The 112,000-nt window shown below is 70.3% G+C and carries 105 protein-coding genes (1 of these 105 cut by a window edge); 61 read left to right on the top strand and 44 right to left on the bottom strand.

Translation table 11 applies throughout. The annotated features are described in order from the left end of the window. Positions 1–35 precede the first annotated feature (35 nt). Positions 36–860 (bottom strand): CPBP family intramembrane glutamic endopeptidase, encoded by an 825-nt coding sequence (locus ACWEOE_RS02905; protein ID WP_452002992.1) that lies wholly within the window; start codon positions 858–860, stop codon positions 36–38. A gap of 22 nt (positions 861–882) precedes the next feature. Here ACWEOE_RS02905 and ACWEOE_RS02910 point away from each other — a divergent pair, with 22 nt between their 5' ends. Next, positions 883–1,350 carry a PPOX class F420-dependent oxidoreductase gene (locus tag ACWEOE_RS02910; protein ID WP_452002994.1) on the top strand — a complete coding sequence of 156 codons (468 nt, stop codon included), beginning with the start codon at positions 883–885 and terminating at the stop codon, positions 1,348–1,350. A gap of 109 nt (positions 1,351–1,459) precedes the next feature. On the opposite strand, the gene ACWEOE_RS02915 is transcribed toward ACWEOE_RS02910, so the two are convergent. Next, positions 1,460–2,260: a DUF2470 domain-containing protein gene (locus tag ACWEOE_RS02915; RefSeq protein WP_452002996.1), complete on the bottom strand. Its 801-nt coding sequence runs from the start codon at positions 2,258–2,260 to the stop codon at positions 1,460–1,462. A 277-nt stretch (positions 2,261–2,537) separates the two neighbouring features. Here ACWEOE_RS02915 and ACWEOE_RS02920 point away from each other — a divergent pair, with 277 nt between their 5' ends. Beyond that, complete coding sequence (locus ACWEOE_RS02920) at positions 2,538–3,494, top strand: hypothetical protein (protein ID WP_452002998.1); 957 nt, start codon at positions 2,538–2,540, stop codon at positions 3,492–3,494. 266 nt (positions 3,495–3,760) lie between these two features. On the opposite strand, the gene ACWEOE_RS02925 is transcribed toward ACWEOE_RS02920, so the two are convergent. Next, the gene (locus ACWEOE_RS02925; RefSeq protein WP_452003000.1) at positions 3,761–4,933 is read right to left on the bottom strand and encodes a homogentisate 1,2-dioxygenase; all 1,173 of its coding nucleotides are present in this window, start codon (positions 4,931–4,933) and stop codon (positions 3,761–3,763) included. Between the two features lie 84 nt (positions 4,934–5,017). On the opposite strand from ACWEOE_RS02925, the gene ACWEOE_RS02930 reads away from it, so the two are divergent. Continuing rightward, positions 5,018–5,872, top strand: a complete 855-nt coding sequence (locus tag ACWEOE_RS02930; protein WP_452003356.1) for a hypothetical protein — start codon at positions 5,018–5,020, stop codon at positions 5,870–5,872. Further along, on the top strand, positions 5,869–6,507 hold the full coding sequence (locus ACWEOE_RS02935) for an IclR family transcriptional regulator (protein ID WP_452003003.1): 639 nt from the start codon (positions 5,869–5,871) through the stop codon (positions 6,505–6,507). Before ACWEOE_RS02930 ends, ACWEOE_RS02935 begins: the two co-directional genes overlap by 4 nt. Positions 6,508–6,678: 171 nt before the next feature. On the opposite strand, the gene ACWEOE_RS02940 is transcribed toward ACWEOE_RS02935, so the two are convergent. Together ACWEOE_RS02940 and ACWEOE_RS02945 are read right to left on the bottom strand one after the other, a co-directional pair. Further along, the gene (locus tag ACWEOE_RS02940) at positions 6,679–7,338 is read right to left on the bottom strand and encodes a DUF998 domain-containing protein (protein WP_452003005.1); all 660 of its coding nucleotides are present in this window, start codon (positions 7,336–7,338) and stop codon (positions 6,679–6,681) included. Positions 7,339–7,465: 127 nt separating this feature from the next. Continuing rightward, the gene (locus ACWEOE_RS02945) at positions 7,466–8,065 is read right to left on the bottom strand and encodes a TMEM165/GDT1 family protein (RefSeq protein WP_452003008.1); all 600 of its coding nucleotides are present in this window, start codon (positions 8,063–8,065) and stop codon (positions 7,466–7,468) included. Positions 8,066–8,238: 173 nt separating this feature from the next. On the opposite strand from ACWEOE_RS02945, the gene cutA reads away from it, so the two are divergent. The 6 genes from cutA (at position 8,239) to ACWEOE_RS02975 (ending at position 18,987) form a co-directional block, all read left to right on the top strand. Beyond that, positions 8,239–8,559, top strand: a complete 321-nt coding sequence (cutA, locus tag ACWEOE_RS02950) for a divalent-cation tolerance protein CutA (protein WP_452003010.1) — start codon at positions 8,239–8,241, stop codon at positions 8,557–8,559. A gap of 166 nt (positions 8,560–8,725) precedes the next feature. Beyond that, entirely contained in the window at positions 8,726–10,225 is a 1,500-nt protein-coding gene (locus ACWEOE_RS02955; RefSeq protein WP_452003013.1) for a cytochrome ubiquinol oxidase subunit I, read from the top strand. Positions 10,226–10,414: 189 nt separating this feature from the next. After that, positions 10,415–11,425: a cytochrome d ubiquinol oxidase subunit II gene (cydB, locus tag ACWEOE_RS02960; RefSeq protein WP_452003015.1), complete on the top strand. Its 1,011-nt coding sequence runs from the start codon at positions 10,415–10,417 to the stop codon at positions 11,423–11,425. A 44-nt stretch (positions 11,426–11,469) separates the two neighbouring features. After that, entirely contained in the window at positions 11,470–15,192 is a 3,723-nt protein-coding gene (gene cydC, locus ACWEOE_RS02965) for a thiol reductant ABC exporter subunit CydC (protein WP_452003358.1), read from the top strand. A 53-nt stretch (positions 15,193–15,245) separates the two neighbouring features. Next, positions 15,246–16,388 carry a GAF domain-containing protein gene (locus tag ACWEOE_RS02970; RefSeq protein ID WP_452003361.1) on the top strand — a complete coding sequence of 381 codons (1,143 nt, stop codon included), beginning with the start codon at positions 15,246–15,248 and terminating at the stop codon, positions 16,386–16,388. Between the two features lie 409 nt (positions 16,389–16,797). Beyond that, positions 16,798–18,987 (top strand): hypothetical protein, encoded by a 2,190-nt coding sequence (locus tag ACWEOE_RS02975; RefSeq protein WP_452003018.1) that lies wholly within the window; start codon positions 16,798–16,800, stop codon positions 18,985–18,987. A 251-nt stretch (positions 18,988–19,238) separates the two neighbouring features. On the opposite strand, the gene ACWEOE_RS02980 is transcribed toward ACWEOE_RS02975, so the two are convergent. Then, positions 19,239–20,732, bottom strand: coding sequence for a hypothetical protein (locus ACWEOE_RS02980; protein WP_452003021.1), 1,494 nt, complete (start codon positions 20,730–20,732; stop codon positions 19,239–19,241). 107 nt (positions 20,733–20,839) lie between these two features. Beyond that, a complete protein-coding gene (locus ACWEOE_RS02985; protein WP_452003024.1) occupies positions 20,840–21,466 on the bottom strand; it encodes a response regulator in 627 nt (208 codons plus the stop codon). 200 nt (positions 21,467–21,666) lie between these two features. Between ACWEOE_RS02985 and ACWEOE_RS02990 the strand changes: the two genes are divergently transcribed. From ACWEOE_RS02990 to ACWEOE_RS03000, 3 genes are all read left to right on the top strand, one after another. Next, on the top strand, positions 21,667–21,795 hold the full coding sequence (locus ACWEOE_RS02990) for a hypothetical protein (RefSeq protein WP_452003027.1): 129 nt from the start codon (positions 21,667–21,669) through the stop codon (positions 21,793–21,795). A gap of 259 nt (positions 21,796–22,054) precedes the next feature. Next, positions 22,055–26,089 carry an AAA domain-containing protein gene (locus ACWEOE_RS02995; RefSeq protein ID WP_452003030.1) on the top strand — a complete coding sequence of 1,345 codons (4,035 nt, stop codon included), beginning with the start codon at positions 22,055–22,057 and terminating at the stop codon, positions 26,087–26,089. Beyond that, positions 26,089–26,943, top strand: a complete 855-nt coding sequence (locus ACWEOE_RS03000) for a hypothetical protein (RefSeq protein ID WP_452003033.1) — start codon at positions 26,089–26,091, stop codon at positions 26,941–26,943. The genes ACWEOE_RS02995 and ACWEOE_RS03000 overlap by 1 nt, the downstream gene beginning before the upstream one ends. 52 nt (positions 26,944–26,995) lie before the next feature. Here ACWEOE_RS03000 and ACWEOE_RS03005 read toward each other — a convergent pair whose 3' ends face one another. Next, entirely contained in the window at positions 26,996–27,787 is a 792-nt protein-coding gene (locus ACWEOE_RS03005) for a thermonuclease family protein (protein WP_452003035.1), read from the bottom strand. A 219-nt stretch (positions 27,788–28,006) separates the two neighbouring features. On the opposite strand from ACWEOE_RS03005, the gene ACWEOE_RS03010 reads away from it, so the two are divergent. After that, positions 28,007–29,647, top strand: coding sequence for a 3'-5' exonuclease (locus ACWEOE_RS03010; protein ID WP_452003038.1), 1,641 nt, complete (start codon positions 28,007–28,009; stop codon positions 29,645–29,647). On the opposite strand, the gene ACWEOE_RS03015 is transcribed toward ACWEOE_RS03010, so the two are convergent. Then, complete coding sequence (locus ACWEOE_RS03015) at positions 29,648–29,983, bottom strand: nucleotide pyrophosphohydrolase (RefSeq protein WP_452003040.1); 336 nt, start codon at positions 29,981–29,983, stop codon at positions 29,648–29,650. A 145-nt stretch (positions 29,984–30,128) separates the two neighbouring features. Between ACWEOE_RS03015 and ACWEOE_RS03020 the strand changes: the two genes are divergently transcribed. Beyond that, positions 30,129–31,430, top strand: a complete 1,302-nt coding sequence (locus ACWEOE_RS03020; RefSeq protein ID WP_452003043.1) for a hypothetical protein — start codon at positions 30,129–30,131, stop codon at positions 31,428–31,430. 148 nt (positions 31,431–31,578) lie between these two features. After that, entirely contained in the window at positions 31,579–33,138 is a 1,560-nt protein-coding gene (locus tag ACWEOE_RS03025) for a hypothetical protein (RefSeq protein ID WP_452003046.1), read from the top strand. Between the two features lie 42 nt (positions 33,139–33,180). On the opposite strand, the gene ACWEOE_RS03030 is transcribed toward ACWEOE_RS03025, so the two are convergent. The 3 genes from ACWEOE_RS03030 to ACWEOE_RS03040 form a co-directional block, all read right to left on the bottom strand. Continuing rightward, positions 33,181–33,351 (bottom strand): hypothetical protein, encoded by a 171-nt coding sequence (locus ACWEOE_RS03030; protein WP_452003049.1) that lies wholly within the window; start codon positions 33,349–33,351, stop codon positions 33,181–33,183. 181 nt (positions 33,352–33,532) lie between these two features. Then, entirely contained in the window at positions 33,533–34,465 is a 933-nt protein-coding gene (gene coaA / locus ACWEOE_RS03035) for a type I pantothenate kinase (RefSeq protein ID WP_452003052.1), read from the bottom strand. Positions 34,466–34,603: 138 nt separating this feature from the next. After that, a complete protein-coding gene (locus tag ACWEOE_RS03040) occupies positions 34,604–35,236 on the bottom strand; it encodes a macro domain-containing protein (RefSeq protein ID WP_452003054.1) in 633 nt (210 codons plus the stop codon). A 199-nt stretch (positions 35,237–35,435) separates the two neighbouring features. Between ACWEOE_RS03040 and pheA the strand changes: the two genes are divergently transcribed. Both pheA and ACWEOE_RS03050 read left to right on the top strand, forming a co-directional pair. Continuing rightward, positions 35,436–36,341: a prephenate dehydratase gene (pheA, locus tag ACWEOE_RS03045; RefSeq protein WP_452003056.1), complete on the top strand. Its 906-nt coding sequence runs from the start codon at positions 35,436–35,438 to the stop codon at positions 36,339–36,341. Beyond that, positions 36,338–36,955, top strand: a complete 618-nt coding sequence (locus ACWEOE_RS03050) for a histidine phosphatase family protein (protein ID WP_452003058.1) — start codon at positions 36,338–36,340, stop codon at positions 36,953–36,955. Before pheA ends, ACWEOE_RS03050 begins: the two co-directional genes overlap by 4 nt. Before the next feature lie 22 nt (positions 36,956–36,977). Here ACWEOE_RS03050 and tenA read toward each other — a convergent pair whose 3' ends face one another. Then, a complete protein-coding gene (tenA, locus tag ACWEOE_RS03055; protein WP_452003061.1) occupies positions 36,978–38,003 on the bottom strand; it encodes a thiaminase II in 1,026 nt (341 codons plus the stop codon). Here tenA and ACWEOE_RS03060 point away from each other — a divergent pair. Then, positions 37,984–38,415 carry a DUF4232 domain-containing protein gene (locus ACWEOE_RS03060; RefSeq protein WP_452003064.1) on the top strand — a complete coding sequence of 144 codons (432 nt, stop codon included), beginning with the start codon at positions 37,984–37,986 and terminating at the stop codon, positions 38,413–38,415. The genes tenA and ACWEOE_RS03060 overlap by 20 nt on opposite strands. 4 nt (positions 38,416–38,419) lie before the next feature. Here the strand turns inward: ACWEOE_RS03060 and ACWEOE_RS03065 are convergent, their stop codons facing one another. The 3 genes from ACWEOE_RS03065 to ACWEOE_RS03075 form a co-directional block, all read right to left on the bottom strand. Beyond that, a complete protein-coding gene (locus ACWEOE_RS03065; RefSeq protein ID WP_452003066.1) occupies positions 38,420–38,896 on the bottom strand; it encodes a hypothetical protein in 477 nt (158 codons plus the stop codon). Positions 38,897–39,017: 121 nt separating this feature from the next. Next, positions 39,018–39,368, bottom strand: a complete 351-nt coding sequence (locus tag ACWEOE_RS03070; protein WP_452003068.1) for a metallopeptidase family protein — start codon at positions 39,366–39,368, stop codon at positions 39,018–39,020. 1 nt (position 39,369) lies between these two features. Beyond that, positions 39,370–40,371, bottom strand: a complete 1,002-nt coding sequence (locus tag ACWEOE_RS03075; protein WP_452003071.1) for a septum formation family protein — start codon at positions 40,369–40,371, stop codon at positions 39,370–39,372. Between the two features lie 167 nt (positions 40,372–40,538). On the opposite strand from ACWEOE_RS03075, the gene ACWEOE_RS03080 reads away from it, so the two are divergent. The 4 genes from ACWEOE_RS03080 to ACWEOE_RS03095 are packed head-to-tail and all read left to right on the top strand — an operon-like array spanning position 40,539 to position 43,715. Further along, a complete protein-coding gene (locus ACWEOE_RS03080; protein WP_452003364.1) occupies positions 40,539–41,096 on the top strand; it encodes a hypothetical protein in 558 nt (185 codons plus the stop codon). After that, a complete protein-coding gene (locus tag ACWEOE_RS03085; RefSeq protein ID WP_452003074.1) occupies positions 41,097–42,263 on the top strand; it encodes a glutathionylspermidine synthase family protein in 1,167 nt (388 codons plus the stop codon). Between the two features lie 55 nt (positions 42,264–42,318). Next, positions 42,319–42,771, top strand: a complete 453-nt coding sequence (locus tag ACWEOE_RS03090; RefSeq protein WP_326567589.1) for a DUF350 domain-containing protein — start codon at positions 42,319–42,321, stop codon at positions 42,769–42,771. A gap of 38 nt (positions 42,772–42,809) precedes the next feature. After that, the gene (locus ACWEOE_RS03095) at positions 42,810–43,715 is read left to right on the top strand and encodes a haloalkane dehalogenase (protein WP_452003077.1); all 906 of its coding nucleotides are present in this window, start codon (positions 42,810–42,812) and stop codon (positions 43,713–43,715) included. A 192-nt stretch (positions 43,716–43,907) separates the two neighbouring features. On the opposite strand, the gene ACWEOE_RS03100 is transcribed toward ACWEOE_RS03095, so the two are convergent. Continuing rightward, entirely contained in the window at positions 43,908–45,200 is a 1,293-nt protein-coding gene (locus tag ACWEOE_RS03100; RefSeq protein WP_452003080.1) for an aspartate aminotransferase family protein, read from the bottom strand. 166 nt (positions 45,201–45,366) lie between these two features. Between ACWEOE_RS03100 and serS the strand changes: the two genes are divergently transcribed. Together serS and ACWEOE_RS03110 are read left to right on the top strand one after the other, a co-directional pair. Next, entirely contained in the window at positions 45,367–46,635 is a 1,269-nt protein-coding gene (serS, locus tag ACWEOE_RS03105; RefSeq protein WP_452003083.1) for a serine--tRNA ligase, read from the top strand. Between the two features lie 117 nt (positions 46,636–46,752). After that, the gene (locus tag ACWEOE_RS03110) at positions 46,753–47,760 is read left to right on the top strand and encodes a DUF3558 family protein (RefSeq protein ID WP_452003085.1); all 1,008 of its coding nucleotides are present in this window, start codon (positions 46,753–46,755) and stop codon (positions 47,758–47,760) included. Positions 47,761–47,791: 31 nt separating this feature from the next. Here ACWEOE_RS03110 and ACWEOE_RS03115 read toward each other — a convergent pair whose 3' ends face one another. The 3 genes from ACWEOE_RS03115 to ACWEOE_RS03125 form a co-directional block, all read right to left on the bottom strand. Next, complete coding sequence (locus ACWEOE_RS03115; RefSeq protein ID WP_452003088.1) at positions 47,792–49,480, bottom strand: hypothetical protein; 1,689 nt, start codon at positions 49,478–49,480, stop codon at positions 47,792–47,794. A gap of 110 nt (positions 49,481–49,590) precedes the next feature. Further along, a complete protein-coding gene (gene lhgO / locus ACWEOE_RS03120) occupies positions 49,591–50,775 on the bottom strand; it encodes an L-2-hydroxyglutarate oxidase (protein ID WP_452003090.1) in 1,185 nt (394 codons plus the stop codon). A 292-nt stretch (positions 50,776–51,067) separates the two neighbouring features. Continuing rightward, on the bottom strand, positions 51,068–54,190 hold the full coding sequence (locus tag ACWEOE_RS03125; RefSeq protein WP_452003093.1) for a BTAD domain-containing putative transcriptional regulator: 3,123 nt from the start codon (positions 54,188–54,190) through the stop codon (positions 51,068–51,070). 131 nt (positions 54,191–54,321) lie between these two features. On the opposite strand from ACWEOE_RS03125, the gene ACWEOE_RS03130 reads away from it, so the two are divergent. The 7 genes from ACWEOE_RS03130 to ACWEOE_RS03160 are packed head-to-tail and all read left to right on the top strand — an operon-like array spanning position 54,322 to position 60,258. Next, positions 54,322–55,476, top strand: a complete 1,155-nt coding sequence (locus ACWEOE_RS03130) for a DegT/DnrJ/EryC1/StrS family aminotransferase (protein ID WP_452003096.1) — start codon at positions 54,322–54,324, stop codon at positions 55,474–55,476. 35 nt (positions 55,477–55,511) lie between these two features. Beyond that, positions 55,512–56,441 carry an NAD-dependent epimerase/dehydratase family protein gene (locus tag ACWEOE_RS03135; protein WP_452003098.1) on the top strand — a complete coding sequence of 310 codons (930 nt, stop codon included), beginning with the start codon at positions 55,512–55,514 and terminating at the stop codon, positions 56,439–56,441. 32 nt (positions 56,442–56,473) lie between these two features. After that, on the top strand, positions 56,474–57,661 hold the full coding sequence (locus tag ACWEOE_RS03140) for a glycosyltransferase family 4 protein (RefSeq protein ID WP_452003101.1): 1,188 nt from the start codon (positions 56,474–56,476) through the stop codon (positions 57,659–57,661). Then, positions 57,651–58,265, top strand: coding sequence for an acyltransferase (locus ACWEOE_RS03145; protein WP_452003103.1), 615 nt, complete (start codon positions 57,651–57,653; stop codon positions 58,263–58,265). Before ACWEOE_RS03140 ends, ACWEOE_RS03145 begins: the two co-directional genes overlap by 11 nt. A 33-nt stretch (positions 58,266–58,298) precedes the next feature. After that, entirely contained in the window at positions 58,299–58,913 is a 615-nt protein-coding gene (locus tag ACWEOE_RS03150; protein WP_452003105.1) for a Uma2 family endonuclease, read from the top strand. 59 nt (positions 58,914–58,972) lie between these two features. Beyond that, complete coding sequence (locus ACWEOE_RS03155; protein WP_452003107.1) at positions 58,973–59,482, top strand: SigE family RNA polymerase sigma factor; 510 nt, start codon at positions 58,973–58,975, stop codon at positions 59,480–59,482. Beyond that, entirely contained in the window at positions 59,479–60,258 is a 780-nt protein-coding gene (locus ACWEOE_RS03160; RefSeq protein ID WP_452003110.1) for a hypothetical protein, read from the top strand. The genes ACWEOE_RS03155 and ACWEOE_RS03160 overlap by 4 nt, the downstream gene beginning before the upstream one ends. A 12-nt stretch (positions 60,259–60,270) precedes the next feature. Here the strand turns inward: ACWEOE_RS03160 and ACWEOE_RS03165 are convergent, their stop codons facing one another. Both ACWEOE_RS03165 and ACWEOE_RS03170 read right to left on the bottom strand, forming a co-directional pair. Next, positions 60,271–61,227, bottom strand: coding sequence for a Gfo/Idh/MocA family protein (locus tag ACWEOE_RS03165; protein WP_452003113.1), 957 nt, complete (start codon positions 61,225–61,227; stop codon positions 60,271–60,273). Beyond that, positions 61,224–62,330 carry a DegT/DnrJ/EryC1/StrS family aminotransferase gene (locus ACWEOE_RS03170; RefSeq protein WP_452003115.1) on the bottom strand — a complete coding sequence of 369 codons (1,107 nt, stop codon included), beginning with the start codon at positions 62,328–62,330 and terminating at the stop codon, positions 61,224–61,226. The genes ACWEOE_RS03165 and ACWEOE_RS03170 overlap by 4 nt, the downstream gene beginning before the upstream one ends. A 200-nt stretch (positions 62,331–62,530) precedes the next feature. Between ACWEOE_RS03170 and ACWEOE_RS03175 the strand changes: the two genes are divergently transcribed. Genes ACWEOE_RS03175 through ACWEOE_RS03205 form a run of 7 tightly spaced genes read left to right on the top strand, consistent with a single transcriptional unit; the run spans position 62,531 to position 68,981 of the window. After that, positions 62,531–63,277: a UDP-N-acetylglucosamine acyltransferase gene (locus tag ACWEOE_RS03175; protein WP_452003118.1), complete on the top strand. Its 747-nt coding sequence runs from the start codon at positions 62,531–62,533 to the stop codon at positions 63,275–63,277. 10 nt (positions 63,278–63,287) lie between these two features. Further along, positions 63,288–63,530, top strand: coding sequence for an acyl carrier protein (locus ACWEOE_RS03180; protein WP_452003121.1), 243 nt, complete (start codon positions 63,288–63,290; stop codon positions 63,528–63,530). Continuing rightward, entirely contained in the window at positions 63,523–64,254 is a 732-nt protein-coding gene (locus tag ACWEOE_RS03185) for an SDR family NAD(P)-dependent oxidoreductase (protein WP_452003124.1), read from the top strand. The genes ACWEOE_RS03180 and ACWEOE_RS03185 overlap by 8 nt, the downstream gene beginning before the upstream one ends. Then, on the top strand, positions 64,251–65,660 hold the full coding sequence (locus tag ACWEOE_RS03190; RefSeq protein ID WP_452003126.1) for an AMP-binding protein: 1,410 nt from the start codon (positions 64,251–64,253) through the stop codon (positions 65,658–65,660). Before ACWEOE_RS03185 ends, ACWEOE_RS03190 begins: the two co-directional genes overlap by 4 nt. Continuing rightward, positions 65,657–66,709, top strand: coding sequence for a LuxE/PaaK family acyltransferase (locus tag ACWEOE_RS03195; protein WP_452003128.1), 1,053 nt, complete (start codon positions 65,657–65,659; stop codon positions 66,707–66,709). The genes ACWEOE_RS03190 and ACWEOE_RS03195 overlap by 4 nt, the downstream gene beginning before the upstream one ends. Then, entirely contained in the window at positions 66,706–67,950 is a 1,245-nt protein-coding gene (locus ACWEOE_RS03200) for an acyl-CoA reductase (RefSeq protein ID WP_452003131.1), read from the top strand. The genes ACWEOE_RS03195 and ACWEOE_RS03200 overlap by 4 nt, the downstream gene beginning before the upstream one ends. A 44-nt stretch (positions 67,951–67,994) precedes the next feature. Then, the gene (locus ACWEOE_RS03205) at positions 67,995–68,981 is read left to right on the top strand and encodes a lysylphosphatidylglycerol synthase transmembrane domain-containing protein (RefSeq protein WP_452003133.1); all 987 of its coding nucleotides are present in this window, start codon (positions 67,995–67,997) and stop codon (positions 68,979–68,981) included. Positions 68,982–69,050: 69 nt separating this feature from the next. On the opposite strand, the gene ACWEOE_RS03210 is transcribed toward ACWEOE_RS03205, so the two are convergent. Further along, positions 69,051–70,979, bottom strand: a complete 1,929-nt coding sequence (locus ACWEOE_RS03210) for a DUF6541 family protein (protein ID WP_452003136.1) — start codon at positions 70,977–70,979, stop codon at positions 69,051–69,053. A gap of 414 nt (positions 70,980–71,393) precedes the next feature. Between ACWEOE_RS03210 and ACWEOE_RS03215 the strand changes: the two genes are divergently transcribed. Together ACWEOE_RS03215 and wsfD are read left to right on the top strand one after the other, a co-directional pair. Then, positions 71,394–72,932 carry a hypothetical protein gene (locus tag ACWEOE_RS03215; RefSeq protein ID WP_452003139.1) on the top strand — a complete coding sequence of 513 codons (1,539 nt, stop codon included), beginning with the start codon at positions 71,394–71,396 and terminating at the stop codon, positions 72,930–72,932. A gap of 5 nt (positions 72,933–72,937) precedes the next feature. Continuing rightward, entirely contained in the window at positions 72,938–74,329 is a 1,392-nt protein-coding gene (wsfD, locus tag ACWEOE_RS03220) for a glycan biosynthesis hexose transferase WsfD (RefSeq protein WP_452003142.1), read from the top strand. 187 nt (positions 74,330–74,516) lie between these two features. Here wsfD and ACWEOE_RS03225 read toward each other — a convergent pair whose 3' ends face one another. Next, the gene (locus ACWEOE_RS03225) at positions 74,517–75,326 is read right to left on the bottom strand and encodes an HAD family hydrolase (protein WP_452003367.1); all 810 of its coding nucleotides are present in this window, start codon (positions 75,324–75,326) and stop codon (positions 74,517–74,519) included. A 70-nt stretch (positions 75,327–75,396) separates the two neighbouring features. On the opposite strand from ACWEOE_RS03225, the gene ACWEOE_RS03230 reads away from it, so the two are divergent. Next, positions 75,397–76,284: an LLM class flavin-dependent oxidoreductase gene (locus tag ACWEOE_RS03230; RefSeq protein WP_452003144.1), complete on the top strand. Its 888-nt coding sequence runs from the start codon at positions 75,397–75,399 to the stop codon at positions 76,282–76,284. Positions 76,285–76,489: 205 nt separating this feature from the next. On the opposite strand, the gene ACWEOE_RS03235 is transcribed toward ACWEOE_RS03230, so the two are convergent. After that, positions 76,490–78,502, bottom strand: coding sequence for a DUF6541 family protein (locus ACWEOE_RS03235; RefSeq protein ID WP_452003146.1), 2,013 nt, complete (start codon positions 78,500–78,502; stop codon positions 76,490–76,492). Between the two features lie 88 nt (positions 78,503–78,590). On the opposite strand from ACWEOE_RS03235, the gene glf reads away from it, so the two are divergent. The 4 genes from glf to ACWEOE_RS03255 all read left to right on the top strand — a co-directional run bounded on the left by glf (position 78,591) and on the right by ACWEOE_RS03255 (position 82,161). After that, positions 78,591–79,814, top strand: a complete 1,224-nt coding sequence (glf, locus tag ACWEOE_RS03240) for a UDP-galactopyranose mutase (RefSeq protein WP_452003149.1) — start codon at positions 78,591–78,593, stop codon at positions 79,812–79,814. Next, complete coding sequence (locus ACWEOE_RS03245) at positions 79,807–80,367, top strand: phosphatase PAP2 family protein (protein WP_452003151.1); 561 nt, start codon at positions 79,807–79,809, stop codon at positions 80,365–80,367. Before glf ends, ACWEOE_RS03245 begins: the two co-directional genes overlap by 8 nt. Beyond that, positions 80,364–81,404 carry a decaprenyl-phosphate phosphoribosyltransferase gene (locus ACWEOE_RS03250; protein WP_452003154.1) on the top strand — a complete coding sequence of 347 codons (1,041 nt, stop codon included), beginning with the start codon at positions 80,364–80,366 and terminating at the stop codon, positions 81,402–81,404. Before ACWEOE_RS03245 ends, ACWEOE_RS03250 begins: the two co-directional genes overlap by 4 nt. Positions 81,405–81,522: 118 nt before the next feature. Then, positions 81,523–82,161, top strand: a complete 639-nt coding sequence (locus ACWEOE_RS03255) for a hypothetical protein (protein WP_452003157.1) — start codon at positions 81,523–81,525, stop codon at positions 82,159–82,161. Between the two features lie 87 nt (positions 82,162–82,248). Here ACWEOE_RS03255 and ACWEOE_RS03260 read toward each other — a convergent pair whose 3' ends face one another. The 7 genes from ACWEOE_RS03260 to ACWEOE_RS03290 form a co-directional block, all read right to left on the bottom strand. After that, the gene (locus ACWEOE_RS03260) at positions 82,249–82,884 is read right to left on the bottom strand and encodes a VC0807 family protein (protein ID WP_452003160.1); all 636 of its coding nucleotides are present in this window, start codon (positions 82,882–82,884) and stop codon (positions 82,249–82,251) included. A gap of 164 nt (positions 82,885–83,048) precedes the next feature. After that, positions 83,049–83,663, bottom strand: coding sequence for a hypothetical protein (locus tag ACWEOE_RS03265; protein ID WP_452003162.1), 615 nt, complete (start codon positions 83,661–83,663; stop codon positions 83,049–83,051). Continuing rightward, positions 83,663–84,349 (bottom strand): hypothetical protein, encoded by a 687-nt coding sequence (locus ACWEOE_RS03270; RefSeq protein WP_452003164.1) that lies wholly within the window; start codon positions 84,347–84,349, stop codon positions 83,663–83,665. The genes ACWEOE_RS03265 and ACWEOE_RS03270 overlap by 1 nt, the downstream gene beginning before the upstream one ends. After that, entirely contained in the window at positions 84,346–85,608 is a 1,263-nt protein-coding gene (locus tag ACWEOE_RS03275) for a WXG100 family type VII secretion target (protein ID WP_452003167.1), read from the bottom strand. The genes ACWEOE_RS03270 and ACWEOE_RS03275 overlap by 4 nt, the downstream gene beginning before the upstream one ends. Positions 85,609–85,610: 2 nt before the next feature. After that, complete coding sequence (locus ACWEOE_RS03280) at positions 85,611–86,105, bottom strand: YbaB/EbfC family nucleoid-associated protein (RefSeq protein ID WP_452003170.1); 495 nt, start codon at positions 86,103–86,105, stop codon at positions 85,611–85,613. Positions 86,106–86,179: 74 nt separating this feature from the next. Continuing rightward, positions 86,180–86,935 carry a decaprenylphospho-beta-D-erythro-pentofuranosid-2-ulose 2-reductase gene (locus tag ACWEOE_RS03285; protein WP_452003173.1) on the bottom strand — a complete coding sequence of 252 codons (756 nt, stop codon included), beginning with the start codon at positions 86,933–86,935 and terminating at the stop codon, positions 86,180–86,182. After that, positions 86,932–88,305 carry an FAD-binding protein gene (locus tag ACWEOE_RS03290; RefSeq protein WP_452003175.1) on the bottom strand — a complete coding sequence of 458 codons (1,374 nt, stop codon included), beginning with the start codon at positions 88,303–88,305 and terminating at the stop codon, positions 86,932–86,934. The genes ACWEOE_RS03285 and ACWEOE_RS03290 overlap by 4 nt, the downstream gene beginning before the upstream one ends. A 155-nt stretch (positions 88,306–88,460) precedes the next feature. On the opposite strand from ACWEOE_RS03290, the gene ACWEOE_RS03295 reads away from it, so the two are divergent. Further along, positions 88,461–88,928, top strand: a complete 468-nt coding sequence (locus tag ACWEOE_RS03295; RefSeq protein ID WP_452003370.1) for a GtrA family protein — start codon at positions 88,461–88,463, stop codon at positions 88,926–88,928. Positions 88,929–88,933: 5 nt separating this feature from the next. Continuing rightward, positions 88,934–90,844, top strand: a complete 1,911-nt coding sequence (locus ACWEOE_RS03300) for a glycosyltransferase (protein ID WP_452003177.1) — start codon at positions 88,934–88,936, stop codon at positions 90,842–90,844. 99 nt (positions 90,845–90,943) lie between these two features. Here the strand turns inward: ACWEOE_RS03300 and ACWEOE_RS03305 are convergent, their stop codons facing one another. The 5 genes from ACWEOE_RS03305 to ACWEOE_RS03325 all read right to left on the bottom strand — a co-directional run bounded on the left by ACWEOE_RS03305 (position 90,944) and on the right by ACWEOE_RS03325 (position 94,544). Next, positions 90,944–91,741 carry an ABC transporter permease gene (locus ACWEOE_RS03305; RefSeq protein ID WP_452003179.1) on the bottom strand — a complete coding sequence of 266 codons (798 nt, stop codon included), beginning with the start codon at positions 91,739–91,741 and terminating at the stop codon, positions 90,944–90,946. Next, the gene (locus ACWEOE_RS03310) at positions 91,738–92,685 is read right to left on the bottom strand and encodes an ATP-binding cassette domain-containing protein (RefSeq protein WP_452003182.1); all 948 of its coding nucleotides are present in this window, start codon (positions 92,683–92,685) and stop codon (positions 91,738–91,740) included. Before ACWEOE_RS03310 ends, ACWEOE_RS03305 begins: the two co-directional genes overlap by 4 nt. Before the next feature lie 27 nt (positions 92,686–92,712). After that, on the bottom strand, positions 92,713–93,555 hold the full coding sequence (locus tag ACWEOE_RS03315; protein ID WP_452003185.1) for a DUF4097 family beta strand repeat-containing protein: 843 nt from the start codon (positions 93,553–93,555) through the stop codon (positions 92,713–92,715). A gap of 75 nt (positions 93,556–93,630) precedes the next feature. Then, on the bottom strand, positions 93,631–94,149 hold the full coding sequence (locus ACWEOE_RS03320; protein WP_452003187.1) for a YlcI/YnfO family protein: 519 nt from the start codon (positions 94,147–94,149) through the stop codon (positions 93,631–93,633). Between the two features lie 152 nt (positions 94,150–94,301). After that, positions 94,302–94,544, bottom strand: a complete 243-nt coding sequence (locus ACWEOE_RS03325; RefSeq protein WP_452003189.1) for a hypothetical protein — start codon at positions 94,542–94,544, stop codon at positions 94,302–94,304. A 137-nt stretch (positions 94,545–94,681) separates the two neighbouring features. On the opposite strand from ACWEOE_RS03325, the gene ACWEOE_RS03330 reads away from it, so the two are divergent. From ACWEOE_RS03330 to ACWEOE_RS03340, 3 genes are read left to right on the top strand one after another with little or no spacing between them, the layout of a single operon-like run. Continuing rightward, the gene (locus ACWEOE_RS03330; protein ID WP_452003192.1) at positions 94,682–95,416 is read left to right on the top strand and encodes an ESX secretion-associated protein EspG; all 735 of its coding nucleotides are present in this window, start codon (positions 94,682–94,684) and stop codon (positions 95,414–95,416) included. A gap of 31 nt (positions 95,417–95,447) precedes the next feature. Next, positions 95,448–95,876: a hypothetical protein gene (locus ACWEOE_RS03335; RefSeq protein ID WP_452003194.1), complete on the top strand. Its 429-nt coding sequence runs from the start codon at positions 95,448–95,450 to the stop codon at positions 95,874–95,876. Further along, a complete protein-coding gene (locus tag ACWEOE_RS03340; protein WP_452003197.1) occupies positions 95,873–96,970 on the top strand; it encodes a hypothetical protein in 1,098 nt (365 codons plus the stop codon). Before ACWEOE_RS03335 ends, ACWEOE_RS03340 begins: the two co-directional genes overlap by 4 nt. 57 nt (positions 96,971–97,027) lie before the next feature. Here the strand turns inward: ACWEOE_RS03340 and glfT1 are convergent, their stop codons facing one another. Genes glfT1 through wzm form a run of 3 tightly spaced genes read right to left on the bottom strand, consistent with a single transcriptional unit; the run spans position 97,028 to position 99,720 of the window. Then, positions 97,028–97,936 (bottom strand): galactofuranosyltransferase GlfT1, encoded by a 909-nt coding sequence (gene glfT1 / locus ACWEOE_RS03345; RefSeq protein ID WP_452003199.1) that lies wholly within the window; start codon positions 97,934–97,936, stop codon positions 97,028–97,030. Next, complete coding sequence (gene wzt, locus ACWEOE_RS03350) at positions 97,936–98,751, bottom strand: galactan export ABC transporter ATP-binding subunit Wzt/RfbE (RefSeq protein ID WP_452003202.1); 816 nt, start codon at positions 98,749–98,751, stop codon at positions 97,936–97,938. Before wzt ends, glfT1 begins: the two co-directional genes overlap by 1 nt. A 3-nt stretch (positions 98,752–98,754) precedes the next feature. Continuing rightward, complete coding sequence (wzm, locus tag ACWEOE_RS03355; RefSeq protein ID WP_452003204.1) at positions 98,755–99,720, bottom strand: galactan export ABC transporter permease subunit Wzm/RfbD; 966 nt, start codon at positions 99,718–99,720, stop codon at positions 98,755–98,757. A gap of 145 nt (positions 99,721–99,865) precedes the next feature. Here wzm and ACWEOE_RS03360 point away from each other — a divergent pair, with 145 nt between their 5' ends. The 5 genes from ACWEOE_RS03360 to ACWEOE_RS03380 are packed head-to-tail and all read left to right on the top strand — an operon-like array spanning position 99,866 to position 103,020. Then, entirely contained in the window at positions 99,866–100,495 is a 630-nt protein-coding gene (locus tag ACWEOE_RS03360; RefSeq protein ID WP_452003373.1) for a hypothetical protein, read from the top strand. A 36-nt stretch (positions 100,496–100,531) separates the two neighbouring features. Beyond that, a complete protein-coding gene (locus ACWEOE_RS03365; protein WP_452003207.1) occupies positions 100,532–100,978 on the top strand; it encodes a hypothetical protein in 447 nt (148 codons plus the stop codon). Continuing rightward, a complete protein-coding gene (locus ACWEOE_RS03370; RefSeq protein ID WP_452003209.1) occupies positions 100,975–101,436 on the top strand; it encodes a GNAT family N-acetyltransferase in 462 nt (153 codons plus the stop codon). The genes ACWEOE_RS03365 and ACWEOE_RS03370 overlap by 4 nt, the downstream gene beginning before the upstream one ends. A gap of 32 nt (positions 101,437–101,468) precedes the next feature. Beyond that, positions 101,469–102,518 carry a pseudaminic acid synthase gene (pseI, locus tag ACWEOE_RS03375; protein WP_452003212.1) on the top strand — a complete coding sequence of 350 codons (1,050 nt, stop codon included), beginning with the start codon at positions 101,469–101,471 and terminating at the stop codon, positions 102,516–102,518. Positions 102,519–102,528: 10 nt separating this feature from the next. Further along, the gene (locus tag ACWEOE_RS03380) at positions 102,529–103,020 is read left to right on the top strand and encodes a DUF4345 domain-containing protein (protein ID WP_452003215.1); all 492 of its coding nucleotides are present in this window, start codon (positions 102,529–102,531) and stop codon (positions 103,018–103,020) included. On the opposite strand, the gene ACWEOE_RS03385 is transcribed toward ACWEOE_RS03380, so the two are convergent. Beyond that, positions 102,924–104,060 (bottom strand): DegT/DnrJ/EryC1/StrS family aminotransferase, encoded by a 1,137-nt coding sequence (locus ACWEOE_RS03385; RefSeq protein WP_452003218.1) that lies wholly within the window; start codon positions 104,058–104,060, stop codon positions 102,924–102,926. The genes ACWEOE_RS03380 and ACWEOE_RS03385 overlap by 97 nt on opposite strands. After that, complete coding sequence (pseB, locus tag ACWEOE_RS03390; RefSeq protein ID WP_452003220.1) at positions 104,053–105,036, bottom strand: UDP-N-acetylglucosamine 4,6-dehydratase (inverting); 984 nt, start codon at positions 105,034–105,036, stop codon at positions 104,053–104,055. Before pseB ends, ACWEOE_RS03385 begins: the two co-directional genes overlap by 8 nt. A 62-nt stretch (positions 105,037–105,098) precedes the next feature. On the opposite strand from pseB, the gene ACWEOE_RS03395 reads away from it, so the two are divergent. The 3 genes from ACWEOE_RS03395 (at position 105,099) to ACWEOE_RS03405 (ending at position 108,278) form a co-directional block, all read left to right on the top strand. Further along, positions 105,099–105,836, top strand: a complete 738-nt coding sequence (locus tag ACWEOE_RS03395; protein ID WP_452003222.1) for a cytidylyltransferase domain-containing protein — start codon at positions 105,099–105,101, stop codon at positions 105,834–105,836. After that, entirely contained in the window at positions 105,833–106,804 is a 972-nt protein-coding gene (locus ACWEOE_RS03400; protein ID WP_452003223.1) for a spore coat protein, read from the top strand. The genes ACWEOE_RS03395 and ACWEOE_RS03400 overlap by 4 nt, the downstream gene beginning before the upstream one ends. A 310-nt stretch (positions 106,805–107,114) precedes the next feature. After that, positions 107,115–108,278 (top strand): epoxide hydrolase family protein, encoded by a 1,164-nt coding sequence (locus ACWEOE_RS03405; RefSeq protein WP_452003376.1) that lies wholly within the window; start codon positions 107,115–107,117, stop codon positions 108,276–108,278. Here ACWEOE_RS03405 and ACWEOE_RS03410 read toward each other — a convergent pair. Further along, positions 108,253–108,825 carry a bacterial proteasome activator family protein gene (locus tag ACWEOE_RS03410; protein WP_452003225.1) on the bottom strand — a complete coding sequence of 191 codons (573 nt, stop codon included), beginning with the start codon at positions 108,823–108,825 and terminating at the stop codon, positions 108,253–108,255. The genes ACWEOE_RS03405 and ACWEOE_RS03410 overlap by 26 nt on opposite strands. Before the next feature lie 90 nt (positions 108,826–108,915). Here ACWEOE_RS03410 and ACWEOE_RS03415 point away from each other — a divergent pair, with 90 nt between their 5' ends. Then, positions 108,916–110,115: a cysteine desulfurase-like protein gene (locus tag ACWEOE_RS03415; protein WP_452003227.1), complete on the top strand. Its 1,200-nt coding sequence runs from the start codon at positions 108,916–108,918 to the stop codon at positions 110,113–110,115. Here the strand turns inward: ACWEOE_RS03415 and ACWEOE_RS03420 are convergent. After that, positions 110,112–111,089: an NAD(P)H-quinone oxidoreductase gene (locus ACWEOE_RS03420; RefSeq protein ID WP_452003229.1), complete on the bottom strand. Its 978-nt coding sequence runs from the start codon at positions 111,087–111,089 to the stop codon at positions 110,112–110,114. The two genes, ACWEOE_RS03415 and ACWEOE_RS03420, sit on opposite strands and share 4 nt — an antisense overlap. Positions 111,090–111,172: 83 nt before the next feature. On the opposite strand from ACWEOE_RS03420, the gene ACWEOE_RS03425 reads away from it, so the two are divergent. Continuing rightward, positions 111,173–112,000, top strand: partial view of a M28 family metallopeptidase gene (locus tag ACWEOE_RS03425; RefSeq protein WP_452003231.1) — the 5' portion only. Its footprint extends 669 nt past the window's final position; 828 of the gene's 1,497 nt are visible here — the first part of the coding sequence; it begins with the start codon at positions 111,173–111,175; its stop codon lies off the right edge, out of view.

Consider the following 112,000-nt stretch of genomic DNA (forward strand, 5'->3'; position numbering starts at 1 on the left):
ACGTCGTTCACGAGGTCGAGCCTAATGAGCGCACGTCAGGGGAGCCAGGAAACATGGCCTTTCAAGAGTGAATAACCGACGAAAGAGACCACGTCGAAAAGGGTGTGCGCGGCCACCAACGGCCACAGCCGGTTGGTGCGCTGCCAGACGCGGCCGAACACCAGGCCCATGACGAAGTTGCCGACGAACCCGCCGAACCCCTGGTACAGGTGGTACGACCCGCGCAGCGCGGCCGCGCCCACAAGAGACGCGTTTTCGCGCACGCCGAGCTGGCGCAGCCGCGTGAGCAGATAACCGATCACGAGCACTTCTTCGGCGAACGCGTTGCCGAACGCCGAGAGCGTGAGCGCGATCGGGCGCCACCACGTGTCGCCCAATGTGGACGGTTGCACCGCCAGGCTGAAGCCGAGGTGGTAGGAGAGGAAATACAGGCCCAGCCCCGGAATGCCGATCACGGCGGCGAGGCCGAGCGTGATCAGCGCGTCGGACCCGGGGGAGCGGCGGTCGAGGCCGATCTCGCGGACCTTGATTCCCGCGCGCCACAGCAGGTACAGCCCGAGCGCGCCCCAGCCGACGAGCTGCAGGGCGTTGAGCAGCTGCTGCAGCAGGTCGAGCAGGCTGGCGGCGGCCTGCGGCACGTTCAGCTGCACCTGTTGCTGAGCCAGCGGCTCCGGGCGCAGCAGGGAGTCCACAAGGGACAGCAGGCTGCGGGCGCCGGAGAGGCCGAGTGTGATGCCGAAGACGAGCACCAGCTCGAACTTGACGGCGCGGCGCTCCTTCTCGTCCACGATCGGGGCGGGCGAATCGGGCGGAAGGGGCAGCAGCCAGGACCTGATGCCCGATCGCTCTGTCGTGCTCATGAGCGCACGCTACCTTCGGGGTATGCCTCGGACTATCGCCACCAACACGAAGGTCGACCGCGAAGCGCTGGTCGAGTTCCTTAAGCCCCGCCACCACGCGATCCTCGTCACCACCCGCGCCGACGGACGTCCCCAGCTCTCGCCGAACACGTGCGGCGTCGACGCCGAGGGCCGGCTCGTCATCGCGACTTATCCACAGCGGGCGAAGGTCGCGAACCTGCGCAAGTCGGGTGTGGTGTCCGTTTGTGTCCTGTCCGACGAGTGGAACGGCCCCTGGGTGCAGGTCGACGGCACCGCCGAGGTCATCGACCTGCCCGAGTCCGTCGAGCCGCTCGTCGACTACTTCCGCGCCATCTCCGGCGAACACCCTGACTGGGACGAGTACCGCGAAGCCATGCGCAAGCAGGGCAAGAGCCTCATCCGCATCACCATCGATCGTTGGGGCCCCATCGCCACCGGCGGCTTCCCGCCGGAACTCGCGGACGACTGAGCCCGCGCTGCTCGATGAGGCCGGTCCCACCGAGGTGGGGCCGGCCTTTGTCGTACCCGATGGCTCATGGGGCCCGACCCAGCGAGTTGTCCACAGCCGGGGAAACGCGTCAGTCCGAACGCCGCTGCTGACGCAGGAACGGACAACCCACCAGCCGCCGCAGCTCCGCCGCCAGCTTCGGCGGCGTGTCGATCGACTGCGAGAACGCCAGGCGCACGTCGTGATCGCCGGTGTCGGACTCGACGCGCAGGCGCAGGCCGTAGCGGTCGAGGCCGAGCGGGCGGATGCGGCCGTGCTGCAAGCCCGGGGGCAGGTGCCGCGCGAGCTGCTCCACCACGTCCGAGTGGTCGCTTTCCAGGTGCCGCAGCCACTCGGCCTCGTAGGTGTGAAACGGGTCGGGCGGTGCGGCGCTGAACATGTGCGGCCGCAGGGAGTGCGTGCCCTCGGCGTCGGCGAGGACGAGGGAGGCCGGCGTGAGGCGCAGGAGCGTCAGGCCGTGGCCGACGTCCAGCAGGCGCTCATCCGGCCGCTGCTCGGCGATCGACACGGCACGCGCTCGTGCCGAGACCGCCGAGAGCGGTCGGAGCCACCCGGTGATCCACAGCAGGCCGCGGATGGGCTCCCGCAGCTCGACGGGGGCGTGGTCGGCGAGCTCGACCATGACGGCGAGCTCGCCGCGCTGAGTCTGCCGCGACGTGCGCACCATCGGGTGCTCGTCGGGCAGAAGGATGCTGACGCTGCCGCTGTGGTGCACGTGGTGCAGCACGGGCACCACCCGCTCGGCCTCGTTGTCGGCGCGCTCGACGGTCGGCATGATCGTCGCCGGTCCGTTGCGCGTCGCGATCGTCTTGGCCCGCTCGGCGGGGTTCGGCGCGGGCGGGCGGCGGACGGATGTCGGGGCCTCGGTCACGGGTCACCTCCTACTTAGGTGAGCCTAACCTGAGTCCTGACGAGAAGGGAAGACCCGATCCGTAACGCACTCCGCCCGAGTGGCGAATAGTCGGTGATCAGCACCGCCACCTGGGGAGAACACGACCGACAAAACCGACCAAATCTCTGTCTGGGAGCCGCAACCGGGGGTGGCCGCCGCTCCGCTGCCGCCGTTCGGCGTCGTTTATGCGAAAGCTCGCCGCACCGCGGCGATCCAGGTCATGGGCGGGACCCTGATCACGCTGGCGGGCCTCGCGTTGCTCCTCGCCGGCGCCAACCTCGCCGCATCGGTTTTCGTCGCCTTCTTCGGCTGCCGGATCCTGTTCATCTGGTTGCCGGCCGTCATCTCGGGAATCGGAACGAACCCGGACCCCGCCGCGGTGTTCGAAGCGGTGCGGGTAGACGCCGACGGACTGGTCGCACGGCGCAGCCGAGTCGGTGTGCGGTTGCCCGACGGCCGCTGGCTGCGCACCGAGTTGCCCGCCGGCGTCCGCATGCAGCTCGCCGGACAGCGCCGGTTGTGGATGCTCAGGCACTGCGACCGCGTCCATGTCGTGGTGCCCGGAATCGTCTTGGTCTGGAAGGGGCGCCTGGCGGCCGCACCGGTGAGCGGCGCGAAGCAGCTGCCGGTGGTGTCGCGTCAGCTGGTCCCGCCGCGCGAGGATCCCGTGCTCAACGCGGACCGTCGCGCCAAGGTCCCGACGATGCTGGCACTGGTGCTGCTGAATGTGGTTTCCGCCGGCCTGGCAGCGTGGACCGTGGTGGGCCTGAAGGCGGACGTAGTCGCCCGGCAAGTGGACCCTGAGCTCGCGGCGGCGAGCGCCGCCGTGATCGCGGTCCTGGGCGTGTTCGCCGTTCTGCGTGCGCTCGTCGGCGTCATCACTCTGCTGAAGCTGATCCGGCCCCGCTCGGAGGGCTCGTGGACCGAACTGCCCGTGCTGGACCGGAAGATCGCGTTCAGCAGCAGCTACCGCGCGGTGCTGACGGGGCACGTCCGGCTTCCCGACGGCAGTGTGGCCGCCTTCCGCACGTCGAAGATCTTCGTCTCCCTGGCGCTGGACGTTGCCGCCTCAGATCGCCTGTGGACGCTCGGCCCTGCTCGGCTCGGCGTGGTGACCGTCGGCGTGCCCGGTTACCCCGTAATCGGCGTCGCGCGTTTCCGGCCCGTTCCGAATCCGGCGCCCGCACCCTCCGCCCAAGCGGTCAGCCACTGAGCAACGACATGGCGGAGGAGCGCCCATGCCCACGTGGGAGCCGGATCCAACCGCCCCGGCCGGACAGCTGCCGGTGATCAGCAAGGCCTTCGACGGAGCGCTGCGCGGGCGCCCGGCCGCCTGATCGTCGGCGGGGTCCGCGCGGCGTAGGTCGCCGCGGTGGTGGTGGCCAACCACCACCTCGACATCGCCACCACCAGAACGCTCTGGACCGCCGGCCGCCGAGCCGGCCTACCCGGTCACGTCTGGATCGGCACCATTCGCGCTCACACCTCCGGCCCCCTGCCCGACCACGACCACGCGTAACCCGGATCCTCAGACGCCAAACTCGCCTCGCCGAGCTCCAGGGGCGCGAACGTATCCACCATCACCGCCGTCTCGTCGAAGAACTCCGCGCCGATCGACGCCTCCGCCGCGCCCGGCTGGGGGCCGTGGGTGAAGCCCGACGGGTGCAGCGACAGGGAGCCGATGCCGATGCCCGAGCCGCGGCGGGCTTCGTAGTTGCCGCGGACGTAGAACATGAGCTCGTCGGAGTCGACGTTGGCGTGGTTGTACGGCACGGGGATCGAGTTCTCGTGGTAGTCGACCTTGCGCGGGCAGAACGAGCACACCACGAAGTTCGGCCCCTCGAACGTCTGGTGCACCGGCGGCGGCTGGTGCACGCGGCCGGTGATGGGCTCGAAGTCGTCGATGTTGAAGGCCCACGGGTACAGGCAGCCGTCCCAGCCGACGACGTCGAAGGGGTGCGTCGCGTACGTGTACCGGGTGAGGCCGGCGCGGTGGCGGACGAGCACGTCGACATCCGAACCCTCCACAACCAGCGGTGAGACGGGCCCACGAATGTCCCGCTCGCAGTACGGCGAGTGCTCCAGGAACTGCCCCTTCGCCGACAGGTAGCGCTTCGGCGGGCCGATGTGCCCGCGCGCCTCCAGCACGTAGAGGCGCACTTCGCCCTGCGGCACCACGCGGTAGGTGCACGAGGTCGGGATCACCACGTAGTCGCCGTCCGCGGCCGCCAGCGTGCCGTAGATCGTCTCGAAGACGGCGGACCCGCCCTGGACGTAGAAGAGCTCGTCGCCGGCGGCGTTGCGGTACAGCGGCGAAGGGGCGGTGGCGACGACGAAGCCGATGGTCACGTCCGCGTTGCCGAAGAGGCGCCGGCGGTCCGTGACGGCGTCGGCGGAGGCGCCGAACTTCAGCTCGGGCGTCTTGAAGTGGCGGGGCTTGAGCGGGTGGTTGGGCGTGAGCGCGCCACGGTCGTCGGGTACGGCCACGGCGTCGACGATCGCTGTCGGGAGGCCGCGGTGGTACAGCAGCGCGGAGTCGGCGGAGAAGCCCTCGACGCCCATCAGCTCCTCGGCGTAGAGGCCACCGTCGGGCTTGCGGAAGGCCGTGTGCCGCTTGTGGGGGATCTCGCCTACTCGCCGGTAGAAGGGCATGGTGGCGCCTCCAAAAGTGTCCGCAGAACGAACGATTTTGTCCTGATGCCGTACGCTACTAGCGTGTCAGTCGTGTCAAGCGCTGTGGAACTCACGCCCCCCGGCCCCCGTGGAATTCCGCCCCTGTTCGCGCGGCTCGTCGACGACTCGGCGCTCTTTCCGCCCGCGGACGCGGCCATGCCCGAAGCGCTGCGTGCGCACTACGAGTCGCGGGCGGGTGAACACGCCGGTGTACTGGGCGTTTTCCTCTGCCAGGCGTCCCGGCTGCCGGAGCTGATCACCGAGTTGATCAAGGTGAAGCCGAAGGAACCGTTGCCGCTTTCCTTGATCATCGACACCGGGCTCGGCGGTGTGCCGAAGGCGATTTCGATCGTCGAATCCCGCAGTGAGCTGCTGTCGCTGCGGATGGTCGAGATGCCGGCGCCGTCGGACGTCGACGAGGTGTGGCTCGAGCGCGTGTCGGAGTTCGTGCCCGAGGACGTGATCCGCGTCGTGGAGCCGCGGCGCGGTGTCGGCTGGCTCGACGGCGTGCGCAAGGTGATCGAGCACGGCAGCTGGCCGAAGATCCGCTGCGGCGGCCCGGCGGGGGAGAACTTCCCCAGCGTCGACGAGGTGGCCGACTTCCTGTCGGTGGTCAGCGGCGCGCCCGGCGCGTCGTTCAAGGCCACCAACAGCCTGCACCGCGCGGTGCGCCACACCGACCCGGACACGGGCTTCACGCACCACGGTTTCCTCAACCTGATCGTCGCGTCGGCCCGCTGCCTTTCCGGTGGCGACGTGCGTGCGGCGCTGGAGGTCACCGACGGCCAGGCGCTGGCCGACGAGGCCCGCGCGCTGTCGGAGCCGGCCGCGAAGGCCGTGCGGGAGCTCTTCGCGTCGTACGCGGCGGCGTCGTTCGCCGAGCCGGTGGCCGACCTGGGTGAGCTCGAGCTGCTGTGAACAGGGAGGGGTCGCTGACCCTCGACCGCGGCCTGGCGCTGCTGCAGGCGGTGGCCGACGCGGGCGAGGAGGCGGCGACCATCTCCGAGCTGGCCGTGACGATCGGCGCGAGCCGCGCGGCCGTCTACCGGCTGCTGGTGCCGCTGTCCGAACGCGGCCTGATCTGGCGCGACGGCACGAAGGTGCGCCTCGGCGTCGGCCTGCTGCGGTTGGCCGGGCAGGTGCTGCCGCAGCTGCGGGAGGCCGCGCGGCCGGTGCTGCGCGAGCTGGCGGAGAAGGTCGGGGCCACGGCGCACCTCACGGTGGCGCAGGGCGATCAGGCGCAGGCCGTCGCGGTGGTGGAGCCGTCGTGGACGAACTACCACGTGGCCTACCGCGTGGGCACGCGTCATCCGCTCAGCGCGGGCGCGGCGGGCCGGGCGATGGCGCTGCGGCCCTCCGGTGTCGGCTGGGTTGCCTCCACGGGCGAGCTGGAGGCCGGCGCCTCGGGTGTGGCCGCGCCGGTGCGCGGGGTGCCAGGGCTGCGGGCGAGCGTGGGGGTGGTTTCGCTGGAGCCGCTGGACGCCGAGACGGTCGGCCCCCAGGTCGTCGCCGCGGCCGCGAAACTCACCGAGGTGCTCAGAACCGACGCGTAGTTGCACTTGGTCTGGGCGGCTCGCCGCGGAGCCGTCGCGGAGGCGCCCAGGTGAACGTTTCCGAATGAGGCTCGGCGAGCTGCGCGTGGGGCCGGACCGGCGTACGAGTCGTGGTGGCTCACGGGCCACAGCCGATCCTCGTGGGACCGTACGCCTGGCGGGACCGGACGCTCAACGGCGCGCGGCCGCCAGCAGCGGCCGCACCATCGTGAGCAGCAGGGCCAGGTCCACGGAGAACACCAGCCGCTCGAACAGTCCCAGCGTCACTTCCTGCTGCGCGGGGCCGGTGATGAGCGTGAAGACGAAGCCGCCGAGCACGATGAACACGCTGGCGAAGCTCGCGGCGGCCAGGCCGCGGATCGTGGTGCGCCTCGGTTCCCAAGGGCAGCTGGCGTTGCTGCGCCGGGTGAGCAGCCAGGCGGCGGCGGGCAGCGCGAGGAACGCGGTGAGCGCCGCGGCGTTGTGGAGCTGGCCGTCGAAGCTGCGGGCCTGGCCGTCGGGGTCGACGGGGACGGTCGCGCAGATCGTGAGGCCCGCGCACCACACGCCGAGCAGCACGACGACCGCGGGCGAACGCCGGGCCTTCACCAGCCCGGCCAGCAGCGCGACGGAACCGAGCGCCAGCGCGAAGCACATCGCGCTGAACAGCGGCGCGGCCGAGCGCCCGCCGAGGTGGCCGTAGACGTACTCCGACAGCGTCTGCCACACCGGGCTGACCTGCGCCGACAACCGCAGGTGCAGGTCAGCCGCGATGGCCACCGCGAGCGCCATGCCGGCCAGCGCGAGCCGGCCGTGCACGGGGGACACGGCGGCAGGCACAGCCTTCGACATGGAGCCCTCCTCGGTGGTCATGGCGGAGGGCAAGGCTTGCCGCGGCAACGCGGGTTCACCTTGCCCTCATCCACTGGTTCCGAAGAGGTTATCTCGTGTTCCTGTGAAGTCTCTGTGGTCGCGAACCTCAGAAAGTCAGCTGGACCAGCGCGAACGCGGCGAATCCGGCGAACAGGAACCCAGCCGTGCGCTGGATCAGCTTCGGGCGGATGCGGCTGCGGATCTTCGCGCCGATGAACACCGCGAGCCCGGCCACGGACACCAGCGCGACGAACGCGCCGAGCCCGACCGCGAACGGGTTGCCCAGCCGTGCGACGAGGCCCGCCGTCGCGAGCTGCGACGCGTCGCCCCACTCGGCGGCGAAGAGCACGCCGAACGACGTGAGCGCGGAGCGCACGAAGGTGGCGGGGCCGACGCCGGACCGCGAAGCGCTGTCGCCTGCTTCGTCGGCTTCGCTGAATCCCTCGCGCAGGAGCATGTAGGCGCCGATACCGAACATCGCGGCCACCAGCAGTGAAACCACGGTTTCCGGAAGAAGCGTGAGCACGTGGCCGAAGGCCGCGGCTATGACACACTGGATGGCGAATGCCACACACACCCCGGCGAATACCGGCCCCGCGCGGAAACGCGTTGTCAGCACCAGCGTCGCGACCAGGGTCTTGTCGGGCAGTTCCACTGCCAGGACCAGGCCGAACGCGCTGATGAGGGCGATGATTGCGGGAGACATGAGTTGGCGGACACCCCTTTCACTTCAACGATAAAGGAGGCGTTCAGAAAGCCGCAAGCTGATGGGTTTTGCGAATTGCCCCGTGCGGTTCGTTGAATAGCTTTCGCCGGAGTTCCTGATTAATTTTTTCGGTGTGCCGAAATTTCTTTTCCGGATACGGTACGGTGCGGGTCATGCCTGCTGACCACGTGCTCGTGACCACCACCGTCGCCGAGGAATCGATCGCTCGGAACCTCGCCGCGAGCACGGTCGAGGCGGGGCTCGCCGCTTGCGCTCAGGTTGTGGGCCCGATCACGAGCGTCTACCGCTGGGAGGGCAAGGTGTGCACCGACAGCGAGTGGCGCGTCGAGTGCAAGACGGCGGCGGACCGGGCGGGTGCGCTGGAGGAGTTCCTGAACGTGCGCCACACCTACGACCTGCCGGAGATCGTCGTGACTCCGATCGTCGGCGGGAGCCCGCGGTACCTGTCGTGGCTGGTGGAGCAGACCCGATAGTTTCCGGTTTGCGGGTTCCGGCACCGTCCAGCACCTTCAGTACACAGTGGATGGATGTGCGGTGTGCCTCTGACGTGCGCGTTTCCCGGGTTCAGGACGTAGGTCCCTCGCAATTCGGGACGTGTTGAACTGGTCGGTCCCGCGCCCGCGGAGTTAGCTCGAAGACGTGGATGTCCTTGAGCTCGCGCGGTGGCAGTTCGGCATCACCACCGTGTACCACTTCCTGATGGTCCCGCTGACCATCGGACTTTCGGTGCTCGTCGCGGGGATGCAGACCGCGTGGGTGCGCACGGGTAACGAGCGCTACTTCAAGATGACCAAGTTCTGGGGCAAGCTGCTCCTGGTCAACTTCGCCATGGGGGTGGTGACCGGGATCGTCCAGGAGTTCCAGTTCGGGATGACCTGGAGCGCGTACTCCCGCTTCGTCGGCGACGTGTTCGGCGCGCCGCTGGCGATGGAGGGGCTCGTCGCGTTTTTCGTGGAGTCGACCTTCCTCGGCCTGTGGATCTTCGGGTGGGACCGGCTGCCGAAGCGGGTGCACCTGGCGTGCGCCTGGGCGTTCTCGCTGGCGACGATGGCCTCGGCCTACTTCATCCTGGCCGCGAACTCGTGGATGCAGCACCCGGTGGGTGTGGAGTTCGTGGACGGCAAGCCGACGATGAACTCGATCTTCGCGGTGCTGACCAACAACACGGCGCTGGCGGCGATCCCGCACACGCTGGCCGGGTCGTTCTCGGTGGCGGCGGCGTTCCTCGTCGGGGTGGCGGGCTGGCACCTTTGGCGGCGGCGTTCCTCGTCGGACTCGGACGCCGGCGTGCACCGGGACGTCTGGCGGGCGTCGTTGCGGCTCGGTTCGTGGGTCGGGATCGCGGCGTTCGCGGTGCTGGCCATCACGGGCGACACGCAGGGCAAGCTGATGTTCCAGCAGCAGCCGATGAAGATGGCGTCGGCCGAAGCGTTGTGCCACACGGAAAAGCCGGCGAGCTTCTCGATCCTCGCGATCGGTGACGTGGCGGGGGCCAACTGCGAGGACGTGAAGACGTTCACCGTGCCGGCGCTGCTGTCGTTCCTGGCGCACAACGACTTTTCCACCGAGGTGCCGGGTGTGGAAAACCTGATCGGTCAGTACCAGGCGAAGTACGGCACGAACTACCCGAACGACCCGGACCTGGGCCCGCTGGCCGGTCAGCCGATCGACTACGTGCCCAACCTGCCGGTGACGTACTGGGGCTTCCGCGCCATGATCGGCTTCGGCGCGATCGGGGCGGGGATCGGCCTGCTGGCGCTGTGGCTCACGCGCCGCGGCCGGATCCCGGGCGGCCGCTGGTTCCCGTTGCTGCTGGTGGCGGGCATCGCGACGCCGTTCATCGGCAACAGCGCCGGCTGGATCTTCACGGAGATGGGGCGTCAGCCGTTCGTGGTCGCGCCCAACCCGACCGGGGTCGACGGCATGTGGATGTTCACGGCCGAGGCGGTGTCGAAGCTCTCGGTGGGTGAGGTGTGGACGTCGCTGATCTCGCTCACGGTGCTCTACCTGGGGTTGGGCGTGGTGGAGCTGTTCCTGATGCGCAAGTACATCCGGGGTGGGATCGAAGGGGTCCTGCCACCGCCTGTCCACGGTGAGGAGTCGGGTTCGGATGGCGACGCCCTCTCGTTCGCGTACTGAGATATCGGGACCTGTGATGGTGGATCGAACCCAGCGTGGTCGGGTGACCACCCGCGAGAGTTACCCACAGGCCTTCTGTGGACAACTCGATGGGTTGTGGATAACTCAGGGTCGCTGTGGGTTCGGGCACTGCGGGTTCGAGCGCTGTGGATTCGAGCGCTGTGGGTTCGGGCGCTGTGGAGGTGAGCGATGACGACGCTGCAGCTGGTGTGGTTCGGGATCATCGCGCTGTTCTGGCTCGGGTACCTGTTCCTCGAGGGGTTCGACTTCGGCGTCGGGATGCTGCTGCCGGTGCTGGGGCGCGACAACACCGAGCGGCGCGTGCTGGTCAACACCATCGGCCCGGTGTGGGACGGCAACGAGGTGTGGCTGATCGTCGCCGCGGGTGCCACGTTCGCGGCGTTCCCGAGCTGGTACGCGACGTTGTTCTCCGCTGCCTACCTGCCGTTGCTGCTCGTGCTGCTGGCGCTGATCGGGCGCGGGGTGGCGTTCGAGTACCGCGGCAAGGTCGACTCCGAGCGCTGGCGGCGCACGTGGGACCGCGTGATCATGGTCGGCTCGTGGATCCCGCCGCTGGGCGTCGGGCTGCTGCTCGCGACGACCGTGCTCGGCCTGCCGCTCGACGCCGCCGGCAACCGCGTCGGCTCGCCGTTCGAGGCGGTGCGGTGGGACACGCTGCTGGGTGCGCTCGCCGTGGTCGGGTTCGCGCTGGTGCACGGTGCGGCGTTCCTGGCGCTGAAGACGTCCGGCGAGGTGCGGGAGCGGGCGCGGGTGCTGGCGTTGCGGCTGCTGCCGGTGGCGTTGCTGCCGCTGGTCGCGTTCCTCGTGGTGGTGCAGGTGCGCGCGGGGCAGGGGTGGACGTGGTTCGCGCTTGTGGTCAGCGTGCTTGCCGCAATCGTCGCGTGGCTGCGGTTGCGCGCCGACCGTGACGGACAGGCGTTCGCCGCGCTCGGCGTGGTGATCGTGGCGGCCGTGGTCACTATGTTCGGGGCGCTGTACCCGAATGTGCTGCCGTCGACCGGGGATCCGGCCAATTCGCTGACGATCGCGCAGGCTGCCGCGAGCCCGTACGCGCTGAAGGTGATCACGTGGGTCGCGGCGTTCGGTGCGCCGGCTGTGCTCGCCTACCAAGGTTGGACCTACTGGGTTTTCCGCAAGCGCATCGGCGTCCAGCACATCCCGGCGGTGCACGCACCGTGATCACGCTTCCCGGCCGTGCCACCCTTTCCGCCCCGAGGTCCACAGTGGACCAGGTGCGGCCGGGCAAGGGGCCGCTCGGCGCGCTCTCGGCTCTCGGGCCGGCCGCGCGCCGGGCGCTGCTCCTGGTGGCGGTGCTGTCGTTCGTCAACGCCGCTTTCCTTGTCGCGCAGGCCTTTCTGCTCGCCGACGTGCTGGCGGCCATCGTCTCCACGGGGATCGGGGGCCGCACCGCTCAGCTGGCCGCCCTGTTCGCGCTCGTCGCGGGCCGGGCCCTGGCCGGCTGGGCGGTGCGGGTGGTCTCGGCCCGCGCCGCGGCGACGGCGCAGCAGGACCTGCGCGCCCGCGTCGTTTCCCACGCCCTGCGGCTGGGCCCGGAGTGGCTCGCGCGCCGCGGCGACGGCTCGCTGACCGAACTGGTCACCCGCGGGCTCGACGCGCTCGACGCGTACTTCCGCGAGTACCTCCCCGCGCTGGTCACGGCCTTCGTCGTCCCGCTCGCGGCCGGCGCGGCGATCCTGTGGGCGGACTGGCCGTCGGCGGTGATCGTCGTGCTGACGGTTCCGCTGCTGCCGCTGTTCGCCGTGCTGGTCGGCAAGTTCACCGCCGACCGGGTCGCCGGCGCGACCGACGCCGTGCACCGCATGTCCGGGCTGCTCTTGGAATTGGTGCGTGCCCTGCCGGTCCTCACGGCCTTCCGCCGGGCGGACGCGCAGTCCGCGACCGTCGCGCGCGTTTCGGAACGCCACCGGCGCGCCACGCTGAGGACGCTGCGGGTCGCCTTCTCGTCGGCCTTCGTGCTCGAGTTGGTCGCGACGTTGTCCGTGGCGTTGGTCGCCGTGGTGATCGGCGTGCGGCTGGTGTCGGGGTCGTTGCCGCTCGCCATCGGCCTGGGCGTGCTGATCCTGGTGCCCGAGTGCTACCAGCCGCTGCGCGCGGTGGGCGCGGCCTTCCACGCCAGCGAGGACGGCGTCGAGGCCGTCCGCCGCGTCGGCGACGTGCTGTCCACACCCGCCCCGAAGTTCGGCACGCGGGTTCCGCCCTGTGGACAACTCACTGTGTCGAACCTTCGCGTGGCCCGCCGCAACGGCTTCGCCCCCGACGGCTCGTCGTTCTCCGTGGGCCGCGGCCAAACCGTCTGGCTGCGCGCCTCGAGCGGCGGCGGCAAGTCGACCACGCTGGCCGCGCTCCTGGGCTTCGTCCCGACCTACGACGGCTCCATCACCATCGGCGGGGTCCCGCTGCCCGAGGTGGACGTGGACCGGTGGCGGGCGGATGTCGCGTGGGTGCCGCAATCGCCGGTGTTCAGCGGGGGGACGGTCCGCGAGGAAGTGTCGGGTTCCGGCGGCGCTGGTGTTGCGGGTGCGGCTGGCGGCGTCGGTTCGGCTGCCGCCGGCTCGACCAGCGCCTTCGACGGGACCGGTGCGGGCGGTTCTGTTGGTTTCGGCGCGGCAAGGGACGTCGTCGTTGCTGGAAGCGCTGGTGTTGCGGACTCGGCTCTTGGCGGCGGGTCGGCCGGCATTGGCGGTGCGGCTTCTGTTGTCGATGGCGCTGGTGTGGGCGCCACCGGCGGGTTGGCCGCGCTCGGCGGTGGTTCGACTGGTGCATGTGGCTCGGCCGCTGCGGGGGCCGGTGTGGGCGGATTGGCTGAGTTTGACGCGGCAGCGGACGTCGTCGTTGCTGGAAGCGCTGGTGTTGCGGACTCGGCTCTTGGCGGCGGGTCGGCCGACATTGGCGGTGCGGCTTCTACTGTCGTTGGCGCTGGTGTGGGCGCCACCGGTGGGTTGGCCGCGCTCGGCGGTGGTTCGACTGGGGCCGGGGGCTCGGCCGCGGCGGGGGCCGTGGGGGCCGGGGTGGTCACCGAAGTGCTCGCGGAGCTCGGGTTGGCGGGGTTGGAGGAGCGGCCCGTCGAGCAGTTGTCATTGGGGCAGCGGCAGCGGGTGGCCGTGGCGAGGGCGTTGGTGAAGGTGCGCGCGGGGGCGTGGCTGTTGTTGCTCGACGAGCCCACCGCGCACCTCGACGAGGTCAACGCGCGGCGCGTGCTGCACGCGGTCGAGCGGGCCGTGGCCGGTGGGGCGGCGGCGGTGGTCGCGGCGCACGAGCGGGCGGCGGCGGTGGCGGTGGGGGACGAGAAGCCGTCGGCTGGAGCCACGTCCCAGCGAGGCGAGGGCGCGGGGCGAGCGTTGCCGTGGCGGTTGTTGCTGGACCGGCGGCTGGTGGCGGGGGCCGTGTTGGGAGCGGTGGCGTTGCTCGCGGGCGTGGCGCTGACGGCGACCTCCGGGTGGCTCATCGCGAAAGCGTCGTTGCAGCCGCCGATTCTGACGTTGACCGTCGCGGTGGTGGGGGTGCGGGCGTTCGGGCTGGGGCGCGCGGCGTTGCGGTACGCGGAGCGGCTGGTCACGCACGACGCGGCGTTCCGCATCGCCGGGCGGTTGCGGGTTCGGTTGTGGGATGCGCTCGTGCGGCTCGGGCCGGCGCGGGCGTTGGCCGCGGGTGAGGGGCAGCGCCGTCTCGTCACGGACGTCGACACGGTCCGCGATCTGCTGCCGCGCGTGGTGTCGCCGCCGGTGGTGGTCGGCCTGGTGGCGGTGGGGGCGGTCGCGGTGCAGACGGTGGTTCTGCCGGCGGCCGGGGCGCTGCTCGCCGCGGCCGTGCTGATCAGCCTTGCCGCGCCGCGGCTTGCGCTGTTCGCCGAACGGCGGGCGACGGCCGTGCTGGCCGCCGGGCGGCGTGACGTCGCCGCGCGGGTGCTCGTGCTCTTCACCTCGGCGGGTGAGCTGCTCGCCTACGGCACCGCCGCGGCCCGCCGTCGTGCGCTGCTGGCCACCGACGCGCAGCTGACAGCCGCCACGCGCCGCCAAGCGTTCGGCAGTGGCGCGGCCGACGCGCTCATCGTGCTGGCGACCGGTGCCGCCGCCGTGGGGAGCGCGATGCTCGCCGCGCCGGCGGTCGCCGCGGGGGCGTTGGCGGGGGTGATGACGCCGCTGCTGGCGCTGGTTCCCTTGGCGCTGGCCGAAGTCCTGTCATTGCTCACCCCTGTCGCCACGCATTGGGACACGCTTCGCGCTGCCCGCGTTCGCCTGGGTGACATCGAGGCCTCGGCCGCCGCACCGACGCCCGCCGAGGCCGGGTCCGCGGTCCGGTTGCGTGGCGCGGACTTCGGCTGGCCCGGCGGTGAGACCGTGCTGCACGACGTGACGCTTGACGTCGAGCCCGGCACCTACCTCGCCGTCGTCGGGCCGAGTGGCGCGGGGAAGTCGACGCTGGTGGCCGCGTTGCTGGGGTTCCTGCAGCCGCGGGCGGGCGAGGCGACGGTGCCCGGGCGGGTGTCGTGGGCGCCGCAGGAGCCGATGCTGGTGTCGACGAGCGTCGCGGAAAACCTCCGGCTCGCCGACCCCCACGCGACCGACGACGACGTGCGGCGCGCCCTCGACCTCGCGCAGCTGCCCGAACTCGACGCGGCAACCGTGCTCGACAGCGCCGGCACCGGGCTTTCCGGCGGGCAGGCCCAGCGGGTGGCGCTCGCCCGGGCGCTGCTGGCCGCGCCGTCGGCCGACCTCGTATTGCTCGACGAGCCCACCGCCCACCTCGACGAACGGACCGCTCGCACCCTGCGCGCCACGCTGCGTGCGCAACTCGCCGACCGCACGGTCGTGCACGTGACCCACAACCTCGACGAGCAGCTCGACGCCGACGTGGTCTTCGAGGTCCGCGGCGGCCGGGTCGTGGTGCGGCAAGCGGTGCCGGCGGCCGCGAGGGGTGATTGGTGACGGTCACGATTCCGGATCCGGGGCGCAAGCACGCGCTAGGGTCGGGGTTGCTCATGGACCCGACACTTGCCGCGCGGGCGTTGTCCGCCGCCACCGAGATCACCAGCACCGCGCTGTCCGGCGACGATCCGGAAGCCGTGCTGGACACCGTCGTGATCCGTGCCGCCGAGCTGGCCGACGCCGACCTCGGGCTGGCCATGGTCAGCGCCGACGACGGGCACGTGGTGGTCGAGGCCGCCGTCGACACCAGCGGCACCGGCCGCGCGCTGCAGGGCCTGACCTTGCCCGCCGACTCCGCCGCCGGGCGCGTCGCCCGCGGGGGCGAGCCGGTGGTCAGCGACAACTTCGTGGTCGACCCGCGCACCGCGCCGTTCGTGCCCGACGAGCTGCGTGGCTTCGGGCCCTTCGCCGCCGCCCCCTTCGGCTCCGGTGGACGGGTTCTGGGCGCGCTCACTGTCTACCGCCTGCAGGGCCGCGAACCGTTTTCCGCGGGCACCGTGGAGATGCTCGTCGCGTTCGCCGCACAGGCCGGCGTGGTGCTCGCCCTCGCCGAAGGCGCCAACGCCCGCCACCGCGTGACGCTCTACCAAGAGCGCGAACGCATCGCCCGCGAGCTGCACGACGTGATCGTGCAACGCCTCTACGGCGCCGGCATGCAGCTGGACCGCGTGCGCCGCAACATGCGCAAGCGCTTCGCCCAAGCCGACGGCGCGCGCCTGTCCGACGCGATCGACCAGCTCGACCAGACCATCGAGGAAATCCGCGGCACCGTGCGAGCCCTGCGCTCACCCGAACCCCGACACGACACCGGCACGCCGACCGACCTCGCCGAGTCCGCCCGGGGCGAAGTCCGCATCGCCGGCGAGCTCCTCGGCTACCCGCCGACGCTCGAGCTCTCCGGCGAGTTCGCCGACATCCCGGCCGAACGCGCCGACCACATCCGCGCGGCATTGCGCGAGGCACTGTCCAATGTGGTCCGCCACTCCGGCGCGAGCGAGACGCGCGTGACCCTGACCCGCGACCGCGACGGCGTGAAACTCCGCGTGCGCGACAACGGATCCGGCGTCCCCCAAGGCGTCGCCACCCGGGGCCTGCGCCACCTCGCCGAACGCGCCGACGCCGCCGGCGGGAAGTTCTTCATCAACTCCTCACCGAGCCTCGGCACGCTCGTCGCTTTTGATCTCCCTCTGGACTAGTCGCACGTGCGCGACCGTCACCCACAGCGCTGATCCGGCTTCAGCCTTCACGCGTCATGTGAGCCGCTCCTTCCTCTCCGACGGGCACGTACGGCTTCCCGTTTCGACACCGACCGACATCGTCAAATACCCCAGGACGCGTGCCTGGCACTGTGCGGCATGGCTCGCTTTCTCCTGGTGACGATTCTACCGGGAAATCGAACATCCATTCGACTCACGATGGGGTGAATCCGGAGGAGCCTTGCCGAATCGCCCGTGGCCGACCGTGATTTCCCGCGCGTGAGAAGCCTCCGATCGGCCTAGCGGATTTCCGTCAGGCGGTACACGGCGATCACGCGAAAATCGACACGCCGATCTTGTCGGTGCCGGCTGTTAGGGTCGCCACGAACAGTCACGAGGGGGTCGCAGGATGTGGGAGGCAGTGGCGGCGGAGGTCGTCAAGGCGATGGCGGTAACCGCGCTCGGCGGGTTGAAACAGGTGGTGTCGCGCAAGCTCGAGCTGCGGCGTGGCGCCGCCGATGTCCAGGCGATCCTGGCCGACGAGGCCCGCGCTGTGGCGGCGATCGGTGAGCTGCTCGCCTCCGATCGCGAGTTCGCCGAGCAGCTCGAGGCACTGCTGCCCCGGCCCGACGGCACGGCGCACGGCAGCGATTTCCCCGCGTCCGCCGAGCCGTTCGTGAACCGCGTCGGCGAGCGCGCCCAGGTCGCCGCGCCCGGCGCCCGCCTCTTCACCGGACCTCGGGGTGCGGGCAAAACGGCTCTGCTCAGCCGGCTCGCCGTCGATCTCCGCGAGCGGTACCCGACCCAGGTCTACGTCGACCTCGCCGACTACCGGTCCGGTTCGCTCGTCCGCCGGCCCGAGGTGGCCGCGCACGTGCTGCGCACCCTCGGCGTCGGCACCGACCTCATCGCCACGGACACACCTCAGCTGTGGGCGCAGTACCGCGCGGCCACGGCCCGCAGGAGGTTCCTGCTTGCGCTCGACAACGCCGAAGCGGCCACCGACCTGCACGACCTCATTCCGCCGTCGCCGCAGAGCATCGTGCTCGTGAGCGCGATCAAGGCCGGTGACGACCTGCGCCGGGAGTTCCCCGCTCCGCCGATCGAGCTCGGCCGCCTCGCCGAACAGGACGCGCTCGATCTGCTCGGGCGCCTGTCCCACCCCGACGTGGTCGCGGCCGAGCTGCCCGCCGCGCGCGAGCTCGTGGACCTCTGCGACCACCTGCCGTTCGCCGTGCGGCTCGCGGCGGTGCGCGTCGCGCGGCGGATGACCCGGGGCCCAGGCGCGGTTTCCTCGGTGCTGCAAGGCTTTCGCGCGACGGGCAAGCTCGGCGGCGAGGACGTGATCGCCGCGGCGTTCGAGGAGTCCTTCGCCGAGCTCACACCGGAAGCGGCAGAGCTGTGCTCGCTGCTCGCCGCGCATCCAGGACCCGATTTCACCGCCGCCAGCGCGAAGGCGGTGCTCGGCCGCTCGCCCGAAGACGGCCTCGACGAGCTCGCGGACGCCGGGTTCCTCACGCACACAGGACCGTCGCGCCTGCGGCTCTACCACCTCGTGAGGGAGGGTGCGCGACGTCGGGGCACGGCCGACGTGGCGGTGGACCGGGCGCTCGGCTTCTTCTGCGACCAGGCTGTGGCAGCGGACCTCGCGCACGGTGAAGACCGGCTGCGCCTGTACGAACCGAGGCCCGAGGCTCGCGGTGAGTTCGAGGGCCTGCGCCCGCTCGACTGGGTCGAAGCCGCGCGCGAGACCTACGGCGCGCTCGCTCGTCAGGCGTACGAGCGCGGCCGTGATGTGGAACTGGGCCAGATCTGCGGTGCACTCGAAGTGCTCATGCTCAACCGCGGCCACCACCGGCTCTCGATCGAGATCAACAACTGGGGCATCCGCGGCGCGCGCCGGCTCGGGGACCGGTCGTTGCTCACCCGGATCCTCAGCCAGCAGGGTCGTGCCTACTTCCTGCTGCACGAGTTCCCGGCGGCGAAACCGTTGCTCGACGAAGCGCTCACCCTCGCCCGCGAGCTCGCGCGGCCCGACCTGCTGTCGTCGGTGCTGGAGTTCTGCGGGCGGTTCCGCGAGGAGGAGGCCCGGCAGTACGCCCGACCCGGCGGGCTGCTGGCCGAGGCGGAAAGCCTGCTGGCCGAAGCGGTCCGCCTCGACCGCAGCGCCGGGCCAGGCGCGAGCCGCAGCCTCGGCATCCACACCCGGATGCTGGCCAACGTGCTCATCACCCGCGGGCGGGCCGGCGAAGCGTTCGCGTTGCTCGACGAATCGGCTAGGCACACGACCGGCGACCGCAACCAGTCGCGGATCCTGCTGGTGCGGGCCAAAGCTTTCACGCTCACGGGCCACAACGACGCGGCGGCCCAGGCGTTGGCCGAGGCCTGGCAGCGGGCGAACGCGTCGGGCGCCACGCAGTACGCCGCCGAGCTCGACACGGCGTTCGCCACCCTCGCCGAGGCCCGCGGCGACCTCCCGGCCGCACTCGAAGCGTGGCGACGCGCGTGGCAGGTCTACTTCGCCGCGGGGCATCCTCGTCAGGCTGAGTTGGCTGCGAGGTTCAAGGCTGTTGAAGAGCGGATGCGGCGGCGCCGTTGAGCGGCAGCCCCGAAGCGATCCGGACGCAGGCGTAAGCGGCCAGCAGCACGGGGTCGAGGTCGACAGTCCGCGTGCGGGTCGCGCACACGCGGTGCCGTGTTCAGGGGCGTTGACGAGCGGATACCACGACGCCGTTGAGATCTCCGGTGAGCGGACGGTCCGGAAGCGATCCGGACGTAGGCGACGGCGGTCAGCAGAACGGGGTCGAGGTCGACAGTCCGCGTGCGGGTCGCGCACACACGGTGCCGCGTTCAAGGCCGTTGACGAGCGGATACCGCGACGCCGTTGAGATCTCCGGTGAGCGGCCGGCCTGAAGCGATCCGGACGTAGGCGTAAGCGGCCAGCAGCACGGCGTCGACGTCAGCCGTCAGCTCGTGGGTCACCCCGGCCCGATCCCGCACGAGGCAGCCGCCGGTGGTCGGGGTGGCGGTGAGCCGGGCCGCGGGCCAGTGGGTGAGGAGGCCGGCCAGCCGGTCGGGTTCGTCGGTGTAGACGACGGTGGCGGCGTCGAGCCGGCGCAGCTCGGCGTCGACGGCGTGGGCGAGCACGTGCCGGTACTCGAGGTCGGGCGACTTGCCGTCGACGAGGGGAAACCGCACCAGTGCACCGGACTCGTCGACACCGGCGACGAACGCCGCCGCGTGGGTCATGATCGGTGCCGGATCCGCGACGGGCGGGAAAACCGGTTCGTCCGGCGGGTTCAGCCCGAGCAGTGAGTACAGCAGCTCGGCCGGCCGCGTCGCGCCGGTGCCGTCGACGGCGTGCGCGAGGATGGGCGCGTGGGTGCCCGGCCGGTGGCGCGTGATCGTGTCGTCGATCTGGTCGCGCAGGCCGATTTCCGTCACCAGCTTCGGCGCGCTTCGTGCCAGGGCGGCGAGCGGCGAGTCGGCGACGGTCGTCGGGGATCGCGGGGTCGTGAGCAGCACCGGTTTGTCGAGGGCGGCCGCGTACAGCGCCGCCGAGCCTTCGTCGGACAACACGCAGTCGGCGGCGAGCACGGCCGCCTGCCAGCCGCCATCGGGTGGGACGAGCGACAGCCCCGCGGCGATGGCGGGCTGCAACCAGGCCTGAACCTGCCACGGGCCGTGGGCCGCCCAGACGCCCGGGTGCAGCGTCAGCACCACGCGGTAGTCGTCGAACGGCAGGCAGGCCAGCAGCTCGACGGGCAGGTCCGGGCGCCGGCCGAAGAGCGAGCCGGGGCCCCAGGTCGACGCGAGCGTGACGACCGTGTGCCGGCGTGCGCCGAGCGCCGTGCGGTAGCGGGGGGTGCGGTGGCGGCTCACGACCATGCGGTCGAGGCAGGGGTCGCCGATGACCACGGCCCGCTCGGCGGCCGGCGGCCACGAACGGATCAGCTGCGCGCGCTGGCTTTCGTGCGAGAGCGCGATGGCTGCTGGGACCACTTTCCCGTCGTGGACCAGCTTTCCCGGATCGAGCCCGGACGTGACGCGGCTGCCCGGGTAGTACTTCTGGTAGCCGATTCCGTGTGGCACCAGCAGAATCGGGGCGTCGAGCTCGGTCAGCGCGTCGTTCTCGCTGGCCGCGATCGCGAGGTCGAAGCGCGTTTCCCTGGCCTGGTCCCAGCCGATGACCGACGGGCCGAGCCGACGCAGCGCTTCCGGCACGCCGGCGGAGAGAATGCCGGGCCGCTGCTCGTCGTGCGTGAACACGAGCTGGATCCGCCGGTCGCCGGCGACCAGCGAGACGACGTCGAGCAGGCGCGTCAGCGTGGTCAGGGTGCGCACGACGACGAGCACCTTGCGGTCGAACCCCGTCGTCAGCCAGGGGTCATACGCCGGATCGATCGGGACCTTCGGCCGAAACGACGGAGGGGGGTATGCGGTTTCGGGCATCACTTGCCGCGGCGGGCGATCCAGGCGGCGGCTTGGGTGCGGCGTTGCATGCCGAGCTTGGCGAGGACCGAGGTGACGTAGTTCTTCACCGTTTTTTCGGCCAGGAAGAGGCGTTCGGCGATTTCGCGGTTGGACATGCCCTGGCCGATGAGTTCGAGCACATCGCGCTCGCGGTCGGTGAGGGCGGCGAGGTCGTCGGTGGGCGGGTGGCGGAGCTTGTCGAGCACGCGGGCCGTGGACACGGGGTCGAGCAGCGACCGGCCGGCGGCGACCTCGCGCACGGCGTTGACCACGTCCTGGCCGCGCACCTGCTTGAGCAGGTAACCCGACGCACCCGCCATGATCGCGCCGACCATGGCTTCCTCGTCGTCGAACGCGGTGAGCATGAGGCAGGCCGGCGGGTTGGGCTTGGAGCGCAGCTCGCGGCACAGCGTGATGCCGTCGCCGTCGCCGAGCCGCACGTCGACCACGGCGACGTCCGGCTCCACGTGCATCGCGACCGCCAGCGCCTCCTCGACGCCCCCGGCCTCGGCGACCACCTCGATGTCCGCCTCGTCACCCAGGAGATCGCGCAGCCCTCGGCGCACGAGTTCGTGGTCGTCGACGAGCAGCACCTGGATCGGCATACCCCGAGGTTACGGCCTCGCGCGCCCACCGGCCGGTGCTGGTGCCCGACGACACGTCCCGGGGGATCGGGGAATTCTCGGTGAAATGGTCCGTAACGAATGGGGTGGGGCTGCGATCTATTCGCCGTGCGGAAGGTTTCGGACGCAATTTTGGAAACGTCGATATCCGTATTCGGTGACGTGGTCGGGGTGTGGTTTTGATGCGGATCGCCGTGGTCGCGGCCCTGGTGGTGGCGGTGGCGGCGTTGCTGCTGGTCGCGTTCCTGCGCCCGCCGGAGAAGGTTCCGGCGCAGCAAGTGGTGACGACGAGCAGGCCGTCCAGCCGCTGATGGGTCCAGATAATTCGTTGTCTCGCAGCCAAAGTTGCCTGATCGAGACGAAATGCGGCCGAACGGGTGGTTCGACTTCGGTATCTGACACGAATGGCCGGGCCATCGCGATCTTCCTCTCCGGTGACGGACGACGGCGCTTCCACCTGCCTCTTCCGCCGCACCTGCTCTTCTGCCATTCTGTACGGCTCGTCGCAGAACGGCGGGCCCTGTGCGGCAGCAGGTCCGAAGAACCGTTCTGCCGAGGAGACGAAGCGGTATGACCGCGCACATCGACCCGCAACGGCTTGAGCTGGTCGCGGCGCAGGCCGACAAGTGGCGAAACCGGCTGATCGACGTCAGTCACAACAACACGATGGTCGTCTTCAAGAACACGAAGACGGGCAGCCTCGACCTGACGACCGCCGACGCCGAGGCACTCACCACCCTGGCCAGCGGCGGCAAGCTCACTCTGCGGGCCCTGTTCCCCGACCCCGAGCGCCACCGGGCCGCCTGCACGAGCGCCCAGAGCGTGGCCCGTCGGATCCTGCTGTTCGAGGAAGAGCAGGGTGTGGAGGTCGGCCGCATCGCGATGGGGTTCGTGGTCACCGACCCCCAGCAGCACAAGGGGTCCAAGCCCGTGCCGACGCTGCGGGCCCCGCTGCTGTTGCGGCCGATGACGGTGAAGGCGCGAACCTCGGCGGAGAGCGATTTCACCGTCGAGCCGGGCGAGGACGTGGAGATCAACCCGGTGCTGCTGTACGTGCTCGACGAGCACTACGGCGTCGCCGTGCCGCCGGACTTCGCGGCCCACGTCGAGACCGTGCTCGCGTCCGGGGCCGGGTACAAGGAGCAGGTCGAAGCCGTCTTCGGTGAGCTCGCGGCCATCGCCTCCGCGCAGAACGTGAAGCTCACGTTGCAGAACGAAGTCGTGCTCGGCACGTTCAACTACGTCAAGCTCCCGATGGTCGAGGATCTCGCCAACGCCACCGAGCTGCTCGCGGGCCACGACCTCGTCGCCGCGATCGCCGGGTACCAGCCGGCGGCGCTCGATCTCGCCGGTGAGGCGTCCGGGTTCTCGCCGCCGCTCGTGGACGAGCTCCAGCCCGCCGACGAATTCCTCGTGCAGGACGCGGACTCCTCACAGCACCGCGCGATCATGACCGCGCTGGCCGGGCAGCACCTGTTCATCGAAGGCCCGCCGGGCACCGGCAAGAGTCAGACGATCGCCAACATCATCGCCGGAGCGGCCGCGATCGGGAAGAAGGTGCTCTTCGTCGCCGAGAAGCGTGCGGCGATCGAAGCGGTGCTGAACCGCTTGGCCGATGTGCAGCTCAACGGTCTCGTGCTCGACCTGCACCAGCAGAAGATCAGCAAGCGCGACGTCGCCAAGCAGCTCTCGGACAGCCTCGAATCCGTCACGCGGCAGCCGCCGGTGGATGCCGAACCGCTGCACGGCCGCTTGTCCGGCGCGCGGCAGCGCTTGCTGGATCAGTCGCGTGAGCTGCACAAGGTGCGTGAGCCGTGGGGGCTCAGTGCGTACGAGGTCCGCGACCGGCTGCTGTCGCTTCCTCCCGGTGACCGGGTGGCCGCCGCGTTCCGGGGCGCTCACCTGCAGGCGCTGGGCTCCACCGTGGTGCAGGGGCTCGAACAGGAACTGCGCGATTTCGTCGAGTTCGGTGGACCGCGGCTGGTGCGACGCGAAACGCCCTGGTGCAACGCCGAAGTCCGCACGACCGATGACGCCCGTCGAGTGCTGGCCGAGCTGGACCAGCTGGCCGACAAGACGCTCAAACGCGGCCAGGACGGCATGCACGCACTGCTTCGCCAGACCGGCCTCGTGCCGCCTCGTGACATCGCGGGCTGGCAGGACGTGCTCCAGCTGCTGGACCAGGTCTCGTCGAGCGTGGACGACTTCGGTCCGGACATCTTCGGCACCCATCTCGACGCGTTCTGCTACGCGACCGCCGATCGAGCTACGAGAGCCCGCTACCCGCAGCAGCTGCCGTGGCGGCAGCGGCGGGCGTTCGTCAAGGAGATCCGGGCGTTGTCTCGGCGTGGCTTGACGAAAAAGCCGGAGCTGCACGCCCGGCTCACCCAGATCGCGGGCCAGCGTGAGCAGTGGCAGGCGCTGGGTGGCCGAGATACGCGGCCCGCACAGGTCCTGGGCCTGGACCAGATGATGAAGGACTACGCCGAGCTGCGCCGCCAGCTCGCCGCGGTCGCGTTGTCGGCGAATCGCCCGGACCTCGAGAACGGCCCGGCGCCGGAGATCGAGAACCGCCTGGCCGAGTTGCGTGCCGACCAGGACACGTTGTTCCGGATGCCGACGCTGATCGGCCTGCAGGACCGGTTCCGGCAGCTCGGCCTCGGCCCGCTCGTGCAGGCGATCGCCGAACGCAAGCTGGACGCCGACGGCGCTTGGGTCGCGTTCACGCGCATCTGGTTGTCGTCGATCGAGGACGAGCTGAAGCTCACCGTGCCGGAGCTCGCGCAGTTCGTCGCCGAGCGCCAGACGCGCACGGCGGAGGAGTTCCGCGTCCAGGACGTCGAACACCGCACGACGTCGGCGGCGCGCGTGCGCCGAGCGGTGGCGCGGCAGGTCAAGGAGGCGAAGGAGCAGCACCCGGAACAGGCGACCGTGCTGAAGAAGCAGGCGAGCCTCAAGACCCGGCACATGCCGACTCGCAAGCTGGTCGAGCAGGCGTCGGACGTGCTGCTCGCGCTGCGGCCGTGCTGGGCGATGTCGCCGCTGGTCGTGAGCCGGATGTTGCCGGCAGCTCGGCTGTTCGATCTGGTCGTGTTCGACGAGGCGAGCCAGATCCGCCCGCACGACGCCATCACGTCGATCATGCGCGGCGACCGGCTGGTGGTCGCCGGTGACGAGAAACAGCTGCCGCCGTCGGCGTTCTTCGATCGAGCCGTGACCGACGACGAGGAAGACGACGACTTCTCCGGTGAGCTCTCCGATTTCGAATCGATCCTGACCGCCTTGCGGCCGGTGGTGCCCAACACCCAGATGCTCAGCTGGCACTACCGCAGTGCCGACGAACGGCTGATCGCGTTCTCCAACCGCGAGATCTACCGCAACGGCCTGGTCACCTTCCCCGGTGCTCACCAGGAAAGCCCGGTGACGTTGGAGGTCGTGGACGGCGAGGCGTCGCCGGGCCAAAACGGCTCCGCACCCGCCGAGGTGGCCCGCGTGGTCGAGCTGGTCCTGGAGCACGCGCGGCTGCGTCCCCACGAGAGCCTCGGCGTGATCACGCCCGGCATGAAGCACCAGGCCCGGGTCGAGCGAGCGCTTCGCGAAGCCCGCCGCGGACATCCGGAGCTCGAAGACTTCTTCTCGGGAGAAGTCGAGCTCGGCCGGCGGTTCTTCGTGAAGAACCTGGAAAACGTGCAGGGCGACGAACGCGACGCGATCATCCTCAGCGTTGGTGTCGCTCGCGATGCGGCGGGGAAGATCAACTACACGTCCTTCGGCATCCTCAACCAGCAGGGTAGCGAGCGCCGGCTGAACGTCGCCGTCACGCGGGCGAAGCGCCGCATGACGGTGGTGGCGTCGTTCACCGCCTCGGATCTGCGGCCGTCCGAGCGGGTGACGGGCACCGAGCTGCTGCGGCGCTACCTCGAGTTCGCAGAACGGCGGGGCTCGCTCGAAACGGTCGGCCGGCAGGTTGCCGGCGAGCTGAACGGCTTCGAGCGAGCCATCAACGTTGCGCTGACGGGCCGCGGCGTGCCGGTGTTCCCGCAGTGGGGGTTTTCGGACTACCGCATCGACTTCGCGCTGGCGCACCGCGACGACCCGGGCCGCATGGTGCTCGCCGTCGAGGCCGACGGCCACCGGTACCACAGTTCGCACAGCGCTCGGGACCGCGACCGGCTTCGGCAAACGCACCTCGAAACGCTGGGCTGGCGCTTCCACCGGTTGTGGTCGTCGGCGTGGTTCGCCGACCCCGTCGGCGAGACGGACCGGATCGTGGCGGCTTGGGAGAAGGCGATGGCCGACGCCGATGCCGCGCCAGCCGTCATCGAGCGGATCGTGCCGGTGGCGCCGGTCGTCACGGCTGCTCCGGTGAAGCGCGGACCGCGGCCCGATGTGCCACGAGGCTTGGCCATCAAGGAATACACCGAACGGCAGCTCATCGGGATCTGCCGCTGGCTCATGAGCGACGGGCTCCTGCTCGACCACGACGACCGGCTCCAGCAGGTGATGACCGAGCTCGGGTTCCGCCGGCGTGGCTCCCTCATCGTCGAGCGCTTGAGCCGGGCGATCGAGATCGCCCAGAAGCTCGCGGACAAGGAGGAGAACTGATGTTTCCGCTGGACGCCAAGACTGTCGAACGGCTCGCCGAGGTGGTCGTGGACATGGGCGGCCCGTACGAGCGCAAGGGGTATCAGCTCACCGAGCTGCTGGCCGGCGCGGGCTGGGCCGATCCGCCGGAGTACGACGGCGCGCCGCGCATCCCGTGGCTCGCGGAGCAGCTCGAGGAGCGGCGGGAGAACCGCGCGGACATCGAGCGGTTCCTTTGTCGCGTCTGCGACCCCATCGAGTACGACGAAGGCGTGGTGATCGCCGAGGAGTTCCGCGCGGTGGTCAACGAGAAGCTGGCGCCGGAGGGCCTCGTGGTGACGGTGGTGTCCGGCCGTCCGGTGGTGGGGCGCCTCGGCCCGGACGGGAAGCAGCCGACGTTCTCCGAACCGGCTGACTTCCGCGCGCGGCTGGAGAAGCTGCTGGCCGATCCGGTGACCATCGAAATGCTGATGGGGCGGCTGGAGGAGACCCGGATCTGCGAGAGCGGTGGGGCTTACACGATGGCGGTCATCGGGATCGGGAGCATCGTCGAGGGGTTGCTGTTGCAGCTGCTGTTGGAGCGGGACGAGGAACTGCGGGAGAAGGTGTACACGAACCCGCGCGACAGGAAGCCGATTCCCTGGGCAGAGAAGACGAACCTGAACCAGCTGATCGATATCGCGCACAGCCGGAAGTGGATCCAGCTCGATGCCAAGAGATTCGTGCACACTGTCAGGGATTTTCGGAACTTCGTGCATCCGCGCAAGGAATTGGCGGAACAGCCGAATTTCGACAAAGACAGCGTGATGTTGTGCTGGGCGCCGGTGCACGCGTTGCTCAATGATCTTGAGGAAAACGTACCGGCGATTTCTTGACGCAGCAATGAGCGGCCGGCGAGTGATCTCGCCGGCCGCTCATTCATGGTCGCTATTCGCAGGCGACGCCGTCGCCGTCCCGGTCGAGCTTTCGGCTGTATCCGGGTTCACCGCGGTGCAGCGGTGTCACGCCCGCAGCGCGGGCTTCAGTGCAGTTTTTGAAGGAGAGGGAAACGTCGGGATCATCGGCCGGCGGCGGGTCTTCGTGGGTCTGCGGCGGAGGCGCCGGGGCTTCCTTCTTCGTGGTCACGGGCGGGGCCGGCGGCTGCGGCGTCGGGGCGTCGATCGCGCCCTTGCACGGCGCCGCCCACAGGCCCGCGGTTGCCTGGCGTGCGGTCGTTTCCGCTGTTTGCAGGGCCGTCGACGTCGCGTCGGCGGCGAACTTGGCGTAGCCGTTCTGCAGCGCTGCCGTCGCGTAGTCACTGCCGTCCGCGAGGGCGAGCGCGACGCCGGTCGTCGTGTCCGTGGTGAGCTTGACCGCGGTGCCGGCGAGCTTGCTCGTCGCCCAGGCCAGCGTTTCCACGGCATAGCAGTTGCTCCCGGTCGCCACCGTGACGCCGAGGACGTGAACGGTCCGGTGGGTGCCGTCGCTGCCCGCGAGCTCGACGGTCGCGCCGTCCACGACCTTGTCCACCGTGTACGTGACCGGCGGCGGTGCCGACGTGGTGGTCGTGGGTGCGGTCGGCGTGGCCGCCGCGGGCGCGGCGACGGGCTGCGTCGGCGTTTGGGGGGCCTTGCCGAAAATCGCGCCCAGGACGAACAGAACAACGAACACGCCGAGCGTGGCCATCAGCCACTTCGGAAATCGCTTCCTGGGGCGCGCGGGCGCCGGGGTGGGATTCATTCGGGAATTCCTCGCTTCTGGGTGCGATGTGCTGACTGGTTCTCGTCGGGGAACCGGTCCGCGTTACGCCCGTGATGCGCAACTTTCCATCATCACCTCAACAGCCGCGGGTGTGTATCACGAAATTGTCACGGATTCGGGAATTCGGCAAAAGGGCGTCACGTTCGGCCGGGTGTGAACGATCCTCCGCGGAACCCCTCGGAAGAAAGTGCGGACTCGATGGCCGACTTGATCGAATCATTGCCGCTCACCCGCAGCGGACGGCTGCCCGGCCGCGGGATCGACTTCACGGCGATCGACGTAAAGACCACCGGCTTGGGCACGGGGCGGATCGTCGAGCTGGGCGTCGTGCGGGTGCGCGGTGACGGCGTCGTGCTGGGCGAACTGGCGACGCTCGTCGACCCGGGACGATCGCTACGGGCGGGTTGGAGCGGACCACACCGGATCACCGCCGCCGACCTGGCCGGTGCGCCGTCGTTCGCGGACGTCCTGGGGCCGTTGCTGGATCTGTGCCGCGGTGCCGTGGTGGTGGCGCACGATCTGCCGCTGGTGCAAGGGTTTCTCGCCGAAGAGGTGGCCCGCGTGGGGGTGTGGCTGCCGACGCTCCCTGGTGTCTCCACGGCGACCGCGGCGCGCGAAGCGTTGCGACTGCCGAACTACCGGCTGACCACGATCGCGCGAGCCCTCGGCCTCGGCGACTTCCCGACGTTCCTCGCCTCGGCGTCGGCTCGTGCGTGCGCCGAGGTGGTCACAGCGCTCGTCGGAACGCACGGCCTGCGCTTCACCTCGCCGCCACGGTTTCCCGACCTGCCGCGGTATGCCCCGGGCGGCCGCATCCTCCGGCGCCCGGAGGTGGAAGTGGACGAGCGAGGCTGGATGTCCGGCGTCGTCGATCGGGTCGCGACCTCGCCGTCGACTGCGGGCTCCGCCGGCGCTGCGTACCTCGACCTGCTGGCCGAGGCAGTCGGCGACGAGTACCTCTCCGGCGAAGAGGTGTGGGCGCTCGCCGGCCTGGCCGCCGAAGCCGGCCTGCCGGAGCCCGACGTTCGGCACCTCCACGCCGAGTTCGTCGCGGCGTTGCTCGCGGTCGCCGAGGCCGACGGCGTGGTGACCTCGGAGGAGGACCGCGCCCTGCGCCAGGTCGCCACGGCGCTCGACGTCCCCGAGGTTGTCGCCGACCTGCGCCCCACCGCGACCGACCGCAAGGCCAGGCGCGTACTCGTGCTCGGCACCACCGCTGCGGCGGACCAATTGCGCGCTCGGGTGCTCGACGAGGGGGTGCAGCTGGCGAAGAAGCTCACGGCCACGGTCACGCACCTCGCGTATGACGCGAGCGTGCCTTCGACCGAGCCCCGGCTCGTTCGGGCGGGCGATCTCGGTGCTCAGGTTGTCGATGTCGCGGATGCTCCGGGGGCGCTCGGTTTCGAACGCTCTGCTTCATCGACAGCTCGCGAGCGCTTCTCGTCGGCTCCTCCTCGGCCGGAACCAGCGACCACCGCGTGTGAACCGGTTCCGGCTTGGCCTGAAGAAGTCCCGCCTGTCCGGCCTGCCGCACCTGCCCGGCCCGCTACACCTGCCCGGCCCGCCGCACTTGCCGGGCCTGCTGCGCCTGCGCAGCCGACCGACCAGTTCACACCCCCTGCGCCGGCCCACCCGGCTCCGAATCCCGGTCGGCGCATTCCCGCCCTCCTCGGTGGCCGCGTGATGATGGGCGTGGGACTGCTGCTGATGTTCATCACGGTGATCAGCATGTTCGGCGGCCTGGGCCTGGGCGGCGGGTTCTTCTTCGCCGTGCTCGGCGCTGGCCTGCTCGTGGGTGGCTGGTACGTCAGCGAAACCGGCCGGACCGTGGTCGGCTGATCAGCGTTCCAACCGTGGAAACCGCGTTTCGTTCCGATCCACCTTCGCGTTGCCCGCCTCGAGGAGGTCGATGCCCAGGGCGTCGGCGAGTTGGAGGAGGTACAGCAGGACGTCGGCGATTTCGTCGCGGACGTTCGACTCCAATGTGGGGTCGGAGCGGTAGTCGCGGGCTTCCTCGGGCGTGAGCCACTGGAAGAGCGAAATGAGTTCGCCGACCTCCCCGGAGAGGGCCATGACGAGGTTTTTGGGGTGGTGGAAGGGTTCCCAGTCGCGGGCGGAGGCGAAGTCGCGGAGGCGCTGGGTCAGCTTGCCGAGGGTGCGGTCGTCGAGAGTCACGGGGAAGTGCGTACCACGCCGGCCGGGCCGGCGCGCCGGTCGCCCAAGCCGAGAACCACAGGTCACCCGCGGTGCGCGGTTACGCCGGAAAGAGCACGCAGTTGGCCCACACGCGCGAACAACCCCATGCGGCAGACTGGTGCGCGTGAGTGCTCCCCCGGATCTGCGCCCCTACCTGCGCACGTTGGACGCGGAAACGCTGGTGGACCTGCTGTACGCCCAGGCGAAACGTGACCCTGAGTTACGGCATTCGCTGGAACTGCGCTGCGCCACTCAATCGGGTGAGGTGGCGGAGGCGCATCGGTTGCTCGACACGGCGGTTCAGGACGGCAACGTCGAGTACACGGCCAAGGTCGGCGCGGTCCTCGACACCCTGCAGCGCCTGCTCGACGCCGGCAGCCCAGCTGACCTCGCGCCGCTCGCGCGCCGGACGGTGGACGACATCGGTGAGGTGCTGGAGCAGGCCGGGGACCCGTCCGGGGAGCTCGGGGCCAGGCTGGACTTCGCCGTCGAGCTGTACGCGCGAGCGTGTGCGGCGCGGCCGCCGGATGCGGAGCAGCTGGCCGAGTGGCTGCTCGAGGTGGAGTTCGAGGGGCGACCGACGATCGCGCTGCGCGATTTCGCCGAAGCGCTCGGGGACAAGGGACTCGACCGCATCAAGTCCACTGTGGACGATATTCTCGCGGCCGGCCCGACGGGGTATCGGCGCGACGTCGCCCAGCGGTTGCTCGAAGAGCTCGCCGAGGTGCGGGGCGATGTGGACGCGCTCGTGGCGATCCTCGAGGCGAAGCCGCCGCGGGTGGACGTGAGCCTGAAGATCGTGCGGGTGCTGAGGGCGGCCGGGCGGCACAGCGAGGCGATCGCGCACGCGGCGCGCGCGCTCACGCCGAACCGGGAGGTGAAGCCGCCGGAGCCGCAGGACGAGACGGTGGCCTTGCGGCGCAAGGAGTTCGACGAGGCGCCGGGCAGCGAAACGTACACCAGGTTGCGGGAGGCGGCCGTCGAAGCGGGCGTGTGGTCCGTGCAGCGCGTCGCGGCTCTCGCGCGGCTGCGCGAGCGCGCGGCCGACACCGAAGCTGCCGCCGACGAGCTCGCCCGCGCGCTGGTCGCCGAGGACCGGCCGGACGAGGCGTGGCGGGCGTGCGTGCGTTTCGGCGGATCGCTCGCCCAGCGCGTCGAGCTGGCGGCGTGGCGCGAGGTCGCGCACCCGGCCGAGACGATCCCCGTGTACCGCAGCCAGGTCGAGCAGCTCATCGAGCAGAAGGACCCGCAGGCCTACCGCGAAGCGGCGAAGCAGCTGAAGAAGCTGCGCACGTTGCACAAACGCGCTGGCACGGCGGAGGAGTTCACGGGGTACCTGGCTGAACTGGTGAACGTCCACCGGCGCAAGACGCGGCTGATCGCGGAGGTCCGCGCGGCGCGGATCGCGTTGCCGAAAACCGCGTAACCTTCCGGCGCCGGGCTCGTTGACCAGCTGAAACAAAGCTCGTCCCGCGAAGTCGCGGTGGTCCCTCTCCGCAGCCGGCGCCCTGGCCGGTCGCGGATACCGCGCCCGGGGCCACCGCGACCGCGCAGGCGGTGCGACGATGTCCGGCATGAGTCCGGTGAGCCGTGCCCGCAAGAAGAGCCCCCAACCCGCCACGCCCAGCGTGAACGGCCTGTTCAAGGACGTCCTCCGGGACTTCTCCGCCGTCGCGGCGGAGCCCGGCCCGTTCGACGTCGAGCTGTTGGCCTCCGAGGTGCTCGGGCAGTGGTGGGACCTCACGATCGAGGGCGAGCCGGAAGGCGGCGAGCAGCTGGGGCTCGAGCTCATCGCGTTCGCCCAGCGCAAGATCACGCCCGGTGCGGCGGCCCTGCTGGCCGCGCTCAAGGTGCTCGCCGAGACCGAGGAGGAGCGCACCGCGGCCGCCGAAGCGCTCGCCGTGGTCCTGTCGCGCGGCATCCCCGAGCCCGAGTGGGCGGCCGAGGTCGGCCGGGTGACGGTCGGCGAGATCTGGCGCACCGGCGACGTCTACGGCGACGAGACCTCCCTGCTCTGCACGTTCTCCCGCGGCGACGCGACGCTCGGCCTGCTGGCCCTGCTCGATTTCACCGAGCTCGGCCGCGTGCGCGACCTCGTGGTGATCGACGAGCCGCACGAGGTGCTCGCCGAGATGCGCGCGCAGATCGCCGCCGACGGTGAGCTCGTGGTGCTCGAGAAGGTCGAACCGGCCGACGCGCACCGCCTGCTGCTCGACGGCATCGCGGCCACCGACGCCATGGACGAGCCCGACGTCGGCGAGGACTACACGCGCTTCCACGCCGTGGCGACGGCCTGGCTGCGGGCGCTGCCGGAACCGTCGCCCGCCCGGGACGCCGAGGAGTGGCCGGCCGAGCGGCGCGACGCGGTCGTGGCCGAGTTCCTGGACGCGGTTTCGTTCGAGGACGTCGAGGCGGCGCAGGCGATCGCGCGGCTGCTGGTGGACCACGGCTGCCGCACGGAGCCGGCCGACCCGCTGCGCGTCGGGCCGGAGAAGCTGGCGCGGTTCCTGGAGTCGCTGCTCGGCGGGGAGTACGAGGTCGAGGACGAGGACCTCGTGCCGCCGGTGGTGCTCGCGTGGGCCTCGTGGGCGGCCGCGCGCAGCGGGCTTTCGGACATCGCCTCGGCCGCGCTGGTCGAGGACGCGAAGGAGTACCTCGCCGAGTACCTGTCCGATGAGGACGAGGAAGACGACGACATCTCCGACTACCTCGACGGCACCGAATCACCCGAGGAAGCGCTCGAAGTGGTGGCGCGGCGCAAGTTCGCCGTGCCGGCGCTGTCCACGGTGATCGGCGACGAGGAGCTCACCGACCTCGACCCGTCGGACCCCGACCAGCGGCGCATGCTCGTGATCGGCGAGCACCCGGAGTACCACGAGTCGCTCGCCAACGACGAGTTCGACGGCACCGACGGCCTGCGCCTGGCGCTCGAGACGACCGTCGTCGACCAGCTGTGGGAAGACGCTCCCGAGGAGGTGTGGCCGGCGGCGCAGACGCTGCTCTCACGCGGCCTGTCCCGCGAAGAGGTGATCGGCGAGCTGGTTTCCGTGCTGGAGGACCAGCTCGAGGAGACCGATGAGGACCGCCTCGACTACGACCTCGACGGCTACCGCGAGGCGCTCGCCGCGCTCTGACTCACCGGTCAAGAAAAAGCCCCGGCCGAGACCGGGGCTTTTTCACGCGGTGGGACTGGGCCGGACCGGGACCGCGGCGGCCGCGGTCGCTGCCTTGCGGCGGCGTTCGCGCAGGGCGTCGTCGAGGTCGACCAGGAACGTGCTGGCGGCCATGGCAATGAAGAGGGCCAGTCCGAGTACCGCGCCGACCCACGTGAGGATGATGGCGAACACCGGGGCCTCCTTCCCAGGTCAGATGCGAATTTCCCTTCTGTTCAGGGTCGCTTTCACCGGCCTTGCCCGGTATCGGCCAACTGGTTACGAAGCCAGCCGGAGAACCGGCCGATCGGCCGAGGCCGGGAGGCGGAGGGTGAGGATCCGGTGCTGGTGAGGGCTATGTGGGTGAACGGGCCTCTCAGAGCTTGCGCAGCCGCACGCGGTTGATGGAGTGGTCGGCGTCCTTGCGCAGCACGAGCGTGGCGCGCGGCCGCGTCGGTTTGATGTTCTCCATCAGGTTCGGCTCGTTGATCGTGGTCCACAGGTGCCGGGCTTCTTCGCGGGCCTCGTCGTCGGGCAGGCCGGCGAAGTGGTGGAAGTGCGACGCCGGGTCGGCGAAGGCCGTGTGGCGCAGCTTCAGGAAGCGCTCGACGTACCAGCGTTCGATGTCGTCGGTGTGCGCGTCGACGTAGATGGAGAAGTCGAACAGGTCCGACACCATCAGGCGCGGGCCTGGCTGCAGCACGTTCAGGCCCTCGACGATGAGGATGTCCGGCCGCTCCACGACCTGTTCCTGGCCGGGCAGGATGTCGTACGCGAGGTGCGAGTACACGGGAGCGGACACGTGCTCGGCGCCCGACTTCACCTCGGTGACGAAGCGCAGCAGGGCCCGCCGGTCGTAGCTTTCCGGGAAACCCTTGCGGTGCATGATGCCGCGGCGGGTGAGCTCGTCGCGGGAGTACAGGAACCCGTCGGTGGTCACGAGGTCCACGCGCGGGTGGTCGGGCCAGCGGGCGAGCAGCGTGCGCAGGATGCGGGCCGTGGTCGACTTGCCGACCGCGACGCTGCCGGCGACGCCGATCACGTACGGCACCTTCGTGCTGACGCACTCTTCGCCGAGGAACGTGGTGGTGGCTTCGTACAGCTGTTGGCGCGCTTTGACCTGGAGGTTGATCAGCCGCGACAGCGGCAGGTAGACATCGGCCACCTCGGCCAGGTCGATCTGCTCGCCGAGGCCCCGCAGCCGCACGAGCTCATCGGCGGTCAGGGGCAGTGGGGTCGAGCTGCGCAGCTCTCGCCACTGTTCCCGGTGAAGCTCGACGTAGGGACTGAGTTCACGGACCCGTGGCATCGCACACTCCTCGGCCGTCGCCTGCGCTGGCTCCGTACTGGGCGCAACTCTTCGAGCAACGCTCCATCAACGGTAGGGCCTACCGCGCGTGAACGCGCTGTGATGTGCTGCACGCGGACCGAACCGTTGCCGACCCGATCACCGAGGGTCACGGCGACGGCCGAACACTTCCTCCCACGCCGCGGCCACCTGGCGCGCGCACGTGGCGGGCGCCACCTCGCCGATGCCGGTGCCGAGCCCGGGCATCGCGATGGTCTGCACGACCTCGCGCACCGGCCCGGTTTCGAGCATCCCGTGCTGCCACTGCAGGAACACCGCGCGCGCCGCGAGGTACGGGTGCACGGTGTCGGCGGGCAGCCGCTCGCCGGGCTCGCGCATGGTCGGCGCGCTGATCAACCACGCCGGCTCGGCCTCGCCCGTGGGCACGATCACGGCCTCGCCGATGGGCAGTTCTCCGCCGTACGAAGCCAAGACAGCGCTGCGCACGCTCTGCTCGACACCCGGGAACGCCCGTGCGTAGACAGCGTCGATCCCGCCGCGCATCCAGCCGTAGGAGTTGGCCGGGCTCACCACGGCCTGGGCCACGACGTCGAGCACGGAACCGCGGTGCACCCGGACCATTTCGGCCTCGGTCACGAGGCCGCGGAGGGCGTGGGTCCACGCGGCGGCGAGTGGTTCATCGACGGCGCACAACACCAATTCCGGCGTCCGGGACGAAACCGGCGGGCCGACGTCGTCGCGCCCGGTGTGTGTGCCCGATTCGGCGGTCACGGTGCAAGCATGGCAAAAAACGCCACCCGGCGTAACCGGTTGGCGTACCGGCTGTCCGAGTGAAAACCGCCACTCCCGGGGTGCAGATCCGGCCAAAGCAGGCCGATCACCACTCGGCACGTAACCGTTGCCACGAAGCCATTCGGCCGTGGCTGTGGTCGGATTGGTGGCGATCAGCACAGTAAGTAGCCTGGCGGTCGTGTTGCGGATCGCTTATTTCGGCCCCCAGGGCACGTTCACCGAGCAGGCCGCCCGCGCGCTCGCGCCGGGCGAGGACCTGACCCCCTACGAGACCGTCCGGCTCGCGTTGCAGGCCGTCCGCGAAGGCGCGGCCGACGCGGCGTGCGTGCCGATCGAGAACTCCGTCGAAGGCGTGGTGCCGACGACGCTCGACGGGCTCAGCGACGGCGATCCGTTGGTCGCCGTGGCCGAGACGATCCTGCCCATCCACTTCAGCGTGCTGAAGCGTCCTGGTGGCGGTGAGGTCCGCACCGTCGCGAGCCACCCGCACGCGCTCGCGCAGGTGCGGGAATGGCTCGAGGCCAACCTGCCCGCCGCGACCGTGGTGGCGTCCTCGTCCACGGCGTCGGCCGCCGTGGGGGTCGTGGAGGGCCAGTACGACGCCGCGGTGTCCGCGCCGGTGGCGATCGAGCACTACGCGCTGGAGGAGCTGGCCACGGGCGTCGCCGACGTGCCCGACGCGCAGACGCGCTTCCTGCTGGTGCGCCGCCCCGGCGAGCTGCCCGCGCCGACGGGCGCCGACCGCACGTCGATCGTCGCGGCGGCCGTGAACCGCACCGGCACGCTGGCCGAGCTGCTGGCCGAGCTGGCCTCGCGCGGCATCAACTTGACGCGCCTCGACGCTCGCCCGACCCGCAACAACTTCGGCGAGTACCGGTTTTTCATCGACTTCGAGGGCCACGTGGCCGAGCCGCGGATCGTCGACGCGATGACCGCGCTGCGCCGCCGCTGCCACCTGCGCTTCCTCGGCTCGCACCCGCGAGCCGACGACGTCGCCGCCACCATCGAGCCCGGCGCGGGCAACCAGGACTTCGTCGCTGCCCAGGCCTGGGTCGACGCCGTGGTGAAGGGAGAGGGCGCGTGAGACTTTTCCTCATCCGCCACGGCCAGACCTCGGGCAACGTGCGGGGCGCGCTCGACACCGCGCTGCCCGGCCCGCCGCTGACCGAGCTGGGGCAGGAGCAGGCAACCGCGCTCGCGGCCCGGCTGGCCGACGAGCCGATCGTGGCGGTCTACGCGTCGCAGGCCACGCGCGCGCAGCAGACGGCCGCGCCGCTGGCCGACGTGCTGGGCCTCGAGGTGCAGGTGATCGAGGGTGTGAAGGAGATCGACGCGGGCGACCTCGAAGACGCGACCGACGCCGAGTCGATCCGCATCTACCTGGAGACGGCCAAACGCTGGACCGAGGGCGACCTCGACGCCACCATCCCCGGCGGCGAATCGGGCACGCAGGTGCACAACCGCATGGTCGGCGCCGCTGACGACCTGCGGGCCAAGCACGAACAGACCACCCCGGACGGCATCGTCGCCCTGGTCAGCCACGGCGGCGCCATCCGCCTGGGCGCCGAGTTCCTCGCGGCCAACGTGCCCGCCGACCTCGCGGGCGGGTTCCTCATCCCGAACACGGGCATCGTCGAACTCGAAACCCAGCCCGACGGCTCGTGGAAGTGCCTTCGCTGGGTCGACAAGGAGTTCTAGGCGCAGCCACGACGCGAGATCGTCAGCGGACGGCTGCAGTGGGCCAAGCCTCCTGGCGGTAGGCGGAGTCCCAGAACATCCACTCGTACTCACACGCTCGGGTGAAAGCGGCGAGCATTTTTTCGCGCGTTGCCTGGCCCGCGGCGTCGGCGGCTCGGTCGACGGCGTCGATGGCGAGGCGCACCGTCGCTTCGAACTCTTCGCCGGCGTAGGTGTCGATCCACGGCCGGTACGGATTGTCCGTTTCCGGGGTCTGCCGTGCGAGGATTTCCGCGCCCACGCTCTGGTACACCCAGAAGCACGGCAGCAGGGCCGCGAGCAGCTCCTCGTAGCTCCCGATGTGGGCCGTGGCCAGCAGGAACGACGAGTAGGCCACGCAGGTCGGCGACGTCTCGATGCCGGCCAGGTCGGTCTCGGAAAGCCCGAACCGCTTGAAGTAGCTCTCGTGCATCTCACGCTCGATCACGATCGCGTCGCGGGCCGCGCCGGCGAGGAAAGCGATGTCGTCGACCTCCGGCGCCTTGGCGGCCGCGGCGGCCAGCGCGCGGCTGAAGCCGACGAGGTAGCGCGCGTCCTGGACCAGGTAGAACTGGAACCGATCGCGCGACAAAGTGCCGGTCGCGAGCTCGTCGTTGAACGGGTGGACAGCCATGGCCTGTTGTAATTTCACCGTGTGTTGCCAGGCCCGGTGGGAAAAGCCCGTCATGATCACCTTTCGTCTGGTGAAGAGTTCACGATGCCGGCGCAACCCGGTGCCGCGGTCACACGTCCACTGAGCAGTGGTTACCCAGCACGGGGAGGCAAGTGAGATGGTAAGCACGGTGAAACCAAGGACTCCTTGGGTCTTGCTGGCTGCGGTGGGCGCGTCCGGTGCTCTGCTGCTTTCGGCTTGCGGGAGCGCAACCACGCCGACCGCGAGCAACCCGCCCAGCTCGGAGACCTCGGCCAGCACGTCCGACACGTCCTCGGCCCCCACGGCGAGCTCGTCGCCGTCCTCTTCGGACAGCACGCCGTCGCGGGGAAAGCCGGTGGACAGCAGCCTGTGCAAGGCCGGTGACGTGACGCTCTCGCTCGGCCAGGGCGACGCCGGCGCCGGCTCGCAGTACCGGCCGATCCTGATCAAGAACTCCAGCAGCAAGGCCTGCACGATCCAGGGCTTCCCGGGCGTGTCCTACGTGACCGGCGACGACGGCCACCAGGTCGGCAATCCCGCGTTCCGCGAGGGCACGAAGGGCGACGCGATCAAGCTGCAGCCCGGCCAGTCGGCCGCCGCGGACGTGCAGTTCGTGAACGTGCAGAACTTCGACCCGGCGGCGTGCAAGCCGACGCCGGTGAAGGGCCTGCGCGTGTACCTGCCGCAGGAGACCGCGTCGAAGTTCCTGCCGGACGAGGGCACCGGCTGCGCCGGGGACAAGATCCCGGGCAACCAGCTGTCCGTGAAGACGGTGCACCGGGCCTGAGGTTTCAGCCCCTGGCGCAGAGCTGCTGGACGCGAATGATGTCCTCCTGGCCGGATCGGCTGTCGAACCGGCCGGAGACGACCATGGTGTTCACCGCGGCGAGGCTCTGCGCCAGCGGCTGGTAGTCGCCGTTGTACGCGGCCGCGGCCTGCGCCAGCTCGGCGGCCGCGGCGATGCGGTGGACGGCGTCGTCGGCGAGACGGGTCAAGGACGTGGGGTCGTAGCCGGCGGTCGTGTCGGGCAGGTGCCCGGCGCGGGCGAAGGCGTCGCACGCGGCCGCTGCGTCGACGTTCGCACCTCCGCGCTGGCCGGACAGCCCCCACAGCAGGCCCGTGACGCAGATCCCGATCGCGAAACCCACCGCGGCGGCGAGCACCAGAGGTCTTCGGGACTTCGCGGCCGCGGTTTCGGCGGTTTCGTCGTCGACCTCGGGGTCCTGCCGGTCGTCGTCCGGCAACGGTGGGGTGTCGAGCGCGGTCATGGAACCTCCCGCCGGCCGGGTGATGTGCTATTTCAGCACCAAAAGCGCCGTCGGGCACTGCTCTCCACGGAGTACTTCGGCCGTTGAAGCCGATTCGTCACCTGGCGAGGCGAAAGCGGGCTCAGCCCCAGCCGAGCTCGTGCAGCCGGTCGTCGTCGAGGCCGAAGTGGTGGCCGAGCTCGTGCATCACGGTGATGAGCACCTGCTCGACGACCTCGGCCTCCGTCGAGCACATCCACAGGATCGGCCGGCGGTAGATCGAGATGCGGTCGGGCAGCACCCCGCCGTAGCTGGTCGTGCGCTCCGTGAGGGCGATGCCGTGGTAGAGCCCCAGGATGGTCGGGGACTCCTCGTTGAACTCCTCGACCAGCACCACGACGTTGTCCATCGCGTCGGCGAACTTCGGCGGGACCTGGTCCAGGGCCTCGGACACGAGCTCCTCGAAGCGCGCGCGGGTCATCTCGACCGGCATGTCAGCGCGATCCCGTGGTCGGCGGCGAGCTGCTCTGGCCCCCGCCGTTGTCCGACGGCGGGCCCGCGGCGTCGGGCTGGCCGGCGTTGTCCTTCACGCTGCCGGTGACGGCCTGGAAGCCGCTGCCGTCGGAAAGCGTGGCGGCCACCTTGCAGTTGACCTTGGTGGACCCGGCGTCCCAGCTCTCCTGTTCGCGCAGGTCCCAGCCGAGGATGAGCTTCTTCGCCCCGAGATCGGCCTTGCCGGTGTAGTCGTCGGCGGCTTTGTTGCACTCGGTGTCGAGCCACTTGTTCTGCTTGTCCTGGTCCGGGTAGCCGTCCTTGAACTCGGTGGCCAGGTCGAGCGTCGCGATGAACTCGTACGAATGGGGGCGGCCGCAGTCGATGGGGTCGCCCACGCCCTTGCCCACGAGCGCGAGACACGTGCCCGGCGCCCACACCAGCGACTGGTCCTGCGTCTTCGCCGGCCCGGTGGTCGGCTGCAAGGCGCCCCCGGGGCCGGCCCACTGCAGGCCGCAGCGCAGCTGGCGGTCGCCGTCGGCCCACTGGTCGGCGCTCGGGCGCAGCAGGTTGGTGGTGAGCTTGCCGTACGGGTCGAGCGGGTGGCCGAGGTACGGCGTGACGTCGGAGTTGCACTTCGTCTGCGCGATCTGCTGCCACTGGTCGAGGTTCGGGAAGGGCGCCTCGGCGTTGTACTGCGCGCCGACGTCGACCAGGCCGGTGACCTCGAACAGGTGCGACTGGGTGCAGGGGACCTTGCGCACGTCGGACGCGTCCGGTGCGCTCCAGGTCAGGCAGCTGCCCGGCGGCGAGGAGAACGCCTCCTTGGCCGCGGTCGAGAGCTTGCCCTCACCGCCTCCGGCGCCGCCCGCGAGCGCGTCGGTCCACGAGAACGTGACGGACAGCGCAAGTGCGATCACGGCACCCAGGAACACCCCGGCCATCACCACGCGGGTGGTCAGGGTCTGCATGGGCGAGCGGAACCGCCCGGCGTCGGGAGACATCGATACCCATGATGCCCGCGCCGTGCGAGCCGTGCGCGCGCCGGGTAGTTAGTGTGGGAAGAGACTTCGCGGTGCCGGGGGATTACGGAGCGCAGATGACGCAGGACGACAGCAACGGGGCCCAGCCACCCCAAGAGCCGCCAACCGAGCCGACCAAACGCGGTTCGATGCGGTTCCAGGACGAGACCACCCAGGCGAAGCAGCCGTCTGTTGCCGAGCAGCGGGCGCGGCGGCAGGCGATGGCGGATCGGGAACGCGAGGAAGCCGAGGCCGCGGAGGCCGCGCGCAAGGCGGACCAGAAGGCCGCCACCAAGCGGAAGATCCTGATCGGCAGCGGTGTGACCGTGGGTCTGGCGGGGCTCGTCGCGACGTTCTACACGGTCGCGAAGCCGACCAACGAGACCGCCGTGTGCACGGACAACAACGGCGTGATCCAGAACGACCAGTACTGCGACGAGAGCTTTGCCACCTCGCACGGCGGGCACTACAGCGGCGGGTTCTGGATCTTCCCGGTCGGGAGCGGTCTCGGCAGTTACCGCTACAACTACGGCGGCACCGGCACCATCGGCCAGCGCGTGGCCGGCGGCACCTTCACCGCGCCGTCGGGGAACGTGAACGTCTCGACCAAATCGGGCACTTCGGTGCAGCGCGGCGGTTTCGGCATCAGCGGCAAGACGGGCACGTCCGGCGGCACGGGCGGCACCGGCAAGAGCGGGGGCTCGTAGGTGTACCGGGACCGGAGCGAGCCGCGGCGCGACTGGCAGCGGATCGTGGAGGAGCAGGGCCTCGTCTACGGCACCCCGGCGCGCGACGGCGCCGGCAAGGCCCGCCCGTACTGGGACGAGTCGGTGCACTACGTCTTCGACATGGACGAGGTGCTCTCCCTTGAAGCCGACGTGGAGCTGCTGCACTCGATGTGCCTCGAGGCCGTGGACAACGTCGTGACCACCGAGGGCTACCGGCGCTTCGGCATCCCGGAGTGGGTGTGGCCGCACATCGCCGAGTCGTGGAAGCGGCAGGACCCGCACGTCTACGGCCGCTTCGACCTGCGCTACGACGGCAAGTCGCCGGCGAAGCTGCTGGAGTACAACGCGGACACGCCCACCACGCTGCTCGAGGCGTCGGTGCTGCAGTGGCACTGGAAGACCACCGTGTTCGAGAACGACGACCAGTGGAACTCCATCCACGAGAAGCTCGTCGAGCGCTGGCGTGAGGTCGGGGACAAGCTGCCGTCCAACGAGCTGCACTTCACCTGGTCGTCGGCCGATCACTCCGGCGAGGACCACGTGACCACGGCGTACCTGCAGGAGACGGCCGCGGAGGCCGGGCTCGACACCGTGGGGCTGTCGATCGAGGAGATCGGCTGGGACCCGGTGCTCAAGCGGTTCGTGGACCTCGAAGAGGCGCAGATGTCCACGGTCGTGAAGCTCTACCCGTGGGAATGGGTGGTCGACGAGGAGTTCGGCCACTTCGCCGTGGAGACGATGCCGCGCACGCTGTGGGTCGAGCCGCTGTGGAAGATGCTGCTCTCGAACAAGGCGCTGCTGGCCGTGCTGTGGGAGAACTACCCCGGGCACCCGAACCTGCTGCCCGCGTTCACCGACGACCCGGGCCTGCTCACGGAGTACGTGCGCAAGCCGAAGCTGGGCCGCGAGGGCGCCAACGTGCAGATCGTCGCCACGGGCTACGAGACCCAGACCGACGGCGTCTACGGCGCCGAGGGCTACGTCTACCAGGCCTTCGACCCGCTGCCCGAGTTCGACGGCTTCCGGCCGGCGCTCGGCGCGTGGATCGTCGGCGACTCGTCCGCGGGGTTGGGGATCCGCGAGACGGGCGGGCTGGTGACCGATGACGGTGCGGCGTTCGTCCCGCACCGCATCCCCGAGTCGTGATACAACCTCCCCGCCTGATCTGCACGGTTAGCACTGATCGTTCTGGGAGACCCCTGTGACCACGACCCTTGCGCTGTCCGACACGTTCGGTTCCGACCTCCTGAGGGGCGTCGGCGCGATCCTGTTGTACGGCGTCGTCGGCCTGCTCCTGATGTTCGCGGGGTTCTACGCGATCGACTGGACGACCCCGGGCAAGCTTTCGCAGCTCGTGCACCGCGGCCTGCCCAACGCGGTGATCGTGACCGCGTCCGGCTTGCTGTCGATGGCGTTCATCGTGGTCGTCGCCATCTTCAACTCCGCGAGTGACCTCACCGAAGGCCTGATCACGTCGCTGGTCTACGGCCTGCTCGGCATCGTCGTGCAGGTGATCGCCGTGCGGCTGCTCGAATGGGCCACCCGCATCGACGTGGGTTCCACGATCGAGAGCGAGAAGTTCGCCCCGGCGAGCATCGTCGTCGCCGCCGCGCACCTCGGCCTGGGCCTCGTGGTCGCGGTCGGAATTTCCTGACTGCTGCTTTGTCGCGCGGTTCCCACTAGCGTGGAACCGTGCGACTGCTCAGGACGCCGGAAGACCGGTTCGCTGACCTGCCCGAGTTCCCCTACGAGCCGCGGTACGCCGAGCTCTCCGATCCCGACGGCGGCCTGATCAGAGTCGGTTACGTCGAGGCCGGCCCCGCGGACGGACCGCCCGTGCTGCTCCTGCACGGTGAGCCGAGCTGGTCGTACCTCTACCGCAAGATGCTGCCGGTGCTGGCTGCCGCCGGGCTTCGGGCGATCGCGCCGGACCTCGTCGGTTTCGGCCGCTCGGACAAGCCGGGTGACATCGTGGACCACACGTATGCCCGGCACGTGGCCTGGATGCGCGGGTTCGCGTTCGACGCCCTGGACTTGCGTGGCGTCACGCTGGTCGGCCAGGACTGGGGCGGCCTGATCGGGCTGCGGCTGGTGGCGGAGAACCCTTCGCGCTTCGCCGGTGTGGTGGCGTCGAACACCGGGCTGCCGACGGGGGACCAGGACATGCCTGAGGTGTGGCACCAGTTCCGTGGGGCGGTGGAGAACGCGCAGGTGCTGGACATCGGGCGGTTCATCCAGTCCGGGTGCCGTTCTTCGCTGTCTTCGTCGGTTCGCGCTGCTTACGACGCGCCGTTCCCGAACGAGATGTACAAGGCCGGCCCGCGGGCGATGCCGGGGCTGGTGCCGTACCGGCCGGACAACCCGGCGTCGGACGCCAACCGGGCGGCTTGGAAGACGCTTTCGTCGCTGGACCTGCCGTTCCTGGTGGCCTTCTCCGACGGCGACCCGATCACGGGCGCGATGGGACCCATCCTGCAGCGCACGATGCCGGGCGCGGCGGGGCTGACGCACCCGGTGATCGCCGGGGCGGGGCACTTCCTGCAGGAAGACGCTGGTGAGGAGTTGGCGGAACACGTGGCGAGGTTCGTGCGCGGCTGAGGTGCGGTGCTGAGCAGGCCCCCGTTTCCCACGCTACCGGCGAGGGGCGACGGGAATGGGTGCCGTGGGCGCACTGCCGGGTGAGTTGTCCACAAGGGCTGCGGTTGTCCACAGGGGTGCCAAAGTCGGCGAAGGCCCCTTGAGGGAGTCAGAGTCCCTCAAGTCAGAGTCCCTCAAGGGGCCCTCACGACCTCAGGACAGCGCGGCGTGCGTGGCCGCCAAGGCGTCCACCAGGATCTCCAGCCCCTCCTGGGCTTCGGCTTCCGTCAGGGTCATCGGCGGGCCCAGGCGCAGGACGTTGTTGTGCAGCCCGCCCTTCCCGATGAGCAGGCCGCGCGCTCGCGTCTCCTCCAGCATCTGCTTGGCGGCGCGGACGTTCGGCGTGGTGGTGCCCGGCTCCACGAGCTCGATGCCCACCATCAGGCCCTTCCCCCGCACCTCCCCGATCAGCGGGTTGCCGGAGGCGCGCAGGCCGGAGAGCAGCTGCGAACCCCGGGCGGCGCAGTTGGCCTGCAGGTTGTGGTCCTGGATGTAGTCCAGCACGGCGGTCGCGCCGGCCATGGCGACCGGGTTGCCGCCGAAGGTGGAGATGGACTGGGCGTTGATGGCGTCCACGACGTCGCCGCGGCCGACGACGCCGCCGATGGCCAGGCCGTTGCCCAGGCCCTTGGCGAAGGTCATCAGGTCGGGCACGACGCCGTGGGACTGGATGCCCCAGAAGTGCGAGCCGGTGCGGCCCCAGCCGGTCTGGACCTCGTCGGAGACGAACAGGATGCCGTAGGAGTCCAGGACCTCCTTCATGGCCTTGAACAGGCCGTCCGGCGGCAGCGAGAAGCCACCGACGCCCTGGATGGGCTCGGCGACCAGGCAGGCGACGTCGCCGGAGGTCGCCGTCTCCAGGACGTCGACGAGGTCGGCCACGCAGGCGTCGATGTACGCGCTGTCGGCCAGGTCGCGGAAGGGGCTGCGGTAGCGGTAGCCGCCGTGGACGTAGTTGACCTTCACCGGCGAGAGCGACGACGCGGACCAGCCGCGGTTGCCCGTGATGGCGATCGTGCCGAACGAACGGCCGTGGTAGGAGTTGCGCATCGCCAGCACCTGGTTGCTGCGCCGGTACTGGGTGGCGAGCATGAGCGCGGTGTCGTTGGCCTCGCTGCCGGAGTTGGTGAAGAACACCTTCGCGTCCTTGATGCCGGACAGCTTGGCGATCCGCTCCGCGAGCTCCACCTGCGAACGGATCAGGTACAGCGTGGACGTGTGCAGCACGCCGGTGTCGAGCTGCTTGCGCACGGCGTCACTGATCTCGGCGACGTCGTAGCCCATCGAGTTGGTGAGCACGCCGGCGAAGAAGTCGAGGTAGGTGCGGCCGCTCGAGTCGGTGACGCGGCGATCCTGGGCGTGGACGATCTCGATCGGCTCGTCGTAGAACAGCGCCATCCAGGACGGCAGCACCGCTCGGTGCCGGGCGAGCAGCTCGTCGGTCATGTCCTTCTCCTGTCGTCTCGGCCTCCTCGGAGTATGGGCAGCGCCGGAAACGGGCGACAACGATCAGACTGCTCCGTCCTCGCCGCAGGCCCGCACAGTTTGTCCGTGGACGGCGCTGCCCATACTCCGTGGAGGCACCACCTGGCCTGCGACTACCCTTTCTCCCGTGATTGACCCCAGGACTCTGCGCGAAGACCCGGAAGCCGTGCGCGCGTCGCAGCGTGCCCGTGGTGAGGACGAAGGAGTGGTCGACAAGCTGCTCGGCTTCGACTCCCGCCGCCGCTCCGCGATCGCCAACGCCGACAAGCTGCGGGCCGAGCAGAAGTCCATGAGCAAGCTCGTGCCGAAGGCCGCCCCCGAGGAGAAGGCCTCGCTGCTTGCGCGGGCCAAAGAGCTGTCCGCGCAGGTCAAGGCCGCCGAGGCGGAGCAGACGGAAGCGTCGGAGGAGTTCGACACGCTCTTCCGCACCGTGCCGAACCTGGTGCACCCCGAAGCGCCGATCGGCGGCGAAGACGACTTCACCGTGCTGAAGACCGTCGGCGAGCCCACGAAGTTCGACTTCACCCCGCGCGACCACCTGGACCTCATGGAGGGCCTCGGCGCCGTCGACATGGAGCGCGGCGCGAAGGTGTCGGGCTCGCGCTTCTACTTCCTGACCGGCGTCGGCGCGCAGCTGCAGCTCGGGCTGCTCAACATGGCCATCGCGCAGGCGCTGGAAAACGGCTTCACACCGATGATCACGCCCTCGCTCGTGCGCCCGGAGATCATGGCCGGCACCGGTTTCCTCGGCTCCCACGCGTCGGAGATCTACCGGCTGGCCGAAGACGACCTGTACCTCGTGGGCACCTCGGAGGTCCCGCTCGCCGGCTTCCACGCCGACGAAATCCTCGAGCTGGGCGACGGCGCGCGCCGCTATGCCGGCTGGTCGTCGTGCTACCGGCGCGAGGCCGGCTCGTACGGCAAGGACACCCGCGGCATCATCCGCGTGCACCAGTTCGACAAGGTCGAGATGTTCGTCTACGCCAAGCCGGCCGACGCCGAGGCCGAGCACCAGCGCCTGCTCGGCTGGGAAGAGCAGATGCTCGCCAAGATCGAGGTGCCCTACCGCGTCATCGACACGGCCACGGGCGACCTCGGCACATCCGCCCATCGCAAGTTCGACTGCGAGGCCTGGGTGCCCACGCAGGAGACCTACCGCGAGCTGACGTCCACGTCCAACTGCACCACGTTCCAGGCCCGCCGCCTCTCCGTCCGCTACCGCGACGACAACGGCAAGCCCCAGATCGCCGCCACGCTCAACGGCACGCTGGCCACCACGCGCTGGATCGTCGCGATCGTGGAGAACCACCAGCAGCCCGACGGCTCGGTCCGCGTGCCGGAGGCCCTGCGGCCGTTCGTCGGCGGGCGTGAGGTGCTGGAGCCGCTCAAGCGCTGAGTGGGCAGTTTCGAGCGGCCGGGGCCCCTGGTGGGTCCCGGCCGCTCGCCGTTTCCGCGGATGGCCGGTGCCGGGCGGGTTCGCCAGCTAGGGTTCGGGCCGGAGGAGGAGACGCCGATGGGGTTCAAAGCAGTCCGCGCCGCCCTGGTTGTGGCAGCGGTCGCCGTGGTGGTGGCCGGGTGCACGACCCGGGTCGGGGGCGTCGCGGAGCCCGTGCCGGGGCAGGGGCCGGTGACGCAGGTCGTCGACGCGTGCTCGTTGGTCGACCAGCAGCAGGCGGACGCGCTGGGTTATCGCGGCCCGGGCAAGGGGCAGCCGGCGAACGAGAAGCTGCGGACGCCGGCGATGTGCCTGTGGGACAGCAAGGACGACAGCGCCGCGCTCACCATCCTCACCGTCGGCTGGTCGGTGGACCAGCCGATCGACGACTACCTGCAGGGCGCCGTCGTGAAGGCGCCGCCGTTCGCCTCCGGGGGGTTCCAGTGGACGCGCTACGGCTCGTTCATCCCGGGCAGCTGCGACCTCTACACCACGCTCGGTCCGAAGTCGTACGCGTTCGTGAGCGTTTCGAACCCCGACGAGACCAAGGCGTGTGACGCGGCGAAGGCCGCGGTGCCGCAGGTCGCCGCGCACCTGCCCGGTGGGCAGGCGGCGCCGGAGATCACGCCGACGGCGCCCAGCAGCGCCGCGCCGCCGAGCGGGCCGTTGGTGGGGCTCGACCCGTGTTCACTGCTGAAGCCCGACCAGGCCGCGTCGCTGCACGTGAGCCCGCAGGGGACGAAGGAGACCTCCACCGTGGTGCCGAATTCGGTGTTCTGCCTGTGGGACGACACCGACGGCGACCGCGGCCAGAAGCCGTTCGAGGTCTGGCTCGGCCTGACCACGCCGATGACGGAGTGGCCGGGCATGGCGGTGCCGCCGGTCTCGACCATCGACGCCAATGGTCGCCACTGGTCGATCTTCGCCAACTTCAACAACTCCGGTGGCGTGACCTGCGGTGCCGGCCTGGCGGTGACGCCGACGTCGTCGATCCAGATCGTGTCGGGTTACCTCGACGACACGGGGAAGTCCTGTGACGCCGTGAAGGCGGGGGTCCCCCTGGTGTCGGGGAACCTCCCGTCCTGACCGTGCTGAGTGTCCTGAGTGGACTGTCCTGTCAGGACACCCGAGCGCCGCGGCGCTGAGCCGTCGGGGCGTTGCGCGCCGCCGGGATGTTGCGCGACGCAGGGCGGGCCGGGCGCTGCGGCGACGGGGCACGGCGGGTCGGCTCGGCGGCGTTGGTGTCCAGCGGCGCCAGCTTGACGTTCACCGCCACCTCCTCGCCGCCGATCTCGCGCGTGATCCAGGCGCCGGACTCCACCAGCACGGCCAGCGTCTTGGTGTCGAGCGAGTTGATGCGCGAGCGGTACCACGCGTCGTCGGCCATCGCGCCCATGCGGCCTTCCAGCCGGGACTTCACGGCGAGCAGGCGCTTGTAGAGCGTGTCGGCGAGCGCCTGGCGGTCGTCGGTTTTGGTGAAGCCGGCGCGGATGCGGTCCTCGATGCCGCGGGGCACGCCGTTGTCGTCGGGCATGATCATCGTCGTCCAGGCGCGCGACTTCTCGCGGTACTGCAGTTGCTGCATCAGGCCCTCATGCGGCGCGAAGTCGGCGGCGCGGAACGCCCGCCCGGCCCAGCGCGCGGCGAGGTTGGCGGCGAGCGACTGCACGCTCTTCACGCCGGTGTTGAGGCCGCGGCCCGGCCAGAAGTGCAGCGAGTTGGCGGCGTCACCGAGCAGGAAGGCGTACGTGGCGGGCGCGACCTGGGCCGTGAACTTGGGGTTCTGCGTCATGCCCAGCTTGAACGACGTGATGCCCACGATGTCGGCCATCGTCGCACCGAAGAACTTCACGCCGTCGGCGATGCGCGGCCACAGGAACGACAGCTTGTCCACCGACGGCTTGAACACCGAGCGGTGGCGGTCGCACACGAACTTGTCGCCGTCCGGGCGCATGGTGCAGCCGAACTTGCCGATGCACGCCACCGGGCCGTTTTCTCCGTAGGCAAGGACTTCCGAGGCCTCCTCGGCGGTGAGGCGCATGTTGATGAAACCGCCGCCGAGGGAGTTGAACAAGAAGCGGTTCTGGCACACGGTGAGCGGCACGGTGTGCTCGTCGGGCACCTTCCCCTTGATGCGGATGCCGAGCACGGACTCGTCGAGCGGCGTGCCGTCCAGGGAGTAGAGGTCGCGGCTCGACGTGCCGAACGCGTCCTTCAGGTCCTCCCGCGTCTTCGAGCGGGCGCCGTCGCAGATGGCGAGCACGTCGAGGCCGTCCCAGGTCTTCGGCTGCGCGTAGGCCTCGGGGATGAGCTCGATGCCGTAGAAGTCCTGCGCCATGTCCAGCAGGCAGTCTTCGATCCAGCGGACCTTGATGTTGCGCGGACGGCCGCGGTGCGAAGGGGAGTCGGGGCCGAGCGGCCACATCTCCGAGTAGTTGCCGGGCGTGAACAGGCGGCGCCGCACGAGCTCGGGCAGCTGGCCCCACACGTTGCTCTGCAGCGTGACGACCTGCTCGCGGCGGTTGTTGCCCTCCGCCTTGCCGAGCCACACCACGCGGCCGTCGCGGCGCGTCCAGCGGCGGTCGAACACGCGGAGCTTGACCTTGTCGCCGAGCATCGAGCGCAGCGTGCACGCGAAGATCAGCCCCACCGGGCCGCCACCGGCCACGTCGACCCGCAGCGGCCGCGACGCACCGGGACGGGACACCACCTGGACCACGCGGCCCAGCTCGGCCGAGCCCTGGGAGCGGTTCGGCCGAAGGAACGTCGTGGCCGGCTCCCCGAAGCGCGAGGCGTTGTCGGTCATGGTGTTCGGATCCTCCCAGTGTGTCCTTGGTGTGCGGCCGACACACGGATCCGGAGGTTCGAAGGGTTCAACCAAATCTCAAATATTTTTCGCGATCTTGTTTGCCCAGCTCAGGCGGCTACCTGGTCGGCGATGTGCTTCGCGATCTCCAGCGCGCTGGTCGCCGCGGGGCTCGGGGCGTTGAGCACGTGGACCTGATCGCGCGCGGTCTCGATGAGGAAATCGTCCACGAGCGAGCCGTCCGGCCGCAGCGCCTGGGCCCGCACCCCCGAGCCGTGGCGGACGATGTCGTCCTCGGTCACGGCGGGCACGAGCCGGGCGAGGCTCGCGGCGAAGCGCTTCTTCGAGAACGAGCGCAGCACCTCTTCCAGGCCCGTCGGGTACGCGTACTTGCGCGCCAGCCGCCACGCGCCGGGGAAGCGGGCGACGTCGGCGAGGTCCTTCACGGACACGTCGGCCCAGCGGTAGCCCTCGCGGCGCAGCGCGAGCACGGCGTTGGGGCCGGCGTGCACGCTGCCGTCGAGCATGCGAGTGAGGTGCACGCCGAGGAACGGCAGCGTCGGGTCGGGCACGGGGTAGATCAGGCCGCGCACGAGGTGGCGGCGCTCGGGCTTGAGCTCGTAGTATTCGCCGCGGAACGGCACGATGCGCGCGCTCGGCTTCACGCCCGCCAGCTCGGCGACGCGGTCGGACTGCAGGCCCGCGCAGTTCACGAGGGCGTCGGCGCGGATGACCTCGGTGTCGGTGGCCACCTCGACACCGCCGTTCGCACCCGCGCGGATGCCCCGGACCTCGGTGTCGAGCCGCAAGTCGGCGTCGGCCTCGTCGAGCAGGCGCACGAGGGACGCGCAGACGGCCGGGAAGTCGATGATGCCCGTCGACTCCACCCGCAGCGCCCCGACGCACGCCACCTCGGGCTCGTACTCCCGCGCCTCGGCGGGGGTGACCTTCTTGGCGGGCACGCCGTTGGCCTCGGCGCGCTCGGCGAGGGTGTTGAGCGCCGGCAGCTCCGCCTCGCTCGTGGCCACCACGAGCTTCCCGCACACCTCCACGGGCACGCCGTACTGCCTCGCGAAGTCCACAATGGACCGATTGCCGGCCACGGACATGCGCGCCTTGAACGAGCCGGGCTTGTAGTAGAGGCCGGCGTGGACCACGTTGGAGTTGTGCCCGGTCTGGTGAGCCGCCCAGCGGCCCTCCTTCTCTAGCACCGTGACGTCCTGCCCCCGCTGCGACAGCTCCCAGGCCACGGCCAGGCCGACGATTCCCCCACCGATCACCACGACGTTTCGCACGGACAGAAAGGCTACGCGACCTCGGCGGAGGTTGCGTAGCCCAAGTGGTCTGAAATGCGGTTTTTCACGGATCAGGTGACCCATTGGCGAACTCCGGTCCGAAGTGGACTGCCGTCCACGTGGGGGCTGTTCGACCTGGTCGAGCACCTTCGGCGCCCCACGTGGGGTGAACCGCGCCACGCCCGCTACCAGCACTTTCAGGCCGGCAGTGCCCAGTGTCGTCACCTGAAGGCCTCCGGCAACACTGCCCGCCCGAGGTGGGCTGCCGTCGGTACCGGGGGTGGGCTGGGTCTCAGGGAGCAATCCCCGCCTCAGCCAACGCCTTCTGCACCGAAAACTCCCGACCCACCGCATAACACCCCTCGTACCGCGCCCCCAACTCCGCGCGCGCCCGCTCAGCCACCGAGGCCACGTCCGGTTGACCCGCGACCTCCGTCCCCCGCGCGGCCGCCGCGGCGCCCAGCAGCGTGGCCGCCTCCTCCGGTCGGGAGTCCAGCAAAGCCGCACCCGCCACGCATTCCAAGGCCGATGCCAGCACGGTGCTGTCCTGCCACTGGTGCGCCGCCTCCACGGCCGTGCGCATCAACGCCCGAGCCTCGGCGCCCTGGCCCGAAGCGACACAAACCCACCCCAGCGCAACGATCGCCGCCCCGCGGACGGCGGCGGCCGAGAAGGAGCCACCGGTGCATTCGGCCAGCGCCTGTTCGGCGAGGGAGCGCGCGGCCGCCAGGTCGCCGTCGCGGCGGGACAGGCCCGACAGGCCGACGTAGCCGGAGGCGCGGGTTTCCGGCATGCCCGAGCGGTGGGCCAGGGCGATCACGCGCGAATAGTCCTCGCGGGCACCCGCGAGGTCGCCCTGGAGGGCGCGGCTGTCGGCGCGGCGGCACAGCAGGTCGGCGTAGTCGTCGGCGGCGCCGAGTTGCTGCATGAGGTCCATGGACTCCGTCATGGCGGCCGTGGCCTCGTCCCAGCGCCCGCGCCAGGTCAGCAGCTGGGACAGGTGGTCGAGCGACATGGACAGCCCCCAGCGTTCCCCGAGGGCGCGGTAGCGGGCCTCGCCCTCGCGCAGGCCGGCCTCGGCCGCGGCGAGGTCGCCGGTGAGCATCGCGCGCAGGCCGCTGCCCATGGGGACCAGCGCGCTGGTCCAGGGGTCACCGCCGGCCATCAGACGGGTTCGGGTGAACAGCGTCTCCTCGTCGGCGGGCGGGCCGATCACCACACCCAGCAGCAGGCTCAACGTCGGATGCCTTGGGGCCCAAGCCACATCACGTGCGTAATTCTCCACTGTGGACTGATAGGGCACCGTCGCTTCGTGGCCGGGGGCGCCCGACATCGCGTTGAGCAAGCACATCAGGAACTGTTCTTCGTGCCCCGGGGGCGCGGTGGGACCGCAGCGTTTCACGACCTCCAGCGACAGCGTCGCGCCCTCGTAGCGGCGGCCGCGCATCCACCAGTACGTGGCCAGCGCGGCTGTCAGGCGCAGCGCCGTGAGCAGGTCCTCGTCGGTCGCCCAGCGCAGGGCGGCGACGAGGTTGTCGTACTCCGCGTCGAGGCGGTCGAGCCAGCGCAGCTGGTCGGCGGTGCGCAGCCTCGGGTCGGCTTCCTCGGCCAGCGCCAGGAAAGCGGCGGCGTGCGCGGCACGAAAAGGTCGGCTCTCGCCCGAACCCGCGAGCTTCTCGGCGCAGAACGCGCGGATCGTCTCCAACATGCGGTAGCGCTCGCCCGTGGTCTCGACCAGTGACTTGTCCGCGAGACCCGGCAGCAGGTCGACGGCGTCGGGCACCTCGCACACCTGCTCGGCCAGCGCGAGGGTCGCGCCGCCGGAGAACACCGTGAGCCGGCGGGCGAGGCGGCGTTCGTCGTCGTCCAGCAGTTCCCAGCTCCACTCCACCACGCCGCGCAGCGAACGGTGCCGCGTCTCCGCCGTGCGGCTGCCGCGCGCGAGCAGGTGGAAGCGGTTGTCCAGCCGGGCGGCGATCTCGCCGACGGGCAGCGTCCGCACGCGTGCCGCCGCCAGCTCCAGCGCCAAGGGCAGGCCGTCCAGCGCCGCGCAGACGTGCTGGACGTCGCCGATCGTGTCGTCGGAAACGCGGAACGCCGGGTCGCTCGCGGCCGCGCGGTCGGCGAACAGCCGCACGGCCGGGAAACCCAGCGCCTCGGCCGCGGGTGTGCCGGGCGGCGGCACGGCCAGCCGCGGCACGGGTGCCAGCTGCTCACCCGTGATGCCCAGCGGCTCGCGGCTCGTCGCGAGCACCCGCAGGCCGGGGCACGCGGGCAGCAGGCGCGCGAGCAGCCGCGCGGCGGCGTCGACCACGTGCTCGCAGTTGTCCAGCACCAGCAACGTCGCCTGGTCCCGCAACGCCGACACCAGCCGTTCCACGGGATCCTGCACCCCCGAACCCCGCAGCGGCGAAGCACCTTCACGCAGCCCCAGTGCACTCAGCACGGCCTGCCCGACGTCGTCGGCCACGTGCGGCGCCAGCTCCACGAACGCCGCCGGCCCCGCCGACCTCTCCGACGCCGACGCGACCTCGACCGCCAGCCGCGTCTTGCCCGTGCCGCCGGGCCCCAGCAACGTCACCAACCGCGCGTGCCGCAGCAGCTCACCGACTTGCCGCAGCTCGCCGTCCCGGCCGACGAAGCTGGTCAGTTGCGCGGGCAACGGTGTAGACGCGGCCGCCGGTTCATTGCGCAGCGCGGCGAGGTGCGCCTCCGCCAGCTCGGGCCCGGGGTCGGTGCCCAGCTCGTCGGCCAGCGTGCGCCGCGCGTCCTCGAACGCCGCCAGCGCCTCCGCCGAGCGGCCCGCCGCGTGCAGCGCGCGCACGAGCTGCGCCCGCGAGCGTTCCCGCAGGGGAGCGGCGGCGACGGCCGCCCGCAGCTCGTCCAGCACCTCCGCCGCGCGCCCCAGCGCCACCTCGGCGTCGACGCGATCCCCGGCCGTGTCCGACCGCAGTTCTTCGAGGCGCGTTGCCTGCGTCGCCGCGAAGGGCGCTTCGGTCACGTCAGCGAACGCCGGCCCACGCCAGAGCGCCAACGCTTCGCCGAGCAGGTCGCTCGCCCGCGTGGCGTCGCCCGCCGCGAGCTCGCGCCGCCCGTCTCCGGCGAGGCGCTCGAAGCGGTGGACGTCGACCTCGTCGGGCTCGACCGCGAGCCGGTAGCCCGCGCCGGTGAACTCCACGGGCGCCACGGATTTCAACGCACTGCGCAACCGCGAGACCTGTGACTGCAGCGCGTTGGCCGCGCCGTCGGGCGGCTGCTCGCCGTAGAGGCCGTCGATCAGCCGCTCCGCCGGCACGAACCGGCCCGCCTCCAGCGCCAGCTGCGCGAGCAGCGCCCGCACCCGGGGCCCTCCGACGACCACCGGCTCGCCCACCGCGTCCCACGCCGTGACCGCCCCCAGAACCCCGATCCGCATGCGGCAAGACTAGGCGCTCACACGCCCGTCACCGGCAGGTTTCGTCCCCACGCCCGGCTCGGCCGAAGGCGTCTCTACACTGCGGGGCGAGATAACGCAACGTGCGGTCCGCGGAGCAAACAGGAGTGGGGATGTCTGGACAACCGGCCGACCAACCGGTGCTGCTCGGGAAACCGACCGTCGGCGAGGAGGAGCTGGCCGCGGTTGCCGAGGTGTTCCGCTCGGGCTGGCTCGCCGGGGCCGGCCCCGCGTGCCGCCGGTTCGAAGAGCGCTTCGCCCAGGCCACCGGCACCGCCCACGCCCTGACCACCAGCAGCTGCGGCGCCGCGTTGTTCCTCGGGCTGAAGGTGCTCGGCGTGAAGCCGGGCGACGAGGTCATCGTCGGCGACTACACGTTCCCGGCCACCGGCCACGCCGTGCTGCAGGCCGGCGGGAAGCCCGTGTTCGCCGACATCCGGCCCGACATCTTCAGCGCCGACCCGGCCGCGATCGAAGCGCTGATCACGCCACGCACGGTCGGCATCCTCGCCGTGGACGTCGCGGGCCTGCCCGGCGACTTCGACGAGTACCGGGCCATCGCCGACAAGCACGGCCTGTGGCTGTTCGAGGACGCCGCCTGCTCGGCCGGCGCCACCTACAAGACGCGCCCGGCCGGCAGCCTCGCCGACCTCGCCGCGTTCTCGTTCCACGGCCGCAAGGGCATCACCGCGGGCGAGGGCGGCGCGCTCGTGTCGAACCGCGAAGACCTCATCTCCCACGCGCGCAAGATGCACACCTACGGCATCGAGCCCGCCATCAGCCGCGAGGGCTCGGGCACGCTGCCGATCCCCGAGTTCCACGAGCTGGGCTGGAACTTCCGCCTGTCGGACATCCAGGCCGCCATCATGGGCGTGCAGCTCGACCGCCTGCCCGACCTGCTCGGCGCCCGCCGCGCGGTGGCGAAACGCTACACCGAGGCGTTCGCCGACGTGGCAGGCACAGGGGCGCTCACCGTCCCCGTCGAGCTGCCCGACCGCGAGCACCCGTGGCAGGCCTACCTGCTCACGGTCGCGCCCGAGGTGAGCCGCGACGCGCTGGCGCTGCGGATCCGCGACCAGGGCGTGCAGTGCAACTTCGGCACGTACGCTTCGCACCTGCAGCCGGTGTACGGCGAGCAGCAGCCGCTGCCCGTGTCTGCCGACGCGTTCCGCCGGCAGCTGGCCATCCCGATGCACGCGGAGCTCACCGAAGCCGAGGTCGACCGCGTGGTGACCACGGTGCGCGAAGCAGTCCACGCGCTCAGCTGACCAACCAGACCACCGATCGAGGAGAAGCAGCGACCATGTCCGAGAAGAAGGTGTTCTTCACCGGTGGCGGTGGGTTCATCGCCGCGCACGTCATCCCGCTGCTGCTGGACGGCGGGTACACCGTCCGCATCTTCGACAACATGACCCGCGGCGACCGGGCTCGGGTCAACGAGTTCGTGGCCACCGGCAAGGTCGAGCTGGTCGAGAAGGACGTGCGCTACGGCGGCGCGGTGCGCGAGGCCATCCGCGGCTGCTCGCACGTGATCCACTTCGCCACGGTGTCGATCAACAAGTCCGTCGCCGACCCGCACGAGTCGATCGACATCAACATGTCCGGCAACCACAACGTCTTCGCCGCGGCGGCCGACGAGGGTGTCGAGCGCCTGGTGTTCGCGTCCACCGCTTCGGTCTACGGCGAGCCCAAGCGCCTGCCGATGCACGAGGACGACGAGCTGCGCCCGCTCACGCCGTACTGCATCTCCAAGCGCGCCGGCGAAGACCTGCTCGGCTTCTACGAGCGCACGAAGGGCCTGTCCTGGAACGCGCTGCGCTTCTTCAACGTGTACGGCCCGGGCCAGAAGATCGAGGCGTACTACACGTCGGTCATCAACCACTTCATCCAGCGCCTGCGAGCCGGCCAGCCGCCGATCATCGACGGCCGCGGCGACCAGTCGATGGACTTCGTGCACGTGAGCGACCTGGCCCGCTCGGTCGTCGCCGCGCTGGAGTCGGAGCGGTCGAACCTGCCGATCAACATCGGCACCGGCGTCGACACGTCCATCGCCACGCTCGCGAAGATCCTCATCGAGGCCGTCGGCGTCGACGTGCAGCCGCAGTTCAACGAGCGCGACGTGCTCGTGTCGCGGCGCGCCGCGGACATCACGCGGGCCCGCGAGGTTCTGGGCTGGGAACCGACCATCACGGTGGAAGAAGGCATGCGCCAGTTGGTCAGGGAATCCGAGTGAGTGGCACTGCGGGCCCCGCCCGAGGACGTGCGATGCGCATCGCAGTGGTCAACAACTTCTTCCCGCCCCGCGTCGGCGGCAGCGCGCACATGTCCGCGTCGCTGGCGGCCGAGTACGTGGCCGCCGGGCACGAGGTCCTCACCATCACCGCGGCCTACGAGGACGCGCCGGCGCAGGAGGAGCGCGACGGCTACCGGGTCGTCCGCCTGCCCGCGGCCAAGATGCCGCAGCTGGGCCTGTCGATCGACTTCGACATGAGCTTCGCGGCCCTGAAGCCGGGCAACTGGCGGCGGCTGTGGAAGCTGCTCGACGAGTTCAAGCCCGACGCGCTGCACCTGCACGGCCAGTTCTTCGACCTGTCGTGGCTGGCCGGCTTCTACGCGCGGCGCCACAAGCTGCCGGTGCTGCTGACCATCCACACGCTCCTGATCAGCGACAACAAGCTGTACTCGAGCGTGTTCCGGCTGCTCGACGCCGTGCTGGTGAAGCCGGTGCTGAGCTACATCCGGCCGCGCTACGTCATCCTCGACAAGCTGGGCGTGGACTACTGCGTCGAGCGCTACGGCACGAGCGACGCCAACTCCGAGTACTTCCCGATCGCCGTCGACACGGGCCACTTCGCCAAGCCGGTGACCAAGGACGTGCGCGCGGAGCTCGGGCTGGGCGACGCGCCGCTGATCGTGTCGCTCGGGCACGTGATCCCGCTGCGCAACCGGCTGCCGCTGATCGAGGCGCTGCCGGCGATCCTCGAGCGCCACCCCGGTGTCCGCGTGGTGATCGTCGGCCGCGTCTACCACGACGCGTTCCTCAAGCGCGCCGAAGAGCTGGGCGTCGCCGAGGCGCTGGTGGTGACCGGTGCGGTGCCGAAGCAGGACGTGCCCGCGTACTTCGCGGCCGCCGACATCGTCACCCACGACCTCAACGGCGGCTGCGGCACCGCATCGCTCGAGGCGATGCTGTCCGGCACGGCCACGATCGCGTCCGTCACCGAGGACAACTACCCCGGAATCGAGCTGCGCAACGGCGAGAACATCCTGCTCGTGCGCCCGGACGACGCCGAGGCCGTGGAGAAGACCGTGCTTTCGCTGCTCGACGACCCGGCGCTTCGGGAACGGATCGCCGCTCGCGAAAGCGCCATGGTCCGGGCCAATTTCGGCCTCGACGTGGTGGCCGAGGAACACCTGCGCGTGTTCACGAAACTGGTGGACGATGTTCTTTGACGACGACCGCAGCAACCGCCTGCGGCCGATGATCCTGAACGACCTCGTCGCCCAGTACATGAACGACGCCGAGCGGGCGCAGTTCTTCGGGCTTCCTTCGACGTGCCGCGTGCGTGAACGCGTGAAGATCGTCAGCCCCGAGAACCTGCGCATGGGCGAGCACTGCTGGGTCGGCGAAGGCGCCGTCCTCGACGCGAGCGGCGGCCTGGAGATCGGCGAGCACACCAGCATCGGCCTCAACACGCTGGTGTTCACCCACTCCAGCTGGCTCGCGAACATGACGCTGCAGAACCACTCCGGCAGCGACCTGATCGAACGCAAACCCGTGAAGATCGGCAAGGGCTGCTTCATCGGCGGCCTGGTCGTGATCATGGCCGGCGTGACCATCGGCGACTTCGCGACCGTGCAGCCGAACTCGGTGGTGGCCAAGGACGTGCCGCCGCGCACCCTGGTCGCCGGCAACCCGGCGCGCGTGTTCCAGCGCTACGACGAGGAGTACATCGCCTCGGAGGTCGAACGGGTGCGCACGGAGAACGCCCGCCGCCGCGACCTGTCGGGCGACGCAGGCGGCTGGGGCTCCCCGGCGGGCGACTTCAGCGGGTAGCCTTGAGGTGGCCGGTGAACGCGGACGGTAGTCTTGATCACTGTTCCGGTCACTGAAAGTGAAGGAGTCCTCATGAGTGCCCTCGAGTGGCCTCACCACCTCCTGACCCTCGACGACTGGGCGGAACTTCCGGAGACCTCGGAGTTCCACGTCGAAGTCGTCGAAGGGGTTCTCGCTGTGTCGCCGCGCCCGTTGTCGTTGCACCAACTGGCCATTGGGTGCTTGCCGTACGTCCTCAACTCGCAGCTTCCGAAGGAACTGCGCGCGGTGCCGGAGATGGAGATGGTGGTCGAAGCGTCGCCGCTGACGGTCCGAGTGCCGGACGTCCTGGTGGGGCCTTCCGACGTCATCCTCGCGAACGTGCCGAGGATTCCTGCCGTGGATGTGTCGCTGGCTATCGAGATCCTGTCCGAGGGTACGAAGCGCACCGACCAGGTCACCAAGCATTTCGAGTACGCCGACGCCGGCATCGAGCACTACTGGATCATCGATCTCGACGCACCGGTCAGCATGATCACCTATCGTCTTGTCGACGGCGACTACGAGAACTTCGGCGAGCACTCCGGCAAAGTCGAACTCGAAGTCGCGGGCAAGACCGTGGTGCTCGACCTGGACGCGCTCACCCAGGGTCGCGTGCAAACGCTCTAGCGGCGACAACCTCCGCCGTGCCCAGCCGTCCCGTAAGTGTGGAGATCGGGGGTACGCCGGTGGCGCGAAGTGACGACGAGTTCGTCGAGTTCGTGCAGGCGTCCTCGAACCGGCTCACGCACGCGGCCTTCCTGCTCACCGGTGACCGGCACCAGGCCGAAGACGCGGCGCAGACGGCGTTCGCGCGGACGTACGCGGCGTGGTCGCGCGTGAAGCGCAAGGACGCCTACGCGTATGCGCGCACCGTGCTCGTCAACCACGTGATCGACGGCTGGCGGCGGCCCCTGCGCGAGTACGCCTCCGAGGAAGTGCCCGAGCGGCCGACCGGCCAGGACGTGGCGCAGGCGGTGACGCAGCGTGAGTGGCTGACCTCCGCGCTGGCGCGCCTGACGGGCCGCGAACGGGCCGTGGTGGTGCTGCGGCACTTCTTCGACCTGCCGGAACAAGCGGTGGCCGACGAACTGGGGGTGTCGGTGGGTACCGTCAAGAGCACGAACTCACGGGCGCTCGCGAAGCTGCGCGTGGACGCCGGACCGGAAGACGTGCTGATCGGAGGGAGCGGGCGGTGAACGACCTCGACAAGCTGCGCTCCGCGTTGCACGAAGAACCCGAGCAGCCGTTCGCCGCGCCTGACCTGGGGCGCATCATCACCGAGGGGCGCCGGATCCGGCGGCGCCGCAGGATCGTGACCGGCGCCGGAGGGGCCGTAGCGGTGGTGGCCGTGGTCGGGATCGTGGTCGGGGCCGTCGCGCTGCGGACGCCCACCGAACCGCAGCCGGTGCCCGTGGCCGCGCCGCCCGTCGCGTCGAGCAGTGGACCGACAACGCCGACAACGCCGACAACACCGTCGACGCTGCCCACGCCGCCCACGTACGCGCCGGCATCCGACGGCAAGCTGCCCCCGGCCGAGCCGTACGGCGACGTCATCCACTCCGGCATCGAGACCGGCGGGGGCGAGCTCGTCTTCTACGTCACGAAGCTCGACGACGTGGTCCTGCCGGGCATCCACTTCAGCGTTCTGGCCGCGGTCCAGACCAAGAGCGGCGTGCGCGAGCTGTACTCCAGCAACGAGATCCGCGGCTCCGACACGTCGTTCGGCTTCCACGCCACGGCGGGCGGCATGGCCGCCGGCGACAGCTACGTGCCCGTCTTCGGCTACTTCGCCGGGCCGGCCGTGAAGATCACCAGCACCGTGCGCGGCAAGCCCGTGGTCGCGAACACCGCGCGCTGGAGTGTGAACCCCGACGTGGTCGTGTTCTGGTTCAACCCCAAGGAAGTGCCGTCCTCGGGCGTACTGACTCCGTTGGTCGCGTACGGCAAGGACGGCACCCGCCTCACGAAGTAGCTGTACCGAAAACTAAGCCGCGGCCTGCGTCAGCACCTGCGCCACCACGTGGTGCGACGGCAGGATCAGGTCGCGTTCCACCGCGGCGTCGATCTTGCCCTCGAGCAGGTCCAGGAACCGGTCGAGCTGCGTCGCCAGCGGCTCGCGCGCGGTGACCAGCTCGGGGATCTCGATCACGGTCTGCTGCCGGTAACCGAGGCCATCGGGCGTCACGGAGTCGTGCGACACGTGCCGGTAGATGGTGACGTCGCGGCGCAGCAGGTCGATCTCGATCAGCCGGTCCAGTTCGGACACGACCAGCGACCGCACCTTCTTCTGCCCCAGCCGGGAAGCCGAAACCGTGGCCAGGCCGGTGGGGAACGACAGCACCGTCTCGATGGTGTCCTCGGCGCCTTCCACCGACGACGGGTGGAAGTACCCCGCGCCCGAGGTGACGCGCGCCGGCGTGCTGCCGCCGAAGAACTGGATCGCCAGGTCCACGTCGTGCACCAGCAGGTCCCACGCGACACCGGTCTTGATGCGCGGCGCGTACGGGCCGTGGCGGCGCGCCATGAGGTGCACCGGCTCGTTGACCAGCGCCCGCGCCGTCATCACGGCGGGGTTGTAGCGCTCGAGCAGCCCGCACATCAGCGGCACGTCCTTCTGCTCCGACAGCGCCACGATCTCCTGCGACAGCTCGAGGCTGTTGCACACCGGCTTCTCGACGAGCATCGGCTTGCCCTGGCCCAGGATCTCCTGCGCCAGGTCGTAGTGCGCCTCGGTGGCCGACGCGAGCACCACAGCGTCCACATCGGACAGTGAACCGAGCTCGGGTGACCACTGGGTCTCGTAGCGGTCGGCCACGGCACGGCCGGCTTCCTCGCGCGGGTCGACCACGCGGACGAGCTTCACGCGCTCGTTGCCCGCCAGCACGCGCGCGTGCAGGGAACCCATGTTGCCCGTGCCGATCAGGGCGATGCGGTGGGTCATGCGCCGAGCACCTCGCGAACCGTTTCGATGATCGTGTCGAGCTGCTCGTCGGTCAGGTGCGGGTGCACCGGCAGCGACAGGGCCTGCGCCGCGACGGCCGAGGCCACCGGGAAGTCCTTGACGTCCGCCCCCGGGATCAGCTCGTGGCCGCGGTAGCAGTCGTAGTCGAACACGATCTTGGGGTAGTAGATCCCGTTGCCGATACCGCGTTCGGTGAGCGCCGCGGCCAGCTCGTCGCGCGAGAGCATCGCGTGCGGGCCCACCAGCACCGTGTACTGGTGCCACACGTGCTCACGGCCGGGCAGCACCTGCGGGATGTCGAGGCCCGGCGTGCCGGCCAGCCCCTCCGAGAGCCGCTTCGCGTTGGCCTGGCGAGCCGCGGTGAGCTGGTCGAGCTTCTCCAGCTGCGGGATGCCGACGGCCGCGTGCAGGTCGGTCATCCGGTAGTTGTGCCCGGCCATCTCGTACTGGTAGCGGGCGCGCATGCCCTGGTTGCGCAGCACGCGCAGCTTGTCGGCCAGCACGTCGTCGTCGGTGGTGATCACACCGCCCTCGGCGGTGGTCACGTTCTTCGTCGCGTACAGCGAGAAGCAGCCGATGCCGTATGAACCTGCGGCGCGCCCCTCGAACGACGCGCCGACCGCCTGCGCCGAATCCTCGATGACCTGGAGCCCGTGCTCGGCGGCGAGCGGGGCGAGCTTGCCCATGTCCGCCGTCTGGCCGTACAGGTGCACCGGCATCAGGACCTTGGTGCGGTCGGTCACGGCGGCGCCCACGGCGTCGGGGTCGGTCGCGAAGTCGTCGCGCCGGATGTCGGCGAACCGGACGGTGGCGCCGGCCTCCAGGATGGCGTTCAGCGTCGCGACGAACGTGAACGGCGAGGTGATCACCTCGTCACCCGGTGCCAGGTCCAGCGCCTGCAGTGAGGCGACCAACGCGGTGGTGCCGTTGTTCACGGCGATGGCGTGCTTCGTGCCCGCGACGTGCGCGAAGGCGTCCTCGAAGCGCTTGACCATCGGCCCCTGTGCGATGGCGCCGGATCGCAGCACCTCGACGACGAGGTCTTCCGCGTCACGGACGTCGACCACGGTAATGGGGATCATCGGCAGTCTCTCTCGGCAGGCGATTTCAGTGCGTCCGGTACAGTGCAGTGCGCTCAGGCCGCGAGGCCGAGAGCCGCCGGTTCTGCGCCCGGCTGCGCCTTGCGTGAACGCGGGCCACACGTTACCGGGCGCCGCCGCCTGCCCCAGACCCCAGGCCGCTCGCGACCCGACAGCGGCGGACAGATGAATGGATCACCGCAGTGTCTGACGCTCAGGCCGCGAGGCCAGGGACCAACCGAATCCACCCCACCGCCGTCATCGGCGAAGGTGTCGAGCTCGGCGACGACAACGTCATCGGACCGTACACGGTGATCGTCGGCCCGACCAGGATCGGCGACGGCAATTGGATCGGTCCGCACGTGACCATCGGCACCCCGGGCGAGGACCGCGGCGGCCCGCACCCCGTCGCGTGGGAGTCCGCGCCGGCCGGCGACCCGGCGCTCGACGGCCACGGTGTGGTCGTGGGCAGCCGCAACCGCATTCGCGAGTACACGAGCATCCAGCAGGGCACCTGGCGCGCCACGACCCTCGGCGACGACTGCTACGTGCTGCGCGGCAGCCACATCGGCCACGACGTGCTGGTCGACGACCAGGTCACGCTCGCGTGCAACGTGCTGCTCGGCGGCCACACCCACGTGTGGTCGTTCGCGAACATCGGCATGAGCACCGTCGTGCACCAGGGCGGCAGCATCGGCCCCGGCGCGATGGTCGGCATGGGCTCCGCGGTCCGCCGCGAGGTGGGTGCGTTCACGATCACGGTGGGCAACCCGGCGCGCGCCACCGGCGTCAACGTGGTGGGCCTGTCACGGCGCGGCCTGGACGAGGCCGCCGTCGAAGCCCTCTCGCCGTGGGTGAAGGGCAAGGGCGACCTCCCGGCCGAAGGACTGCCCGACGACCTCTCTACCTTGGTCAAGGCGTGGGAAGCCCGCCCGCGCGACGAACACTAGGAGCTGTGAAATGGAGATCGCCTCCAAGCTGCGTGAGGTCTTCGTCGAGGCGCTGGACCTCGATGGCGATGTCGACGTCGAGAACCTGAAGTACCGCGACATCGAGGCGTGGGACTCCGTCGGCCACATGGCGCTCGTCGCGGCCATCGAGGACGAGTTCGACGTCGAGTTCGACACCGACCAGGTCATCGACATGTCCAGCTTCAAGGTGGCCGTGGACATGGTCACCGACCTGCGGTCGAAGAATGACTGACCTCACCGGTCGCGTCGCGCTCGTCACCGGTGGCACGCGGGGGATCGGGCTGGCCACGGTTCGCGCGCTCGTCGAAGCGGGCGCGACCGTGGTCCTGACCGGCCGCGACGAGGCTCGGGCCAAGGAGGTCGCCGCCGACGCGGGGGCCGCGGCCGGCCTCGCGCTCGACGTCACCGACGCCAAGGCGGTCACCTCGCTGGTGCGGGGCGTGGCGAAGGAGCACGGCGCGCTCGACGCCGTGGTCGCCAACGCCGGGATCCTCGAAGACGCGCTGCTCGGCATGATCAGCGAGGACCTGGTCGACCGCCTGCTCCGCACGAACGTCGGCGGCACGATCAACACCGTGCAGGCCGCGTCGCGCGTGATGAGCCGGCGCAAGTCCGGCGCGATCGTGGTGCTGGCCTCGATCGTCGGCGAGAACGGCAGCGCGGGCCAGACGGCGTACGCCGCGTCGAAGGCGGCGGTCGGCAACATCGCGCGGTCCGCGGCGAAGGAGCTCGGCCGGCACAACATCCGGGTCAACGCGGTCGCGCCCGGGGTGATCGAAACCGACATGACGTCCCACCTCGGCGAGAAGGTCATCGCCGAGCGCATCGAGGACACGGCGCTGGGCCGGCTCGGCAAGCCGGAGGAGGTCGCGAAGGCGATCCGCTTCCTGGTGAGCGACGAGGCGTCCTTCGTCACCGGACAGGTGCTGGGGATCGACGGAGGCTTGGTGCTGTGACGCTGTGGGGTGCGGGAGCCCGGCTGGTCGACGCGGCCGGGGGCCGCACGCTGGCGGGCGACGAGCTGGACGCCGAGGTCGCGCGCGTCGCGACCGGGCTGGACGAACTGCCGGTCGGGGTGCTGTTCGCGCGCATGTCCGTGGACCTGGCGAGCGTGCTGCGTTACCTCGGCGCGGTCGAGGCCCACCGCGCGGTGGCGCTGATCGACCCGGCGCTCGACGCCGACGTGCTCGCGGGCCTGATCACGCGCTTCCGCCCCGCCGCCGTGCTGGCCGCACCGGACGCCCCGGCGCCCGAGGGCTACACGGTGGCCGGTGAGAACTGGGTGCGCGAGTCGGCCGACGGCGTGAAACCGCACCCCGACCTCGCCGTGCTGCTGCCGACCAGTGGTTCGACCGGCAACCCCAAGCTCGTGCGCCTGTCGCGCACCGGCCTGCTCGCCAACGCCGAAGCCATCGCCGAGGTGCTGCACGTCGACGCCGACGAGATCGCGCCCACGTGCCTGCCGCTGCACTACAGCTACGGCCTTTCCGTGCTGAATTCGCACCTCGTGCGCGGCGCGACGGTGGTGATCGAAGCGTCCGGCGTGCTCGGCCGCGGATTCTGGAACGCGGTGAACGAGTACGGCATCACGTCGCTGTCCGGCGTGCCGTACCACTACGAGATGTTGCGGCGCCTCAAGTTCGACCCCGCGAAGTACCCGACGCTGCGCACGCTCACGCAGGCCGGCGGCAAGCTGCGCGACGAGCTCGTGGTCGAGTTCAACGACAAGATGCGCGCGGTCGGCGGCCGGATGTACGTGATGTACGGCCAGACCGAGGCGTCGCCGCGCATGACCACCGTGCCCGCCGAGCGGCTGGCCGACAAGATCGGCTCGGCCGGGCCGGCGCTGCCCGGCGGCGCGTTCGCCGTCCGCCGCGACGACGGGGTCGAGACCACGCACCCCAAGATCGTCGGTGAGGTCGTCTACCGTGGACCCAACGTGATGATGGGCTACGCCGACGACGAGGCCGGCCTGGCCGCGGGCGACGAGTGCGGTGGGCAACTCGCCACCGGCGACCTCGGGTACCTCGACGAAGAGGGTTACCTGTTCATCACCGGGCGGCTCAAGCGCATCGGCAAGGTGTTCGGCAACCGCGTGAGCCTCGACGACCTGGAGCAGGCCGTGCGCCAGGCCGCGGTCGGCATCGAGGTTGTGGCGGCGGTGGCGGCGGGCGACAAGGTCGTGCTGTTCGCCGAGCTGCCCGAGGGCGATGGCGCCAAGGCGATCTGCAAGGACGCGTCGCGGGCGCTGGCCGAGCGGCTGCACCTGCACACCAGCGGGTTCGACGTGCGGCCGATCGACACGGTGCCGCTGCTGGCCAGCGGCAAGATCGACTACCGGTCGTTGGAAGGACGGGTATGAGTGTGTTCACGCGCTCGCAGGCCGAGCGGGAAGCGACGCTGCTGCCCGAGCTCGCGGAGCTGACCGCGCACCACCGCGCCCGTTCCGAGGGTTACGACCGCGTGTTGTCCTCGCTCGGTATCGCGCCGGACGCGTCGTTCGCGTCGATCGCGGACCTGCCGTGGCTGCCGGTGCGCATGTTCAAGAACCACGATCTCAAGTCGATCCCCGATGCCGAGGTGTTCAAGACGCTCACGTCGTCGGGCACCACCGGCGCCGGCGCGTCGCGCATCTACCTGGACAAGGACGCGGCGGCGGCGCAGACCCGCCAGCTCGGCGCCACGCTGCAGGAGGTGCTCGGCGGCGAGCGGTTGCCGATGCTGATGGTCGACACCATCGGCATCATCAAGAACCGCCGCTCGTTCTCCGCGCGCGGCGCCGGCGTGCTGGGTATGGCGAACTTCGGGCGCAAGCACACGTACGTGCTCGACGAAAACGACCAGCCCGACGTCGAGGCCGTGAAGAAGTTCCTCGCCGAGTACGGGGACAAGCCGTTCCTCATCTTCGGCTTCACGTTCATGGTGTGGCTCTACCTGTACGAGGTGGCGCGCGACCACGGCCTCGACCTGTCCAACGGCATCCTCATCCACTCCGGTGGCTGGAAGAAGCTGATCGACCGGGCCGTGGACAACACCGAGTTCCGCCGTCGGTTCAAAGAGGACACCGGCCTGACGCGGATCCACAACTACTACGGGATGATCGAGCAGATCGGCACCGTGTTCCTCGAGGGACCGTCGGGGAACTCGTTGTACTGCCCCGATTTCGCCGACGTGGTGATCCGCGACCCGGAGACGTGGCGCGAGCAGCCGGTGGGCAAGCCCGGGGTGATCGAGGTCGTCTCGACGCTGCCGCGCTCGTACCCGGGCCACGTGCTGCTGACCGAGGACCTCGGCGTGTACAACGGCATCGACGACGGTGACTGGCCCGGCAAGCACTTCTCCGTGCTGGGCCGGCTGCCGAAGGCCGAGGCGCGGGGTTGTTCGGACACGTTCTCGGGGGCTGCCGCATGAGCGCGTTGGAGCAGCGGTTTCCGCTGGGTGCTTCGGTTTCCGTCGACGCCCTACTCGACCAGGTCCGCGCCGAGCCGCCGGGCGGCCGCCTGACCGTCGGCGACCCGCGCGTGGTCGAGTTCGTCACGAAGTTCGCGCGCAAGCTGCTGGCACCCGCGCTGGCCCGGCGGTTCCCGGAGCTGGCCTCGCTGGGTTTCTTCCTGCGCAAGGGAGAGCTCGCCAAAGCACTGTCCACTCTGGACACAGCGGGCGACTCGCTGCGGTTCCCGCGCGGGCTCGTGTTCCACGTGCCGCCGGCCAACGTCGACACGATCTTCGTGTACTCCTGGGCGCTTTCGGCGCTGGCGGGCAACCCGAACGTCGTGCGCGTGTCGTCGCGCTCGGCCGGGGCGGCCGAGGCCGTGCTGGAGGCGCTGAACGCGGCGCTGGACGACGTGTCGCCGAAAACCGCGGCGACGATCCGCGCGACCCAGCGCATGGTGACCTACGACCGCAGCGACGAGATCAGCGGTGCCCTGTCGCTGGCCGCCGACCTGCGCGTGATCTGGGGTGGTGACGCTTCCGTCGCGGCGCTGCGCAAGTACCGGCTGGCGCCGCACGCGCGTGACCTCACGTTCCCGGACCGCTCGTCGTTCGCCGTCGCGTCGGTGCGCGGCTGGCAGGAAGCCACGCCGGAGCAGCGCCGGGGCGCGGCCGAAGGCTTCTACAACGACTCGTACTGGTTCGACCAGGCCGCCTGCTCGTCGCCGCGTGCGGTGTTCTGGGTCGGCGACGCCGAGGGCGCCCGCGCCGCGGGTGAGGAGTTCCGCGCGCTGCTGGCGTCGGTGCTCGAGGCCAAGCAGCACGTGACCGAGCCGGCCATGGCCGTGCAGAAGCGCGTGTCGGCCTACGGCGCGGCCGTCGACGGGCTCGTGTCGGCGATCTCTTTCGACGGAAATTCCCTGGCCACTTTGGAGCTCACCGACGCCACCGTGATGCCGCGGGAATGGCTCGGCGCGGGCACCTTCGCCAACGCGCACCTCACCTCGCTGAAGGAGCTCGTGCCGCTGGTCCTGCGCAAGGACCAGACGGTGGCGCAGTTCGGTTTCACGCGCGAAGAGCTGGTGGAGTTCGTGACCGAGCTGGCCGGGCGCGGTGTCGATCGGGTGGTTCCGTTCGGGTCCGCGCTGACGTTCGCGGGCGTCTGGGACGGTTACGATCTGCTTGCCGAGTTCAGCCGTCTGGTCACGGTGCAGGTCTGACCAGTGGTGACAGGTACGGGTGTGTGCTGTGAGGAGACTGGTCAGTGACGACCGTTCGAACGCCGGAGGAAGGCTCCGCGGCTCCTGCGAAGCCGAAGAAGTCGACCAAGGCGAGGATCCTCGACGCGGTGCGGTGGATCGCCATCGTGCTCGTGGTGGCCTTCGCGGCCAAGGCGCTCACCGACAACTGGACCGAGTTCTGGCACACGCTGTCCGGTGTGGCCTGGCAGTCGTCGGTGCTCAGCCTGGTCGCGCTGGTGTTGGCGATCATGGTGTCGACCTGGGGCTGGCAGGTGCTCGTCGATGACCTCGGCACGCCGATCGGTTACGTGCGCGGCGCGCAGATCTGTCTCGTCGGCTCGCTCGGCAAGTACGTGCCCGGTTCGGTGTGGGCGTACCTGCTGCAGATGGAGCTGGGCCGCAAGGCGGGCGTCGCCCGCGCCCGGATTTTCACCGGCTCGCTGATCCAGCTCGGGGTCGGTGTGGTGTCGGCGCTGGTCGTGTCGCTGCTGGCCGCGCCGGCCGTGTTCAGCAACAGCCCGCGCGCGATGTGGCTGTTCGTGCTGATCCCGGTCGGGCTCGCGCTGCTGCACCCGCGGGTGCTGACGTGGGGCACGTCGCTGGTCCTGAAGCTGCTGCGCCGTCCGCCGCTGGCCCAGCCGTTGAGCTGGGCTGTGGTCCTGAAGGCCTTCGGCGCCTCGGTGGGCGCGTGGGTGCTGCAGGGCGTGCACCTGTGGCTGCTGGCCAACTCGGTCGGCGCGCCGGGGTTCAGCGGGTTCATCCTGTGCGTCGGCGCGATGGCGGTCGCCATGACCGTCGGCACGTTCGCGTTCATCCTGCCGAGCGGTCTGGGCGTGCGTGAGGTCGCGCAGGTCGCGGTGCTCACGGCCAGCGGTCTCACGGTCGGCCAGGCCACGGCCTTCGCGGTCGCCTCGCGGGTCATGTTCACCGTCGCGGACCTCTTCACCGCCGGCGGCACCGCCGGTGCGGCCTGGCTGACCACGCGCCGCCAGGCCGTCACGGCGGGCTGAGGCGGCTCGCCCGCCGCCCGGCGAAGCCGTCCAGCACCGCGAGCCACGGCGGCGGGCCGGCGGCCTCAGTCAGCTCTTCAGCCGGTAGATCACGGCGTCGGAGTTGCGGTACACCTGCTGCAGGAACGGCGCCGTGTCGAGCCCGACGAGCCCGGGCGAGTTGTACGGCGGGTCCGGCGGAGCGGCCGGCTTGCCCAGGATCAACCAGTGGATGTTCAGCCGCTGCACGGCGGCGCGGACCTGCGGGTCGGTCTCGTACTCCTTGAAGCGGCGGGCCAGCAGCAGCGCGTCGGACGGCGGCGCCGTGCCGTCGTCGTGGGCGGCGACCGTGCGGACGCCGGACAGCGCGTAGGTCCAGACCGAGCCGTCGAGGCGGTCGTTCATGACCCACTCGCCGTGCGGCACGAGGCGGCCGAGTTCGACCATCGCCGCTTCCTCGCCCGGCGTGATGTTCTGGTCGCGCGGGTTGGCCGAGCGGTAGCCGGGAGCAAGCCGATCGCCGTTGGACTCCGCGTACAGGCCCTTCGTGAGGCCCGTGAAACCCAAGAGCACCAGCACCGCCAGGATCACGGCCGGCACGCGCGGTGGCAGGTGCTCGCTGATCCACGCCTGCAGCGACGCGATCCCGTGGCCGCCGATGAAGGCCAGCGGCACGATCGCCATCGAGATGAAGCGGTACGGGTCGTCCCACCACGGCCGTGCGAACGCCATCACCAGCGGCGAGTTCGACGACGACACCGCGGCGTACGCGAGGCCGCAGATCAGTGCGGTCACGCCGATCCAGCGCAGGTCGCCGAGGCGGCGGAAGAAGATGAACCCCAGCAGGAGCGCGGCCGAAAGCCAGATCTGCGGGTGCGGCTCCCAGTGCTGGAACCCGAGCAGCGCGCCGATCGCGGTGCTCGCCCGCCATTCGCTCGGCCAGCCGAGGTAGGGCAGGTCGCCCGCGGCCAGGCCGAGAGCGCCGAACAACTGCAGCCACGCGACCAGCACGGACACCACCGCGATCGGCAGCAGCGCGAGCAGGTCACGGCCGAAGCGGCGCCAGCGCGCGCCCGGCGCCACCCAGCGCTGCAGCAGCAGCGGCCCGGCGAACAGGACCGCGCCGAACAGCGTCGACGAGTGGATGCACAGCAGGCCGACGGCGCACACGACCAGGAGGAACCCGGTGTCCGGCGCGACACGGTCGAGGTAGCGCTTCAGCACGACGGCCGCGAGCGGCGTGAGCGCCAGCCCCAGCAGGAACGGGTACAGCGGCCCGCGGCTCATCGACTCGTAGAGGCCCATCACCGGCGCCACCGACACCAGCGCCACGGCGCCGGCCAGCACCGCGCGGCCGCGGAACTCGCGCACCAGCACGACCATCGACAACGCCAGCAGCCCCGGCAGCAGCACGGTGTTCACGTCGAGGACCTGCGGGATCGACCCGCCGCTCAGCGTGTACTGCACGGCCGCGAGCAGGTGGTAGGCGTTGGGGTAGAACGGCGGTTTCCCGTCCTCGTACCAGTTGAGCGAGCCCATGCCGAACAGCCCGCCGTCGCCGGTGGTGGCGATGTAGCGCACGCCGTTGGCCGCGTACGGCGCGTCGCCGCCCTGTGCGATGGCGCCGAGGTGGCCCATGCCGTGCACGGCGGCGAAGAAGCCGAGCGCCGTGGCCAGCAGCAGGCACGCGCCCACGGCCCAGTGCGCCCGTGCCGTCCAGACCTTCGGCTCCGGCTCCGGCGACCACCGGCGGGTCGTGAGCCGCCGCAGTCCGAACGCGACAGCCGCGAAGACCACAGTGGTCACCAGGTAGGTCCAGGTGTTGAACGGCAGGCCCACCGCGGCGGTCCACGGCCCGGCGAGGCCGCCGATCGCGTAGCTCAGCAGCGGGGTGAGCCCGGCCAGTACCCAGCCGCGCAGGCCCGCGGCCAGACCGGTGAGCAGCCCCGGCAGGCCCAGCACGAGCAGCAGGACGGCGAGACTCGCCACATCGGACAACAGTGTGGGTTCGCTCGGCAACAGACTTCCTCGGCTGTGACGGATCCGCTCGGTGCCCCCGGGTGGCGGATCGGAATCGGAGCCACAGATTAGCGGGCCCGATATACACCCGAACGGCTTATGTCCGGGAAGCGTAGTGAAGCGATTGACTGGAGTCTGTGAAGTGAGCGCTGGGACTGCCGAGATCACTGCCGAGATCACTGCCGAGATCACTGCCGAGATCACTGCCGAGATCACTGCCGAGATCACTACCGAGATCACTACCGAGATCACTACCGAGATCACTACCGAGATCACTACCGAGATCACTGTCGAGATCACTGCCGCATCTCCGCGTTTTCCGGCGAATCGCTCACTCGAAAGCGAGGTTTCGTCGCGGTTTTTCACCGTGGCGACCGGTGGGGACCGGTCAGGGGGCTGGAGGCAGGGGGTCGCGTGGTCTACGCGGTCGTGGGGGGCTGGCTGGTGCTGGGCGCGCTCGTCGTCGCGACCTGGCGCCGCATCGCGACCGACCCTGGGTGGCGGGCGTTCGTGGTGGTGCTCACGCTGGCATTTTCGCTGGTTCACCAGCTGTTGTTCGCCACCGCGACCGAAGACGCGCTCGTCACCTTCCGCTACGCGCAGAACATCGCCGACGGCAACGGGCCGGTGTTCAATCCCGGTGACCGGAACGAGGGTTACGCGAATTTCCTGTGGCTCGTGGTGATCGCGTTGCCGGGTGCTGCGTTCGGCGCGGATATCCCGACTTCGGCCGTTGTGCTGGGTGTTGTCGCGACGTTGGGGTGTGTTCTTCTCTCGTACTTCCTCGCCAATCGCGTCACGCGTCTCGCGTTGCCGGAAGGCGCCGTGCCGCAGCCCGCCATCGGGGTCGCCGCGGCGGTGCTCACGGCGGGCGCCAGCGGCCTCGCCGTGTACGGGCCGTCGGGTACCGAGCTGCCGATGTTCGTGGTGCTGGTGCTGGGTGTGGTCAACGCGCTCGTCGCCCGTCGCGCCGTGGTCGCGGGGGTGCTCGTGGCCGGGGCGGTGATGACGCGGCCCGAAGGTCTCGTGCTCGCCGTGGTCGCGGGGCTGTGGCTCGTGCTGGCCGCCGCGCGCGGCCGGCGCGACTGGTGGGCGCCCGGGGGATACGTGCTGGGGGCGCTGGTTTTCCTGGTGCCCTGGACGGCCTGGCGGGCCACGTACTACCAGCACTTCCTGCCCGATTCCGCCGTGCACCTGCTCGGCCCCGATTGGTCGTACCTGGCCGGGTTTTCCTTGGCGCACCTGGGTTTCCTCTTGCCGGCGGCGGTCGCGGCGGCGGCGCTGCTCGTGGTCCGCACACCCGAGCGCGCGGCCGAACCACGTTCGGTGTTGTGGCTGCTGTGCACGCTGGCGTTGTGTTTCACCGTTTTCGTCGTGGTGCTCGACGGCGACACCGGCCCGTCGTGGCGCCTGCTCGTGCCCGTCCCACCGCTGCTGGCGGTGGCCGCGGTCGGCACGTACGGCGTGCTGACCGCGGCCAACCCGTCGCCGAAACCCCGCACGGTGCCGCGGCTGGTGCCGGTGGTGGCGGCCGTGCTCGCCGGGTGCGCGGTGCTCGTTTCGGTGGTCAGCCCGCAGGTGCTCAAGGCCGTGCGGGCGTGGCACACCGACAGCGCGCAGCTCGCCGAGGTCGGCGAGTGGCTGGCATCGTACCTGCCGCCGGGTTCCGTGGTGAGCGCCGCAGCACCGGGCGCGATCGCCAGCCGCACGGGCTCGCGCCTGCTGGTGGGCCGGGGGTTGGCGCGTGCGACCGTCGACGTGCCCGAGGAATCCGGCTACGCCAAGACCCAGCTCTGCGCCGACGACAGCCGTGCCTGGTACCGCGTCGCGACGTTCCGCCGCACCGGCACGCCCTTCTGGATCTCCGTGTACCCGCGCGCCGACGAGGCGACCCGGCTCATCGGTTACCTCGATCGGGCACCGGATTTCCAGTACGTATCGTGCCCGGGGTGACGCCGGTGCGCAGGTCCGCGCTTCTCGGTGGCGGGGTTTTCGCCGCCTCGCTGGCCGTGCTGCTCGTGCGCTTCCTCGTGCCGCGCCCCGTGTCGATGTCCGACAACGGCGACGGCTTCCGCGCGCTGTGCGGCGCGGGGATCAAGTGGATCAGCAAGCCCGAGAAGTACGTCCACCTCGTGTACGAGGCCACCCCCGGCGGCTGCGACCCGACGTACCAGCTGAGCCAGAGCTGGCTCGCCCGGCTCGCGGTGGCGTTCGGGGCGCGCTCGGAGCTGAGCCTGGTGGTACTCGGCGTGATCTCGAGCGTGCTGGCCGCCTCGGCGATCGCCCTCGTGGTGGTCGGCCTGCCGTACCGGTTGCGGGTGCGGCTGCTCGTGGCCGTGGGCCTGCTGCTGGTGGTGGCGGACTCGGCGTTCTTCGGCTACTTCTCCGGGACCCTCGGCGAGGGCACCGCGTTCCTCGGCCTCCTGCTCGCCACCGGTGGCCTGCTGCTCATGGGCCGCCGCTGGCTGTGGTCCGGTGCGGCGGTGACCGTGCTCGGCGGGTTGCTGGCGGTGAACGCCAAGGTGCAGACGTTGATGGTGCTGCCGCTGCTGATCATCGCCGTGCTGATCGTCACGCGCCCGCGCTGGCTGCCGGGCGTCCTGGTCGTGGTCGCCCTGGTCGGGGGCACCTGGTGGGCCCAGACGGCCGTGACCCCGGCCGCCGCCCCGGACGGCACCGTCTCCGCCCGCCCCGGCGACGACTCCCGCGAGATCAACGTGGTGAACACCGTGTTCCTCAACATCGTCGACGGCCACCACGACTCCGCCGCCGATCTCGCCTCGCTGGGCCTGCCGGCTTCCTTCGCCCAGTACGCGGGCAACGGCTGGTGGCACCCGCATCCGGTCACGCTCGATCCGCAGTACCCGAAGTACCGCGCCCAGCTGAGCCGGCGCAATGTCGTCGAGTGGTTCGTTTCGCATCCCGCCCGGACCTTGGGCGTGTTGAACCGCGCCGCCGGGAACCTGCTCGAGGCGCGTCCCGACTACCTGGCTTCGTTCGACGCCTCGGCCGGTTTGCCGCCGGGCGCGCAGGAGTACCGGGTGCCCGTGTGGTCGGGGCTGGCGGGGCTGCTGGCGCCGCTGGGGTTGTTCGCGTTGGTGCCCGTGTGGCTTTTCGTGGCGTGGCGCGCTTGGCGGCATCGGCGGGTCGCGCTGGGAGTCGTGCTGGCGCTGCTGCTGACGACGGCGGTCGGGCAGTTTCTGCTGGCTGCGCTGGGGGATGGGATCGAGAACGTGAAGCACCAGGTGATCGCGTTGTTCTGCACGTTGGTGGCGGTGGTGCTCGGCTGCTGTCCGGCTCGGGTTGTGGCTCCGGTGGTGGCTCCGGCTGCGGCGAAAGTTCCCGAATGACGGGTTTCGTGCGGACGATCACTTTGCGCAGTCGCGAGAAACCTACGGTCCCGTAGCCTCGGCGGCACGGCTCCGACGCCGCAGGCCGCCGCTGCCCTGGACGCCCGCCCTTCCACGCGGGCCTGACTTGCCACTGGCCGTGCCAAGCTGCCCAAACCCGGCGCCCCCCGCCCGCAACACCAGAAACCTAAAACCACCTCTCCAAAACCTGCGCAACCCCATCCTCGGCAGCAGGCCCCGTCACCTCATCCGCGACGTCCAGCACCGCCCGGTGCCCGTTCGCCATCGCCACCCCGTGCCCGGCCCACCGAAGCATCTCCAAGTCATTCGGCATGTCACCGAACGCAATCACCCGCTCCGCCGGCACCGACAACCGCTCGGCCACATCCGCCAGCCCGGTCGCCTTCGTCACCCCGTGGGCCGACAGCTCGATCAACCCACCCGACGACGAATACGTGATGTCCACAGCCCCATCCAGCACCTCCCGCGCCGCCGCGGCCATCTCCTCCGAACCCAAGCCCCGGTGGCTGATCAGCAATTTGATGGCCGGATGCCCCAGCACCTCCGCGCGCGGCGCGGTCCGCCCCTCGCCGTCGCCCCACGGGTTGCGGTACTCCGGTTCGATCACGAAGCTCCGCACGTCCGTGCCGATGCGTTCGGTCGCCAGCCGGCAGCCCGGCAGGGCCTTGTCCATCGCGCCGGCCAGGTCCGAGAGCAGAGGCGGCGAAAGCAACCCGTGCACGGCGACCACCTCCGACGAGGCCACGTCCAGCAGCACGGCGCCGTTCGCGCACACCGCGAAACCCGTCAGCCCCAGCGGCCCGGCGATCGGCGGGATCCAGCGCGGCGGCCGGCCGGTGCACAGCACGAACGGCACGTCGTCGGCCTTCACCCGGCGCACGACCTCGATCGTGCGGTCGGAAAGGGTTTCGGTGGGGCCGAGCAGGGTGCCGTCGACGTCGGACGCGATCAAGCGGGGTTTCTCCACGCCGCCCATTGTCCCCGAACCGGGCACGGTCACCGCCCGTTCGAGCGAATGTCGGTGGTTGCCGATACCGTCCACCCTCGTGCGAGCAGGCATCGTGATCCTTCCGGAAGATCGTTGGTGGGCGGCCGAGCCCAAGTGGCGGGCCGCCGAGGAGTACGGGTTCGACCACGCGTGGACCTACGACCACCTGGGCTGGAGATCCCTGGTCGACGGCCCGTGGTTCTCCGCGGTGCCGACGCTCACGGCCGCCGCCATGGTCACGTCCACGATCCGGCTGGGCACGTTCGTCGCGTCGCCGGTGGCGCGGCACCCGGTGCCGTTCGCGCGCGAGCTGATCACGCTCGACGACGTGTCCGACGGCCGGTTCGTCCTCGGCGTCGGCGCGGGGGTCGACGCCCAGCGCTACGACGTGCAGGTGCTCGGCGGGCCCGACCTCACGCCGAAGCAGCGCGCCGATCGGTTCGAAGAGTTCGTCGAGGCCCTCGACGGCCTGCTGATGACCGACCGCTTCGACTTCGCCGGCGAGCACTACCAGGCCCACGGCGCCCGCAACCTGCCCGGAACCGTGCAGCGCCCCCGCCTGCCGTTCGTCGTCGCGGCCAACGGCCCGCGCACCATGACGCTCGCCGCGCGCTTCGGCGCCGGCTGGGTCACCACCGGCCGCGGCGGCGCGACGCTCGACGAGTGGTGGGATGGCGTCGCCGAGCTCACCCGCGTGTTCGACGAACGCCTCGACGCCGCCGGCCGCGAACGCGGCAGCGTGCAGCGCTACCTGAGCCTCGACTCGGCGCCGGTCTTCTCGCTGAGCAGCGTGAACGCGTTCAGCGAAGCCGTCGAACGCGCGCGGGAGCTGGGCTTCACCGACGTCGTCGCGCACTGGCCGCGCTCGAGCGGCCCGTACGAGGGCCACGAGTCCGTGCTGGAGCAGGTCGTGGAGAACGTGTTGCCGACGCTGAAAGTCGACTAGGCCGTCCAGGTGACTTCATCCGCGCCGGGAAACCGATTTCCCGACCCGGGCGTCAAGCAGGTGGGAAGTGGGGGAGACGGCCCCTCACCGGGCCGCTCTTGTCAACGGTGAGCACCCCGGGGGTGCTGGGGAACGGGAGAGGTCCTCGTGGCCGCGGCTGGGGCATCCGCGGCCACGGGGCTCCCGAAACCAGGCTTCGAAAAGATCACTTCACGATCGTGTAGATCACCGCACCGGGGTTCCGGTAGTCCACCCGCACGAAATCCAGCCCGTCGAGCCCTCGCAACCCGGGAGCGATCGGCGTGTCCTTGCGGATCGTGCCGCTGCCCACCAGCACGTGGTGCACGTCCAGGCGCGCGACGGCGGCCCGCACCCGGGGATCCGTGTCGTAGTCGCGGAAGTGCAGGGCCAGGTACACGGCGTCGGGATCGACGTTGCCGCCCCCGTCGTAGTGGCCGGCCACCGGGTGCACGCCGGAGATCGCGTACATCCAGGCGGTGCCGTCCATGCGGTCGTTGAGCACCTTCTCCCGCGCCGGGATGCCCATCGTGCCGAGGTGCTCCATGGCGGCGATCTCGTCGGCGCTCACCGGCGGCGTCACTTCGCCCTCCGGGCCGTTGTAGTACAGGTACGACACGGCCGTGGCGTTGGCGGTGCGGTAGAAACCACCGGTCAGCACGGCCATGGCGGCCACCACGACCACCGCCGCCACCAGGCCGAGCCGGGCCAGCACCTGCGGCCGGGACCGCACCCACGCGCCGTTGCCGGCCAGCCGCGCGATCCAGCGTTGCAGCTCGGCCATGCCGTGCCCCGCGAGCAGGCACAGCGGGATCGCGGCCAGCGCCATCAGGCGGTACCGGTCGTTCCACCACGGCCGCGACAGCGACACCACCCACGGCTGGTAGCCGTAGCAGGTCACCAGCACGAAGAAGCCCGAAAGCCCGATCGCCGAGAGCAGCACCCAGCGCATCCGCCGCAGGGTGAAAAACATGAGGGTGCCCAGCGCGAGCAGCACCGTCAGCCAGATCTGGGGCCGGCTGAGCACCTGCTGGAACGTGACGAGCAGCTTCAGCGCCAGCGGGATCGGCAGGTTCGAGTTCCACGAGTAGTACGGGTAGCCGCCCGACGTGAAGCCGATCGCGCCCAGGATCTGCGGCGCCGCGAGCGCCCCGCTGACCACCAGCACCGGCAGCATCCGCAGCACGTCGCCGAGGATCACGCGCCACGCGGGCGTGCCGCCGGCCACGCCGTCCACGCGTTTGCGCCGCAGCGAGCGGTACCAGCGCTGCACCGCCAGCGGCAACGCGAACAGCACCGCGCCGAACAGCGCGCTGGAGTGCGCCGCGAGCAGCCCATCGGCGGTCAGCGCCAGGACGAGGCCCGTGTCGAAGCCCGGCCGCACCAGGAACCGCTGCAACGCGACCACGGCCAGCGGTGTGAGCACGATGCCCAGCGCGTACGGCAGCAGCCCGCTCGACACCGACTCGTACGCGCCCGTGGTGGCGGCCGCCGCGACCAGTGCCGTGCAGCCGGCGTACACGGCCCGTCCGCCGAGCTGGCGGATCAGCGCGACCAGCGACAGCGCGAACAGGCCCGCGACGGGCATGGTGATGGCGTTGAGCGTGACCGGCACGCTCGTGCCCGAGATCTGGTAGACCAGCGCCCCGACCAGGTGGTAGGCGTTCGGGTAGAACGCGCCGTTCGGGTACCAGTTGATGGTGGACATGCCGGTGAGCGAGCCGTCGCCGGTGTCGGCGATGTAGCGGATGCCGTTGGCGTGGAACACCGTGTCCCAGCGCTGGAACACCGCCGTCGTGCCGCCGCGTGCGGAAAGCACCACGGCGATCGACAGGCCCACGGCCACCACCACGCACCCGGCCACGGCCCATTGCGCGCGCTTGCTCCACTCGATCGGTGGTTCTTCGACCCCCGCCTTCAGCCGGCCGCGGGCGACCAGCAGCCGCCGGATGCCGTGGACAACCGCCGCGAGCACCACCGTGCACACGATCGCTGAAAAAACGTTGTACGGGAGCCCGGCGGTCGCCAGCCACGGGCCGGCCAGGCCCAGCACGGCGTAGCTGAGCAGGGGCGCCAGGCCGGCCAGCGCCCAGCCGCGAACGCCGGCGGCCAGGCCCACCAGGCCGCCGGGTATCGCCAGCACGGCCAGGTAGGTGACGACCGCTACCAAGTAGGTTCCCCAGGTGTCCGGTGCAGGCATGCTTCTCACGTGTGTCGGTGCGGTACGGCCGGCGGTATGCCGAGGTCGGTTCGGGCCACGGTGTCAGGACTGCGTACCCTGGGCGCCCGTGAGCGAGCACACGAACCCCGCCAAGATTACTGAACACGACTTCGCCGGTTACGACCTCGTCATCGTCGGGTCCGGTTTCTTCGGCCTGACCGTGGCCGAGCGCGCCGCGGCCGAGCTCGGCAAGAAGGTGCTGGTGCTCGAGCGCCGGAGCCACATCGGTGGCAACGCCTACTCCGAGGCCGAACCCGAGACCGGCATCGAGGTGCACAAGTACGGCGCGCACCTGTTCCACACGTCGAACAAGCGCGTGTGGGAGTACGTGAACCGCTTCACCGAGTTCACCGGTTACCAGCACCGGGTTTTCGCCCGGGTGAAGGACCAGGTCTACTCCTTCCCGATGAACCTCGGACTCATCAACCAGTTCTTCGGCAAGTCGCACACCCCGGACGAAGCGCGCGAGCTCATCGCCAAGCAGTCGTCGGAGTTCGAGACCGCCACCGCGCAGAACCTCGAGGAGAAGGCGATCTCGCTGATCGGCCGTCCCCTCTACGAGGCGTTCATCCGCGGCTACACCGCGAAGCAGTGGGAGAACGACCCCAAGAACCTCGGCGAGAACATCATCACCCGCCTGCCGGTCCGCTACACGTTCGACAACCGGTACTTCAACGACACCTACGAGGGCCTGCCCGTCAACGGGTACACCGCGTGGCTCGAGAAGATGGCCGAGCACGAGAACATCGAGATCCGGCTCAACGTCGACTACTTCGACGTGCGCGACCGGATCCCGGCGGGCACGCCGACCGTCTACACGGGTCCGCTCGACCGCTACTTCGACTACTCCGCCGGCCGGTTCACCTGGCGCACCGTGGACTTCGAGTCCGAGGTCAAGGAAACCGGTGACTTCCAGGGCGCCCCGGTCGTGAACTACAACGACCAGGAAGTGCCCTACACCCGCATCATCGAGTTCCGCCACTTTCACCCGGAGCGGGACTACCCGAAGGACAAGACGGTCATCTTCCGCGAGTACTCCCGCTTCGCGACCGAGGACGACGAGCCGTACTACCCGATCAACACGCCGGAGAACCGCGAGAAGCTCGAGGCCTACCGCGAGCTGGCGAAGACCGAGGCACGCGAGAAGAACGTGCTCTTCGGCGGGCGCCTCGGCACGTACAAGTACCTCGACATGCACATGGCGATCGGGTCGGCGCTCTCGGTGTTCGACAACAAGATCGCCCCGCACCTCACCGACGGCGCGCCCCTCGACGGGTCGATCGATGCTTGAGCAGGGCACAGCTCCGCTCGACACCGCCACGCCGGTCACGCCCCCCGCGGGCCCGGCGTCCGGTGAGGTCGCCGTGCTGTCCCAGGCCCAGGCGTTCCTGAAAAAGCCGGGCACGGTGCAGGTCGCGCGCGGGATGTCGTTGTTCGGTGAGCACAGCGCCGGCTGGTTCGCGCTCGGCCTGATCGGCGCCGCGGTGGACAAGCCGCGGCGCAAGGACTGGCTGGTCGCGTCGGCCGGCGTCGTCGGTGCGCACGCCGCCTCGATCGCGGTGAAACGCGTGGTCAGGCGCCGTCGTCCGGACCACCCGAGCGTCGAGGTCCTGGTGGGCACCCCGAGCAAACTGAGCTTCCCGTCGTCGCACGCGACGTCCACGACGGCGGCGGCGGTGCTCTACTCGGGATTGACCGGGCGTAACCTGGTTCCCGCCCTCGTACCGCCGATGCTGGCCTCGCGGCTGCTGCTCGGCGTCCACTACCCGACCGACGTACTGGCCGGTGCGGCCCTGGGAGGCCTCGTCGGTGGTCTGATCCGACGGAAGCTGAAGCGACGATGAGCGAAACGACCGACGAGCGTGCCGAGAACGCGACCGACCCGGCTGCCACCGCGAAGGCGGACGAAGCTGTGAAGGTCGAGACGGAGGCGGCTGCTGAAGCCGCTTCGTCCCCGACGGCCGAGCCGGCGACCCCGGCCGCGGCGTCGGGCGGCACGAACCCGGTGGCGCTGCTGCTGGGCGTGATCAAGACGGCCCGCCCGAAGCAGTGGGTGAAGAACGTGCTGGTGTTCGCCGCACCGTTCTTCGCCTTCTCCAAGGCGACCAACCGCACCGAGCTGGTCATCGACGCGCTGATCGCGTTCGTGGCCTTCTCGCTCACGGCCTCGTCGGTCTACCTGATCAACGACGCGGTCGACGTCGACGCCGACCGCGCCCACCCGACCAAGCGCAACCGGCCCATCGCGGCCGGGATCGTGCCGGTGCCGGTGGCCTACGCCGCCGCGGTGGTGTTCTTCCTGGCCGGTGTCGCGGTGTCGTTCACCGCGAGCTGGGAGCTGGCCGTGGTGCTCGGTGTGTACGAAGCCGTGCAGCTCGGGTACTGCTTCGGGCTCAAGCACCAGCCCGTGGTCGACCTCGCGATCGTCGGCTCGGGCTTCCTGATGCGCTCCATCGCCGGTGGTGTCGCCGGTGGTATCGGGATGTCGCAGTGGTTCCTGCTGGTCACGGCGTTCGGCTCGCTGTTCATGGTGGCCGGCAAGCGGTACGCGGAGATCATGCTGTTCGAGCGGACCGGGGCCAAGATTCGGTCTTCGCTGAAGAAGTACTCGGCCAGCTACCTGCGCTTCGTGTGGGCGACGTCGGCGGCGATCCTGATCATGTCGTACTGCCTGTGGGCGTTCGAGATCCGGCAGTCGGAGCACGACTCGCTGTGGGCTGTGGTGTCGATGGTGCCGTTCGTGATCGCCGTGCTGCGGTACGCGGTGGACGTCGACGGCGGCAACGCAGGGGCACCGGACGAGATCGCGTTGCGGGACCGGGTGCTGCAGGTCCTCGGGCTCGCCTGGGTCGTGACGCTGTTCCTGTCGTTCTACCTGTGATTCCTGTGAACCGGGCTGGAATTTAGACAGCTGGGTTTCAGGCTGCGCACAGAAACCCCGGTCATCCTCGGTGGTGGGGGCGGGTTGTCCGCCCCCACTTCAGCCGGAGGAGCCGGAGATGAGTGACCAGGTGCCGCCGGAGCAGTCCGGCGAAGCTGCTTCGCCCGAAGACGCGACGGTGGAGAGCCAGCAGGCCGGTGCCGGTGCCGGTGGTGGTGCCGCGCCTGCTGAGCCGCAACCCGTGACGGCCGAGAACGAGCAGCCGGGCGTCGGTGCCGGCGCGGCTGCGCCGGGTGCCGGACCGCAAAGCCCCGCCCAGCCGGGTGCCGCCCAGCCGAATGTGGGCCAGCCGAATGTGGGCCAGCCGAACGTGGGACAGCCGGGTGTCGGACCGCAAGCCGCCGGCCAGGTGCCTGGACCGGGTGTGCCACCGCAGCACCCCGGCGCCGGACCGTACGGGCAGCCGTGGGGCGGCCCGCAGCCCGTTCGTCAGCCCGGCGGGTTCCGGCGTTTCGTGGGCAACCGGGTGACGCAGCTGGTGGCCGTCGGCGTACTGGGCCTGCTCGTCGGCGGCGGTGTCGTGGGCGGCATCATGGCCGCCACCCACCACAACGGCCGCCCCGGCACCTCCCACTTCCGCGACGGCGGTGGCTACCGCCAATTCCACGGTGGGCAGGGCTTCGGTCAGGGCGGTCCCGGTGGCCCCGGTGGTCCCGGCGCGGGCAACTCCGGCACGGGGACCGGGTACGGGATCTGACTCCCTTCGTTCCAGGTCCGGACCACTCGTGGTCCGGACCGCTCCCACAGGCCCAGGCAACCCGTTCTCCGCGTGACGATTTCCGTCCTAGGCGGCCGGAAGCCGGCGGCGCATCACCGTGCCCATCGAGCCCTCCCGCACGAGCAGCACCTGCGTCACCACCTGCAGGAGCACGAAGAACCCGATCGACACCACCGTGTCCAGCACGGGTACGTCGTCGACCGGGAGCGTGTACGCCATGGCGATGCTGATCCCGCTGTGCACCAGCCCGCCGATGCCCCACACCACCGCGAGCACGCGCCACACGCGCCGGAACGACGGTCGCTGGTCCCACAGGCCGTCGAGCGCGGCGCCCTTGCCCGGGAGCAGCGCGCGGGCGGCTGCGTAGGTCACCGGCCGGCGGCCGAGGAACAGGCTGGCCAGCAGCCAAAAGCCGGCGAGGGTGCTGAACCAGGCGTTGCGCACGAGCAGGAGACGGGCGTCGCCGGTGAGCACGGTCGTGGTCACGCTGACAGCGAGGATCGCGAGCACGAACAGGCCCATGCCGTCGACACGGCGGCGCGTTGCGGCCGTGTACAGCACCCGCAGTGCCGGGGGCAGGCCGCTCAGCACCAGTGCCCACACCGGCACCACGCCGAACGCGCGCAGCAGGTAGTAGCCCCCGACGGGTGCGCCGATGTCGATGAGCAGGGCCAGCGCGGACGAGCGGAAGTCTTTACCCATGCGTCCGAGTGTTCGGCGAACACCGAGCCCGGACCATCGTCGGTCCGGCCACCCGGCATCAACCGATCGGTGGATGCGCGTTACCAGTCCGGCCGAAAGTAGGCCGGCCCCCACGCGGCACGTAACCGTTGCCATGAAGCCATTCGGCCGTGACTGTGGTCGGACTAGTAACGATCGGCACAGTAGCGGCGCGAGAGGGCCCTTCGCACCTTCATCGACGCCAGCAGGTCACGCTGGGTCAACACCGAACCGTCGGCGAAGGTGAACCGCATCCCCGGCTCGGGTGGGAAGCTGCGACCCGGGGTGACGGCGTCGAGCCGTGTCACGGCGTCGGGCGGGAACTCCTCGGCGGTCACGAACAAGTTCTTGGCCTCCGGCGAGACCACGAATTTCGTCGGGTACACGAGCGCCAGGCGCCGATCGGTCCAGGTCAGGCGGGCGGCGCCGGCCGAGAACGCGAGGTGGTCGGCGATGCGCACGGCCAGGTCGGCCGAGGAAGCGGCGTCAACGCGGTAGGCAAGCGACGGGTCGTCGGTCCAGTCCTCGTCGGGCAGGCCGGCGGGAGTCGGCCAGCGGCCCGGCGCCGTGGTGACCTTCACCGGCTCGCGCGCCGGTGCGTACGGCAGGTGCCGCACACCGCCCACCCACGCCAGCACGTGCCCGTGCGCGGGCGGACAGGCCAGCAGCAGCTTTTCCTTGCGCCGCAACCACACCTTCGCGTAGTCGCGCTCGATGATCTCGTCGACCTCACCGGCCTGCTTCACGTCGAACGCGCGCATCACGCGGCTCCGTTCGTGCGGGCCAGCAGCCATTCGAAGGCCTCGGGTTCCTCGGCGCCGAACCGCAGCTCGAAGCCAGAACCGTCCACAAGGGACATCCGCAACCCGTGGCGGGCCACGGCGAAGCCGATGATCTGCTCACGCGGCAGCGAAGCCGCCTCCTCGAACTCCCGCCTCGCCACGGGCTCACCCTCGCGGTTCTCGCCGTAGATCTTGCGCCGGTCCGTGACGATCTCGGCCACGTCCTTGCCGAACTTCGCCATCCCGCGCCCGAAGCCGATCGCCTTGCCCAGCAACGACGGCTCCGGAGCAGGCTCCGGCACCACCACCGCCCGCAGCAGCACCAGCCGCGCGGTCGTCAGCACCCACAGCGCCGCCCCCGAGCGCACCAGACCCTCGGCGACCAGCCCAGTCCGGTCCCCGAGCACGACCACGGCAGGCGCCACCACGGTCGCACCACTGCCACTGTCCTCACTCGACAGTGCCGCGTCGACGACGCCGCCCGCGAATCCCGACAGCCCCGAGCCCACCTTGCGCAGCAGGCTTTTCGCGGGCTGCCCGAACTCGTCGAGCCCAGGCACGTCGTACGCGACCCGACCGCCGTACGCGGCCCACAACAACCGTTCGTCAGCACGCAGGTGCGGCCGCGCCTGCGTGGCGGCACCCAGGGGATCGGCGAGATTCATTCTTCGAGTGAGAACCCTCGGTCGGTCGCCTCGCGGCGCTCTTCGGCACTGTCGGTCTGCGACTGGTTGTACCCGTACTTCACGCCCTGCTCGATGCCCTGCTCCACCACATTGCCCGCGCTGCCACGCCACGCCGCCTTGCCGACGCTGGACGTGCCGCTCATCCCCGCGAGCCGCAGACCGGTCTCCGTGAGGTTGGTCGTCAGCGAGTCGGCGCCGTGGGACCCGACGCCCAGCGCGTTGGCGAAGCGGTTGCCCGTGCGTGAAGCCCCCGTGGCCGCGTCGGCCTTCGTCAGGATCTTCGCGATCGGGTTCTTGTCGATCAGGTCCGCCACGCGCTTCTCGAGGAAGTTGCCGTTGCGCAGCCCCTCGACACGCTCCACGACCTTCTTCAACGGCCCGGTGCGCAGCTTCTGCAGGATCTTCTCCAGCTCCTCGATGAGCGGCCGCAGCTTGCCCAGCAGCTGCTTCACCTTCATCCCGAGCCGCCCGCCGGTCACGGCTACCTCGCCCGTGGTCGCCGCCCCCGCCGCGCCCACCGACGCACCCGCGGTGATCCACGAAGCCGCCAGCGCCGCGAGCCACTCGATGATCAGGCCCATCACCAGCTCTTGCAGGATGTCGATCACGATCTCCACGAACGCGTCGAACAGGTCCGCCGCCAACTCCAGGATCTGCTGCAGCCCACGCACCTCGTCCGCGAACGCCGCCGCGCCCTCGGAGAACTCGCCCGACTGCCCGGGGCTGGTCACCAGCTGGATCTGCTCCATGCGTGTGTGCACTGCCGCGATCGCCACGTCGGGCGGGCTGCCGGCGGACGAAACCTCGGTCGACGTCGAGAGCCACGAGCTGCCGTAGCCGCCGTTCTGCTCCAGGTAGCTCTTGCGGCCCGCGTCGCCCGCGTGGTTCACGTCCGACAGCGATCCGACGCTGCCCCCGCCGTCGGCGAGCTCCTTGCCGAGCCCGGTCACGGCGTCGGTGGTCGCGTCCTCGTGGCCCTGGTACGCCTGCGCGGCCAGGGTGGTCTTGTCGGCAATCGCGTCCAGGAACGTTTTCGCCTGGTCGGCGAGGTCCTGGCACTCCTTCAGCGAGTCGAAGTACTTGTACGCCATCAGCTCGCCGAGAGGGCCGAAGCAGTCGTCGCTCACGCGCGCCTGCTCCAGCAGCTGCGCGAGGCTGCCGAAGTGCCCGGCCGCTTCCTTCGAGCCGGACGCGTGCGCGTTCAGCGCTGCCGGCTCGATCTTGAACCCACTGGTCACGATCACTCCCGCCGAAGAATGGGACCCCCGAAGTCGTCGTCTTCGACGGCTCGCGGGTTCGTCCGGTTCCGTGGTGGTTGCGGCATTTGCGACGGTTGAGCAGGCTGCCCCGGCACCGCCAATGAGCTCGCCGGCGGCGGCGCACTCGGCCCGATCGGCTCGACGTGCGCGTTGAACGCCTCGCGGAACTGCTCGGCCCGCTCACCCAGCACGGGCTCCACGGTCTGGTTCAGCGCCGCCGCGGCCTGCTGTGTCGCCGAGCGGATGGCGCCCAGGATCTCCTGCTGCAACGCGGTGTGCGAGCGCCGCATCGCCTGCGGGCTCAGCTGCAGCCCGAGCACGGCCCCCGAGGGTGCGACGGTGACCGTCACCGACCCGTCGGCGTTGCGGGCGTGCCCGCGCAGGTTCGCGATCTGTCCTTTGAGCTCGGCGGCGCGAGCTGCCTGCTCCTGGAACCGCTGGAGCACGGCGTCGAGCCGCGCTGCGTGGTCGGACATGGTGGAACCCCCAGAAAAGATGAAAGACCTTCGTCCACCCTATGCGACGAAGGTCCCACCTCGGGAGTTCCTTCTCAGATCGGCAGTTTCCGGAAAATCGGACGCGGCACGTGCCGCAGCACCGACATCACCAGCCGGAACTGCGCGGGCGCCCACACCAGGTCCTTGCCGGCACGCGCCGCGGTCACGGCGATGTCGGCGACCTGCTCGGCCGTCTGCGCCAGGGGAGCGTCCTTCAGCCCGGCCGTCATCTTGGTCTTCACGTGGCCAGGCCGGACCACGGTGACCTTCACGCCGTGGTCGGCCAGCGCCTCGCCGAGGCCCAGGTAGAAGCCATCGAACCCGGCCTTGGTCGAGCCGTAGACGAAGTTCGAGCGCCGCACGCGCTCACCCGCCACCGACGACAGCGCGATGATCGTGCCGTGGCCCTGCGTCTTGAGCTTCTCCGACAGCGCAACGCCCACCGACACAGCGGCCGCGTAGTTCACCGTCGCCAGCTCCACGGCCTTGGCGTGGTCCTGCCAGACCTCCTCGGGGTCACCGAGCAGGCCGAACGCGACCACGGCCACGTCGATGTCGTCGCCCGCGAACGCGCGGTCCAGCACCGCGGGGTGCGAAGCCGTGTCCTTCGCATCGAAGTCCACAGCGGACACTTCGGCGCCGCGATCCTTCAGGCGTTGCGCCGCGGCCTCGAGCCGGGGCGACGGACGCGCGGCGAGCACGACCCGCAGCGGCTTCTCCGCCAGGTACTTCTCGGCGATGGCCAGCGCGATGTCGGACGTGCCACCGAGCAGCAGCAGGGACTGGGGGTTGCCAACGGCGTCGATCACAGTGCGAGCCTCCGGCTCATGTCAGAGGCGAAAACGCCTTCGGGGTCAACGGCGGCGCGGACCTTGCGCCACTCCTCCAGCCGCGGGTACATCTTCGCGAACGTCTCCGCCGTGGTCCGCGAGTCCTTCGCGGTGTACAGGCGGCCGCCCGCGGCGAGCACCTCGTCGTCGAGCTCGAGGCAGAACCGGCTCAGGCCGGTCTTGATCGGGAAGTCCACGCTCAGCATCCAGCCGGGCGAGGGCCACGACATCGGTGCCGGGTTGGCGTCGCCCATGCGCTTGAACACGTTGAGGAACGAGTAGTGCCCCGACGTCGCGATCCGCCGGCAGATGGCCTTGAGCTGGTCCTCCGCGCCGAACGGCACCGAGAACTGGTACTGCAGGAAGCCCTTGGAGCCGTACGCGCGGTTCCACTCCGAGAGCATGTCCAGCGGGTGGTAGAACTGCGTGAGGTTCTGGACCTTGCCGCGCACGCCCTTCTTGGGCACGGTCTTCTGCCACAGCTCGTTGATCAGGCCGAAGGTGAGCTTGTTGCCCAGGCCGTTGGGGAACACGTCGGGCAGGGTGGCGAGCTTCGGCGCGTCGAACTTCAGCGGGTCGCTGCGCAGCTTCGCCGGCAGCTGGTCCAGTGTGGCGAGTGAACCACGCGAGAACGTGGCCCGGCCCAGGCGTGAGTCGGACGAGATCAGGTCCGGGACCGACATCGAGTAGTCGTAGTTGAGGTCCGAACCGTCGGTGAACAGCCCGAGCGTCTCGTCGAGGCTCGACGTGCGGTCGGCGTCCACGTAGAAGTACGCCGACTCCGTCTTTTTCATCCGGACGGTGGCGCGGGTGATGATGCCGGTGAGGCCGATGCCGGCCACCGTGGCCCAGAACAGTTCCGCGTCCGGGCCCTCGGGCGTGAGCGTGCGGACCTTGCCGTCGGCCGTGAGCAGGTCCATCGACACCACGTGGTTGCCGAAGCTGCCGGCCGAGTGGTGGTTCTTGCCGTGGATGTCGTTGGCGATCGCGCCGCCGATCGTGACCTGGCGAGTGCCCGGCAGCACCGGCACCCAGAGACCGTGGGGCAGCGCCTCGCGCATCAGCTTGTCGAGGCTCACGCCGGCGTCGAGGTCGACCAGGCCCGAGTCGGGGTCGATCGAGTGGATGCGGTCGAGCGCGGTCATGTCGACCACCAGGCCGCCGGCGTTCTGCGCCGGGTCGCCGTAGGAGCGGCCGAGGCCGCGCGCGATGACCCCGCGGGGGCCGGCCGAGGCGACGGCGGCCGCGATGGTCTCGACATCAGGCGTGCTCAGGACGTCGGCGACGGTCCCGGCGGTGCGGCCCCAGCCGGTGAGCGTTCGTCGCTGTGTGTCGGGTGCTTGGGTCACTCGACCAGAGTAGACACGCCCTAGCAAGCCCGGAACGTGACCCTGAAGTGCTCGCTTCTACACTTTGCGCATCAAGGCACAAGCGTCCGCGCGTCAAAGTCGACACGGACAGGGCTTCCCGAGACGACGACGCATCGAGCCGAGAAGGTATTCCAGTGGTGGCTGCAGAACCGCAGAGTGAGACGACGGTGACGGCACCGGCGGGCCCCGGTCTGCTCGGTCAGCTCGTCCGCTTCGGGCTGATCGGTGGGTTCTGCGCGCTTCTCGACCTGGGTACGTACTCGCTGCTCAGGGCGGTCGGCATGGACGCGGTGCCGTGGGTCGACATCGCTCGCGCGATCAGCTTCGTCGTGGGTACGACCACGGCGTTCTTCCTGAATCGCCGGTTCACCTTCGCCGGCGGCCGTCGCGATGGCGGCACGCAGGTCGGCAGCTTCATCCTGCTGTACGCCGTCACCTTCTTCGTCGCGGTCGGCGTGAACCAGTGGATGCTGCACCTGCTCCCGGAGTCGACGTGGAAGGCCACGCTCGGCTGGGTCGTGTCGCAGGCGACGGCGACCGTGATCAATTTCGTCATGCTCAAGTGGGTCGTGTTTCGTGAGCGGCCGGTAAAGGAGAACTGAGTTCGATGCCCGGTAAAGCAGCCCCGGTCGCGGAGGCGGCCCCCGCAGGCGAGACCCGGTTCGCGGAACACGCGCCCGAAGGCAGGCTGACGGCCCAGCGCGGCCTGTACGCCGGCCCGGCGCCGATCGTCAGCAAGGACCTCTACGCCGAGCTCGAATGGGGCTCCGCGGTGCGCGACCGCGACGCGCTCACCGTCGAACCGTCGTCGAAGGTCACCGGCAACACCTACTTCGGTCGCTTCCCGGCCAGCTACTGGCAGCGTTGGACCACGGTCACCTCGGTCACCGTGGAAGCCGTGGTCAGCGGTGACGGCCTGCTCTCGGTCGGCGCGTCGGACCTGCAAGGTGACGCTCGCGTGGTCAACGCCGAGCAGGTCTCCGGCGCCAAGGCCCGCAAGGTCACGATGAGCGCGAGCCTCGACAAGTTCTACGACGGCGGCGCGCTGTGGCTCGACCTCGAGACCGAGGGCGGCCAGACGCTGCGCGTGGAGCAAGTCCGCTGGACCGTCGAGGCACCGGAGAAGATCCGCCCGACCGCGGTCACGATCTGCACGATGAACCGCGCGGACGACTGCCTGAAGAACCTGCAGGCGCTCGCCGCCGACGTGTCGTCGCTGCACACGCTCGACGCCATCTACGTCGCCGACCAGGGCACCGACCTCGTCGAGTCGCGCGCCGGTTTCGAGCAGGTCGCGAAGGACCTCGGCGACAAGCTGCACTACATCAAGCAGCCGAACCTCGGCGGCGCCGGCGGCTTCACCCGCGGCCTCTACGAGGTGGCCGGCCACACCGCCACCGAGCACGCCAACGTGCTCTTCATGGACGACGACGTGCTCCTGGAGCCGGACCTCGTCGTGCGCATGACGGCGTTCTCCAACCGCGCGGCCAACCCGATCATCGTCGGTGGCCAGATGCTCAACCTGCTGCACCCGAACCAGCTGCACGTGGGCGCCGAGTACGCGCGGCTGAACACGCTGGAGCCGGGCCAGCCGGTCACGCACTCGCTGTCCACGGCCGACCTGCTGGGCGTCGACGAGGAGACCCTCAAGCCCAACCGCCAGGAACGCCGCCTCGACGCCGGGTACAACGGCTGGTGGTCGTGCCTGATCCCCTACGAGGTCGTGAAGGCCATCGGCTACCCGATGCCGTTCTTCTTCCAGTGGGACGACGCGGAGTACTCCTACCGGGCCCGCGAGTACGGCTTCCCGACGGTGACGCTGCCGGGCGCCGGCGTGTGGCACGCGGACTTCCACTGGAAGGACTGGGACGAGTGGCACCGCTACTTCAACCTGCGCAACTCGATCATCACCGCCGCGTTGCACTCGCCGTTCAACCTGAACCTGCTTTCGCGCGTGCTGCTCGCGCAGCTGGTGCGCTACCTGCTGGGCATGCAGTACGGCCTGTCGGCCACGCTGATCAAGGCCGTCGAGGACTTCCTCGAGGGGCCGGAGGTCCTGCGTGACGGCGGTGTCGCGGCGATGAAGGAGATCCGCCGCATCCGCGAGGCGTACCCGGAGACCAAGCGGCACAAGGCCACCGACGTCCCGGGCATCGCGTCCAACGACATCGGCATCATCAACAGCGCGCCGCGGCCCAGCATGCAGCGCCTGGTGCTGATCAAGCGCGTGGTCGACCGCGTGCTCGGCCGCAGCCGCTTCGGCCTCGGCGCGGTGCCGATCGACGAGGCGCACTGGTGGCACATCGCGCTGTTCGACACGGCCGTGGTCACGGACGCTTCGCAGGAAGGCGTGCGCGTGCGCACGTACGACAAGGTGAAGATGTTCGACCTCGCCCGTCGTGGCGCGCGCGTGATCCAGCGGCTGCGCAAGGAAGGCGCGGGCGTGCAGGAGCAGTACAAGCGCGCGATGCCGGAGCTGACGTCGCGGGAGAACTGGAAGCGGCTCTACGAGCTCTGATTTTCACGCGCTGATTTTTCACGGCGAAGGCCACCACGGACGTGCCCCGTGGTGGCCTTCGGTTTTTCAGGGCTTTCGGTTGCCGGGGCAGGCAAGGCCTCAGTGGGCGTATTCGCGGTTGAACAACTTCTTCGACCACAGGTAGCCACCCAGCGCCATCACCGCGCACCACCCCAGTGCGAACCACAGCTCGCCGCCCAGCGGCTTGGCCATCAGCAGCCCCCGCAGCGTCTCGATGATCGGCGTGAACGGCTGGTACTCGGCGAACCACCGCAGGCCGGCGGGCATCGAGTCGGTGGGGACGAAGCCGCTGCCGAGGAAGGGCAGCAGGATGAGCGGCATGGGCAGGTTGCTGGCCGTCTCGACGCTCTTGCTCACCTGGCCCAGCGCGACGCACAGCCACACCAGCGCAAACGTCAGCACCAGCAGGAACCCGGCCGTCGCCAGCCAGCCGCCGAACGAAGCCGCGGGGCGGAAGCCGACCAGCAGCGCCACGCCGATCACGATCGCCAGGGTGATGGCGGCCTGGACCAGGCTGCCGAGCACGTGGCCGGTCAGCACCGACACCCTGGCGATGTGCATGGTCCGGAACCGCGCGATCACCCCCTCGGTCATGTCCATGGCCACGGAGATCGCGGTGCCCTGCACGGTGGCCGTCACCGTCATCAGGATGATCGCGGGCGCCACGTAGTTCACGTAGGTCTCGCGGCCGCCGCCGAGGCCGGCGCCCATGGTGCCGCCGAAGACGTAGACGAACAGCAGCAGGAAGACCACGGGCATCCCGACGAGCATCAGCGTCATCGACGGGTAGCGCAGCATGTGCTTGAGGTTGCGGCGCAGCATCGTCGCCGAGTCGCGCAGTGGCTGGAACGAACCAGGGGCAGCGAGCGTGGTCATGAGATCGTCACCTTCTCGGTGTCAGAAGCGGGATTGCCCGTGAGGGCGAGGAAGACGTCGTCGAGGTCGGGGGTGTGCACGGACAGCTCGTCGACTTCGAGGGCGTGGTGGTCGAGCCGGCCGATCAGCGCCTTGAGCGACAGCAGGCTGCCGTCGCTGGGTACGCGCAGGGTGAGGCCGTCGCCGTTGCGCGACGCGTCGGGCAGCGTGCCCAGCGCTGTGTCGAAGCCGGCGGCGGAAGCGAACCGCAGCTCGACGTGCCCGCCCGGGATGCGGCGCTTGAGCTCGTCGGCCGTGCCCTCGGCGACGATCCGGCCGTGGTCGAGCACCGCGATGCGGTCCGCCAGCTCGTCGGCTTCGTCGAGGTACTGCGTGGTCAGGAAGATGGTCACGCCGTCGGCCACGAGCCCGCGCACGATCTGCCACACGTTGCGGCGGCTGCGCGGGTCCAGACCCGTGGTCGGCTCGTCGAGGAAGATCAGCCGCGGGCTGCCGACGAGGGTCATCGCCAGGTCGAGGCGCCGGCGCATGCCGCCGGAGTAGGTCGACGCCGGCTTCCGGGCCGCGTCGGCGAGGTCGAACTGCTCCAGCAGCTGCGCGGTCCGGCTGCGCCGCGCGCCGCGACCGAGGTGGTTGAGATCCGCCATCAGCAGCAGGTTCTCCTCCCCGGTGAGCAGGTTGTCGACGGCCGAGAACTGGCCGGTGACGCCGATCGCGGCCCGCACCGCGTCGGCCTCGCGGACGAGGTCGTGGCCGGCGACCCGCACTTCGCCCGAGTCGGCGTTGATCAGGGTGGACAGGATCTTCACGGCGGTGGTCTTGCCGGCGCCGTTGGCACCGAGCAGGGAGAACACCGAACCCTCGGGCACGGTGAGGTCCAGACCGTCGAGCACGACGTGGTCGCCGTAGGACTTGCGCAGCCCGGTGGCGGAGATGGCGTTCATGGTTTTCCCCTTCGCTGGATGAGAAAGTCAGGCGCGGCGGATGATCACGTCGCCGTAGGAGGTGCGGCCGCGCACCTCGACGGTCTCGTCGGCCTCGTCGGGCGCGGTGGCGTTCTCCATCAGGTTGCGCACGTGGCCGAAGCCGGTGTTGACCGACAGCCAGGCCGCGGTGCCCTCGGCGACGCCGATTTCCAGGTCCCCCATGGAGGTTTCGAGCGTCACGGCGCCGCGCACGATCTCGCCGAGGCGGATCAGCCCGGCCGAGGTCTTGGCGTCGACGCCGGCTCCCGCGTGCTCGACGGTGATGTCGCCGTTGGCCGAACGCACTCGTGCGTCGCCGCCGACCGACGCGATGGTGGTCTCGCCGTTGGAGTTCTTGACCACCGCGGTGCCCTCGATCTCGCCGACGCGGATCTTGCCGGTGCCGGTGGAGATCTCGGCGTTGCCCGCCACGCCCTCGACGGTCACGTGACCGGCCGAAGTGGACAGGTGCAGCGGGCCGGTGCGGTCGAGCCGCGCGTTGCCGGCCGAGGTCTTGAAGCGGCTCTCGCCGAGCCGCCCACTGGTGCGGAAGTCGCCCGCCTGCAGTTCGGCGTTCACCGCCGACCCGGTGGGCAGCTCGACGGTCACGTCGACCGCGCGGGTCTTGCGGGAGAAGTCGAACGTGCGCTTCGGGCCGGTGATCGTGAGCGCGCCGTTGCTGTAGTCGACGCGGACCTGCTGCGCGGCCTTCACGTCGGACTCGTCGTTCTCGTCGCTGGGGCGGACGTCGACCGCGGTGATCTGCCGCTCGCTCGCGGTGATCTGCACGTCGCCGACGCTGAGCTCGATCGTGACGGAAATGGGGGCGGGGGTTTCGTATTCAGGCATGGCTGTCTCCCAGAGTTGTTTCGGTGAACCGTCCCCGCAGGTCAGGGACGTGAGGTGTGGTGGAGAAAAACGGGGCTAGCGGACCCAGCCGGTGAAGCTCTGCTTCGCCCGCTTGCCGCTGCTGCGTGGTTCGACGCGCTGGTCCGTGCGCTGAAGGGCCGTGGCGGCCGCCCGGACCAGCCAGGCGTTGACCGAGCGCCCTTCCTTGGCCGCGGCCTCTTCGACGGCGGCCTTGAGCTGTTCGGGCAGGCGGACGTTGATGCGGGCGGCGGGGCCGTCCTCGGCGATGAGCAGCTCGCTCTCGGGCGCCGCGGCGGCGGTGTCTTCGCTCGCGACCTCGATCGGCTCGGCCGGCGGCGTGGTCACGACGAAGTTCGGATCACGGCCACGCAGGCGCAGCTCGACGGAACCCGGCGCGAGGTCACGGGTGATCTCGTCGGTGGCGGCCGACAGCGCGTCGAGCAGCGTCATCCGGATCGCCGACTCGAGCGACCCGGTCAGCCGCTCGACCAGCTCACGCGACTCCTCACCGCCGGCTTCGGCCAGGGTGGCGAACTCTCGCCCGAGGTTGCTGACGTACGTGGTCAAGTCCATGGCATAACTATGGCACACGAGTGGCACCAAAGCAATGCCAGCTTGGCTCAGATCGGTGCCAACGGTGGCGCAGGTTGGCACGGGACGGAAAAGATGCAGGTCAGGGCCGGGTGACCCTGACCTGGTGGTGGAGCATCCCCCAGCGCGAAACGCTAGACCGACAGCCCGAACTTGCCCTTTCGGCTCAGATCGTCGACGTACGCGGCGGCCACGTGGACGAAGTTCACTGACACGGTGTTGCCGTCGCGCGTGCGCACGGAGTGGACCCCGCCGTGCTTGAGCAGGTCGGGGATCTTCTCCTCCACGCCGGCGGAATCGTCGGCCGTCAGCGGGAAGATCAGCGGTTCGCCGCCGGAGGACAGGTGCAGCACGAGTGCGGGTTTCGGATCAGCCATGACCCCATGCCACCAGCGGCGCAACGGCGGCGGCAAGCGGGTTCGTGCACAGCGGAGCACTTCACCGGTCCGGGTGCGGCGCGCGCGGGGCGTCGGCTAGCGTTGATCTGTCGCGGAAACCCGACCCAGGACGGACGATGCCCTACTCGTTCACGTTGTCACCCGCGGCGGTGGACCTGTTGCTTGAGCAGCAGAGTCTCGGCCGTGCGCCGGCCCCGTTCGCGGTGCCGCACATCGGCATCACCGGCCAGGAGCGCGCCGGCGTGCGCGAAGCCGTGTTCCGCGACCTCGGCAACCGGGGTCTCGTGCACCGCGGTTACCTCGACGACGATCTGGAGCTGGCGCTCACGACGTTCGTCCGCGGCCGCCTCGTGATCACCGCGACCGCGCAGCTGGACAGCCGGGAACAACTGTTCGCGCGCGTCGCGTCCACCGGTGACCAGGCCGTGCTCGTGAAGCAGGACGCCGGGATGTTCGTGTTCGAGCAGATCCGCCCGACCGGCATCGTGGCCCCGCTGGTCGACCTGCTGCCACCCGGCGCCCCCGCCCCCGGCCAGTCCGTCACGATCGCGCGGCCGGTGAAGCAGCCGCGCCGCGACGGCTACGACCCCTTCGCCGCGTCGAGCGCCCCGCGCAACCCGCAGCTGCGGTCCGTCGAGCGGATCTTCGAGAAGCCGCGGCTGCGCGTCGGGCAGTTCACAGTGGGGTCGTTGCCGCCGCTCGTCTGGTTCGACACGGAACTGGGCCGCTACCTGCTCAGCACCCGCGTCGCCGGCGACGGCCAGCACTGGCTCACGTACGCGCCGGCCGACAACAACCGGCTCGCGCAGCAGCTCTTCGCGCAGGTAGAGGCGTATTCCGCAAACGCCTGACCGTGGCCGTCCGCGTCAGTACACTTCGGTCATGACCTTGGTGGAGCCGGGACAGGTCGCCGGCCTGGACCCGAAGGCCGTCGCTGCCGCCGCGGCCGAGACGACGAAACTCGTGAACGCCGCGAAGTCGGGCAGCTTCACCATCTCCGGTGAAGCGCTCGAGGACCTGCGCCAGGCGCTGTCCGACATGGTCACGCGCGTGGACCGGCTCACCGGTTCCACGGCCGCGCTAGACCAGGCCCCGCAGCTCGGGAGCCATCCGTACGGCCACGCCGTGGCAGCCCACGACCTCAAGACCGCCTCGCAGGACACCGGGTCGGTCCGGTCGGTCCTGGGGCAGTTCCGCGAGGTGCTGACGCGGGCCGACGAGGCGCTGGCCCACGCCGGCGGCGTCTACCGCTCCGGCGAGGACAGCGCCGTCGACGCGCACGCCGCCCACAAGACGGGGGACCTCGCATGACCGCGCCGCGGCCGGGCCTCGAGCCGTCCGACGCCGACTACCTCGGCCACACCCACGAGCAGCTGCAGCAGTTCGTGACCACGAACCTCGACGTGAACCAGGTTTCCGGCGTCTCCGCCGCGTACGCCGACGTCAACAAGGCTTTCGCCGACTTCGCGACACAGCTGACCGAGGCCGTGAACAAGTCCAAGGGCTCGTGGGAAGGCAGCGCGGCCGAGAGCGCGCAGGCCTACTTCGCCACGCTCGGCTCGTGGGCCGACGCCACGGCGCAGAACGCGAAGCTCGCCGCGCAGACCGTCGACGACCAGGGTGCGGCCGCGCAGCAGGCGCGCAACGCGATGACCGAGCCGATCCCGTTCGACTGGACCGACGAGATGGCCCACTGGACCGCGGCCGGCCCGTTCGACCTCGGTGACACCGTCGACCAGTCGCTGAAGAAGCAGCAGGCCAGCCAGTCGGCCCACGAGCAGGCCGCGCAGGTGATGACGGACTACGACCGTTCCCTGCACGACGCCGCCTCGCAGCAGCCGGTGTTCGCGGACCCGCCGACGTTCGGCACGGGCAGCGTGACCACCGCTTCGGCCACGCTGCCCACCGGCTCCGGGTCCACCGAACACCAGAGCGGCGGCGGCTCCGACTCCGGCGGCCAGATTTCGTCCGCGCCGAGCCAGATCACCGGTTCGGGCCACCTGCCGCCGCCCGCGCCGAACTCGGCCACCACCGCGGCGGGTGTCGCGCCCGCGGCGGCCCAGCAGCAGGGTGCCGGCGCGGGTGCCGCGGGCGGTGCCATGCCGATGGGCGGGATGCCCATGGGTGGCATGGGTGGCGGCGGCGGTTTCGGAGCCGACGAGGAGTACCAGTCGAAGTTCAGTCGCGGCGGCAGCTTCGGCCCCGGTGAAGGCGCCGCGCCTGGCGGAGCCGCGCCAGGCCTGAGCGGTGCACCCGCGCGGGCCGGCATGGGCATGGGAATGGGCGGCGGCGCCGCGCGGTACGAAGAGGACGAAGCCGACGGCTCGCGCTTCTTCGCCCACGTGGACGAAGACAGCGAGTACGGCGCCGACCTGCGTGCCGCCCCGCCGGTGATCGGGGAGTAGCAGGTCTCGAGACGAAAAACGGGCCCTCTTGCGGGAGGGCCCGTTCTTCGTGAGGTCTCAGTAGCGGTAGAACTTCTCCGCCCGCCCCTGGCGCACCAGCTTCAGCCACTGCAGGAACGCCTTCGGGTCGCGCTTGACGCCCACGAAGTACAGGCCGAAGCGGATCACTTCCAGGGCCCCGATCTTGCGCATGCCCGGCTGCGAGAGCAGGTACCCGCGGTTGCGGTAGGTGTAGTAGCGCTTGACCTCGTTCTCCGGGTCCTGCGCGTGGAACTTCCCGCCCAGCATGGGTTTGAACTCGTCCGAGCCGTCGGGGTGCAGGTAGGTCGTGCGCAGCGACGTGCCGAACGGCAGGCGCGAGCGCACGAGCCGGCGGTGCAGCTCCACCTCGTCGCCGCGGAAGAACAGGCGCAGGTCCGGCACACCCGTGACGTCCAAAGTGGACGCCCGGAACAACGCACCGTTCATGAGCGACGCGATGCCCGGCAGGAAGTCCGTGCCCAGCTCGGCCGACGAGCGCTTCCACGTGAGCCCGCGCCGCAGCGGGAACGCGAGCTTGGCCGGCGCGTTGATGTTCGCCACCACCGGCGAGATCTCCGCGAGGCCGCGCTTTTCGGCTTCCTCCAGGAGGATCTGCAGCACGTGCTCGTCGGCGGGGCGGCCGTCGTCGTCGGCGAGCCAGACCCACTCGGCGCCGAGCGACAGCGCGTGGAGCATGCCGAGCGCGAACCCGCCCGCGCCACCGAGGTTCCGGTGCGAGGGCAGGTACGTGCAGGGCAACGGGTACGCCTCGACGACGTCCCGCGCCGAGGAGTCCGGACCGTTGTCCACCACCACGAGGTGGTCGACCGGCCGCGTCTGGGCGGCGATGATCTTCAGCGAGTCCGCGAGCAGCTCACGACGGTGGCGCGTCACCACCACGCCGACGACGGCGCCCTCGGGCAGCTGCTGGGTCTCGCTGGTCATCATTCGCCGCCGTTCTTCGTGCCCACGGGCTCGATGCCGAGCCGCTCCAGGCCTTCCTGGCTCATGTTCTCGAACGGGTCGCGGCCCTTGTACCCCGTGAGGACCTCGCGCAGCGAACCCTGCTGCTTGAGGTGGCCCTCGTCCATCCAGATCGCGGAGTCGCAGAGCTCGAAGAGGAACTCGTCGGAGTGGCTCGCGAACACCAGGATGCCGGAGCGCTTCACCAGATCCTTGAGGCGGTCGCGCGCTTTGTTGAGGAACGCGGCGTCGACCGCGCCGATGCCCTCGTCGAGGATCAGGATCTCGGGGTCGATCGAGGTGACGACACCCAGCGCCAGGCGCACGCGCATACCCGTGGAGTACGTGCGCAGCGGCATCTGCAGGTAGTCGCCGAGTTCGGTGAACTCCGCGATGTCGTCGACCCGCTTCTCCATTTCCTTGGCGGTCATACCGAGGAAGAGGCCGCGGATGATGATGTTTTCCTCGCCGGATATCTCCGGGTCCATGCCGATGCCGAGGTCGAAGACCGGAGCGATCTTGCCGGAGATCCGGGCCGAGCCGCGGGTTGGCTCGTAGATCCCGGCGAGCAGGCGCAGCAGCGTGGACTTGCCGGCGCCGTTGTGGCCGACCAGGCCCACGCGGTCACCTTCGCGCAGCTGCAGCGTCACGTCGTGCAGCGCCTCGATGATCGGCACCTTCTGGTCCGTGCCGATCTTGCCACCGACCTTGCCGAGCACGCGCTTCTTCATCGACCGTGTCTTGGCGTCGAAGATCGGGAAGTCGACGAACGCGTTGTGGACGTCAATGCTGACCATGTGTCACACCCAATACGAGACGCGAGAGCGGTAGTTGCGCATGACCACGAGCGCGAGCCCCCAGCCGATGATCGTGATGGCACCCACCACGACCCAGCTGGTCCATCCCACTGCCTGCCCGATCAGCGGTGCGCGCACCACCTGCATGTAGTGGTACAGCGGGTTGGCCTTGATGAACGGCAGCGCCCAGGAAACGCTGTCACGCGAGCCGCCGGCGAGCAGCTGGTCGACCGGCCACACGATCGGCGTGCCGTAGAACAGCAGCTGGATCAGGGAATTGATGACCTGCGGGATGTCGCGGAAGCGGGTGGAGATGATGCCCAGTAGCAGCGCGGCCCATCCGGCGCTGAGCGCCAGCAAGATGAAGCCCGGGATGGCGAGGAGAATGCTCCAGCTCAGGCCGGGGTGGCAGTACAGGTCCGGCGCGCACGCTCCCTCGGGGTGACCCGGCTCGGTACCCAGTGAGTACGGCTGGTCCAGCGCGCCGAAGAAGATGATCAGCAGCACGACGTACACGACCATGTTGTGCGCCAGCATCAGCGTCTGCCGCCACACCGTCCGCAGCACGTAGACACTCAGCGGTGCGGGGAGCTGCTTGATCATCCCCTCGTTCGCGATGAACGTCTCCATGCCTTCACTCAGGCACCCCTGGATGAAGCCCCAGATGATGAAACCCGTCGACAGGTAGGGCAGGAACACCTGGATCGGCGTGTTGAACAGCTGCGAGTACAGCAGGCCCAGCCCGAGCGCGATCACACCCTGGCTGATCGTGATCCAGAACGGCCCGATCACGGACCGGCGATACCGCTGCTTGATGTCCTGCCAGCCGAGGTGGGTCCACAGCTCGCGCGCCGCGAGACCCTCCCTGATGTCGGCGATCGCCCTGGCGAACGTCTTCCGGTCCGACACAGGGGGCATCGGCGTTGAGACCTCGGGTTCGGCTACGTGAACCGTGCTGGTGGCATGCACGTGGACGAGGGTACCGATCGGACCTCTCGTCCTCGGGACGCCCCGGCCCAGCAGCGCGGAGAACCTCGTCGACTCCGCACCGAACACGCGGTGTGTCCTGGTAGTTTCTTGCCCCATGACTGCTGCTCTCGGTGCGGCGAGCCTGATGGTCGACCTGTTGTCGGCGTACGCCGATCGTCCCGACCCCAAGTCGGTGGCGGTCGTCGGCAACCAGCCGCTGGGCCCGGACCCGGTTCGGGCCAAGGCCGTGGACGACTGCGATCTCGTGATCCGCGTCAACGGGTTCGTCGTCGACGAGCCGGAAGGCCCCGAGGTGACCGGGCGCAAGGTCCACGCCGTGGTGTTCAACCGCGCCGTGCGGGCCACTCGCCACGTTTTCCGCGACTACCGCAGCAGGCTCTACCTGCTGGTGGAGCCTGGTCGTCTGCACTGGGAGCCGGAGGCACTGCCGGGCTGGTGGCCCGCCGACCTCGGGTTCGTGCCGGTGTCCAACCGCGACGTCGTGCTGCCGCTGTCCGACGCGCTCGGCCTGCCGACGCGCACCGAATCGACCTGGTCGACCACCGGCACGCTCGCGGCGTGGATCGCGCGCACGTCGTTCCCCGACGCGCAGCTGGTCCTGACCGGGTTCTCCTTCATCGACAACCCGAACCAGACCTCGTGGGAGCACGCCGCCGGCGACTCCTGCATCGTGGGTCCCGAGCACCAGATCGCCGCCGAGGGCAGGCTGCTGGACTCGTGGACCCGCGACGGCGGCACCGTTCTGCTGCGCTGAACCCAGTTTTCACGAATTCCGAAGGAAACTTCTCCCATGGCAATTCAGAAAGTCCGTTCCGGTCTGATCAACCGGATCGCCCGGCTCGTCGACTTCCGGATCGAAGAGCGCACGCGCGACGCCTTCCGTGACCTGAACCACCGCGTGAACGACCTGGAACACGCGACCGCTGACCACCGGCGCCGGCTCGACGCGGCCGAGTCGAGCCTGGAGCACGCACGCGGCGACCTGCTGTGGACCCGCGCCGAGCTCGACCGCATCATTCCGCACATCGCCGCGCAGGAAGCTCAGCTCGAGACGCTGCGGGAGTCGATGGTGATGGTGCCGCGCGCCGACACCGCCGAGGTCGCCGAAGCGCGGTCGCTGATCGAGGAGATCCAGCGCCAGCACGCGCAGATCCGCGTCCGCCTCGCCGGGATCGCGCGCTACGAGGACCGGCTGCGCCGTCTCGAGGACAACCGGCTGGCACCGTCGGGCCAGTGAGCGCGCTGGCTGCTCGTGAGGCTGTGGAGGCCGACGCCGAGCTGCTGCTCGCTTGGCGCAACGACCCGCGCACGCGGCAGGCGTCGCGGTCGAGCGACGTCATCGCGCTCGCCGACCACCTGCGGTGGCTGCGGGGCGTGCTCGCCTCGCCGGACCGGCTGCTGCTGGTGATTTCCGACGACGCCGGTCCCGTCGGCACAGTCCGCTTCGACCGGGAAGCGCCGGGGGAGTGGGAAGTGAGCATCACGCTGGCGCCTTCGAGCCGTGGCCGGGGGCTGTCGCGCGCAGTACTCGCCGAGGGTGAGCAAGCGCTTTCCGAGCGTCACGACGTGCGCGTGCTCCTGGCCGCGGTGCACGAGGACAACGCGGCTTCGGCGGCGCTGTTCGAGCGCTCGGGATACGTCGAGTCGGCGCCCGCCGAGGACGGCTTCCGGTGGCTGCGCAAGACTCGTAGGTGACCCGCACGCGCACCACCGGGAGGACGCCACCCATGTCCGAAGTCCGCATCGGCGCCCACACGCTCGGCCCGGACCACCCGCCGTTCGTGATCGCCGAGATGTCCGGCAACCACAACGGCGACCTCGACCGCGCGCTCGCCATCGTCGACGCGATCGCCGACGCCGGCGCGCAGGCGGTGAAGCTGCAGACCTACCGCCCCGACACGATCACGATCGACGCCGACCGTCCGGCGTTCCGCATCGGCGACGGACATTCGTTGTGGGGCGGGGAAAACCTCTACAAGCTGTACGAAAAGGCCCACACCCCGTGGGAGTGGCACGCGCCGATCTTCGAGCGCGCCCGCTCGCGTGGTCTGGAGGTGTTCTCCAGCCCGTTCGACCCGACGGCCGTGGAGCTGCTGGAGTCGCTCGACGCACCCGCGTACAAGATCGCGTCGTCGGAGATCGTGGACCTGCCGCTCGTCGACCTGTGCGCCCGCACCGGCAAACCGCTCATCATCTCCACCGGCATGGCGAGCGTCGCGGAAATCGACGCGGCCGTGCGCACCGCCCGCGACGCCGGCAACGACCAGCTCGTCGTGCTCGGCTGCACGGCCAGCTACCCGGCCTCGCCGGCCGAGAGCAACCTGCGCGGCCTGCCCGTGCTCGCCGGCGTGACCGGCACGCTGGTGGGGCTCTCGGACCACACACCGGGCATCGGTGCTCCGCTGGCCGCCGTGGCTCTCGGCGCGGTCGCCATCGAAAAGCACGTCACCCTCGCCCGCGCGGACGGCGGCGTGGACTCGGAGTTCTCGCTGGAGCCTTCGGAGCTGGCGGCGCTGGTCGTGGAGAGCCACCGGGCGTGGGAGGCCCTCGGCCGCGCGATCATCGGCCCGCGTGAGAGCGAGAAAGAAGGATTGCGCCTGCGCCGCTCGCTCTACGTCGTGGAGGACGTCCGCGCGGGCGACGAGGTGACCGCGTCGAACGTCCGCTCCATCCGCCCCGCCGGCGGCTTGGCACCGGCGGAGATCACGACCGTGCTGGGCCGTACGTTCCGGGTTGACGCGGCGAAAGGCACCGCCTTGACGTGGGACCTGATCTAGCCTCGGCCGTATGGCAGCTGCGAAGTCCCGCAAGGCGTTGCTGGCGGTCCTCGGTGCGCTCGGCGCGATCCCCGTGGCCAGCGGCCTGACCGCCATCCTCGGCGGCCCGGCCCGCGCCCCGGGCGGCGCCCTGACCAGCCCGAGCGTCGACAGCGAGTACCGGTTCGTGAACACGTTCTGGACCGCCGCCGGCCTGGTGCTCTGGTGGTCGCTCCGTCGCCCGGAGAAGCGCGCTGCGACGACGCGCCTCGTCCTCGGCACCGCCGCCGCGGGCGGGGTTCCCCGCCTGACCTCCGCACGCCGCACGGGTGCGCCTCATCCGGTGTTCCGCGCCGCGACCGTGCTGGAGCTGCTCGTGCTACCCGTGGTGCTGGTGTGGCACGCCGTGGTGGTGCGGGATGGCGTTCAGACCCCGAAGAAGCTCCGCACCCCATCCACAACCCGGTCCACATCGGCATCCGTCAGCGACGGGAAAAGCGGCAGCGACAGCTCCTGCTCGTAGTACGCCTCCGCGTTCGGGCACAGGCCACGGCGGTAGCCGAGGTCCTCGAACACCGGGTGCCAGTAGGCGGGGATGTAGTTGACCTGCACGCCGATGCCCAGCCCGCGCAGGTGGTCGAACAGTGCGCGGCGGCGGCCGTCGAGGACGCGGAGTGGGTAGAGGTGCCACACGGGGTCCGCGCCGGAGCGCGACGGAGGCGTGAGCACGCCGTCGAGATCAGCCAGCGAAGCGTTGTAACGCGCGTGAATCTCGGCGCGGCGCTTCTTGAACTCCGCCAGCCGCGTGAGCTGGCTGCTGCCGAGGGCGCACAGGACGTCGGGCAGGCGGTAGTTGAGTCCGAACTCGTGGACTTCCTGGTGCCAGGCGCCTTCGTCGGGGTATCGCTGCTTTGCCTTGTCGCGCACGAGGCCGTGGTTGCGGAAGGCCTGGGCGCGGCCGAGGAGCTCCGGCGAAGGCGTGACGACGGCGCCGCCCTCGGCGGTCGTGAGGTTCTTCGTCGGGAAGAAGGAGAACGTCGTCAGGTCGGCGAGTGAGCCGACCGGGCGGCCCTGCCAAGCACCGCCGACGGAGTGGGCCGCGTCTTCCAGCAGGAGGGCGCCGGCGTGGTGGGCGACCTCGGCCAGGGCGTCGAGTTCGGCGGGATGCCCGGCGTAGTCGACGGCCGCCACGACCTTCGTCCGCGAAGAAACAAGAGCCGCCGCAGCGTCGACGGAGAGGTTTCCGGTGTCCGGCTCGACGTCGGCGAACACCACCTTCGCGCCGTGCAGCGCGGCGGTGGCCGCGGTGGCCACGAATGTCATCGGCGAAGCGACGACCTCGTCGCCCGGTCCGACCGCCGCGGCGGCGTAGGCGACGTGCAGCGCGGCCGTTCCGGAAGTCACCGCGACGGCCGGGACACCACCGGTGTGCAGTGCCAGATCGGCCTCGAAGCGGGCGACGGCGGGACCGGTCGTGAGCCAGTCCCCGCGCAGGACCTCGGTGACGGCGGCGATGTCCTCGTCGGTGACGGATTGGCGACCGTACGGGAGGAAGTCAGGCATACTGCTCGACCAGCTTGCGCAGCTCGTCCGCTTCGAGCCACAAGTCGTTGGTGTCCGAGCGGTACGCGAACCCCTCGGGCATCGGCTTGCCGTCGGCCGGCGGTTCGTAACCCCAGCCCGCCAGGTGCGGCTGCACGACGTACCGATCCGGCAGCTGCACGGTCCGGCGCGCGTCGTCGGGGGCGATCATCTCCTCGTGCAGCTTCTCACCCGGGCGCACGCCGACCTCGTGCATCGCCGAGCCGGGCGCGATGGCCTGCGCGAGGTCGACGAGCCGCATGCTCGGGATCCGCGGTACGTAGAGCTCGCCGCCGTGCATCTGCTCGAACGAGTCGACCACGAACCGCACCGCCTGCGGCAGCGTGATCCAGAACCGGGTCATGTCCTTGTGCGTGATCGGCAGCGACTCGCCCTGCTCGGCGAGCTTGCGGAAGAACGGGATCACGCTGCCGCGCGAGCCCATCACGTTGCCGTAGCGCACCACGGAAAACCGCGTGACGTGCGCGGCCGCGTAGTGGTTGCCGCTGATGAACATCCGGTCGGCGCACAGTTTCGTGGCGCCGTAGAGGTTGATCGGGCTCGAGGCCTTGTCCGTGGACAACGCGACGACCTTCTTCACGCCCGTGTCGATCGCGGCCTCGATCACGTTCTGCGAGCCCATCACGTTGGTCTGGACGAACTCGAACGGGTTGTACTCACCCGTGTCCACCTGCTTGAGCGCCGCGGCGTGCACGACGTAGTCGACGCCGTGCATGGCGCGCTCGAGCCGGCGGCGGTCGCGGACGTCGCCGATGAACCAGCGCAGCCGCGGGTCGTCGTCGAACAGCTGGCGCGCTTCGTACTGCTTGAGCTCGTCGCGGGAGAGCACGACCAGCCGGCTGGGGTTCAGCTCGGCGAGGGCGTAGGTGATGAACGCCTTGCCGAACGAGCCTGTCCCGCCGGTGAGCAGGATGCTGGAGCCATCCAGCTCGGACATCGATGACCTCCGCGGTTGGGGTACTGGGTCCTGGCGCGTTGCCGCAGGCCATCATGTCACCCATGCGTGAAGGCCTCGGCGTCAACGCCGTGATCCAGGCCCGGTCCTCGTCCACGCGGCTGCCGGGCAAGGTGCTGCGGCCGCTGGCCGGGCGCAGCGTGCTCGGCTGGGTGGTGCGCGCGGCAGCCGCCGCACCCGGAGTGGACCAGGTCGTGGTCGCCACCTCGGACGCGGCCGACGACGACGCCGTCGCCGAGGAGGCCTCGCGCTGCGGGGCCCTGGTCGCGCGAGGGCCCCTGGACGACGTCGTGGCGCGCTTCGGCGTCGCCCTTTCCCTCCACCCGGCCGACGCCGTGATCCGGCTCACCGCCGACTGCCCGCTGCTCGACCCCGCGCTGATCGGCCGGCTGGCGGCGGTGTGGCGCGCGGAGCCGTCGCTGGACTACGTGAGCACCACGCTCGTGCGCACCTTGCCGCGGGGCTTCGACGCGGAGCTGGTTCGCGCGGACGTGCTGGTCGAGCAGGTGTCGGTGGCGTCGGGCCCGGATCGCGAGCACGTGACGTCGGCGATCTACCGGCAGCCGGAGCGCTACTCGTGCACGGGCGTCGTGGTGAGCCCGGCGGCCGACGACCTGCGGGTCACCCTCGACACGCCGGAGGACTGGGACCTGATCTCGGCGGTCGTCGGTTCGCTGGGTGACCGGCCCGGGTCCTGGCGTTCGGTCGTCGAGCTGCTGCGGTCACGGCCGGATCTGGTGGCCCTCAACGCGCACGTCGAGCAGAAGGAGCTCGGCCAGTGAAGCTGTTGCTGCGCGCCGACGCCTCCCCGACGATCGGCGCGGGCCACATCTCGCGGGTTGTCGCGTACGCCGAGCGCGCCGTCGCCCGCGGCTGGGACGTGTCCTTCGCGGGCTCCACCGACAACGCGGAATGGCTGGCTTCACGCTTCGACGCGCTTTCCGTGCCCCGCCTGCCGGTCACCGACTGGCCGACGCTGGCCGCCGGCTTCGATGCGGTCCTCGTGGACCACTACGAGCTGGGCGACGTGCGCCCCGAGATCAACGCCGCCGGCGCCCTGCTCGTGTCCATCGAGGACGACACCTTCGGCCGCCGCCCCGCCGACATCGTGGTCGATGCGGCTTTCACGCCTTCGCCTCGCCCCGCCGACGGTTCGGACGTCCTGCTGAGGGGCATCGCGTACACACCGCTGCGGTCGGGCGTCCTGGCCGCGCGCACTCGTCGCGCCGCTACCGCCTCCTCGACGCCCCACGTCACCGTCGTTCTGGGCGGCGGCGCGGAGTGGTCGGACACGGTCGGCTCACTGCTGCGCGCCCTCGCCGCCACCGGCCTGCCGTTCTCCGCCGATGCGCTGGTCCGCGGCGAGCCCGCGCTGCCCGCTCTCTCGGCGGACCAGTCGATCCGGGTCGCCGCTCCGCACCCGGGTCTGCTGGATCTCCTGGCCACCACCGACGTCGCCGTGAGCGCCACCGGCGTCACCTTCCTGGAACTCTGCTGCCTCGGCATCCCGACCGCGGCGGTGCAACTGGTGGACAACCAGGGGCCCGGCTACCGCGCCGCCGTGTCCCTCGGCCTCACCCTGGGCCTCGGCGACGCCGCTTCCCTGGCGGACCGCCTGCCCGCCGTCACCTCGGCACTGCGGGAGTTGTTGTCGGACAGCGGTTTGCGGTCCACTTTGTCCATCGCTGCCGCGTCCACTGTGGATGGACGCGGTGCGGATCGGGTGTTGGACGTCATCGCTTCGAGCTAAGTCTGCCGACAAGGTGCCTTACCCGCTGTTCCCCGAACCCGGTGGCCTGCTGCTCTGGGGCTACGACGACGGCGCCGACTCCTTCCGGCTCGCCACCGGCCCGCCCGACGCGTGGACCGTCCTTGTCTTCGACAGCGGCGAGTGGTGGGAGTTCCCGCGCGGCTTCGGCGCGCTGTGGACCGAATGGGCCGGCGGGCACATCACCGACCTGCCGCTCGGGCGGGCCGATGTGCTCCTGCCCGGGTTCTCCGTTGAGCGGGCAGGTGAAGGAGGGCCGGAACCGTCCTCGATCGTCCCTAGCGTTTTCCCCATGAAGCCCTTCCACATCCACATCCCCCAAGCCGACCTCGACGACCTGCACCAGAGGCTCGCCCGCACCCGCTGGCCCGACCAGCCCGCGGACGTCGGCTGGGACCTGGGGATTCCCGTGGACGAGGTGAAGGACCTGGCGGAGCACTGGCGGCTCCGCTACGACTGGCGGGCCGCCGAAGCGCGGCTCAACGCGTTCCCCCAGTTCACCACCACCATCGACGGCGAGAACATCCACTTCCTCCACGTCCGCTCGCCCGAAGCCGACGCCACCCCGCTCCTGCTCACCCACGGCTGGCCGGGCTCGGTGGCGGAGTTCCTGGACGTCATCGGCCCCCTCATCGACCCCCGCGCGTACGGCGGGGACCCGGCCGAGGCGTTCCACGTGGTCGTCCCGTCGATTCCCGGGTTCGGGTTTTCCGGGCCGACGCGGGATCGGGCGTGGGGGCCGGTGCGGGGCGCGAAGGCGTGGGCCGAGCTGATGACCAGGCTGGGCTACGAGCGGTTCGGTACCCACGGCGGCGACTGGGGTGCCCTGATCTCTCGCGAGCTCGGCGTCCAGTTCCCCGACCGGGTACTGGGTGTGCACGTCACGATGCTCCCCACCGCCGTCGCCCGGACCGAAGCCGATCTGGAAGGCCTCACAGGGGCCGAGCGGGCCAAAGCGGAGCGGTCGCTGAAGAAGTCGCAGATCTTCCAGCAGGACGGGACCGGCTACGCGATCATCCAGGCCACGAAGCCGCAAACGCTTGCGTACGGGTTGACCGACTCTCCCGTGGGCCAGCTGGCGTGGATCGCGGAGAAGTTCCGGTCGTTTTCGAACGGGTCGAAGATCGATCGCGACGATCTGCTCACCGACGTGTCGATCTACTGGTTCACCGGCACGGCCAACTCGTCCGCCCGGATCTACGCGGCGTTGGAAGGCCCCTGGGGTGCACCCCTGCCGCCGTCCACAGTGCCGACCGGGGTCGCCGTGTTTCCCGACGACATCGGGTTGCCGCTGAGATCACTGGCCGCGCGGGCGAACTCCGTCGTGCACTGGAGCGAATTCGCCCGCGGCGGCCACTTCCCGGCGCTCGAAGAACCGGACGCGCTGATCGGCGACATCCGGGAGTTCTTCGGGAGCCTGCCTCACGACCTCACAGGTACTGGCCCGTCCCGCTGATCCCCGGCCCGCGGCCGTCACCACCGGGCCCCGGCATCCCCGAGGGCCCCGCCGGCAGTCCGCGCCGCATCTGTTCCAGCTGGACCCGCGCGGCCATCTGCTGGGCGAACAACGCCGTCTGGATGCCGTGGAACAACCCCTCCAGCCAGCCCACCAGCTGGGCCTGCGCGATCCGCAGCTCGGCGTCCGACGGCGTCGAGTCGTCGGTGAACGGGTGGACCAGGCGCTCGAGCTCTTCACGCAGCTCGGGCGCGAGGGCTTCCTGCAGCTCGCGCACCGAGTTCTGGTGGATCTCGCGCACGCGGTTGCGGCTGGCGTCGTCCAGCGGGGCCGCGCGGACCTCCTCCAGGAGCTGCTTGATCATGGTCCCGATGCGCATGACCTTGGCCGGTTCTTCGACCAGCTCCCCGACGGCCTCCTCGCCTTCGGCCGCGGGCGACGGCGCAGCGGAGCCGACCGGGACCCCGTCGGGGCCGACGACCACCACGTGGGGGGTCGACTCGGCGTCGGAAGTCTGCCGGAAGTTCGGCTCGCTCATATGCTCCATCCCATCAGAAACGCCAGCGTCGCGTCCGAGCGTAGTCGTATGAGCCAACCCCGCGGTAACCGCTAAACCGCACGTCCGTACGGTGTCACCATGGCGTTCGACGTCGCTCGTATCCGTGGGTTGTTCCCCGCGCTGGGTGACGGCTGGATTCACTTCGACGGCGCCGCCGGAATGCTGGTCCCGGAACAGGTCGCTTCGGCCGTTTCGACGGCCATGCGTGCCCCGGTGTCCGGGCCGGGGGGAGCGTTTCCGGCCTCACAGCGTGCGGAGAGCATTGTCACCGCGGCCAGGCGAGCCGTGGCAGATCTGGTCGGGGCGGACCCGGCTGCCGTCGTGCTCGGACCGAGTGCGCCGGTGATGTTGCGGCGCCTCGTCGACGCGCTGGCGGAGCGCTGGACGATCGGCGACGAGGTCGTGGTGTCCCGGCTCGACGAAGAGGCGAACCTCGCGCCGTGGCAGCGCGCCGCGAAGCGGGTGGGCGCGGTCGTGCGCTGGGGTGAGATCGACATCGAGACGTGTGAGCTGCCGGCGTGGCAGTACGAGAACCTCGTGTCCGCCCGCACGAAAGCCGTCACGGTCACGCTCGCGTCCGGCTCGGTCGGCACGCGCCCCGACGTGCCGACGGTGATCGAGTTCGCCAAGCGCGTCGGTGCGCTGGTGGTGGTCGACGCGACGTACGCGGCGCCGTTCGTGCCGCTCGACCTCGCCGAGCTGGGTGCCGACGTGATGGTGGTGTCCGCGCAGGCGTGGGGCGGCCCTTCGGTGGGCGCGCTCGTGTTCCGCGACCCGGAGATGCTCGAACGCATCCCGTCCGCCTCGCTCGACCCGGCCGCCCGCGGCGCCGCACGGCTCGAGCTCGGGCCCCACGCGTACCCACTGCTCGCGGGCCTCGTCGCCTCGATCGACTACCTCGCCGGCCTCGACGACGCCGCCGCCGGGTCGCGCCGCGAACGGCTCGTCACTTCGCTCGGCTCGGCCAAGTCGTACCACGCGGGTCTGCTCGCCCAGCTGTCCACGGAGCTGCGCTCGCTGCGCCACGTGATGGTGATCGGCGACGCGATGCGCCGCATCCCCGCGCTCGCCTTCGCTGTGCAGGGCAAGAAAGCGCCGGAAGTCGCGGAGTACCTGGCTTCGCAGGGCCTGTGCGCCTTCGCCGACGACGGATCGGCCGGCGTGTTCGCGTCGCTCGGCGTGGGCGAGGTGGGCGGAGCAGTGCGCATCGGGCTCGCGCACTACTCCAACGTCTTCGAGATCAACCAGCTGGTGCGGGTCCTGGAAGAGCTGCGTTAGGACTTCGCGGTCAGCAGGATCTTCCCGAACACCTCACCGTCTTCGAGCATCCGGTGCGCCGAGGCGGCCTCGGCCATCGGCACGACCTGGCCGATGATCGGCTTCACGGAACCGTCCTCGACGAGCGGCCACAGCCCTTCGCGCACCGACGCGACGATCTCGGCCTTCTGGTCCAGCGGGCGGAACCGCAGGCCCGCCGCGAAGATGCTCGCGCGCTTGGCCAGCAGGTTGCCGATGTTCACCTCGCCCTTGACCCCGCCCTGCATGCCGATGATCACGAGCCGGCCGTCGGCGCGCAGGGCGTTGACGTTGCGCTGCAGGTACTTCGCGCCCATGTTGTCGAGGATGACGTCGGCGCCCTCGGCCTCGTCGTGCAGGACCTCGACGAAGTCCTGCTCCTTGTAGTTGATCGTGATGTCGGCGCCGAGCTGGCGGCAGCGCTCCAGCCGCTCGGGCGAACCGGCGGTGACGGCGACCGTCGCGCCCAGCGCCTTGCCGACCTGGATCGCGTGGGTGCCGATGCCGCCCGCGCCGCCGTGCACGAGCAGCGTCTGGCCTTCGCCGAGCTTCGCGTGCATCACGACGTTGGCCCACACCGTGCACGCGACCTCCGGCAGCCCGGCCGCCGCGAGCAGCTCGACCTCACCGGGCACGGGCAGGAGCTGGCCGGCGGGCACGACCACGCGCTCGGCGTAGCCGCCGCCCGCCAGCAGCGCGCACACCTCGTCGCCGACCTGCCAGCCCTCGACGCCCTCGCCGAGCTCGGCGATCGTGCCGGAGCACTCGAGGCCGATGGTCTCGCTCGACCCGGGCGGCGGCGGGTAATTGCCTTGACGTTGCAGCAGGTCGGCTCGGTTCACGGCGCTGGCGGCCACGTCGAGCAGCACTTCACCGGGGCCGGGGCTGGGGTCGGGGACTTCGGTCCACTCGAGAACTTCGGGACCGCCGGGTTCGCGGATCGTGATCGCGTACATGCGGTCGACTGTATCCCCCGGGTCACCGTCTCCGCCGAATGCCGCATTGACGTTCCGGACATCGCGCACAAAAGTGAGCAACCATGTCATTCACCAGGAAAAGACTCATCCCGCCGGTGATCCTGGCGGCCTGCGCGACCTTGGCGCTGGGCACCACCCCGGCCGTGGCCGCGAAGAACGACGACCTCGCCAAGCAGCTGACGAAGAAGGTGACCCTCGACGGCGTCAACCGCCACCTGATCGCCCTGCAGCGCATCGCCGACGCCAACGGCGGCACCCGCGCCGCGAGCACCGACGGGCACAAGAAGTCGGCCGAGTACATCGCCGGCAAGCTCGAAGCCTCGGGCTTCAGCGTCACGCGGCAGGAATTTCCCTTCACCTACAACGAAACCCTCGCCGAGACGCTCACCGTCGACGACGCGGCCGTGCCCGTGATCGCGATGGAGTACACCCCGTCGACGCCGGTCGGCGGCATCACCGCCCAGCTCGCCGTGGTCCCCGCCGACGCCACCCCGGGCTGCGAAGCGAGCGACTACACCGGCGTGACCGGCAAGATCGTGCTCGTGCCGCGCGGCGCGTGCCCGTTCGCGCAGAAGCAGCAGGCCGCGGCCGACGCGGGGGCGATCGGCGCGCTCATCTCCAACAACGAACCCGGTCCGCTCAACGGGACACTCGGCACCCCGGCCGACGCGCGCATTCCGACCGGTGGCCTCTCGCAGGACGACGGTCAGGCGCTCGCCGGCAAGGACGGCGCCACCGTGCAGCTCGAGCTGCGCACCTTCCAGGAGGCGCGGACCAGCTACAACGTGATCGCCGAGACGAAAACCGGGCGCAAGGACAACGTCGTGATGCTCGGCTCGCACCTCGACAGCGTTCCCGCGGGCCCCGGTATCAACGACAACGGCACCGGC

The organism is Amycolatopsis sp. NPDC004368, assembly GCF_053602515.1.

What these genes read in the sequence shown, in the direction of transcription:
- ACWEOE_RS03245 (WP_452003151.1), top strand. Translation starts at nt 79,807, where the DNA reads ATGCTTGAGCAGGGCACAGCTCCGCTCGACACCGCCACGCCGGTCACG.
- ACWEOE_RS03135 (WP_452003098.1), top strand. Translation starts at nt 55,512, where the DNA reads ATGTCCGAGAAGAAGGTGTTCTTCACCGGTGGCGGTGGGTTCATCGCC.
- ACWEOE_RS03145 (WP_452003103.1), top strand. Translation starts at nt 57,651, where the DNA reads ATGTTCTTTGACGACGACCGCAGCAACCGCCTGCGGCCGATGATCCTG.
- ACWEOE_RS02990 (WP_452003027.1), top strand. Translation starts at nt 21,667, where the DNA reads ATGCGGATCGCCGTGGTCGCGGCCCTGGTGGTGGCGGTGGCGGCGTTG.
- ACWEOE_RS03415 (WP_452003227.1), top strand. Translation starts at nt 108,916, where the DNA reads ATGGCGTTCGACGTCGCTCGTATCCGTGGGTTGTTCCCCGCGCTGGGT.
- ACWEOE_RS03330 (WP_452003192.1), top strand. Translation starts at nt 94,682, where the DNA reads ATGCCCTACTCGTTCACGTTGTCACCCGCGGCGGTGGACCTGTTGCTT.
- ACWEOE_RS03080 (WP_452003364.1), top strand. Translation starts at nt 40,539, where the DNA reads ATGCGGTTCCAGGACGAGACCACCCAGGCGAAGCAGCCGTCTGTTGCC.
- ACWEOE_RS03005 (WP_452003035.1), bottom strand. Translation starts at nt 27,787, where the DNA reads ATGAATCCCACCCCGGCGCCCGCGCGCCCCAGGAAGCGATTTCCGAAG.
- ACWEOE_RS03265 (WP_452003162.1), bottom strand. Translation starts at nt 83,663, where the DNA reads ATGCGCGCGTTCGACGTGAAGCAGGCCGGTGAGGTCGACGAGATCATC.
- ACWEOE_RS03125 (WP_452003093.1), bottom strand. Translation starts at nt 54,190, where the DNA reads ATGCGGATCGGGGTTCTGGGGGCGGTCACGGCGTGGGACGCGGTGGGC.
- ACWEOE_RS03195 (WP_452003128.1), top strand. Translation starts at nt 65,657, where the DNA reads ATGAGTGTGTTCACGCGCTCGCAGGCCGAGCGGGAAGCGACGCTGCTG.
- ACWEOE_RS03070 (WP_452003068.1), bottom strand. Translation starts at nt 39,368, where the DNA reads ATGCCGGTCGAGATGACCCGCGCGCGCTTCGAGGAGCTCGTGTCCGAG.
- ACWEOE_RS03365 (WP_452003207.1), top strand. Translation starts at nt 100,532, where the DNA reads ATGGCAATTCAGAAAGTCCGTTCCGGTCTGATCAACCGGATCGCCCGG.
- ACWEOE_RS03000 (WP_452003033.1), top strand. Translation starts at nt 26,089, where the DNA reads ATGTTTCCGCTGGACGCCAAGACTGTCGAACGGCTCGCCGAGGTGGTC.
- ACWEOE_RS03130 (WP_452003096.1), top strand. Translation starts at nt 54,322, where the DNA reads ATGTCTGGACAACCGGCCGACCAACCGGTGCTGCTCGGGAAACCGACC.
- ACWEOE_RS03185 (WP_452003124.1), top strand. Translation starts at nt 63,523, where the DNA reads ATGACTGACCTCACCGGTCGCGTCGCGCTCGTCACCGGTGGCACGCGG.
- ACWEOE_RS03250 (WP_452003154.1), top strand. Translation starts at nt 80,364, where the DNA reads ATGAGCGAAACGACCGACGAGCGTGCCGAGAACGCGACCGACCCGGCT.
- ACWEOE_RS03270 (WP_452003164.1), bottom strand. Translation starts at nt 84,349, where the DNA reads ATGAATCTCGCCGATCCCCTGGGTGCCGCCACGCAGGCGCGGCCGCAC.
- ACWEOE_RS03010 (WP_452003038.1), top strand. Translation starts at nt 28,007, where the DNA reads ATGGCCGACTTGATCGAATCATTGCCGCTCACCCGCAGCGGACGGCTG.
- ACWEOE_RS03280 (WP_452003170.1), bottom strand. Translation starts at nt 86,105, where the DNA reads ATGTCCGACCACGCAGCGCGGCTCGACGCCGTGCTCCAGCGGTTCCAG.
- ACWEOE_RS03110 (WP_452003085.1), top strand. Translation starts at nt 46,753, where the DNA reads ATGGGGTTCAAAGCAGTCCGCGCCGCCCTGGTTGTGGCAGCGGTCGCC.
- ACWEOE_RS03315 (WP_452003185.1), bottom strand. Translation starts at nt 93,555, where the DNA reads ATGCCTGAATACGAAACCCCCGCCCCCATTTCCGTCACGATCGAGCTC.
- ACWEOE_RS03325 (WP_452003189.1), bottom strand. Translation starts at nt 94,544, where the DNA reads ATGGCTGATCCGAAACCCGCACTCGTGCTGCACCTGTCCTCCGGCGGC.
- ACWEOE_RS03180 (WP_452003121.1), top strand. Translation starts at nt 63,288, where the DNA reads ATGGAGATCGCCTCCAAGCTGCGTGAGGTCTTCGTCGAGGCGCTGGAC.
- ACWEOE_RS03340 (WP_452003197.1), top strand. Translation starts at nt 95,873, where the DNA reads ATGACCGCGCCGCGGCCGGGCCTCGAGCCGTCCGACGCCGACTACCTC.
- ACWEOE_RS03395 (WP_452003222.1), top strand. Translation starts at nt 105,099, where the DNA reads ATGCGTGAAGGCCTCGGCGTCAACGCCGTGATCCAGGCCCGGTCCTCG.
- ACWEOE_RS03380 (WP_452003215.1), top strand. Translation starts at nt 102,529, where the DNA reads ATGGCAGCTGCGAAGTCCCGCAAGGCGTTGCTGGCGGTCCTCGGTGCG.
- ACWEOE_RS03225 (WP_452003367.1), bottom strand. Translation starts at nt 75,326, where the DNA reads ATGGGCGGCGTGGAGAAACCCCGCTTGATCGCGTCCGACGTCGACGGC.
- ACWEOE_RS03075 (WP_452003071.1), bottom strand. Translation starts at nt 40,371, where the DNA reads ATGTCTCCCGACGCCGGGCGGTTCCGCTCGCCCATGCAGACCCTGACC.
- glfT1 (WP_452003199.1), bottom strand. Translation starts at nt 97,936, where the DNA reads ATGACCAGCGAGACCCAGCAGCTGCCCGAGGGCGCCGTCGTCGGCGTG.
- ACWEOE_RS02975 (WP_452003018.1), top strand. Translation starts at nt 16,798, where the DNA reads ATGTGGGAGGCAGTGGCGGCGGAGGTCGTCAAGGCGATGGCGGTAACC.
- ACWEOE_RS03200 (WP_452003131.1), top strand. Translation starts at nt 66,706, where the DNA reads ATGAGCGCGTTGGAGCAGCGGTTTCCGCTGGGTGCTTCGGTTTCCGTC.
- ACWEOE_RS02985 (WP_452003024.1), bottom strand. Translation starts at nt 21,466, where the DNA reads ATGCCGATCCAGGTGCTGCTCGTCGACGACCACGAACTCGTGCGCCGA.
- ACWEOE_RS03385 (WP_452003218.1), bottom strand. Translation starts at nt 104,060, where the DNA reads ATGCCTGACTTCCTCCCGTACGGTCGCCAATCCGTCACCGACGAGGAC.
- ACWEOE_RS03065 (WP_452003066.1), bottom strand. Translation starts at nt 38,896, where the DNA reads ATGACCGCGCTCGACACCCCACCGTTGCCGGACGACGACCGGCAGGAC.
- ACWEOE_RS02970 (WP_452003361.1), top strand. Translation starts at nt 15,246, where the DNA reads ATGGACCCGACACTTGCCGCGCGGGCGTTGTCCGCCGCCACCGAGATC.
- ACWEOE_RS02905 (WP_452002992.1), bottom strand. Translation starts at nt 860, where the DNA reads ATGAGCACGACAGAGCGATCGGGCATCAGGTCCTGGCTGCTGCCCCTT.
- pseI (WP_452003212.1), top strand. Translation starts at nt 101,469, where the DNA reads ATGTCCGAAGTCCGCATCGGCGCCCACACGCTCGGCCCGGACCACCCG.
- ACWEOE_RS02945 (WP_452003008.1), bottom strand. Translation starts at nt 8,065, where the DNA reads ATGTCTCCCGCAATCATCGCCCTCATCAGCGCGTTCGGCCTGGTCCTG.
- ACWEOE_RS02925 (WP_452003000.1), bottom strand. Translation starts at nt 4,933, where the DNA reads ATGCCCTTCTACCGGCGAGTAGGCGAGATCCCCCACAAGCGGCACACG.
- ACWEOE_RS02940 (WP_452003005.1), bottom strand. Translation starts at nt 7,338, where the DNA reads ATGTCGAAGGCTGTGCCTGCCGCCGTGTCCCCCGTGCACGGCCGGCTC.
- ACWEOE_RS03335 (WP_452003194.1), top strand. Translation starts at nt 95,448, where the DNA reads ATGACCTTGGTGGAGCCGGGACAGGTCGCCGGCCTGGACCCGAAGGCC.
- ACWEOE_RS03320 (WP_452003187.1), bottom strand. Translation starts at nt 94,149, where the DNA reads ATGGACTTGACCACGTACGTCAGCAACCTCGGGCGAGAGTTCGCCACC.
- cutA (WP_452003010.1), top strand. Translation starts at nt 8,239, where the DNA reads ATGCCTGCTGACCACGTGCTCGTGACCACCACCGTCGCCGAGGAATCG.
- ACWEOE_RS03255 (WP_452003157.1), top strand. Translation starts at nt 81,523, where the DNA reads ATGAGTGACCAGGTGCCGCCGGAGCAGTCCGGCGAAGCTGCTTCGCCC.
- ACWEOE_RS03405 (WP_452003376.1), top strand. Translation starts at nt 107,115, where the DNA reads ATGAAGCCCTTCCACATCCACATCCCCCAAGCCGACCTCGACGACCTG.
- pseB (WP_452003220.1), bottom strand. Translation starts at nt 105,036, where the DNA reads ATGTCCGAGCTGGATGGCTCCAGCATCCTGCTCACCGGCGGGACAGGC.
- ACWEOE_RS03170 (WP_452003115.1), bottom strand. Translation starts at nt 62,330, where the DNA reads ATGATCCCCATTACCGTGGTCGACGTCCGTGACGCGGAAGACCTCGTC.
- ACWEOE_RS03165 (WP_452003113.1), bottom strand. Translation starts at nt 61,227, where the DNA reads ATGACCCACCGCATCGCCCTGATCGGCACGGGCAACATGGGTTCCCTG.
- ACWEOE_RS03260 (WP_452003160.1), bottom strand. Translation starts at nt 82,884, where the DNA reads ATGGGTAAAGACTTCCGCTCGTCCGCGCTGGCCCTGCTCATCGACATC.
- ACWEOE_RS03305 (WP_452003179.1), bottom strand. Translation starts at nt 91,741, where the DNA reads ATGACCACGCTCGCTGCCCCTGGTTCGTTCCAGCCACTGCGCGACTCG.
- ACWEOE_RS03300 (WP_452003177.1), top strand. Translation starts at nt 88,934, where the DNA reads ATGCCCGGTAAAGCAGCCCCGGTCGCGGAGGCGGCCCCCGCAGGCGAG.
- ACWEOE_RS03360 (WP_452003373.1), top strand. Translation starts at nt 99,866, where the DNA reads ATGGTCGACCTGTTGTCGGCGTACGCCGATCGTCCCGACCCCAAGTCG.
- ACWEOE_RS03310 (WP_452003182.1), bottom strand. Translation starts at nt 92,685, where the DNA reads ATGAACGCCATCTCCGCCACCGGGCTGCGCAAGTCCTACGGCGACCAC.
- ACWEOE_RS03025 (WP_452003046.1), top strand. Translation starts at nt 31,579, where the DNA reads ATGAGTCCGGTGAGCCGTGCCCGCAAGAAGAGCCCCCAACCCGCCACG.
- ACWEOE_RS03115 (WP_452003088.1), bottom strand. Translation starts at nt 49,480, where the DNA reads ATGACCGACAACGCCTCGCGCTTCGGGGAGCCGGCCACGACGTTCCTT.
- cydB (WP_452003015.1), top strand. Translation starts at nt 10,415, where the DNA reads ATGACGACGCTGCAGCTGGTGTGGTTCGGGATCATCGCGCTGTTCTGG.
- ACWEOE_RS02910 (WP_452002994.1), top strand. Translation starts at nt 883, where the DNA reads ATGCCTCGGACTATCGCCACCAACACGAAGGTCGACCGCGAAGCGCTG.
- ACWEOE_RS03235 (WP_452003146.1), bottom strand. Translation starts at nt 78,502, where the DNA reads ATGCCTGCACCGGACACCTGGGGAACCTACTTGGTAGCGGTCGTCACC.
- ACWEOE_RS02995 (WP_452003030.1), top strand. Translation starts at nt 22,055, where the DNA reads ATGACCGCGCACATCGACCCGCAACGGCTTGAGCTGGTCGCGGCGCAG.
- coaA (WP_452003052.1), bottom strand. Translation starts at nt 34,465, where the DNA reads ATGCCACGGGTCCGTGAACTCAGTCCCTACGTCGAGCTTCACCGGGAA.
- ACWEOE_RS03410 (WP_452003225.1), bottom strand. Translation starts at nt 108,825, where the DNA reads ATGGAGCATATGAGCGAGCCGAACTTCCGGCAGACTTCCGACGCCGAG.
- ACWEOE_RS03420 (WP_452003229.1), bottom strand. Translation starts at nt 111,089, where the DNA reads ATGTACGCGATCACGATCCGCGAACCCGGCGGTCCCGAAGTTCTCGAG.
- ACWEOE_RS03100 (WP_452003080.1), bottom strand. Translation starts at nt 45,200, where the DNA reads ATGACCGACGAGCTGCTCGCCCGGCACCGAGCGGTGCTGCCGTCCTGG.
- wzt (WP_452003202.1), bottom strand. Translation starts at nt 98,751, where the DNA reads ATGGTCAGCATTGACGTCCACAACGCGTTCGTCGACTTCCCGATCTTC.
- ACWEOE_RS03140 (WP_452003101.1), top strand. Translation starts at nt 56,474, where the DNA reads ATGCGCATCGCAGTGGTCAACAACTTCTTCCCGCCCCGCGTCGGCGGC.